Source organism: Streptomyces sp. HB132 (genome assembly GCF_016909575.1).
In the GTDB taxonomy this organism is placed as follows: Bacteria; Actinomycetota; Actinomycetes; order Streptomycetales; family Streptomycetaceae; genus Streptomyces.
In genome coordinates, this window is record NZ_JAFBGA010000004.1 from 341,663 (window position 1) to 457,005 (window position 115,343).

The following is a 115,343-nucleotide window of genomic DNA, read 5'->3' on the forward strand; positions in this document are numbered from 1 at the left end:
CGGTTCGTCGACGCGAGGGAGGCGGCGGATCTCGCCGCCTTCCTCGGCCGGCTGCTCCACTACGACCGGGCCGCCGCCGTCCGCCTCCAGGCGGGCGGCGGCGCGCTCGCGGTCTTCGGCCGGCCGCCCTCCTTCGAGGTCCTCGCCATCCGCACGGTCCGTCTTTCCGGCGTGCACGACTTCGACGTCACGGTCTCGGCCGGTGAACTCCTCGAATCGCTGAACACGGAGGAGGCCGGCGCACAAGCCGGTACGGGCGCCCTGCCGACGCCCGTCACCGGACCTCCGTGGGCCGGGATGCTGCCGCCACGCGGCGGCTGGCAGGAGCGCCCCGGGCTGCCGGGGCCCGTCGACCTGCGCACCGAACTCACCGGCGCCGTGGCCGAGTTCCGGGCCCGCGACGCCGCACTGCCCGAGGACCGGCGCACCCGGGCGGAACGCGATCTGATCGGCCACGACATCTGGTCCCGGACGGTCGGGGACACGGAGCTTCCGCTGCGCGCGGTGCACGCCGCGCAGTCCCTCGGCTTCCTGCGCCCGGCACCCGACTTCCCGGTCGCGCTGCTCACGGCGGGATCCTGGCTGCGGCTGCGCACCCCGTTCGGCTCGATCGCACTACGGGGTGCCGGTGGCGGCCTCGGCACGCTCGCCGTGACGGTCGGGACCGTCTGAGGCAGCCGATGCCTGCCCGCCTCCGGCATCATCCGGTGGCCGTCCCCCGGTACGGCCTGCGGGCAGCCCGTCGGCTCAGCCCGCGGTGTTGATCATCGAGGCGGCGGCGTAGGTGAGGTAGTCCCACAACTGCCGCTCGTGCTCGGGGGAGAGGCCGAGTTCGTCGAGCGCCACCCGCATGTGCCGGAGCCAGGCGTCGTGCGCCGCCCTGTCCACCTGGAACGGGGCGTGCCGCATCCGCAGCCGGGGATGTCCCCGCTGGTCGCTGTAGGTGCGCGGGCCACCCCAGTACTGCATCAGGAACAGCGCGAACCGCTCCTCGGCCGGGCCCAGGTCCGCCTCCGGGTACATCGGCCGCAGCAACGGGTCGTCGGCTACGCCCTGGTAGAAGCGGTGGACCAGGCGCCGGAACGTCTCCTCGCCGCCGACCTGCTCGTAGAAGGTCTGCTCCTGAAGCGTGTCGCGCGGAATCTCTGTCACCCGTCCATCGTCGCAGACGCACCGGCCGAGGACCGGGGTCCTAGGACCCCGGTCCTCGGCCGGTGCGTGTCCTCGTGTTCACCGGATCAGTCGCGGCGGACCGTGATCGTCGTCCAGGCCCCGACGTGCACCTGGTCGCCGTCCTGGAGCGGTACGGGGACGTAGGGCTGGATCGGGTCCTCGGCGCCGTTGAGCGTCGTGCCGTTGGTGGAGTTCTGGTCGACGACGGCCCAGCTGCCGTCCGGCTGCTGCACCAGCACGGCGTGCTGGTGCGAGACACCCGGGTCCTCCGGCGGTACGGCCAGATCGATGTCGGGGGCCTCGCCGGTGCTGTGCCGGCGCCTGCCGATGGTGATCTGGCTGCCGGTGAGCGGAAGACGCTGCTCCGGCGAGTACGCGGGCAGGTTGAGCCCGGTCGCCTCCGGGCCGCTGCGCTGCATCATCGCCAGGAAGTAGTCGCGGTCCGGGGCGATGACCGCCGTCCAGCCGCCCGGCCCCTGGCCCGGTCCTCCCTGGGCGGGACCCTGACCGGGGAACTGCTGCTGCGGAGGCTGCGGAACCTGGTGACCCTGTGGCGCCTGCGGACCCTGCGGACCCTGCTGGAAGGCACCCGGAGGTCCCGGAGGCTGCTGCTGCGAGGGCGGCGGCAGCATCCAGTCGTCGTCGCCACCGGGCCCCGGCGCCTGCGGCCGCTGAGGCGCCGGCGGCGCGGACTGCTGCTGGAACGACGGCGGCGGCGGCCCCTGCCGCTGCGGCTCGAACGGCGAGGACGGGCCGTCCTGCCGGCCGGGACCCTGCTGGCCCGGGATCTGCTGCCCCGGCTGCCCCTGCGGCTCGAACGGCGACGGGGGGCCCTGCGGGCTCCTGCCCTGCGCCTCGAACGGGGACGAAGACTGCTGCTGGAACGAGGGCGGAGGAGGCGGCCCCTGCTGGAAGGACGGCGGAGGCGGCGGCGGACCCGGGCGGCCCCCCTGTTCCGGCGAGAGCGGCTCGGCCGGCCGGTTCATCTGCGAAGGCCGGGAACCCTGGTACTCGAACGGGTCCCGCTGCTGCTGCGCGGGACCCTGCTGCTGCGGTGGCGGCGGGCCCTGCTGCGCCTGGAAGCCCGGCGGCAGATTCAGGCCCGGCGCAGGGCCGCCCGCGCCGCCCTGCGGGGCCAGCGGGGTGTAGGACGTCGCCGTGTTCGTGAGGAAGTTCCAGCGGCACTCCTCGCAGTACGGCGCCATCGCCTCACGCGGGGTGCGGCACTGCGGGCAGAGCTCGGCCTGCGCGGTCGGCTGCCCGGCCCCCGGCCCCTGCGGGTAGCCGTAGGCGGGCGGGGAAGGCGGCGGCGGAACCGCGCCCGAGGGCGCGCCCGTCCCGGCCATGCGGTGTCCGCAGACCTCGCACCAGTCCTCGGAACCCGACTGGTGTCCGTTCGGGCATGTCGGCATGTCGGCGCTTCCCCCTCTCCTCGTCCGGCCCGGAGGCCGCCATGCTGTCCGGTGCACCGTCCGGTCGGCCGGAACGGCTTTCCGCGCGGTGCCCCGTCGTCGTGTGGTTGTCGTCCGTGTCGCTACTTCTTGACGCGAACCGTCTTGGTCGAGCGCGTTTCGAGTGTCATCTCGTCCGCTTCCGCGACCCTCGCTTTCAGTCGCACAGTACCTGTCGCCGCATCGACGACGTCGACCACCTTCGAAAGCAGTTTCGCAGTATCCGCGTTTCCGGAAGCCGACGCGAGCTGCACCGCACGGCCCAGTTTCGCCGTCGCGCCGCCGAAGTCTCCCGATTTACGCGCATCCAGTCCCTGCTGGATCACTTGCGCCAGTTCCGCCTGCCCCGTGTAGTGCGCCACCTGCGGGTTGATCGACGTCGACGCGGCCGTGTCGTCCGTCCACACGGCCCGTACGAGACCCTGGGAGAGGGTCTGCGGGACGCCGTCGTCCGGCGGGGGCGGCAGGATCAGCGAAACCCGTGCCGCCAGCATCTCCTGGCCGATCCCGGCCTCCGGAACCCGGACGCACACGTGGTAGTCCCGGGACTCGTCGCCCCAGGAGCCGGTCGGGTAGTCACCGGCGCGCGGCCCCGCCACGGTGCGGCGGCCGGTCAGCTCGGCGACCGCCGGTGCCACCTGCTTGACGAACACGATCTCGACACCGACGGGCGTCCAGAGCCGCAGCGCGACATCCGCGACCTCCTTGCCCATCGCGTTCTCCATCATCCGCGTGAAGTCCGCGGCGAGACCCGCCGGATCGGCGACGATGTCCGCCGTGCCGAGCAGGGCGGAGGCGATCGCTGTGACTTCTTTCACCTCCCAGTCGGTGCCCACACCTCTCGCGTCACAGGTGAACCGGCCCGCACAGGAGTCCAGAGCGGCCCGCAGGTCCTCCGGGGACTCGTGCTCGTTGCGCCCGTCGGTGAGGAGGATGCCGTGCCGGATGTCCACCTCGGATGCCCCGAGCAGCCGGTCCGCCAGCCTCAGCCAGGTCCCGATCGCGGTGCCCCCGCCCGCGCTCAGCCGGCGCAGGGCCTCCTTCGCCTGGGCCTTGGTCCCCGGGGTGGCCGTGGCCAGCTGCCCGTTGCCCGGGTAGACGTCCTTGGCCGTGTGCGTTCCCGCGACGACGGCGAACCGTGTGCCGTCCCGCAGGGTGTCCACGGCCGCCGCCGTCGCGTCGCGTGCGTTGCGCATCTTCGTCGGCGGGTAGTCCATCGAGCCCGAACAGTCGACCATGAGCACCACGGCGGCGCCGGGGGCCCGCCCCGCGACACGTGCGGCCGCAGGGGCGCCGTCGGCCAGTGGCACACCGCCGGTCGTACCCCCGCCGGTGGAGGTGACGGTGATGATCGCGTTGACGTCGCGGCCGCCCTCGGGGAGGAACTCGTTCTGGTACACCTCGACGGAGAACTGCGGCACGCTGGACTTGGAGAAGTTGGCCATCTCATCGGCTCCTTGAGGCACCACGTGTGTCGGAAGAGGACAGCGGTGACGAAAACAGAGGTGCGGACAGGTTCAGGGCGCGGGACACGAGGCGCGGCACTTGACGGGCGCGGGGCGCGCGGGGACGGGGCGGAGCGCCGAGGGGGCGGCGGCGGACCGCTCACGCTCAGGCGGATCCTGCCCCTCGCGCCGCGATGGCGAACGGCAGCAGCGCCACTGTTACGTTGTCGTGGCCCCCGCCGTCGAGGGCGTGACCGACCAGCACCTGGGCGCTGTGCAGCGGCCGTTCACACGCGTCGGACGGCACGGCCGCGGCCATCTCCGCCGGCGACTCCGCGTAGTTCCACAGGCCGTCGGTGCACACCACCACCAGACCGGCCCGGTCGGGCTTGAAGGACGCGGTGTGCGGCTCCAGTTCGTACGCGTCGGCGCCGAGCCAGCCCGTGATGGCGTGGGCGCGCTCGTCGGCGTACGCCTCCGCCTCGTTCATCAGACCGGCCGCCACCATCTGCGCGGCCCAGGAGTCGTCCTCGGTGAGCCGGGCCGGCGGCTGGGACCGGTCCTCGGGGATCCAGTAGACACGGCTGTCGCCGACCCAGCCGATGATCAGCAGACCGCCCGCCATGATCGCCCCGACCAGGGTGCACGCCGGGGCGTTCTGATGACGGTGCTGGTCGTGCTCCAGCGCCTGACCGGGCTCCTGCGCAAGCGCGTTGACGGCCTCGGACGCGGCCATGATCGCCTCGTGCATGGCCTGCTGCGGATGCGAGCCGCGCGGCAGCGATTCCAGCAGTGACTCGTTGGCGGCGGCCGCCGCGGCGGCCGAGGCCTCGTCGGGACGGCTCGCCGACGAGACGCCGTCGCAGACGATGGCGACGACGGCCGGTGAGCCGTCCGGCAGGGCGGTGCAGGACACCGCGAACGCGTCCTCGTTGCGGTGATGGCGCAGGCCCCGGTCGCTGACCGCCGCCACCGCACCGAGCTCCTGCTCCATGTGGTCGCGCTCGCGGGGCTGGGCATGGCCGCAGTTCTCGCAGTAGCCGTCGGTGTCCACCCGGCCTGAGCGGCAGGCCACGCAGACCTTCGCGCCGGCCGCCGAGGCACCGGCGGCCGCGTGCTCCGCGGTGCGGGGATCGGGCGCGGCCAGCTCGAAGTCACCCGAGGCTTCGCCCGAGGCGTCGCCCGGGCCGTCCGGGGCCGCGCCCTTCGGGGAGCCCGAGCCCGGCTCGTCGAAGCGGACCGCTGCCCGGTCGGCGGTGGGCAGGGGCCTTCCGCCGGAGTCCACGCCGGGGAGGTCGGCGGGCCGGTGCGTGGGCGCAGGCACATCGGAGCTGTCCGTCGCGGAGGCGCGCGGCCACTCCACCGCCCCGGCCGCCTCGGGCGAACCTGCGCCCTGCGCGGGGACGGTGATGGCGACGGTCGGACGGTCGGCGGGAGGCGAGGGCACTGCCGAGAGGTCGTACCCGCAGCCTCCGCAGAACAGGTCGCCCGACTCCAGCGGTTCCTCGCAGCTGGGGCACCCCGGCAAGGAGGCCTGCTGGTGGCTCTGTGACATCTTCACACCCAGGTCCGGGGGCGGAAACGGTTGGCCCGCTCCACCAGTTCGATCCTCTCGTCGCCCCGCTGTGCCAGCCGGGCGAGCATCCGGTACGAGCGTTCGAGACCGAATCTGAGACCCCGCTCGTCCAGGTCACTGCCCAGTACCGTCCTCGGACCCGCGACTGCGGGGGAGTGCGGCGCCACCGGCTGAGCCGTGGGACTACCGGAGAGTACCCAGTCAAGTGCCGTACCCAGTACCTCGGTCGACAGCTGTTCCCGTCTCACCGCGTCGAGGCCGTAGGCCCGCAGGGCGGTCACCTGGTCCGCCGCGGCGGACAGGTCGTCGATCAGCGGCTCGTGCGGGGCCCGCTCGCGGAGCCGGGCCCGCACCGCGGCCACCCGCGCCGCCGTGTAGTGGATCGACGACTCCGGCACGGATTCCAGGCTGCGCACGGCACCGGCCCGGTCACCCGCCGCGACCTGGACCCGCGCCAGACCGAAGGCGGAGCTGACGAAGCTCGGGTCCGTCGTCCACACCAGCCGGTAGTACTCCGCGGCGTTGTCCAGCTGCCCGAGCACCTCGGCGCAGACACCCAGTGCCAGCTTCGGCGCCGGCTCGCCGGGAAAGGCGTCGTACACCGCGTCGAAGGACAGCGCGGCGTTCTCGTGGTCACCGGTCACCAGCGAGGTGACACCGCGGTACCAGACGACCCGCCAGTCGTCCGGGTGCTGTGCCTCCACCGCAGTCAGTGCCCGTACGGCGGCGTCGAGTTCGCTCATCTCCAGGAGCGCGCGCAGCTCCCGCAGGCGGGTCTCCAACGAGGCGGCGGGCACGGAGCGGAGGGCGGAGACCAGCTCCGCGGGCGCCGACGCCATCAGCCCGGCGAGGAATCCGGCGTTCGGGTCGTTCGGGTCCACCCGGGGGACCGGCAGGGCCAGCGAGGTCGCCCGCGCGTCGAACGCGGCGAGCCGGGGACCGGCGCCCGGGAGCGCCACGGGAGCCGGGGCCGCCGCGCGAGGCGCCGGAACGGCCGCCCGGTGCTGCCCGGACGCGGCCGCGCCCGCCACCACGCCGCTTCCCGTGCCGCCCCGGACATGGGTGTCGGGCGCGTACAGCGGACCGGCGCCCCCCGGCGCGGCCGGAAGCGCCGGGACGGGGACGACGGGAGCGCCGGCGGGAACGGCCGGCCGGGCCGGGGTGGGCAGGGGGGCGGCCGGGTCGGCCGTCCCGCGCCGCCGTCCGAAGCGGCCCGTGCCGCCGGACGGAGCCTCGTGACGGGCACCGAGCCGTGACACCTCGTCGGTCGGCCGGGCGAACAACTCCGTGTCCGTCACGCGCATCTCCACGCCGAACAAGGTGGAGAGCGCCGGGCGCGGACGCCCCGTCTGCAGGGCGACCACCTCCCGCAGCACCCCCGTCAGCTGTTCCGCCATCTCCGCTGCCGAGGAGAACCGGCGGGCCGGATCCGGGTCCGTGGCCCGCACGAGCAGCCGGTAGAACGACTCGTACCGCCGGAACACCTCGATGTTGTCCGGATCCGGCAGCGAGTCCACGAAGACGTTGGTGTAACCCTGGAAGTCGAAGGTCAGCACCGCGAGCGTCCGCGCCACCGTGTAGAGGTCGGAGGCCACGGAGGGGCCGGCCTCGGCCACCTCCGGAGCCTGGTAGCCGACCGTGCCGTAGATGGCCGACTCGCCGTCGTCCATCCTGCGCACCGCGCCCATGTCGATGAGCTTGAGCTGGTCCTCCGTCTGGATCGCGTTGTCGACCTTGAAGTCGCAGTACAACAGGTTGCGGCTGTGCAGGTGGCCGAGTGCCTCCAGCGCCTCGATCCCGAACGCGCAGGCCTGTTCGACCGGCAGCGGGTCCCGCTTCCCGGCCGGTGTGCGGAGCTCGTTGGCGATCTCCTTGAGCGACTTCCCGCCGACGTACTCCATCACTATGTAGCCGTCGAGCGAACCGGTGCGCTGGTCCAGGTGCTCGACGAAGTTGTAGATGCGGACGATGTTGGAGTGCTCGATCTCGGCGAGGAAGCGCCGCTCCGAGATGGCCGCGGCCATGGCGTCCTGGTCCCCGGTGTCCAGTAGGCCCTTGAGGACCACCCAGCGGTCGGAGACCGCCCGGTCCACCGCGAGATAGACCCAGCCGAGCCCGCCGTGCGCCAGGCAGCCCGCCACCTCGTACTGCCCGTGCACGACGTCGCCGCCGCGCAGCTTGGGCACGAAGGAGTACGGGTGACCGCACTTGGTGCAGAACCCCTCCGTACGGCCGGGCCGTTCCCCGCGTGCCCGGCCCACCGGCGCACCGCAGTCGGAGCGCGAGCAGAACCGCTTCCGCTCGGGGACCTCGGGCTTCTCCATCACCGCCGTGTACGGGTCGGGCCTCGGCACGTCGGGGACGAGCACCAGGCCCGCGCCGAGCCTGCCGCGGCCGGAGGCCGACCCCGTCGAGGTGCCCGAGGAGCGCACCGACACGGACCGCGAGGTGGGACTTCCGGACAGGGAGCGGGAGAGCCTCCCGGACACCGAACGCCGCGAGGTCGACGAGCGCGACGACGACCGGGCGGACGCCTGCGAACCCGTCCGCCGCGAGGTGCTGCCGCTTCCCGCCCCGCCACCGCCCGCGATGCCCGTGGGCGGTGAACCCACCATGCCCGTGGGCGACACGACCGGCGCGAGACCGCAGGTGTCGCAGTACAGCTCGCCGCCGCCCATGTCCTCGTAGCTGCCCTCGCACACGGGGCGCTGGCACTGCGCACTCATGATCTCTCCCCCTGTACGTCGTGCTGGTCCGGGCGGCGCGGTGTCAGCAGGTCCGTGGCGGCCCGCTGATAGCGCATCACCACCTGTTCCGCGACCCGCAGATCGCACGGCGCGCTCCACAGCATCCGCCGGGCCGCGTCGTACCGCTCGATCAGCAACGGGTCCTCGGCCAGACCGTGCCGGGCCACCTTCGCCTTGTACGCGTCCAGCCTGCCGCGCAGCTCCGCGCGGACCGCGAGCGGCTCGGTGACGGACGTCAGCGACTCCCGGGCGCGCAGCAGTTCGTCCTCCGCCTCCCGCTCCAGCGATTCCAGCAGCGGTGACAGCCGGCTCCACTGGGCGTGCCTGCGGTACGCCGAAGCCGTCGCGAGCCGCTCCTGCAACACGGTCGGCGGCCCGCTGACCGCGGGCACCTCGGAGGCCGCGATCTTCGCCAGCACCTCGCCGCGCGCCAGCCGGGCCTCGGCGAGCGTACGGTTCGCGCGCGACAGCAGGTCACGCACCTGGACCAGACGCTGCTCGGCGTCCTGGCGGACCGCCAGCACCGCCTCGATCTCGCGGCGCACCTCCTCCAGGGCGCGTGCCGCGCGGTCGTAGCGCGTGGTGTCGGGCCGCCCTCCGCCCGGCGCGGCACTCCCCGGACCCGGGATCCAGAACGCCAGCGGGTCGGAGATCACCTGTTCCCGCAGCGTGGCCAGCTCCTCGGCGATCGACTCCAGGTCGTCACCGGCCGGGTGCTCCCCGGGCCGTACCCCGACCGAGTGCGCCAGCGAGCCGGTGCGGCGCAGCTCGGCGGCCAGCAGGTCTATCCGGGCGGGCAGCGCCGACCATACGGAGTCCGACGCGAGGACCATGTCCAGCGACCGGGCGTACAGGTCGTTCATCCGGGCGACCAGCTCCTCCAGCGTGAATCGCTCGGAGAGCCGGGCCGGACCGGTGAGCGAGGAGCCCGGGCCGGTCGAGCCCTGGTTCGCCACGGTCACACCGTCGCCGCGCAGCAGTTCGGTCAGGGCCACCAGGTCGCTCCTGCCGGGGTAGCGTCGCCTGCCCCGGATCTCACGGGCCGAGGCCAGCGCCCCGGCGTAGGCGTCGAAGTACTGCCAGAGCAGCGTGATCGACCGCTTGGTGGTGCCCCAGCGCTCCTTGGTGACACCGGCCAGAGTGGCGCCCTCCAGGAGCCGGCGGCCGGCGTGTTCCTCCAGGGCGAGGAGCGAGGTCTCGATGGCCTCGTGCTCAGCACCGAGCCGGGCCAGCGTACGGTCCGCCTCGTCCCGGCCCATGACCGGGCCGGGGGGCCTCCCCGCGAAGCTGGGGAAGGATCCCGCCACGCCCATCGATCACCTCTCCGTTCGTGCCGCCGGGCCCGGGGGCCCGGACGGCTTCAGTTGCTGCGGTACTTCGGTGCCGGGGGGCCCGTGATGCCGGGCAGACCCGTCGCCAGCCAGTCGCGGTACGACGTCATCCAGGGGCTGTCGTCGCCGCCCCGGCGGTACTCGTTCAGTACGTGGTTGACCCGGCCCACCAGGTCGTCGGCGCCGAGCTTCGCCGCGACGCCGTAGTACTCGGTGGTGAACGGCTTGTCGCCCTTGAGTTCCACCGCCGGGTCCTGGGCCGCCTGACCGGCCGCCAGCGCGTTGTCCGTGACCACCGCGTCGACCTCGCCGAGCTGGAGCCGCACCAGGCAGTCCAGCTGGTTGGGGACGGTCAGCAGGTCCGCGTCCAGCTCGGTCCCGTCGTTCTCGTCCTTGAACACCGCGCCGAAGGACTCCTTGTCCAGCGCGTCGTACGCCGTCGAGCCCTCCGCCGTGCAGACCCTCTTGCCCTTCAGGGACTTGTCGTAGCCCTCGATCGTGGACTCCTTGGGTGCCAGGACCTGCTGGCCGGCCTGGAAGTACGCCGTCGAGAACGCCACCTGGCCGGCGCGCGCGCAGTTGATCGTCATCGTGCGCACGACGACGTCGACCTTGTCGTGCTCCAGCGCGGAGATGCGCTGGTTGGTGGGGATGGCACGGAAGATCACCGCGTCCCGGTCACCGAGGATGTCCTCCGCGATCGCGTGCACGAGATCGATGTCGAAGCCCTCCAGGGTGCGGCTCTCCGGATTCCGGTAGCCCCACTGGAAGCTGTTCTGGTCGACGCCCGCTATCAGCTTCCCGCGCTGCTTGATCCTGTCGATGCTCGGGCCGCCGGCGTCCGACGCCGGCACACTGGCCTCCGGGTCCTTGCACGTCTCGGCCTCGGTCGGCACCGAGGCGCCGGCGTCGTGCCCCGCGCTCCGCCCGCCGAACGTCCCGTCACCGTGCGCCAGCGGCAGCAGGGTGAGCGAGGCGGTGACGGCGCAGGCCACCGCCATGCCCGTCACTCCGCCCCAGCCGTGGAGCCTGCCGCGCGCGGCCCGGTCCTTCACCCTGGTCATCGGTCGTCCCCTCACCGGTACTCCGAGAGCCTGCGGTTGACCCCGACGACCGCGGCGGCCGCACCCAGCACGGCGAGGACCGCGGCCCCGATCGGCAGCCCGCCCAGCGCGCCGCGGCCGTCCTCGGCCGCCGCGTCGAACTCGTCCTGTTCGTGGGCGAGCGCCTTCTCCAGCGCGTCGTCGACCCGCTCGAAGGACTGCCCCGTGGAGTTCTCCGGGCCGATGATCTGCCGCAGCGCACTGTCGTACTCGCCCCGGTCGTCCGTGGTCCGGGCCTTCCTGTGACGTTCCTGCCACTCGGACACGCTGTCCATGGCGTCACCCACCGGCTCGCGGCCCGTGGAGTCGTCGGCCAGCTCCTTCGCGCTCCTGAGCTGCGCGCCGAGTTCCTTCATGCCCGTGCTGTAGTCGGTCTCGTACTGGTCCCGCGTGCCGTCCGGGGTGAGTACGGCACCACGGGCGACCAGGGTGAGGTTCTCATTGGAGCGCGCCTTCAGCGAGTTGATCCGTGCCTTGTTCAGGACGTCGAGTGACTCCTGCCCCTGCACCATCGCGCTACGCAGGTCCGCCCTGGCCATCGTGTGACCCACGGCCAGCCAGAGCAGCACCACCGTCGCCGCGGCCGTCGCCGCGAGCAGTCCGTGGTTGAAGACGCGGTTCGTCCTGCGGTAGTTGCGCCGCTGCATCCACACCAGCGCCGCCAGGGCCACGACCCCGACCCCCAGGGAGAGGAAGGGGAACCGCCGCGCGTCGGCCGAGTCGGTGGCGAGCCGCCCGGTCTCCTCGGCGTGCAACCGCTCGGCCGCCGGGAGGAGTTCACCGGTCATCTTCTGGTTGGCGTACCGGAGGTAGGCCCCACCGAGCGGCAGTCCCTGCCGGTTGTTGGCGCGGGCCCGCTCGACGAGACCGGTGTACTCGGGGAGCAGCTCGCTCAGCGTCGTGATCTCACGGTGCGACGAGGTCGAGGCGTCGGTGCTCGCCGCGGCCTCGACCAGCAGCCGGGACGCCTCCTTGATGTCCGCGTCGTACCGGGCGAGCACGTCCGGGGGCTCCTGCGCCCCCGCCAGGAACCCGCTGGCCGCCATCGTGTCCGCGTCGGCCAGCGAACGGTAGATGCTCGCGGCGTCCGCGCTCAGCGGCTGACTCCGGGTCACCACGTCGTCGGCGGACGAGGCGCGTCCGGAGATCTCCAGGAACGTGACCGCTCCGAACACCACGACGAGCAGGGCCAGCGCGGCGCCCATGATCTGCAGCCTGCCCGGCTCGGTCGTCGCCGCGGCACGCAGCCGCTCGGCCGCGGTCCGGACACCACCGCGCTGCGCGGGTACGGGCGCGGACGGCAGATCCGTCCCGGGCTCCCGCAGCGCGGTCCCGCTCGGCGGGTATGTCACTTGACCTCCCCCTCGGTCACTGACGACGGCCCTGGCCCCCCGGCCGATCGGGGGAGGACTGGTCCTGGCCAGAATTATGGCCCCAGGTGCCACCATCCACCAGAAGCGCCCGAATCCCTCGTCCTTTCCCGTATTCGATCAGGACGAGTGCGAGCGATCAAGGCGGTTCGGCCGGGCCGGCCCCGGAGCAGACCGATCCCTCCCCCCATGAACACGTACGGGGCATCTGTTCGGTTCCCGTACGCGACAGGCGTCCCGCGCGACACAGCACACGGGACGCCTTCACTGACGGGACCTCAGGTGTATTGCTCCCGCAGCCTGTCGTGCGTCCGGCGGGCGGCCCCGGTGTGGTCCAGGCCCAGCAGCGCCGCGCCCAGGACCGGAGGAGCCGAGACCACCCGGATCACCGCCTTGGGGGCGCGTACGGCGAGGAGTTCGGTGATGCGATCGTCCAGCGCCGGGTGACGGGCGGCCAGGACACTGCCGCCCAGCAGCACCGGCACCTCCTCCTCCAGCAGGCCGAGCCGGGTCAGCGCGACGGAGACCATGGCCACGACCTCGTCCGCCTGCCGTTCCACCAGTTCACGCGCGATCCGGTCGCCGGCCGCGCCGGTGGAGAACAGCACCGGGGTCAGCTCGTGCCTTCGCCCGAACGGGATGTGCCCCAGGTGCAGTGCCTCGATCAGCGCGTACACCGAGTCGAGCCCGAAGTGGCCGGGCAGGGTACGCGCCAGCTCGGTCGGCTCACCGCGGCCGTCCTCGGCCCTCGCCGCGAACCACATCGCCTCCTCGGCGAGCCCCGAACCACCGCCCCAGTCGCCGGACATGCGGCCGATCGCGGGGAAGCGGGCGGTCGCTCCGTCCGGTCGCATGCCGACGCAGTTGATCCCCGCGCCGCACACCACGGCCACGCCCCGGGGTTCGTCGACCCCGGCGCGCAGTATCGCGAAGGTGTCGTTGCGCACCTCCACCGTCCGGCCCCAGTCCCGGGCTCGCAGCGCCTCGGCCAGCTCCCTTTCCTCGACCGGGAGATCGGCGTTGGCGAGGCAGGCCGACACGTGTTCGACACCTGTCACCCCAGCACGGTCGAACGCGGCGAGTACAGCCGTTCCCAGCCCGTCCACGGCCACGTCGACCCCGATGACCGGCGGCTGGAAGCCACCCCCGCGCGCAGCGCCCAGGACCGTTCCGTCGGCGCCGATCACGGCCACGTCGGTCTTGCTGTTGCCCGCGTCGATCGCGAGCACATGTGCGGTCAGGCCCACGCCAGGTGCTCCCGGTTGTGCGCGATCAGCTTGTCGGTGAGTGCCTCGGCGTACTCGAACTGACCGATCAGGGGGTGAGCCAGCAGCGCCTTGAACACCCGGTCGCGGCCCCCGCGCAGCGCGGCGTCCAGGGCCAGGTCCTCGTAGGCGGTGACATGCCCGATCAGCCCCGCGTACATCGGGTCCAGCGCGGGTACGGCGAGCGGCGCCGCGCCCGTGCCGTCGACCCGGGCCTGGACCTCGATCACCGCGTCGTCCGGCAGGAACGGCAGCGTCCCCCTGTTGTACGTGTTGACCACCTGCACCGCCGGACCGCCCCCGCCGAGCAGCGAGGACGCCAGGTCCACGGCCGCCTCCGAGTAGAAGGCCCCGCCCCGCTTGCCGAGCAGCGCCGGCTTCTCGTCCAGGGCAGGATCGCCGTACATCTCCAGGAGCTCCTTCTCCATCGCGGCCACCTCGGCCGCGCGGGACGGCTTCGTGCCGAGCTCCCTCACGACCTCGTCGTGCGCGTAGAAGTACCGCAGGTAGTACGAGGGGACGACGCCGAGGCGGTCCACGATCTGCCGGGGCATGCGCAGGTCGCCGGCGATCGCGTCGCCGTGCTCCGCGAGCAGCCTCGGCAGGACGTCCTCGCCGTCCGGACCGCCCAGGCGGACCCCGAGCTCCCACGTCAGGTGGTTCAGCCCGACGTGGTCGAGGTGCACCTCACCGGGCGTCACGTCGAGCAGCGCGGCGAACTTGCGCTGGAAGCCGATCGCGACGTTGCACAGACCGACCGCCTTGTGCCCGGCCTGGAGCAGCGCCCGGGTGACGATCCCGACCGGGTTGGTGAAGTCGATGATCCACGCGTCGGGGTTGGTGCGGCGGACCCGCTCGGCGATGTCGAGGACGACCGGCACCGTACGCAGCGCCTTGGCGAGACCGCCCGCTCCGGTGGTCTCCTGACCGATGCAGCCGCATTCGAGCGGCCAGGTCTCGTCCTGGTTGCGGGCGGCCTGCCCGCCTACGCGGAGCTGGAGCAGCACCGCGTCGGCACCGCCCACGCCCGCGTCCAGGTCGGAGGTGGTGACGATCTTCCCCGGGTGGCCCTGCCTGGCGAAGATCCGCCGTGCCAGGCCGCCGACCAGTTCGAGCCGGTCGGCCGCCGGGTCGACGAGCACGAGCTCCTCCACCGGCAGGGTGTCGCGCAGCCGCGCGAAACCGTCGATCAGTTCGGGGGTGTAGGTGGACCCGCCACCAACTACTGCGAGCTTCATGGTTCTCAGCCCTTTACTCCGGTGAGGGTGACGCCTTCGACGAAGGCCTTCTGTGCGAAGAAGAACACGATGACGACCGGCGCCATGACGAGCAGAGTCGCGGCCATCGTCAGGTTCCAGTTGACCGCGTGGGCGCTCTTGAAGGACTCCAGGCCGTAGCTCAGCGTCCAGGCGCCCGGGTTCTGCGCGGCGTAGATCTGCGGCCCGAAGTAGTCGTTCCAGCAGTAGAAGAACTGGAAGAGCGCCACGGCCGCGATCCCCGGCTTGGCCATCGGGACGACGATCCTGAGGAGGGTACGCAACTCCCCGCACCCGTCGACCTTCGCCGACTCGATGTACTCCTGCGGAATGGTCAGCAGGAACTGCCGCAGCAGGAAGATCGAGTAGGCGTCGCCGAACGCCATCGGGATGATCAGCGGCCACAGCGAGCCCGAGAGGTGGAACTGCTGGGCCCACACCAGGTACATCGGGATGATGATGACCTGCGGCGGCAGCATCATCGTGGAGATGACGAGGATCATCGCGGTGCGCCGGCCACGGAAACGGAACTTGGCCAGCGCGTAGGCGACCGGCACCGACGAGCACACCGTGAACACGGTGCCCAGCAGCGCGTACACCAGCGAGTTGCGCCACCAGTCGAGGAACCCCGGCGTGTGGAAGACCGTCGAGTAGTTCGACCAGTTCCACGATCCCGGCCACAGGTCACCGCTCATCGCCTGGTCGTCGCTCATCACCGACGTGAGGAACACGAACACGAACGGCAGGACGAAGAACAGGGCGAGCGCGACGGCCACGGAGTGGACCGCGATCCAGTTCAGGATCCGCTTACGGCGGTGCCTGGCCGTGTCGGTGCCGCCCGGTCGGCCCGGCACGGCGGTGTCCGGCGTGGTCAGGGTGGTGGTGGTCATCTCAGTCCTCCGCCGGGATGAGGCCGACGCTCTTGCGCATCAGCAGAAGGGTCACGGCCATGGCGATGGCGAAGAGCACGAGGGAGAGGACGCACGCGGCGCCGGTGTTGAAGTTCTGGAAGCCCAGCGAGTAGACGAGCTGCGGGACCGTCAGGGTGGAGTGCTCCGGATACCCGGGCTGGATCACCGTGCCGGGGCCGATGGAGACGCCCGAGGCGAGCTTCCCCGCGACGAGGGCCTGCGTGTAGTACTGCATCGTCTGCACCACGCCGGTGACGACGGCGAAGAGCACGATCGGGGTGATGGCGGGCCAGGTGACGTAGCGGAACTTCGTCCAGGCGCCCGCGCCGTCCAGATCGGCTGCCTCGTACTGCTCCCTGGGGACGTCGAGCAGCGAGGCCATGAAGATGACCATCAGGTCGCCGATGCCCCACAGGGAGAGCAGGACCAGCGAGGGCTTCGACCAGTTCGGGTCGTTGAACCAGTTCGGCCCGTGCAGGCCGATCCACGACAGCACCTCGTTGACCGGCCCGGTGGACGGGTTGAGGAGGAAGACGAAGGCGACCGTGGCCGCGACGGGCGGGGCCAGGTACGGGATGTAGAAGGCCGTGCGGAACAGTCCGGCACCCGTCTTGATCTTCGTGATCAGCAGGCCGATGCCGAGGCCGAAGACCACGCGCAGCGCGACCATCACGACGACCAGCCACAGCGTGTTCCACAGGGCCGGGCCGAACAGCGGCATCTGCTCCAGCACGTACCGCCAGTTCCGCAGCCCCACGAAGGTGGGTGCCTTGATCTGGTTGTAGTGCATGAACGAGAAGTAGACGGTGGCGATCAGCGGGTATCCGAAGAAGACCGAGAACCCGACGATCCAGGGTGAGAGGAAACCCAGGGTACGCAGCCGCTCACGGTTCCGCTTGCGCCGCAGGGGGGAGTCGCGGGGAGCCGGTTCGGTCGCCCGCCCGGCGGACTTCGCCGGGGTGGAGAGGGACAGTGCCATGACTCGGCTCCTCAGTTTTCCGACTGGAGGTTGTCGGCGTCGATCTGGTCGTCGAGGTCCTTCAGCGCGCGGTGCAGGTCCGTCGTCCTGCCCGCCTCGACGGACTGCGAGAAGCCGCCGAACGAGGTGATGTACTGACCGCCGTTGTTCGAGGGCGGAACGGCCTGGCTGTGCGGGTTCCGCGCGATCTCGATGAAGGTGCGGAACGCCGGATCCGCGTCCAGGCCGGGGGACTTCAGCGCCTCGAACGTGGACGGCACGTTGTGGATCGCGTTGGCGAAGTGCACGACCGGCTCCGTGTCGACCGTCAGGTACTTCACCAGCTCCCAGGCCGCGTTCTGGTGCATGCTGCTGTGTGCGATGCCCGCCACGGTGCCGGTCAGGTAACCGCGCCCGTAGGTGTCCGCCTGGTCGTCGGGGACCGGCAGCGGGGCGACCGCCCAGTCGAAGTCCGCCTTCGCCTCGTCGAGCATCAGCCCGCGCCACTCACCGTCCAGGTGCATGGCGAGCTTGCCTGTCAGGAAGCCGTTCTGGGATGACATCTCGTCACCGAAGCGGGCGCGGAGCCTCTCCATGGCCGCGTAGCCGCCCTGCGCGTCGGAGAGGTCGCGCATGGTGGTGAGGAAGTCCTCGGTCTTCGGCTCGTCGGCGAGCTTCGCCCTGCCCTCGTCGTCGAAGTACTCCGGACCCCACTGCGCGAACATCCGGTCGGGGGAGTTCTGGTAGAGCTGGAAGTTCGGCATGAAGCCGGCGCGCTTCAGCGAGCCGTCCTTGTTCCGCCGCGTCAGCTTGACCGCGTCGGCCTTCATCTCGGACATGGTGCGCGGGGGCCGGGCGATGCCCGCCGCCTCGAAGGCGTCCTTGTTGTAGTACATGCCGAACGCGTCGGCGAGCAGAGGCGTCGCACACTGCACGCCCTCGTACCGCGTGTAGTCCAGCAGGGTCTTCGGGAAGACCTTCTCCTTGTCGATCCCGCTCTTCTCCATGAACGGGTCGAGATCCACCCACATGCCGGACGAGCAGTACTGCCCGACGTTGTTGGTGGTGAAGGACGTCACGACGTCGGGTGCGTCGCCGCCGCCCGCGCGCAGCGCCTGGTTGATCGTCTCGTCGCTCACGTTGCCGGTGGAGACGACGTCGATGTTCGGGTGGAGCTTCTCGAAGCGGGCGATGTTCTCGTTGATCGCCTCGACCTCGCCCGGCGCCGACCAGCCGTGCCAGAACTTCAGCGTGACGGGCTTCGTGGGGTCGTCGGTGTTGCTGCCGGTACTCGGATTGGCGCAGCCGGACAGCAGCAGCGCGGCTGCGCCGAGCGCCATGGGCACGCGGGTTCGAAAGCGCCGTGGCGCCATAGCGGACTTCCTTTGCAGCGGTACTTCGCGGGGACGGGGGCACCGGGGACGGGCCGCCGGACATGGGGTGCCTCGGGCGCCACCGGATACGGGTGGCGCGGTGCGGTGGCGGTTGGTTCAGGCGGTGTCGAAGACGCTGTCCCGCGCCTGGGCGAGGGCCGTCCGCAGCGCACCGGTCAGGATCGGGTCGCCCTCGATGTCGCTGACGCGGAGCAGCGGCCGGGGCAGTGCGAGGCCGGTCATCTCGGCCTCGACCCGTTCGCGGAGTTTCTCCCCGCCGGCCTGGGCCACCCGGCCGGAGAGGACGACCAGTTCGGGGTCGACCACGGCGACCACGGAGGCCAGGCCGGTGGCCAGCCTGCGGGCGACCTCGGCCCGCACGGCCTCGTCGGCGAGGGCTTCGTCCAGCGGTCTCCCCCCGGCCAGGTCGCGTACGGCTGGGCAGGAGACCAGGCTCTGGAAGCCGCCACCCGCGTCGGGGCCCGCCCAGTCGGCCGCCCCGCCGCGGGCGAGCGGGGCGCCCGGCAGCGGCATGTACCCGATCTCCCCGGCGCCGCCGGTCGCTCCGCGCAGGAGGGTGCCGCCCAGCACGATCGCGGCACCCACACCCTCGTCGAGATAGGCGAGGACGAAGTGGTCGTGGTCCTGGGCCGCGCCCTCGTACTGCTCCGCGACGGCCGCGAGGTTCACGTCGTTCTCGATGGCGACGGGCCTTCCGACCACCTCGGCCAGGTCGGCGAGCAGGGTGCGGGAGTGCCAGCCGGGGAGATGGGGCGCGTAGCGCAGCTGTCCGGTGTGCGGGTCGATCGCGCCCGGCGTACCGATCACCACGGCGGCGAGGTCGTCGTGGCCCAGTCCGGTGGGACGCAGGGCGCCGTCCACGGCCTCGGCGACGAGCTGGGCGGTGCGGTGGCGTACGTCCTCCGCGACGGCGTCGGCCTCGACACGGCAGGTGCCGACCACGGTGCCGGTGATGTCGGCGACGACCGCGTCGATGCCGGTGGGCCCGACGGAGAGCGCCGCGACGTGGGCGGCCGCCGGAGCGATCTCGTAGAGCACGGCGTTCGGACCGGGCCGCCCGGCCTGGCTGCCCGTGGAACGGACCAGGCCCGCCTCCTCCAGCCGGGCGAGCAGCTGAGAGGCGGTGGGCTTGGAGAGCCCGGTCAGCTCACCGATGCGTGTGCGGGTCAGGGGTCCCTGGGCGACGAGGAGATCGAGCGCGGCCCGGTCGTTCATGGCACGCAGAACGCGGGGGGTGCCCGGTGTGGTTCCGGCCATGAGTGACGCACCCGCTTTCTGTTAGGAAACTTTCCTATCGATGAGAGGAAGGTATGGCGACGTCATCCACCCGTCAATGGGAAGCGCCCCCGAGGCAACCGAAGCGTTACCTGCGGGGGCGCGGTGCCGGTGGGCTACTTCGACAGGTTCGGCGGCGCTATCGGGGTCGCGGCCAGTGACTGCGGCGACGTCGCCGACGCGTACGCCGAGGGGGCCGCCATGGCCGCCGTCGGGTCGGCGGTGGACTCCCCGTCCGAGTGGAGCGGGAGGGCGCCGACCATCCGGATACCGGCCGCGTCCAGTGCCTGCTTGATCCGCCAGCGCAGTTCGCGCTCGACGCCCAGTGCCTTGCCCGGCATGGTCTTCGCCGTGACCCGGACGGTCATCGAGTCGAGCAGCACCGCGTCCAGGCCGAGGACCTCAACCGGGCCCCACAGCCGCTCCGACCAGGGCTCTTCCTTGGTCATGGTCTCGCCCGCCTCGGAGATCGCCTTGCGGACCAGGTCCAGCTCCTCCGTCGGGCGGACGGTGACGTCGACACCGGCGGTGGACCAGCCCTGGCTGAGGTTCCCGATCCGCTTCACCTCGCCGTTGCGGACGTACCAGATCTCGCCGTTGTCGCCGCGCAGCTTGGTGACCCGAAGCCCCACCTCGATGACCTCGCCCGAGGCGACACCCGCGTCGACCGTGTCACCGACGCCGTACTGGTCCTCCAGGATCATGAAGACGCCGGACAGGAAGTCGGTGACGAGATTGCGCGCGCCGAAGCCGAGCGCCACACCCGCGACCCCTGCGGAGGCCAGCAGGGGGGCCAGATTGATCTGGAAGGCGCCCAGGATCATCAGGGCCGCGGTGCCGAGGATCAGGAACGACGTGACCGAGCGGAGCACGGAGCCGATGGCTTCGGAGCGCTGGCGGCGGCGTTCCGCGTTGACCAGCAGGCCGCCGAGGGCCGTGCCCTCCACCGCCTGGGCGCTGCGGTTCATCCGGTCGATGAGATTGGTGAGGGCGCGCCGGATCAGATAGCGCAGCACGATCGCTATGGCCGCGATGAGGATGATGCGGAGACCGGTGTTCAGCCAGGTGGACCAGTTCTCCTCGACCCAGCCTGCGGCGTTCCCGGCCCGCTCGGCGGCTTCGTCCAGCGAGCCTGCGGTCCCGGGGGACGGCGCCGCGGCCAGGAGGGCGGACAGGGACACGGCGAGGACCTCCAGGTGGGGCGACAACAGACCGATAACAGTAACGAAGCTCGGGGGGTGGTTCGTTGCCGTCGAAGGGGGAGAGACACGTCTCACCCCGGGCCACAAGGGGTGTGGCCCATCGCACAACCGGTCCGACGCCCCCGCCGAAGGGCCTGTTCCGGGGTCGACGCCCCGGGCGGGCGACCGGCGGGTGAGGTAAATCCCTCGGGCCCGTTACCCGCACGTGGTGGCGCTCGGACCAGGCATGAGGAGAGACTGAGATCGGATCGTCCCGGCGCGAGCCACGCGTCGCCGGCGTACAAGGAGGCATGCACGTGCCGCACGTCCTGGTTCTCAACGCTTCGTACGAGCCGCTCGGCGTCGTACCCCTCCGCCGAGCGCTCGTCCTCGTCCTCGAGAACAAGGCCATCTGCCTCGAGGAGTCCGGCGCCTTCATGCACAGTGCCACCCGCGCCGTGCCCGCGCCCAGCGTCGTCCGCCTCAAGCGGTTCGTGAGGGTCCCCTACCGGGGGCCCGTCCCCCTCACCCGCCGCGCCCTCTTCGCGAGGGACGGCGGCCGATGCATGTACTGCGGGGCCGCCGCCACCAGCGTCGACCACGTCATCCCGCGCAGCCGCGGCGGGCAGCACGCCTGGGACAACGTGGTGGCGGCCTGCCGGCGCTGCAACCACGTCAAGGCGGACCGCCACCTGCCCGAACTGGGCTGGCGGCTGCGCCACCCGCCGGCGCCTCCCAGCGGACTCGCCTGGCGGATCATCGGGACGGGCCACCGGGACCCGCGCTGGCTGCCCTACCTGCAGCCGTTCGGCGCGGACGACGTGATGGCCCGGATCGACGGCGTGCCCGCCTGAGGGACCGGGCCCCCGGCGCCTCAGGGAGCGTCCTTGTCCTCTCCCGCCACGGCGTAGGCCTCGACCGAATAGAGCGAGTAGCCGTACTGCGTGGCCCGGGCGTCGCCCTGGATCCTGACGAACCGGGTGTCCTTCGCGTCCATCCGGACCGACTCGCGTCCGCCGCCGCCCTCCCGCACGGTCGCCGCCGTTCGCCAGGTGCGGCCGTCCGCGGAGACCTGCACGCGGTAGCGGGAGGCGTAGGCGTCCTGCCACCGCAGCACGACCTGGCCGAGCCGGACCGGTTCGGGCAGCTCGGCCTGCCACCAGGCACCGTCCTCGACGGGTGAGGACCAGCGCGTCTCCGGGTCGCCGTCCGAGGCCGCCGCAGCCGGGAAGTCCGGGGTCTCGTCGCCGGACGAGGAGGCGGTGGCCGTACGCACCAGATCGGGGCCCGCCGTGCGCGGGAAGGCGCGGACGGTCAGCGTGCTCTCCTCGCCCTCGAAGCGCAGCGGCACCTCGTACTCGCCGGCCGGGGTGCCGTCCGGCACGGTGACGTCCACGGGTACCTCGGTGCGGGAACCGCGGGTCACGGTCGTCCGCTTCGGCACCTTCACCACGATGCCCTTGGGCGCCTTCGCCGTGACCGCGCCCTTCACCTCGCCCGGCCGCCCGCCGGCCAGCCGCGCCTCCACCCGTTGCGTACCGCCGCCGATCACGGCGTCCGTCCGGTCCCGGACGAGGGCGAGCCGGGCCACCGGCTCGTCACCGAACCAGGGGACGAGCCCCCGTACCTCCGGGGCGCCCGAGGCCGGGGCGGCGCGCGTGATCCCCGGGGCCGGGGGACCGACGAGGACCGAACGCGCAGGCGGCACGGTGACCCGCAGCGCGTCCGTCCGTAGTCCCTTCACCGCCGTCTGCGTCCAGCCCGCCGACGACAGGGGCCCCAGGACGCGCCAGCCCTCACCGGGCACATGGGCCTCCAGGACCGCGTCCGCCGCCCCGCTGCCCGGCCGGGTCAGCGTGGTGACGGCCTCCAGCGGGCGTGCGCGGCCGAGCCGCACCGTGTAGCCGTGGGCGTCCCTGCTCACCGTTCCCGTCTCGCGGTCGGTGCCGTTCCAGGCGCCGGCCTCATCGAGCACCCGGTCCAGGAACGGGTCCAGGACTCCCTTGCCGACCGTCGCCGTGCCCGCCCCGATCCTCTTGCGCAGTGGTTCCAGCTCCAGCTGGATCCGCCAGGCGGCCGCCCCGTCGCCACGCTCCTGTGCCCGCAGCAGGTCGACGGCGAGCTCGCCCGCCCTGCCGTACAGGGCCAGCTGCTCGCTCCACGGCCGCACCTCCTCCCGGAGCCGGCCGCTCGCGATCGGCTCCAGTTCCTCCGGGGCGCGCCGCATCACGCCGAAGGCGGCCCGCAGCTCGCGCGCCGCCTCGTCGCCGGCCTCCGCGTCCGCCGGGTGCGCGGCCGGACGCGACGCCCAGAACGCGGCCAGCAGCGGCCGGAGGTACGCGGACTCGTCGCCGCCCAGCAGCGAGGTGGCGCTGTTGCCGGCCAGGGCCCCCAGAGCGGCCCGGGCGGTGGCGTCGCCGCCCGCCAGGTCCTCGATGGCCGCCTGCCAGGACTCCTGCGCCTGGTATCCCTTCGGGTTCCAGGCGAAGTCGGCGGCCGTGAACAGGGGGATGCGGGACGCCGAGGGCTGCTCCATGGCGTTGGCGAGCAGCGCCGCTGACCCGCCGGCCACCGCCGGGTCCCGGCCGGTGTACGGGCCCAGGAAGATCCGGTCCTGCGCGTAGTCGTTGACTGGATAGTTGTCCATGGTGACCAGGGGACGGCGGAAGGCGGCCCGCGCACCCGCCAGTTCGCGCCCGGTGATCGTCTTCGGTACGACCCCGACGCCGGTCCAGGCCACCTGCACCCGCTCGTCCAGCTCGGCGGCGAGTGCCGTGCGGTAGTCGGTGGCCCCGTCCTGGTAGAACTCGGTGGGCATCACCGACAGGGGCTCCGCGCCGGGGTGCCGGTCCGCGAGGTGCCGGGCGACCGCGCTCGCGACCCGGGCCTGCGCCCTGGCCGCCGCCTCGGGCCCGCTGCCGAACGTCTCCGCGTCCTGGCCGCAGTGCCATTCGCTGTAGCTGACGTTCTGGAACTGCAGCTGGAAAGCCCGTACACCCAGCGCCCACATCGCGTCGATCTTCCGCGTGAGCGCCCGTACGTCCGAGTCGGACGCCATGCACATCGCCTGGCCCGGCGAGACGGCCCAGCCGAGCGTCACGTGTTCGGCCCGCGCCTTCCGGGCGAGCGCGCGGAAGGCGGCGCGCTCGTCCGCCGGGTACGGCTCACGCCAGCGGGACTGCCGGTAGGGGTCGTCGCCCGCCGCGTAGAGGTAGCGGTTCTGCTTCGTGCGGCCCATGAAGTCCAGCTGGGCGAGCCGCTCGTCGTGCGTCCACGGCTGCCCGTAGAAGCCCTCGGTCATCCCTCGCACGGCGGTACCCGGCCAGTCGCGGACCACCGCTCCCGCGACGGTGCCGTCCTCCACGAGCCTGCGCAGGGTCTGGACGCCGTGGAACAGCCCGTCCTCGCCGACCCCGTCCATGGCGACCGTGGGCCGGTCCCCGACCCTTCCCACGGCGAGGCGGTAGCCCCCGGAGGGCAGGTCCGCGCGGTCGGGTGCCCGCAGGGCGCGCAGGGCCCGGCCCGCTTCCGTCCCGCCCAGCCGGATCACCGGTCCCTTGCCGGGCAGGGCGTCGTGCACCGTGCGTACGCCCGCCCCGCGCAGGAGGGACCTGAGCGCCTCCACGGCGTACGGATCGGCCTGCGGGTCGGCGAGGAGGGTGACCTCGGTGCCCAGCGGGACGGCCTCCCCGGACGCCTCGATCGACTGCGGCCGGGGCCAGACGGACGGCAGCCGGCTCTCACCGGCGCGGTCCTCGGTGGTCGTGGCAGGGCCGACCGGGGCGGCGGGGGCCGCGACGGCTGCCGGTGCGATCGGGCCGAGCAGCCCGCCGATCACGGCGACGGCCACGGCCGTCGCATGCCTCCTGCGCCCGAGCTTCATGCCGTACCCCTTCGCCCTCAGCCGCGCCCCGGCAACGACGTCCGAGCCCATCACCGGGGCGCGAGGGTGTCAATGCGTGTGACCGTTTTGGTTTGAATGCCCGGTGTGTTGTGCGGTGTGGCGCGTGGGTACCCGGGGGAGAGTCGCCAAGTGGCTGAAAATCGCCCATGCCCGACGCTCATGGGAACGAGGTGTGACCCATGGCACGTCGGGGTCGTTGTCATAACGCCTGTGTCACGTCCACGCCTGCACCCGCGTCCGCTGGGTAGGTCTGCTGTGTCCTGTTGTCCACGGCCAGGAGGCCAACGTGCCCGCTTCCGCGCAGCTTCTGCTCTCCGCCCTCTCCAAACAGGTACCGGGCCCCACGGGTCACGACCCGCTGGCAGGCAAGGCGTCCCCGCACTTCACCGCCCCTCCGATGATCAGTGAGCTGCCGCTCGCCGACGTCTCCCACCTGATCGGTGAGTCCGCGTTCACCGACAGTGCCCCGCTCATCAGCGAGCCCCCGCTCACCAGTGAGCCCCCGCTCGCCGACGCCACACCCCTCACGAGCGAGCCTCCGCTCGCCGCCGTCGCCCCTCTGACCAGCGAGCCGACAGCACCCGGCACCGCAGGGGGCATGGAGTCCCCAGGAGTCTGAATGGGCTTGTCCCGGCTCGCCGCGCTGCACGGCGTCGCCACCTCCTTCTCCCCGTCCGCGGATGTCACGGTGTCCGTCCCCGACGACACGGTCACGGCCGTGCTCGCCGCGCTGGGCGTCGACGCCGCCACTCCCGCGGATGTACGGAGATCACTCGCCGCGGCCGAATCCGCAGCGGCCTCCCGACTGCTTCCGCCGACGGTGGTGGCCTGGTCCGGGGAGCCGCTGCCGGCGGCGCTCCACGCACTGCCGCCCGGCGCGGTCCTCACGGTCGACACCGAAGCGGGGACCACCGGCGCGCGCCTGCGCATGCGGGTGCTCCCGGCCCCCGCGCCGACCGCGGACATGCCGGGGGCGCCCTCCTGGTGGACAGAGCCGCCCCTGGGCGTCCACCGGCTGACCGTCCGCACTCCTGACCACGGCTCCGTCACCGCCACCCTCGTCGTCGCTCCGGACCGCGTACCCCGACCGCCCGCCCGCACGCACGGTTTCCTCGTACAGCTCTACTCGATGCTGTCCGCCCGCTCCTGGGGCATGGGTGACCTCGCCGACCTGGCCGACCTGGCCGCCTGGGCGGGACGGACCCAGCGGAGCGGTTTCGTCCAGGTCAACCCGCTGCACGCCGCCGTGCCCGGCAGGCCGACGGACCCGTCGCCGTACCGCCCCTCCTCGCGCCGCTTCCCCGATCCCGTCCATCTGCACATCGAGTCGGTCCCGGAGTACGGCCATGTCGCAGAGCCCGGCAGGGCGGCGCTGGACGACCTGCGTCAGGAGGCCGCGGCGCTGCGCGAGGCCGTGCTCAACAAGGGTGCGCTGATCGACCGGGACGCCGTCTGGGAGCTCAAGAAGCAGGCCCTGGAGATCGTCCACGAGGTCCCCCTGACCCCTGGACGCCGTGCCGCCTACTGCGACTTCCTCGCCGCGCAGGGCCGGCCGCTGGAGGACCACGCCCTGTGGTGCGCCCTGGCCGAGGTGCACGGTCCCGACTGGCGGGCCTGGCCCGAAGGGCTGCGCGATCCCCGCTCCCCGCAGAGCGCCCGCGCCCGCACCGAGCTGCTCGACCGGGTCGACTTCCACTGCCGGCTCGTCTGGCTCACGGACACCCAGCTCGCCACCGCGCAGAGCGCCGCGCGGGAGTCGGGCATGGCCGTCGGGATCGTCCACGACCTCGCGGTCGGTGTCCACCCCGACGGCGCCGACACCTGGGCGCAGCAGGAGGCCTTCGCGCACGGCATGTCGGTCGGCGCGCCGCCCGACGCCTTCAACGCCCACGGCCAGGACTGGGGACTGCCCCCCTGGCGCCCCGACGTCCTCGCGGCGTCCGGCTACGCCCCCTTCCGCCTGCTCCTGCGCGGCCTCCTCGCCCACGCCGGAGCCCTGCGCATCGACCACGTCATGGGTCTCTTCCGGCTCTGGTGGGTGCCCCAGGGGCGTCCGCCCACCGAGGGCACGTACGTCGCCCAGGACGCCGAGGCGATGCTCGCCGTCCTCGTCCTGGAGGCCCACCGCGCCGGTGCCGTCGTCGTGGGGGAGGACCTCGGCACCGTCGAGCCCGGCGTACGCGAGGCGCTCGCCCGGCGCGGGGTGCTCGGCACCTCCGTGCTCTGGTTCGAGCGTGACTGGAGCGGCACCGGGCGCCCGCTCGCACCCGAGAAGTGGCGCGAGGACTGCGTGGCCACGGCGACCACCCACGACCTGCCGTCCACCGCCGCCCGGCTGACGGGCGAGCATGTGACGCTCCGCCACCGGCTCGGCCTGCTCACCCGCGGCCTGGAGCGGGAACTGGCCGAGGACGCCGCGGACACCGCCGAGTGGCTGGCCTGCCTGGCCAGGCTCCGGCTGCTGCCCGAGGGTGAGGGCGACGAGGAGGGGGCGGTCCGTGCCGTCCACCGCTTCCTGCGGCGCACCCCGGCGCGGATGGCGGGGATCTGGCTCCCGGACACCGTGGGCGACCGCCGCCCGCAGAACCTCCCCGGGACCTGGGACCAGTACCCCAACTGGCGCCTGCCCATCGCCGATGCGGAGGGCCACCCCGTCACGCTGGAGGAGATCACCGCGTCTCCGCGGCTGCACCGGCTGTTGGCCGTCCTGGCCGACGGCCCGGAGTCCCGTACGGCACCCCCGGGCGCGCGCCCCTCGTAGGCGTTCGCTACGTTTGCACCGTGGACAAGAAGAACGCTATGCGCGCCGGCGCCGTCGCGGCCGGTACGACGCTGATGATGCTGCTCATGTCGTCCCCGGCCCTCGCGCTGACCCGCGATGACGGTGACGACCCGGGCCCGGGCCTGAACGTGCTGGAGACCCTCGGCCTCTACGTCGCGGCACCGATCGTCCTGTTCCTCGTGATCGCGGGCCTCGTCATGGTCCTCGACAAGTCCGAGAAGCAGGCCTAGAGAGCTCTCCCGAGTGCGCCGCCGGTACCACGTACCGCGCGGCGCACCGGCATGTCCGGGCGCCGGGTAGGTTTCGGCCATGACCGAGTGGGACGTCAAGAAGCTCCGCATCCTGCGCACCCTTCGTGACCGGGGCACGGTCACCGCCACGGCCGAGGCGCTCCTCATGACTCCGTCGGCGGTCTCGCAGCAGCTCACCAACCTCGCCGGGCAGCTCGGTGTGCCACTGCTGGAGGCACAGGGCCGGCGGGTCCGTCTCACCGACGCCGCGCATCTCGTGCTCCGCCACGCCGAGGCCGTCTTCGCCCAGCTGGAGCGGGCCGACGCGGAGCTGACCGGCTACCTGCGGGGCGAGGCCGGCCAGGTGCGCGTCGGAGCCTTCTCGACCGCCGTGCCCGCTCTCGTCGTACCGGCCGTGCGGCTGCTGGCGGCCGCGGACCGGCCGGGGCCCCAGGTGCGCGTACGGGAGGCGGAGGCGGCCCAGGCGTACGACCTCCTGTCGGCCGGTGAGGTGGACCTGGCGCTCTCCCTGGCGGCGCATGCCCCGACGGCCCGCGACCCCCGCTTCACCCTGCTGCCGCTCCTCGCCGACCCGCTGGACGTGGCGCTGCCCGCCGGCCACCACCTCGCCGGTGCGCCCGCCCTCCGGCTGGCGGACCTCGCCGGGGAGGCCTGGATCTTCGGCGGCTCAGGCCCGTGGTCCGAGATCACCACGGCCGCCTGCGAGGCCGCGGGTTTCGTGCCCGAGCAGGCGCACAGCGCCGCCGGCTGGACGGCGATCCTCGCCATGGTTCGGGCGTCCATGGGTGTCGCGCTGATCCCCCGGATGGTCTCCGCCTCGGACCGGCCGCTTGACGGCGTGGCGATGCGGGTCCTTCAGGCGGACCGGCCGTACCGCCATGTGGTGGCGGCCGTACGGCAGGGCGCCGAACGCGGCCCGGCCGTCGCCCGGGTGCTGAGCGTGCTCCGGGAGGTGGCGACCGCTTCCGACCGGCAGGTTGTCGAGCGGAGCCGAGACCGTTAAGCAGAACTGAAAGAACCGTACGAAAACTTTCGATGGACCTGATCGTCGGTGCGACGGCACTGTGGGTCCCATGCCCACCGACGAGATCCAGCCGGAGCACCGTTCCAGCGACCCGCACGCCAACGACGCGGCCCCCTACGGCGGCGGCGACCCCTACGCCGACTACCGCCCGGGCGACTTCCCCTTCACCGAGCTGGTCGACCTCGCGGACCGACGCCTCGGCGCGGGAGTGATCGCGGCGAACGACGAGTTCTTCGCCGAGCGCGAGAACCTCCTGATCCGCGAACCCGCCGTCTTCGACCCCGAGCGCTTCGGCCACAAGGGGAAGATCATGGACGGCTGGGAGACCCGCCGCCGCCGGGGCGCGGACGCGGAGCACCCCTTCCCGGCCCCCGACGACCACGACTGGGCGATCGTGCGGCTGGGCACGCCCGGGATCATCCGCGGCATCGTCGTCGACACCGCCCACTTCCGCGGCAACTACCCGCAGCGCGTCTCCGTCCAGGCGACGGCCGTGGAAGGCGCCCCCGGGCCCGGGGAGCTCCTCGCCGACGACGTGGAGTGGGAGGAACTCGTCCCGGTGACACCCGTGCGCGGCCACGCCGCCAACGGCTTCGAGGTCACCGGGGGCCGCCGCTACACGCACCTGAGGATCTGCCAGCACCCCGACGGCGGCATCGCCCGCCTCCGCGTCCACGGCGACGTGGTCCCCGACCCGGCCTGGCTCGCCGCGCTGGGCACGATCGACCTGATCTCCATCCTCAACGGCGGCATGTACGAGGACGCCTCGGACCGCTTCTACTCCTCGCCGGCCCAGATCATCCTTCCCGGCACCTCCCGCAAGATGGACGACGGATGGGAGAACCGCCGCCGCCGGGTCCGCGACACGAACGACTGGGTCCGCTTCCGCCTGCCCGCCCAGGGCGCGGTGCGCGCGGTCGAGATCGACACCGCCTACCTCAAGGGCAACGCCGCCGGGTGGATCGGACTCCGGGGCCGCGACGGCGTGAGCGGCGAGTGGTTCGAGATCCTGCCCCGCACCCGGCTCCAGCCCGACACCGTGCACCGCTTCGTCCTGGACACCGAGGCCGTGGTCACCCACGTGCGCCTCGACGCCTACCCCGACGGGGGCGTGGCCCGGATCCGCCTGCACGGCTCGCTGACGGAGACGGGCGCGGCCGGACTGGCCCGCCGCTACGAGGAGTCGACGGCGTAGACGAGCCGAGGAACCGAAAGGGGGCGCCCCCTGACGGAGACGCCCCCTCGCCGTGCGGGTTCCGCTACGCGTTGGCCGCCGCCGCGTCCGCCGCCTGCGCCCTCAGCGCACGCTCCACGCCCGCCCGCGACTCCGACACCAGCCGGCGCAGCGCGGCGCTCGGCCCTGCCGATTCCAGCCAGGCGTCCGTGGCGTCCAGGGTCTCCTGCGAGACCTGGAGGGCCGGGTACAGGCCGACCGCGATCTGCTGGGCCATCTCGTGGCTCCGGGTGTCCCAGACGTCCTTGACCGCCGAGAAGAACCTCTCCGTGTACGGAGCCAGCAGCTCACGCTGGTCCGTCTGCACGAAACCGCCGATGACCGACTCCTGGAGGGAGTTCGGCAGCTTGTCCGACTCGACGACCGAGGCCCATGCCTCGGCCTTCGCCCCCTCGGTCGGCTGCGCGGCGCGCGCGGACGCCGCGTGGCGCTCGCCCGCGGCCGTCCTGTCACGCTCGTACTCGGCGGCGATCTCTTCCTCGTCGAGGAGGCCCGTCGCGGCAAGGCGCTGTACGAACGCCCAGCGCAGCTCCGTGTCGACGGCCAGGCCCTCGATCTCCTGGGTGCCGTCCAGCAGCGACTGCAGGACGTCCAGGTGCAGCGGGCTGCGCGCCGTCGCGGCGAAGGCACGGGCCCACGCCAGCTGGTGGTCACCGGACGGCTCGGCCGCGCGCAGGTGCGCCAGCGTCGCCTCGGTCCACTGGTTCAGACCCGCCTCACGCCACTCCGGGGCGGCGTAGAGGTCGAGGGCCAGCTTCACCTGACGGTGCAGCGACTGCACCACGCCGATGTCCGACTCCTTGCCGATCCCGGAGAGGACCAGCGCCAGGTAGTCGCGCGTCGCCAGCTCGCCGTCACGCGTCATGTCCCAGGCCGAGGCCCAGCTCAGGGCGCGGGGCAGGGACTCGGCGAAGTCGCCCAGGTGGGCGGTGACGACCCGCAGGGACTCCTCGTCGAGGCGGACCTTCGCGTACGAGAGGTCGTCGTCGTTGAGCAGGACGACCGCCGGGCGCGCCGTGCCGGACGGGTACGGCACGGCGGTGCGCTCGCCGTCGACGTCCAGCTCGATCCGGTCCGTGCGGACCAGCTTCCCGGCCCCGTCGAGGTCGTAGCAGCCGATGGCGATGCGGTGCGGGCGCAGCGTCGGCTCGCCCTTCGCCCCGGTGGGGAGCGCCGGGGCCTCCTGGAGGACGGTGAACGAGGTGACGTGGCCGTTCTCGTCCGTCTCGATCTCCGGGCGCAGGATGTTGATCCCGGCCGTCTCCAGCCATGCCTTCGACCAGGTCCTGAGGTCGCGCCCGGAGGTCTTCTCCAGCGCGCCCAGCAGGTCGGAGAGGCGCGTGTTCCCGAAGGCGTGCGCCTTGAAGTAGGCCTGCACGCCCTTGAAGAACGCGTCCTCGCCGACGTACGCGACGAGCTGCTTCAGTACCGAGGCGCCCTTCGCGTACGTGATCCCGTCGAAGTTCACAAGGACGTCGTCGAGGTCCCGGATGTCCGCCATGATCGGGTGCGTCGACGGCAGCTGGTCCTGCCGGTACGCCCACGTCTTCATCGAGTTGGCGAAGGTGGTCCACGAGTCCGGCCACCTCGAGCCCTCGGCGTCCGCCTGGCAGGCGATCGAGGTGTACGTGGCGAACGACTCGTTCAGCCAGAGGTCGTTCCACCACTCCATGGTGACCAGGTCGCCGAACCACATGTGGGCCAGCTCGTGGAGGAGGGTCTCGGCGCGCGTCTCGTACGCCGCGTCCGTGACCTTGGAGCGGAAGACGTACTGGTCACGAATGGTGACAGCGCCCGCGTTCTCCATCGCGCCCGCGTTGAACTCCGGGACGAAGAGCTGGTCGTACTTGGCGAAGGGGTAGGCGTAGTCGAACTTCTCCTGGAACCACTCGAAGCCCTGCCGGGTGACCGCGAAGATGTCGTCCGCGTCGAGGTACTCGGCGAGCGACGGCCGGCAGTAGATGCCGAGAGGAACGGTCCGGCCGTCCTTCTCGTAGCTGCTGTGCACCGAGTGGTACGGGCCGGCGATCAGGGCCGTCACGTAGGTGGAGATGCGCGGCGTCGGCTCGAAGGACCAGACGTCGTCACTGGGCTCGGGCGTCGGCGAGTTGGAGATCACCGTCCAGCCCGACGGTGCCTTCACGGTGAACCGGAAGGTCGCCTTCAGGTCGGGCTGCTCGAAGCTGGCGAACACCCGGCGGGCGTCCGGGACCTCGAACTGGGTGTAGAGGTAGGCCTGTTCGTCGACCGGGTCCACGAAGCGGTGCAGGCCCTCGCCGGTGTTCGTGTACGAGCAGTCGGCGACGACCTTGAGCTCGTTGGCACCCGCCCGGAGGTGCTTCAGCGTGATCCGGGAGTCCCGGAAGACGGCGGCGATGTCCAGGTCCTTGCCGTTCAGCACGATGTCGTGCACCGCCGGCGCGACCAGATCGATGAAGGTCTCCGCACCGGCCTCGGCGGAGTCGAAGCGCACGGTGGTGACGGACCGGTAGGTGCCACCCTCCTGCGCGCCGGAGAGGTCGAGATCGATCTCGTACGCGTCCACGGTCAGCAGGCGCGCCCGCTCCTGTGCCTCTTCGCGGGTCAGATTCGTGCCAGGCACGCGGTCATCTCCTTGCTATACGACGTTTTTGGCCATCCTTCCACGTGGGACGGGGCAGCGCGATGTCCGTTTTCCGCCGGACCGGCGCGGGCCTTCGGGCCACCCTCGGAACATGACCGCTCACGAGGCACGGCCCATCGGGCCCAGCACCCTGGAACAGCTCCGGACGACCGACGACGCCGGACGTCCCTGCGTCCCTCACACGGCCGCGGAGGGCGGCGATCCCCTGCGCTGCTGCCTGCGCGGCGTCGAGGCGGGGGAGCGGGTCGCGCTCGTCTCCTACGCGCCGCTGAGGCGCTGGGCGGCGGAGACATGGGCCCGCCCCGGGGCGTACGACGAACAGGGCCCGGTCTTCATCCACGCCGAGGAGTGCGAGGGCCCCGCGGCGGACCGGACCGGCTACCCGTTCTCCCGGGCGGGCGCACTGCGCGCGGTCCGGCGCTACGACGCGGACGGCGCGATCATCGGCGGCAGGCTGCTGGAGATACCGGCCGACGAGGAGAGCGGTTTCGACGCCGCCTTCGCGGAGGCCTTCGCCGACCCGGAGGTGGCGCTGGTGCACGTGCGGGCGGTGGAGTACGGGTGTTTCCACTTCGAGGTGCGGCGGGGCGGGGCCGGGGTGCCACTCGGATAGCCGCCGTTTCCTGCTCGCGGGCACCGGGGCGGGGCGGGGCGGGCGCGGAAGGGCGGCCCCGGATGCCCGGGGCCGCCCTTCCGTGGACGAGTGGGGTCAGCCCTTGAGCTCCGCCGCCACCAGCTCCGCGATCTGGACCGCGTTCAGCGCGGCGCCCTTGCGCAGGTTGTCGTTGGAGACGAACAGCGCGAGGCCGTGCTCGACGGTCTCGTCGACGCGGATGCGGCCCACGTACGAGGCGTCCTTGCCGGCCGCCTGGAGCGGGGTCGGGATCTCGGAGAGCTCGACGCCCTCGGCGTCCTTCAGGAGCTCGTAGGCGCGCTCGACGCTGATGGGGCGGGCGAAGCGGGCGTTGATCTGGAGGGAGTGGCCGGAGAAGACCGGGACCCGGACGCAGGTGCCGGACACCTTGAGCTCCGGGATCTCCAGGATCTTGCGGGACTCGTTGCGGAGCTTCTGCTCCTCGTCCGTCTCGAAGGACCCGTCGTCGACGATCGAACCGGCGAGGGGCAGCACGTTGAAGGCGATCGGGCGCTTGTAGACGCCGGGCTCGGGGAAGTCGACCGCGTCGCCGTCATGCGTCAGCTTGTCCGCGTCGGCGACGACCTTGGACGCCTGGCCGTGCAGCTCCGCGACGCCGGCGACTCCGGAGCCGGACACCGCCTGGTAGGTGGCGACGGTCAGCGCGTCGAGCTGCGCCTCGTCGTGCAGGGGGCGCAGCACGGGCATGGCGGCCATCGTGGTGCAGTTCGGGTTGGCGATGATGCCCTTGGGGCGGTTCCGGATCGCGTGCGCGTTGACCTCGGAGACCACCAGCGGGACCTCGGGGTCCTTACGCCATGCGGAGGAGTTGTCGATCACCACGGCACCCTGGGCGGCGACCTTCTCGGCCAGCGCCTTCGAGGTCGTGCCGCCCGCGGAGAACAGCACGATGTCCAGCCCGGTGTAGTCCGCCGTCGAGGCGTCCTCCACGGTGATGTCCGTGCCCTCGTACGCGATGGTGGAGCCCGCGGAACGCGCGGACGCGAAGAGCCGCAGCTCGGCGACGGGGAACTTCCGCTCGGCCAGAATCCTGCGCATGACTGTGCCGACCTGACCGGTGGCGCCGACGATTCCGACCTTCACTGGAACTCCCTCACAGATGCGAACGGGCACGGGTTGCCGGTCCATGATGCTTATGTCCATGGCCCCCTTGTCCAATCCATTGTCCGCCTGGCGGACCGGCCGCGCACAGAGCTGTGGGGCGGGTGCCCTTGAGAGCACCCGCCCCACAGTCATGCGGTGTCGTACGGATCACACCGTCGTGACGGCTACGGCGTGACCTTCTCGATCACGACGCTGCCGGTGCCCGCCGCGGTGCCGCGGGTGTTCACCAGCTGGACCTCGCCGAAGAACTGACGGCCCTCGGGGGCCGCTCCGGCGACCACGACCTCGGCGCCTACCTTGGCGGACGCGCCGTTGGCCAGGTTCACGGCCTTCGACTCGTCGACCTTGATCTCGCCGAGCGACGGGGCGTAGTACACGTCCCGGTAGTCGTACTCGGTGGTCCCGGCCGGGACCGAGTAGCCCTCGATGACGATGGTGTAAGTACCGGCCGCCGGCTTCACCAGACTGACGGACTCCTCCGAGCCGGCCGTGGTGGAGGAACCGACCTCGGCCGCACCCTTGAGGACACGCAGGTCGATGTCGGCGTTGGCGTCCGACGTGTTGCCGATGGCGACGTCGAGCTTCTCGACGCCCTCACCGATGGTGACCTCCTTGCGGTACTCGCCGCCCGTGGCGATCGACGGACGCTCGACGTCGGCCGAGCCCAGCGAGCCGCCCTTGAGCTTGCCCTCCAGGTCGCCCGCGTTGTTGGTGACCGTCCAGTCCACCGCGGCCGGGGTGCCGATCTTCGCCTCGTCGATGGTCCGCACCGCCGGGTCGAAGGAGGCGCCGAGCAGCGAGACGTCCAGCTTGTACGGGTTGTCCAGCAGCGGCGACGTACGGCGCGACTCGACCTCGATCTCCCAGACGCCGGGCTGCGGGTCCTTGTAGGAGCGCGTGTCCGGGCGGCAGGTGTTGGCCGGGTTCTCGTAGTTCGGGTAGCAGTAGATCGTGGAGCTGTCCTCCACCGCGACCCCGTAGGGGTGCAGGGAGATGAACCGCGTCTGGCTGCCCGAGCGCAGGGCGCTCATCGCGACCTCGAGGGTCCTGGCGCCCTCCGGGACGTTCACGAAGTACGACGTGGTGCCGTTGCGCTGCACCGAGCCGGTCGTCGAGAACGCGTAACCCGGCTCAACCAGGTCCTTGGCGACGACCACCGTGGAGAGGATCTGCTGGTCAACGCCGCTGGTCCTCGAGTCGTCCACCCGCAGGATCGCGCTGTGGACGCCGGCGGTGCGCGGCTTGGCCTGCACCTTGACGGTGACCGGCTTGCCGAGCGGCAGCGAGACGGTGCTCGAACCGGTCAGGGAGAAGGTGCCGTCGTTGTTCTTCCACGACAGCTTGTGCTTCACGGCCTTGTCCGGACCCGTGGTGCGGGTGACGGTGACGTCGTACGACTTCTTCTGGCCGGTCTTCAGACCGCCCTCACGGTCGTACAGGCCGGTGCCGAAGCCCGGGTCCTTGAGTGCGAAGTCGATCGCGGTGTCGACCGGGGCCTTGACCGAGTACTCGTGCGCCGGGGCGCCCTGCTTCTCGATCTGCTTCCAGGCGCCGACGATGTCGATCAGACCGGAGCCCTGGGCGTGCGCGGGCACACCGTCGATGTGGGTCGCGGTGCTGGTCAGCGCGGTCCGCAGGTCGGCCGGGGGAAGCTCGATGTGCTTCTGCTTCGCGGCGGACAGCAGCAGCGCCGTGGCGCCGGCGGCCTGCGGCGAGGACATCGAGGTGCCCTGCAGCATGGAGTAGCCGGCCGGGAGGGAGTAACCCGCCTCCTTCACCGGACCGCCGGGGAACCAGGTCTGCGTCGTGTTGATCGACGCGCCCGGTGCCGTCAGGGTCGGCGTGAAGCCGCCGTCCTCACGCGGACCGCGCGAGGAGAAGGGCAGCATGTCGTACTTCCTGGTGACGTTCGAGCCGTAGTTGGCGGCCCAGGTCTCCTTGGAGATCGACGCGCCCACCGAGATGACGTGGTCGGCGAGGCCGGGGTCACCGATGGTGTTCAGGCCCGGGCCCTCGTTGCCGGCCGAGATGACCAGCTGGACGCCGTAGATGTCGATGAGGCGCTTGTAGAGCTCGGCGCGTGCGTTGTTGCCGTCGTTGAGCGGCGGCAGGCCGCCGATCGACATGTTGACGACGTCGACGCCGCGGTTGACGACGAGGTCGATCATGCCCTCGGTCAGCGCGATGTTGGTGCAGCCGCCGGACCAGGTGCAGGCACGGGAGGAGACGACCTTGGCGCCGGGCGCCGCGCCGTTCATCTTGCCGCCGAACAGGCCGTTGGCAGCGGTGATGCCCGCGACGTGGGTGCCGTGCTCGCTCTGGATGACGCCGATGTTCACGAAGTCGGCCTTGGCACCGGCCGCGTCGTGGACGACGTCCTTGCGGGTCTCCACGACGAACGGGATGCGCTCGACGATCTGGGTCGCCGGGTTGTCGGTGCCGAAGTAGGCGACCTGGTGCTTGTCCTTGTACGGCTTGAGCACGGCGTCGTTGCCGAAGTCCGCGTCGTTGTCCAGGTCGACGCGCACGGTGCCGGCGACCGGGTCGTAGAGCACGCCCCACTGGTCGGTGGTGTCACCGTCACGGTTGAGGTCGCCCGCCATGTCGCCACCGCGGGTGGCGGCCTCCTTGAACACCTTGAAGCTGTACGAGCCCGCCGGCGCGGAGTACGTCGTGCCGCCGCTCGTGAACGTCGGGCCGGACACGGACTGGTCCATCCGCAGCCAGGTTCCGTCACCGTCGTTCACGGGGTCGGTCGCCGTCACCCAGTCGACGATCTTGCGCTCGCCGGTGGTGGTCTTCTGCAGCGCGGGGTGGCCGAGGTCGACCCCGGAGTCCAGGACACCGATGGTGATCCCGCGGCCGTCGGCCTTCGGGTGCTGCTTGACGAAGTCGACCGCGCCCGTCTCGAAGGACGGGTTGTACGGGTTCTTCGCCGGGGTGTTCTTGCCCGGTGCCGGGTAACTCCCGGTGGCCTTCGGCTGCTTCGCCCCGGCCGCCCGGTCGCCCGCGGGCGTCGGGTCGTCCAGCTTGATCTCCTGCTTGAGGTCGATGCCCTGGACGGAGGAGAGCTTCTGTGCCGCCTTGATGGTGGCTTCGGCGGTCGCGGTCGGCACGGTCGCCCGGACGTAGCCGAGCTTGTCGTACGTCTGCCCCACCACGGACCCCTTGACGGAGTCCAGCTGCTCGGCGACCTTCTCGGTCGCACCGGGGGTGGTGGCGACCATCATGGTGACGTTCTTCTCGCCCTTGGCCTCGGCCTTCGCCAGCACATCGGCGTCGGCCCCGCCCAGCTTGTCGCCCTTCGCGCTCGCGGCGGCGGGCTTCACCGGGGAGGTCGCCGGGTCGTCGGCCGCGAGGACCGGGGCGGCGCCGGTGGCGGTCAGTGCGGCCGCCAGACCGGCTGCTGCCGCGATACGTACCGCGCGTCTCGCCCCGGGTATGGAGCCGGGGGATTCCTTGGTCATCAGCATCCCTGTATGTGAAAGAAAGAGAGAGTCCGGAATTCGGTACCCGATGACCGCTCAGCCTTTCGTAAACGACAGGGGTTTGTGGAGAGTTGGCGAGGACGAGAACGGGACATGGCGTAGATCCGCCACCGGTGCCATTACGCCACCTACCGGGGCAGGGCCACCACGTACGCGGCCGGTTCACGGTCCTCGGCCGCCATCATCGCCGTACGCAGCACCACCGACAGCTGAGCCGTCGAGTCGCGCAGCTGCTTCGGCGTCACCCGCACCACCGTGACCCCGAGCCGCTCCAGGTGCTCCCGTTCGGCGGCGAAGGCCACGTGCTCCTCCCGGGGCGAGCGGGTGCCCAGTTCGACCGCGACCGCCGGCTCCGGCCAGTACGCGTCCACCCCTCCCAGGGAGCTGCCGCCGGGCAGGGCCAGCTCCACGTTCCACAACGGCTGGGGCAGGGCATGGTTCCGCACCATCTCGTACAGCCGGCCCTCGGCCGCCGCCCGGCCCTCCTCCAGCAACGCGTCGACGGCTTCCACCACGTGCGGGCGGCCCAGCAGCTTGGCCGCGCTCAGTTCCCGTACGACGGAGGCGGGTTCGCACCACCCCTCACGGACCGCCTCCGTCAGGATCCGGCGCACCGTCGAGGCGTCCGTGAGCGAGGAGACCGCGTCCGCCAGGGCGCGCTCCAGCGGAGCGAGCGGAACCCCGCCCCGACGGTGCGGCGTGGGCAGGACGGCGGCCCGGGTCACCTGGACGAACCGGGTCGAGCGCAGCCGCCTGGTGCGCGGCACCAGCACGTCGATCCGGTGCAGCGCGATCCCCGGGGGCGCGGAGGTGAAGCCGTACAGGGCCAGGGCGGCCAGGCCCGTGACCATGGCCTCGCCGTACGCCGCTGCGGACCGTGCCGGCACGGTCCGGCGGGCGCCGGCCGGGGGCCGCCCGGCGTACAGCAGGGCGCCGCGCACCCGGTCGTCGTTCGTGGGCGGAGCCGGGTGCAGGAGGTACACGCCGGGCAGCAGCAGCTGCCACGGACCGCCGGGCAGGCACTGCGCGGCGGTCTGCGCGGCGGTCACGCCGCGGGAGCGCAGCTGCGCGCTGGACTGCACGCGGTGGCTCACCCCGTGGACGGGGCGCGGGGGCAGGGGGGAGGCGTTCTGGGTCATGCCGGGGAGGTTCCCGCAGGCATACGGTCCGATGACCCGTGTTACACGCCCGTCGACATTCCAGGACAAGGCCGTCCTAAAGTACGGCAGTTCGAATGACGAAAAGGGTGGTCGTGGTGGGGATTGTGCGGCGCGCGCCCCGCACACACGTGCGGGGCGCGCGCCGGGTGCTCACGCGCCCGCGTCGCGTTCCTGGCCCCTCAGCACCCGGGCCAGATCGTCCCGGGCCTCCAGGACCAGCCGCCGGAGCGCCGGTGCCGCGTCCGGGTGCGAGGCCAGCCACGCGTCCGTCGCGCTCAGGGTCGCGGGGTCGTCCTGCAGCCCGGGGAACAGCCCCTTGACCACGTCCATGCCGATCTGGATGGAGCGCTCGGCCCACACCCGCTCGATCGCCTCGAAGTACGACGCCGTGTACGGAGCCAGCAGCTCCCGCTGGGAGGGCTGTCCGAAGCCGGCGATCGTCGCCTCGACGAGCGCGTTGGACAGCTTGTCCGACTCCACGACCGCCGCCCACGCCTGCGCCTTGACCGCCGCCGAGGGGCGTGAGGCCAGGCACCGCACGTGGTGCCGCTTGCCGGACGCCGTGTCGTCCCGGGAGAGTTCGGCGTCCACCTCCGGCTCGCCGGCCCTGCCGTGTGCGACCAGCGGGGAGAGGAAAGCCCACCGCAGCTCCTGGTCGACGTCCAGACCGTCGATCACGGCCGAACCGTCGAGCAGCCCGCCCAGCAGCTGGAAGTCCGCGTCCGACGCGGCGGACGCGGCGAAGAACCGGGCCCACGTCAGCTGGTGCTGGCTGCCCGGCTCGGCACGCCGGAGCTCGGCCAGAGCGCCCTCGGCCAGCGCCCGGCCGCCCTCCTCGCGCCAGGCCGGCGCGGCGTAGTGGGTCAGAGCCGACATGGCCCAGGCGTGCAGCATCTGCAGGACGCCGATGTCCGACTCCCCGCCGGCGAAGGACAGCACCAGGGACACGAACTCCCGGGCCGGCAGAACCGCGTCCCGCGTCAGATTCCACAGGGCGGACCAGCACATCGCCCGCGTCAGCGGGTCGGTGATGTCACCTAGGTGCTCGCGCAGAGTGGCCAGGGACACGTCGTCGAAGCGGACCTTGCAGTAGGTGAGGTCGTCGTCGTTGACCAGGACCAGGTCGGGCTTCTCGGCACCGGCCAGCTCCGTGACCACGGTGCGCGGGCCCGCCACGTCGGCCTCGGCGCGGGCGTACCGCACCAGCCCGCCCTCCGGGGCGAGCCGGTACAGGCCCACCGCGACGCGGTGCGGCCGCAGCTCCGGATGGGAGGCCGCGGCCTCCTGGGTCACGGCGAGCTCCGCGATCCGGCCCTCACCGTCGTACGTCACGACCGGCGTCAGGACGTTGACCCCCGCTGTCTGCAGCCAGGCGCGCGACCAGGCGGTCATGTCGCGCCCGGAGGTCTCGGCCAGCACCGAGAGGAGGTCGCCCAGCCGCGTGTTGCCGAAGGCGTGCTGCTTGAAGTAGCGGCGCGCGCCCTCCAGGAACGCGTCCCGGCCCACGTACGCGACCAGCTGCTTGAGCACGGACGCGCCCTTGGCGTACGTGATGCCGTCGAAGTTCAGCTTGGCGTCCTCCAGGTCACGGATGTCCGCCGTGATCGGGTGCGTGGACGGCAGCTGGTCGGCACGGTAGGCCCAGGCCTTGCGGTTGTTGGCGAAGGTGATCCAGCCGTTGGTGAAGCGGGTCGCCTCCACCATCGAGAAGGTCCCCATGAAGTCGGCGAAGGACTCCTTCAGCCACAGGTCGTCCCACCACTGCATGGTGACCAGGTCGCCGAACCACATGTGCGCCATCTCGTGCAGGATGACGTTGGCGCGGCGCTCGTAGGAGGCCGAGGTGACCTTGCCGCGGTAGATGTACTCCTCGCGGAAGGTGACGAGGCCCGGGTTCTCCATCGCGCCGAGGTTGTACTCGGGCACGAACGCCTGGTCGTACTTCCCGAAGGGGTACGGGTAGTCGAAGTGGTCGTGGAAGAAGTCCAGGCCCTGCTTGGTGATCAGGAAGACGTCGTCCGCGTCGAAGTGGCGCGCGAGCCCCTTGCGGCACATGGCGCCGAGCGGGATCTCCAGCTTCTCGCCCCCCTCGGACGTGCGGGTGTAGACGTCGCTCACGTAGTGGTACGGGCCCGCCACGACCACCGTGATGTACGTCGAGATCGGCAGGGTCTCCGCGAACCGGTGGACCTCGCCCTCCTGGGACTCCTCCGCGCCGTTGCTCCAGACCCGCCAGCCCTCCGGCGCCGTCACCTCGAAGCGGTAGGGCGCCTTGAGGTCGGGCTGCTCGAAGTTGGCGTAGACGCGCCGGGCGTCGGCCGGTTCGTACTGGGTGTAGAGGTAGACCTCGCCGTCCTCCGGGTCGACGAAGCGGTGCATGCCCTCGCCGGTACGGCTGTAGGCGCACTGCGCGTCGACCACGAGGACGTTCTCGCCGCCGGCGAGGTCGTCCAGCGCGATCCGTGTGCCGTCGAAGACGGCCGAGGGGTCCAGGTCCTTGCCGTTCAGCGTCACGGCGCTCACGGACGGGGCCACCAGATCGGCGAAGGTCGAGGCCCCGGCCCGGGCGGCACGGAAGCGGATCGTGGTCTGCGAGCGGAAGGTGCGCGGACCGGCCTCGTCGCCCCCGCCGGGATCACCGACGGCGGAACGCAGGTCGAGGGCGACCTCGTAACCGTCGACGGTCAGCAGCTCGGCCCTCTCGCGGGCCTCGTCGCGGGACAGGTTTTCACCAGGCACGGAACACTCCTTCGTGTCTCATTCGAACAACTTTGATGGTCGCATGCGGCGGTCCGGGCCCCCGCACGGGAATGGCGGGCGCGCCCCGCGGTGTTCTGACGCCAGGTGCAGACCGACCTCATGAGGAGAGACATGCCCGAGAACAGCACGGCCGGCAGCAGGATCCCGGCCGATTTCTGGTTCGACCCGCTCTGTCCCTGGGCCTGGATGACCTCCCGCTGGATGCTGGAGGTGGAGAAGGTCCGCGACGTGGAGGTCCGCTGGCACGTGATGAGCCTGGCGGTCCTCAACGAGCCCCGGCTCGACGAGCTGCCCGAGGAGTACCAGGACATGATGCGCACCCAGGCGTGGGCGCCGGTCCGTGTCGTCGTCGCGGCCCGGGAGAAGCACGGGGACGAGATCGTCGGCCCGTTGTACACGGCCATGGGGACCCGCTTCCACAACAAGGGCGAGGGCCCCACCCGCGAGGCGATCGCGGGTGCGCTGGCGGACGTCGGCCTCCCGGCGGATCTGCTGGAGTACGCGGACTCCGACGCCTACGACAAGGAGCTGCGCGCCTCCCACCAGGAGGGCATCGACAAGGTCGGCCAGGACGTCGGCACCCCGGTCATCGCGGTGCCCGGTGCCGACGGCGGGCAGATCGCCTTCTTCGGCCCGGTCGTCACTCCCGCGCCGAAGGGCGAGGAGGCCGCGAAGCTCTGGGACGGCACGCTGCTGGTGGCCTCGGTCCCCGGCTTCTACGAGATCAAGCGGACCCGCACGCAGGGGCCCCTCTTCGACTGACCGGTCCGGCCGGTGCGGGCCCCTGGAACACCGGCCCGCACCGGGCGGGTCAGCGGGTGCGGCGGATACGGATCGGACCGCGGGCCTTAGCCGGGTCGACGACCTGACCACCCTGGGTGATCTCGACCTCGCCGGCGGCGACCAGCCGCCGCGCCGCGCCGCGGGCCGGCTCCATGAGCGCCCGCCAGCCGTCGTCGTCCCCCTCGTGGACCGCCCGCGCGGCGTCGGAGGGGCAGATCGTCGCGGCCGGTCCGCGCTTCTCCAGCAGCTCCAGGATGGCTCGCTCCAAGCGCCGTTCGGTCCGCCGTTCGTCGTCCGTCACCCCGCCAGTCTCGCACCGACGGCCGGTGCGCGGCGGGTGGCCGCGCACGCTTCGCAGGCGCCGGGGGTGATTCCGGCGCGGCGGCGCGTGTCCCGCTCCCATGGGAGAGCCCCCGCGAGTCACGTCCTCGCGGGGGCTCTCCGTTCATCCGCCTGCCGGGTGAAGGCTGAGAAGACGATCACGAGGCAGGACGTCCGGGGTCTCCCGTCAGGGAGCGAGCAGCAGCACGTCCGCGCGCTCCTTGGCGGCGGCGTAGCGCTTCGCCACGTCCTGCCAGTTGACGACGCGCCACATCGCCTCGATGAAGTCCACCTTCTGGTTCTTGTACTGCAGGTAGAAGGCGTGCTCCCAGGCGTCGAAGACCAGGATCGGGACCGAGCCCTGCCCGACGTTGCCCTGGTGGTCGTAGACCTGCTCGACGATCAGCCTGCCGCTGACCGGCTCGTACGCGAGGACGCCCCAGCCGGAGCCCTGCGTGGTCGCCGCGGCCTTCGTCAGCTGGGACTTGAAGCCGGCGTACGAGCCGAAGGACTCGGTGATCGCGTCCGCCAGGTCGCCCACGCCGTCGGCCGCGAGGGGCTCGCCGCCGCCGTCGCCGGTCATGTTGTGCCAGTAGATCGAGTGCAGGATGTGGCCGGAGAGATGGAACGCGAGGTTCTTCTGGAGGCCGTTGATCGCGCCCCAGGCCTCCTTGTCGCGGGCCTCTTCCAGCTGCTCCAGGGTGTCGTTCGCACCCTTGACGTACGCGGCGTGGTGCTTGTCGTGGTGGAGCTCGACGATCTGCGGGTTGATGACCGGTTCGAGCGCCGCGTAGTCGTACGGGAGTTCCGGAAGCGTGTACGTGGCCATGGGTTCGAACCCTCCAACTGCTACCTGGTGGTTATTGCAAGCTGTTCGCAATTGCAGGCTAGCAGGAGGAGGGCCCGAAGGTGATCAGCCGTTCGCCCTAGGACCGGAGTCCGTCGCGCGCGGCCGCCGCCAGGTCGGGGAAGTCGGTCACGACGGCGTCCACCCCCCGGCCGAAGTGGAAGGCGTACTCGGCGAACGCGTCACCGAAGTCGTTCGGCGCGGTGCCCCTCCGGTACTCGGCCGGGAGGTACTGGTTCTCGGCGCGGAAGGTGTACGCCCCGACCTTCAGTCCTGCCGCGTGGGCGTCGTCCAGCAGGGGCGACGGGGGGACCAGGGATGACTTGTCCGGGCCTATCCACCCGGCGTACGAGGCGATCTCGCGCAGCCCCGCGGGCGTCATCATCTCCTTGTACGTCACGGGGTGGCCGTACGGACCGCCGCTCGTCCCCAGCGCCTGCCACAGCGGGAGGCCGAGACGTGCCGCCGCCACCTCACGGAGGCTGGACGGGTCGAACGACTGGACGACGCAGTCGCGTGCGGTCAGCCGGTTGCGGCGGACGAGCCTGATGAGCTCGGGCTCCAGGGGCAGTCCGGCCGAACGGAAGTACACCGGGTGCTTGGTCTCCGGGAAGACCGCGATCCTGCGGCCGTGCTCCTTCGAGAGGGCGCGGGCCAGGTCGACGACCTCCTGGAAGGTCATGATCTGCTCGCGGCCGTCGAAGACGGTGTTGCGGTTGCGGACCAGGGGGAGCCGCTCCACCGCGCGCAGCGTCTTCAGCTCGGCGAGGGTGAAGTCCTCCGTGAACCAGCCCGTGACGGCGCGGCCGTCCACCGTCTTCGTGGTGCGGCGGCCCGCGAACTCCGGGTGCCCGGCCACGTCCGTGGTGCCGGAGATCTCGTTCTCGTGGCGCACCACCAGGACGTGGTCCCTGGTCGGGACGAGGTCGGGCTCGATCCAGTCGGCCCCGGCACGCACCGCGAAGGTGTAGGCGGAAGCGGTGTGCTCGGGCCGCCACCCGGCGGCACCCCGGTGACCGATGACGAGCGGCGCCCTCGCGCCGCCGTGCCGTTCGGTGGCCGCGGCGGCGGGAACCGCCGCCGCGGCGGAGACGGCCGCTGTGGCCAGAAGGATCGAGCGGCGTCGCGGACGAGGTAAGGACATGCGGTCTCCTCGGCAGGCGCGGCCGGAGCCACGCGGGATCACGTCAGGGCGGACAGCACCTTGCCACCTCGTGTACGGCCATGGGTACGGTTCCCGCAGACGACCGAGGAGGCGGGGCGTGAAGCCACGGCAGGACCTGGAGCTACGACCGGGACGGCCCGACGAGGCCGCGGCGTTGACCGCGCTGGCCCTGCGGTCCAAGGCCCACTGGGGGTACGACGAGGCGTTCCTGGCCGCCTGCGTCGACGAACTGACCGTCCGCGAAGGTGATACGGAGGGCGGGCGTACGGCGGTCGCGGAGGGGGACGGCCGCGTCCTGGGCTTCGCGACCCTGTCCGGGGAGCCGCCCGAGGGCGCACTCGGCATGATGTTCGTCGAGCCGGACGCCATCGGCCGCGGCGTGGGCCGGATCCTGTTCGAGCACACCATGGCTCAGGCCGGCCGGCTCGGCTTCGAGGCGCTCACGATCGACGCCGACCCGAACGCCGAGCCGTTCTACACGGCGATGGGCGCGGTCCGGATCGGCGCCACCCCGTCGGGCTCCGTCCCCGGGCGTGAACTGCCGCTGCTCAGAATCGTGTTCGGCGCTCAGCCCGGCTGAGGAGCGGCCGCTTCCAGGTCGTCGACGCTCCCGGACATGATGGTGCGGACGTGCTCGGTGATGTGCTCGGCGGGCCAGTCCCACCAGGCGACGGCCAGGAGCCGGGCGATGTCCGCGTCGTCGTAACGGGTGCGGAGCAGCTTCGCGGGGTTGCCGCCGACGATGCCGTAGTCGGGCACGTCGGACGTGACGACGGAGCCGGCGGCGATGATCGCGCCGTTCCCGATCCGGACGCCCGGCATCACCGTCACCCGGTAGCCGAACCACACGTCGTGGCCGACCACGGTGTCACCTCGGCCGGGCAGCCCGGTCAGCAGGTCGAAGTGGTCGGCCCAGGAGCCGCCCATGGTGGGGAACGGGAACGTGGAGGGTCCGTCCATGCGGTGGTTGGCGCCGTTCATGATGAACCGCACCCCGGTCCCCAGCGCGCAGAAACGTCCGATCACGAGCTTCTCGGGGCCGTAGTGGTAGAGCACGTTGCGGGTCTCGAACGCCGTCGCGTCATCGGGGTCGTCGTAGTACGAGTACGCGCCGACCTCGATGAGCGGGGACGTGACCAGGGGCTGGAGCTGCACCACCCGCGGCTGGCCGGGCATCGGGTGCAGCACGGTCGGATCTGCGGGGAGGGGACTCATGGGGGCACCCTCGCAGAAGGACCGTGCCTCATGCACTCAGTTTTCGGCCGGTGTGCCGCGCTCCGCCCGCTTCTGCCGCACCAGGCCGGTCACGATCAGCAGTGCGGTCAGTGCCCCCGTCGCCAGCAGCTGGTCGCGTGTGTCGGGCTGGCCAAGCATCAGGACGAAGATGCCGACCATGGCGACCAGCGCCACGATCGTCAGGACCGGGAAGAACCACATCCGGACGACGAGCCGGTCCGGGGCCTCGCGCTCCGTCCGCTTGCGCAGGATCAGCTGGGAGACGGCGATGAAGATCCAGACGACCAGGATGACCGCGCCGATCATGTTGAGCAGCCACGGGAAGACGTCGTCGGGACGCCAGTAGCTGAGCAGCACGCACAGGAAGCCGAAGGCCGAGGAGGCGAGCACGGCGTTGCGCGGGACGCCCGAGGAGATCTTGCCGAGCACCTTCGGGCCCTGGCCGCGGGCCACGAGGGAACGCGCCATGCGCGAGGAGCCGTAGATGTTGGCGTTCATCGCGGAGAGCAGGGCGATCAGGATGACCACGTTCATGATCTCCGCGGCACCGCTGATGCCGAGGTGGTCGAGCATCGCGTAGAACGGACCGACCTCGGCGACCTGGGGGTCGTCCCACGGCACGAGGGTCACGATGACCGCCATCGAGCCGATGTAGAAGACCGCGATGCGCCACATCGCCGTACGCACCGCCTTGGCGACGCCCTGCACGGGGTTCTCGGACTCGGCCGCCGCGATGGTGACGGTCTCCAGACCGCCGTACGCGAAGACGGAGGCGAGCAGGCCGATGATCAGGCCTTCGGAGCCGTTCGGCAGGAAGCCGCCGTCCCCGGTGAGGTTCGAGGTACCGGGGGAGTCCGTGTCGGGCAGCACGCCCAGGATCGCGAGGAGGCCCAGTACCAGGAAGAGCGTGATCGCGATGACCTTGAGCGCGGCGAACCAGAACTCGAACTCACCGAAGTTCTTCACGGCGGCGAGATTCGTGCCGAGGAAGACCACCATGAAGAGGGCCACCCAGGCCCACTCCGGCGTACCGGGCAGCCAGCCGGTGACGATCTGCGCGGCGCCGATCCCCTCCAGCCCGACGGCGACGCAGAGCAGCACCCAGAACGACCACCCGGCCGTGAAGCCGGCCCACGGCCCGATCGCCCGTTCCGCGTGGACGGAGAAGGAGCCGGAGGCGGGGTTGGCGGCCGACATCTCGCCGAGCATCCGCATCACGAACATGACCAGCAGTCCGGAGACGGCGTACGCGACGACGATCGAGGGGCCGGCCGCGGCGATGCCGGCACCGGAGCCGACGAACAGCCCGGCCCCGATCACACCGCCCAGGGCGATCATCGACAGGTGGCGCTGCTTGAGTCCGTGGGTGAGCGCGGAGTCGGCGCCGGGGGTGGCGGCGTCCGTGGGGGGCGGCGCGGAGGTCCGGGACATGGACGGGCTCTGTTCACTGGTCGGGACGGGGGGCAGCCCACAGTCTGGCTACGGGTCCCGCCCATGAGGAACAGCTGTCCGCTATACGGTCACCAGGCTCACACAAGGTGCTCACCCGCCTACGGCCGTGCGCGCAGCTCCCGCACGAACGCGACGAGCAGCACCACGCCCGTGGCACCTGCCGACCACAGCACCTGGGGACGGGCCACGTCGTCGGTGAGCATCAGCAGCAGGACGGCCGACAGGCCGGCCAGGGCGACCCAGGTCAGATAGGGGAAGCACCACATCCGCAGCGCCAGGGCGCCCGGCGCCTCCCGCTCCAGCCGGCCCCGCAGCCGCAGTTGTGAGGCGGCGATCAGCCCCCAGACGAACAGCAGGACCGCGCCGACCGAGTTGAGCATGTAGAGGAACACGGTGTCGGGCCACTGGAGATTGAGCAGTACGGAGACGAAACCGAAGGCCACCGAGGCCAGCACCGCACGACGGGGCACCCCGCCCCCGCCGCCCTGTCCGCCCGAGACCCTCAGCAGTCCCCGCGGCGCCTCGCCGCGCTCGGCCAGCGAGAAGATCATCCGGGATGAGCCGTACAGATTGGCGTTGAGCGCCGACAGCAGCGCGACGAACACCACGATGTTCATGATCTGCCCGGCCGACGGCACGCCGATCGAATCCAGGACCTCCACGTACGGGCTGAGCCCGGCCTGCTGGGCGGTCCACGGCAGCACGGTCACGATGACCAGCATCGAGCCGACGTAGAAGAAGAGGATGCGCACCACCGCGCTGCGCACCGCCCGCCCCACGGCGCGGGCCGGATCGTCCGTCTCGGCCGCCGCGATGGTCACGACCTCCAGCCCGCCGAAGGCGAACACCACGGTGAGGACGCCGGAGACCACGCCGTCCCAGCCGTGCGGCAGGAAGCCGCCCTGGCCGGTGAGGTTCGTCAGCCCCACCGGAGCGGTGTCGGGAAGGACACCGAACACCGCCAGCAGGCCGAGGGCCAGGAAGACGACGATCGCGGCCACCTTCAACGCGGCGAACCAGAACTCGAACTCGCCGAAGTTCTTCACGGCCGTCAGGTTGGCCACGGTGAACACCACCATGAACAGCAGTACCCAGAGCCACTGGTCCACCGCGGGCACCCAGGCGTGGGCGATCTGCGCGGCGGCCGTCGCCTCCACGGCGAGCACCACCACCAGCATGAACCAGTAGAGCCAGCCGACGCTGAAGCCGGCCCAGCGGCCCAGCGCACGCTCCGCGTGGACGGAGAATGACCCGGACGCGGGCATCGCCGCCGACATCTCCCCGAGCATCCGCATCACCAGCATCGCGAGCGCGCCCGCGATCAGGTACGAGACGACCACGGCGGGCCCGGCGACCGCGATCCCGGCGCCCGAACCGACGAAGAGACCGGCACCGATCACACCGCCGAGGCCGAGCATCGTCAGGTGGCGCTGCTTCAGACCGTGGGCCAGGGGCTCGGACGGAACGGGGGAGTGCGTGGGGGGCGCGTCGTGCATGAGCTGCGGATCACTCTCGGATCATTTATGGGGAACCTACAGTCTCACGGGATGTCGCCCACTCCCGAACGGAGGGCTGTCCACACCCCCACCTCCGTGACCAGCATCACGTCGATGGGCGATTGCGCAACGCTCTTTGTGTGAACCCAATAAACTCCTCAGCCGCCGCTTTGTGGGCGGCTGATGGTGATCGAGCGATATGGCGTCGGCTAACGTCACCCTCAGTCCGTCCTGCCGACCTCACCCGCGGAGTCCCGATGAGTACTGCTGCCGCCCCCGCCCGTTCCGGAGCGGTCCTCGCCGACCTGCTGCCCGCAGTCCGGCACCGTTACGCCGTGGACACGGCGCTGGTCGTCGGCGGCGCCGTCCTCACCGGCATCGCGGCCCAGATCGCCGTGCCCGTCCCGGGCTCCCCGGTCCCCGTCACCGGCCAGACCTTCGCCGCGCTGCTCATCGGCACCGCGCTGGGTGCCCGCCGCGGTTTCCTCTCCCTCGCCCTGTACGCGATCGTCGGCATGGCCGGGATGCCCTGGTTCTCCGAGGGCACCTCCGGCCCGGGCGGAGCGTCGTTCGGCTACGTCCTCGGCATGCTGCTCGCCGCCACCGTCGTCGGCGGCCTGGCCCGCCGGGGCGGCGACCGGTCCGTCCTGCGCACCGCGGGCACGATGGCGGTCGGCTCCCTCGTCATCTACGCGGTCGGCGTGCCGTACCTGGCGCTCTCCACCGGCATGTCGTTGAGCGCCGCCGTCGCGGCCGGCCTGGTGCCGTTCCTGATCGGCGACGCCCTCAAGGCCGCGCTGGCCATGGGCGCGCTGCCCGCCTCCTGGAAGCTCGTCGGGCGTCGCGGCTGACGCCGAGGCACCACCGGAAAGGCCCGCCGGCCGTACGCACGACACCGTGCCGGCGGGCCTTTCCCGTGCCCGGGACCGTGCCCGTGGAAGCGGTGCGGCCGGCCGGGTGGCGCGGTCATGAGAAAGGCTCTCCCTCCGCCCCGGCTTCGCGGGCGGAGGGAGAGCCTTCCCGGTACACCTGACATCAGCCGTCAGGCACGCGTACCGATCACTCGGCCGGCGCCGACGCCTTCGCCTTCCGGTCGCGCGCGTCGCGCACCAGCGAGATCCCCACGACCAGGGCGGCCACCAGCAGCGAGAGCAGCACCTGCTCGCGCCCGGCGTCGTCGGTCAGCATGTAGACGAGGACGAAGGAGATCATCGCGATCGTCGCCCACGTCAGGTACGGGAAGAGCCACATCCGGACGAGGAGCTTCTCGGGCGACTCGCGCAGGATGATGCCGCGCATCCGCAGCTGGGTGAAGCAGATCACCAGCCACACGAACAGGGCGACCGCGCCGGAGGAGTTCAGCAGGAACGCGAACACCGTGTCGGGCCACTGGTAGTTGAAGAACACGGCGACGAAGCCGAACACGACGGACGAGAGGATCGCCGCCTGCGGCACGCCGCGCTTGTTCACCTTGGTGAACGCCTTGGGGGCGTCCCCGCGCTGTCCCAGCGAGAAGGCCATGCGCGAGGCCGTGTAGAGGCCGGAGTTCAGACAGGACAGGACGGCCGTCAGCACGATGACGTCCATGACCTGGCCGGCGTGCGGGATCCCTATGACGTTGAGTGCCGCGACGTACGAGCCGTCCTCGACGATCGAGGGGTCGTTCCACGGCAGCAGCGTCAGGACGACGAAGATCGAGCCCAGGTAGAAGATGGCGATGCGCCAGATCACGCTGTTGGTGGCCTTGGAGACGGCGCGCTGCGGGTCCTCGGACTCACCGGCCGCCAGCGTCACGATCTCGCTGCCCATGAAGGAGAACACGACCATCAGCACGCCCGTGAGGATGGCCCCGGGTCCTTCGGGGAAGAAGCCGCCGGTGTCCGTGAGGTGGGCGAGGCCCGACCCCGCGTCGTCCGAACCGGGCAGGACGCCGAAGACGGCGAGCAGCCCGACGACGACGAACGCGCCGATCGCCACGACCTTGATCCCGGCGAACCAGAACTCGAACTCGCCGTACGAGCCGACCGAGACGAGGTTGGTCGCCGTGAGGACCACCATGACGATCAGGGCCCACGCCCACTGCGGTACGCCGGAGACCCAGCCCTCCAGGATCTTGGCACCGGCCGTGGCCTCGACGGCGAGCACCACGACCCAGAAGAACCAGTACAGCCAGCCGATGGAGAAACCGGCCCAGCGGCCCAGGGCCTGGTCGGCGTAGGCGGAGAAGGAACCGGAGCTCGGCCGGGCGACGGCCATCTCGCCGAGCATCCGCATGACGAAGACGACCATCAGGCCGACCAGCGCGTACGACAGGAGGATGGCCGGTCCGGCGGCGGCGATACCGGCGCCGGAGCCGACGAAGAGGCCTGCTCCGATCACGCCGCCGATGGCGATCATCGAGAGATGACGGTTCTTGAGACCGGCCTGAAGTCCGTCCGGGGAGTCCGGCTTACCCGGCTCGCCGGGCTGTTTGCCCGGTCCGGCCAGAGTCGTCTGCGACGTCATGGATCGAATCCTTACGTTTTCTGATCACGCGTGTCGGTGTTGCCTCGGCGGGGGTGGTGCGAAGACAAGGCCACGCATTCAAGCCCGACCGGCGCAGAAAACGGAACCCCTTCATCCGGTTCTTTGACCCGATCGTTGCCCGAGTGGCGTTGCACACAGGCACCGGACCCGAACCGGACCTGGGGGAGGGCCCGGTGGGTCCCGACCCCGCTGACCATTACCCCGCCCCGTCCGTGCCACACTTCGCACCATGCGCGTGTACCTCGGCTCCGACCATGCCGGCTTCGAACTGAAGAACCACCTCGTCGAGTGGCTCACGGCCCACGGCCACGAGGCCGTCGACTGCGGTCCCCACATCTACGACGCCCAGGACGACTACCCGCCGTTCTGCCTCCGTGCCGCCGAGCGGACGGCCGCCGACAAGGACGGCCTCGGCATCGTCATCGGCGGCTCCGGAAACGGCGAGCAGATCGCCGCGAACAAGGTCAAGGGCGTCCGCGCCGCGCTCGCCTGGAGCGAGCAGACCGCCGCGCTCGGCCGTGAACACAACGACGCCAACGTGGTGGCCATCGGCGGCCGGATGCACACGGTGGAGGAGTCCACGAAGTTCGTCGAGATCTTCCTGGCCACCCCGTACTCGGGTGAGGCGCGCCACACCCGCCGCATCGAGATGCTCTCGGCGTACGAGAACACGGGAGAGCTTCCCCCGGTCCCCGCCCACCACCCGCAGCAGGGCTGAACGTCCCGCACCCGCCTCCCTTGTGCCGCCGGGCCACACCCGGCGGCACAAGCGCGTTACCAGGAGACACGCCGTGCCCGAGGGGCATACGATCCACCGCCTCGCCGCCGACCACCACGAGCGGTTCACAGGCGGCCCGGTGCGGGTGAGCAGCCCCCAGGGCAAGTTCTCCGACGGTGCGGCACTGCTGGACGGGCGCACCTTCACCGGGGGCGACGCCCACGGGAAGCACCTCTTCCTGGGCTTCGAGGGATCGGTCTGGGTCCATGTCCACCTCGGCCTCTTCGGCAAGCTCGGCTTCGGAGCGACTCCGGCGCCGCCGCCCACCGGCACGGTCCGGCTGCGCCTGCTCAACGACGCCCACCACGCGGACCTGCGCGGCCCCACCACCTGCGCCCTGATCACGGGCCCCGAGAAGCGCGCGATACACGACAGGCTCGGTCCGGACCCGCTGCGCTCCGGCGAGGACGGTGAGCGGGCCTGGCAGCGGATCTCCCGCAGCCGTGTCACGGTCGCCGCCCTGCTGATGGACCAGAAGGTCGTCGCGGGAGTCGGCAACGTCTACCGCGCCGAGGTCCTCTTCCGGCACGGCATCGACCCGTACCGCGTGGGCAAGGACCTCACCCGGGGCGAGTGGGACGCCGTCTGGGCCGACCTCGGCGTCCTGATGCGTGAGGGCGTCCGTAACAACCGCATCGACACCGTCCGCCCCGAGCACCTGCCCGAGGCGATGGGCCGGCCCCCGCGGGTCGACGACCACGGCGGCGAGGTGTACGTCTACCGCCGGGCCCGGCAGGGCTGCCACATCTGCGGCACCGAGGTGCGCACGGCGGACCTGGCAGCGCGCAACCTCTTCTGGTGCCCGGGCTGCCAGCCGCCCGCCCCCGGACGCTGAGGGCCGTCCCGGACAGCTTCAGAAGCCGTGCGGGCACCACGGCCGGACATCCGTGGAGAACGCCAGGGACGCCTCGCCCAGCGCGCCCGCCCGCAGTTCCCGCACCAGTCCGGCCGCCGCCAGCGCCGTCAGCGACACCCCGCCCAGATAGGCGGCCCCCAACTCGTTCACGGACAGCGCCAGTTCCGGCGCGTCGTCCGTGCGCCGGCAGGTGGCCGAGCCCTTCGCGTCGACGGTCAGACGCCAACGACCCGCGTTCCACGGGCAGAAATCGTCCTCCACCCGCAGCACCACGTCGACCGGGGCACGGTAGCTCCGGGCCTCCAGCGCCGCACCCAGCTCGACCAGCCGCACGTACACCCCGTCCCTGACGCGGACCTCGCAGCGCCGTACGTCGGAGACCAGCCGGAGCACCGCGTCGTCCACCGGCCGGTTGTGGCACTCGACCACCGAGGTCAGGTCGATCCCGAACAGGAAGCGCCACAGTGCCGCGTACGAGGCGGGATCCAATGCCGCCAGGTCGCGCACCGCCACCACTCCCTCGGGCACGGCACCGTCCCAGCCGGGCCGCAGATGGAACGTGACGTACCCCGTGACCTCACCGTTCCGCTCCGCGAGGACGCACTGGAGCGGCGAGCCGCCGCTCCGGGCGCTCTCCGGGTCGTTCACGGGCACCCGCTCCCATCCGGGCTGCCGCACCGGGGTGCCGGGCCGGGCCGGTGCCACGCGCGCGTAGACGGCCTCGCAGGCGTCGAGCGCCTCCTCCGGGGACGACCGGCGCACCCGGACCTCCTCCGTGCCCGGCGGCAGGGCGAGCCGGACCCGGGAGCTGTCGATCCGCAGGCTCGTCTCGTCCGTCGCCGCTCCGTAGCCGAACCGGCCGTAGATACCGGGCTCCGAAGCCGTCAGCACGGCGAGCGGTTCACCCCAGGACCGGACGTCGTCCAGCTGGCGCCGCATCATCGACGTCAGCAGCCCCTGCCTGCGGTGCGTCGAGGCCACGCTCACCATCGTGATGCCCGCGGCCGGCACCGCGGCCCCGCCGGGAACGGTCATCCGGAAGCTGTACGCACCGGCCGTCCCCACGCATTCGGCACCGTCCCAGTGTCCCAGCGCGCGTCCCGGCTCGGCCAGCGCGGCGTACATCTCGCGGGTCTCCGGGGAGATGGGAACGCCGCCGAACGCCAACTCGATACAGCCGAGCCAGGCATCCCATTCCGTGGCCGACAATACGTGCAAATCCGTGTCCATGGGCCCTGCTTATCAGGGTCGCGGCGCCCGGGGCGACCTGGTTTCGAACACATTGACACCGGGTCCCCCTGCACCGGAGGCCGCCGGGTGGATAAGGTCCCGACAATGGCCCGTCGCAGAGGAGCAGACACCTACCCCGCCCGGTGGCGAAGATCGGCCCACCGGGCGCGCATCGCGCTGCGCAGGTCCGGCGTCGACTACTTCCGCGGCGACGGCTCCGACTGGATAGCCCTGGTCGGTCTGCTGATCGTCATTCCGGTGATCACCTGCACCACGCTGCTGAACCCGGTCTGGTCCTCACCGACCGCCCTGGCGCTGCCGATCGTCGCGGGCGGTCTGCTGCTGAGACCGGCCAGCCTGCTGAGTCTGTACGCGACTGCGGCCGCCGCCCTGATCGTGGAGTCGATCGCCCTCGGCCCCTACACCGAGGGGCCTGCCCGGGTCACACCGGGAACCGTCCTGGTCGTCGCGGCCTGCGGCTTCTTCGGCCTGGTCCTCGCCCAGTTCCGGGCCAGGGTCGGAGTGCCGTGGCGACGCGGCGGCACGATGCTCTTCGACCTGCGCGAGCGGATCCGGGTCCAGAGCGCGCTGCCGCGGCTGCCCGACGGCTGGCACCGCGAGATGGCGCTGCGCCCGGCGGGCGGCCAGTCCTTCTCCGGCGACTTCGTCGTCGCCGCCCGGACCAACGGCGGACGCACCCTGGAGGTCGTGCTCACCGATGTCTCGGGCAAGGGCATGGACGCGGGTTCCCGTGCCCTGCTGCTGTCCGGCGCCTTCGGCGGACTCCTGGGCTCCCTGCCGCCGCACGGCTTCCTCCCCGCGGCCAACGGCTATCTGCTGCGCCAGGACTGGGACGAGGGCTTCGCCACCTCGATCCATCTGGTCCTGGACCTGGACTCCGGTGACTACGAGATCCTCTCGGCAGGTCATCCCCCCGCGCTCCAACTGCACTCAGGCAGCGGCCGGTGGGAGGAGATGGCCGCCGAGGGCCCCCTGCTCGGGGTCTACGACGGAGCGGAGTTCGACGCGGTGAAGGGCTCGCTGGCACCCGGTGACGTCCTGATGCTCTTCACGGACGGTCTGGTGGAGGCGTCCGACCGGGACATCGCCGAGGGCATCGACCGGCTGACCGGCGAGGCCGACCGCTACGTCGCGACGGGCTTCGAGGGCGCGGCCTGGCATCTGATCGAGGCCTGCGCCAAGGACGTCAACGACGACCGCGCACTGCTGCTGCTGTCCCGCCGTGGCTGAACCGTACGAAAACAGCTGAAACGGTAAGGGTGTCAACGAGAGCTCCCGGCCGTCACCCGAACGAGAGGTCATTCCCGGAGCGGCGCACCTCGGCGCGGCACTCCGATGCGGCACCTCGGCGTGGCATCCGGGTGCCACGCCCGGGGTGCCACATCCGGTGTGCGGGAACCGGGGTCGCGACTGCCCGGCCGGACACCGGGCACGGTGTCCGGGGCGCGTCATCCCGGGTGCGTGGACGCGGTCCCCCGCACCCGGGTCGTCCGCGCCTCAGACCGGTACCGCCTCTTTCTCGGCCTCCTGGTCCCGCGTTCGTCCACCGGGCAGGATCCGGGCGAGCCAGTGCGAGCGGCCGGCCGCCAGCGGGGACAGAACCGCGAGCAGGAGCACGTACCCGGCGATGAACGGGGAGAGCCGCTCGTCCAGGCCCGCTCCCGCAGCCATGGTGGCGAGGATCAGGGCGAACTCACCGCGCGCCAGCAGGGTGGTGGAGACGTTCGCAGTGGCCTTCGGGCCGAAGCCGTAGATCTTGGCCGTGGCCATCCCGGCGAAGACGTTCATCAGCACGGTCACCGCGACCGCCGCCAGCACAGGCCACAGCACGCTGGGCAGGTCGCCGGGGTTGATGGACAGCCCGAAGGCGAAGAAGAAGATCGCCCCGAACGCGTCCCGCAGGGGATGCACCAGCTTCAGGATGCGGGGGCCCGAGGTGGTGCTGCCCAGCATCAGGCCGACCATGAACGCGCCGATGGCGTCGGCGACCCCGAACCACTCCGAGACCCCGGCGACGAAGACGGCGACGCCGAGGAAGGAGATGACGAGAAGTTCGTCGTCCTTCGTGTTCATCAGCTTGCCGATGAGCTTCGTGCCGAACCGGGCCGCCAGGGCGAGCAGCAGCAGGAAGCCGAAGGCCTTGCCGCCGTCCACGACCGCCGCCCCGAGGCTGTCGGCACCGGACAGGATCGGCTGCAGCGCGGCCAGGTAGAGGGCGAGGAAGACGTCCTCGACGACGATGATGCCGAGGATCGGCCGCGTCTCCGGATTCCCGATCCGGCCGAGGTCCACCAGGACCTTCGTGACGATGGCCGACGACGAGATACCGAGCACGCCCGCGAGCACCAGGGCTTCCGAGGTGCCCCAGCCGAGCGCGAAGCCGAATCCGAGCCCCGCGCCGACGTTCAGGGCGAGATAGGTGCCGCCGGCGAGCGCCATCTTGCGCCCGCCGGTCTTCAGGTCGTCCAGATGGAATTCGAGGCCGAGGTAGAAGAGCAGCAGTACGAGACCGAGCGCGGAGAGCATCTCCAGGTCATGCGGGTCGTCGAGGAGGACGACCCCGGGGGTGTGCGGGCCGAGGAGGATCCCGGCGAGGATGAACAAGGGGATGGTCGGCAGTCCGATGCGGCCGCCCACACGGGCGAGGACGGCGGCGGCGAGGAACGCACCCCCCATGGCGATGAGCGTGTCTGCGTGTCCGATGAGCCTGTCTCCTTCTGTCGGTCAAGAGCGCGTCAAGGAATCGTCAGTAATTAGTTTACCGAACGATTCGGACTGCGTGTGTGGACCCTGTGAAGTGCCGTGGTGACCGGCGTACAGTCGGTCCATGCCGACGCCGTATCTGCCCCTGTCCCAGGTGGAGTTCATCGCCCGCGAAGCCCATCGCGGACAGACCGACAAGGCGGGCCGCCCGTACGCCGAGCATCTGGCGGCGGTGGCCGAGGGCGTACGGATCCGGGGCGGCGACGAGGAGCAGACGGCAGCCGCCTGGCTGCACGACGCGATCGAGGACGGCGCGCTGTCCCGGCAGTGGCTGGACGAGGCGCCGCTGTCCCGGCGGGTGAAGGAAATGGTCCTCGCCGTCACCAAGCGGGACGGCGAGGACCTCTTCGCGTACACCGGGCGGATTCTCGCCACGCCCGGCGCGCTGCTGATCAAGGAGTCGGATCTGGCGCACAACGCGGACCCGGACCGGCTCGCGGTACTGGAGCCGGCGACCCGTACCCGGCTGACCGAGAAGTATGCGCAGGTACGGGGCCTGCTGGGGCTCGACGGTGCCAAGGGCGCCGTCGAACGTCGGGATCAAGCCAACCCCGTGACGGACTGACGCGCGGTCAGGACCGGCCCCGCGGGAAGGGGGCCGATCCGGACAGGCTCAGCGCTTGACGGTGCTCCGGCGGAAGGCCCAGTTCATGTCCGGCTCGGTGGCGAACCGCAGCACGCGCCGGACCGGTGGTGTGCACAGCAGGGTCACCGCGGCGGCGGCGACGAGGGAGACGACGACCAGTCCCACGGGGCCCGAGAGCCACTCGTAGCGGTCGAACACGTCGTAGTAGTCGGCGCCCTTCACCAGGAAGCCGTGCAGCAGGTAGCCGCAGATCGTCCCGGCACCGAGGACCGTGAACCACATGTGACGGCGCGGCACCCAGGCGAGGAACGCGATCGTGAGCAGCATCGCGCAGCCGAACATCGCGAGGGTCATCACGGCGCCCGACCACCAGGGGGCGTCCATCTCCTGGGCGCTGTTGCTGCGGTAGAACCAGCCGAGCTGCATGCGCGGTGCGAGCCAGTAGGCGAAGACCAGGGCCCCGGCGAACAGCGGGAGGGACAGCAGTCGGACCTCGCGGCGCCGGACCAGCTGGAAGTGCTCGGGCTTCATCAGCAGGCCGAGCACGAAGAACGGCAGGAGCTGGCAGACGCGCTGCAGGTCCAGGTCGTCACCGATGCCCGGCGTCACCGACGCGAGCACGGCGATGGCCAGCGCGACGGGCAGCGGGTGGCGCAGGGACTGCCAGATCGGTGTGGTGACGCGCCAGATGAACAGGGCGATCAGGAACCAGGTGAGGAAGAACGGATCGAGCAGGGTGATGGAGGTGTCCTCCACGCCGCCGACGTACCGCTTGAAGAGCGAGTACGCCGTCTCGAAGAGCACGTAGGGCACCACGACGCTGGTGACGAGGCGCTTCACCTTGGACGGGCTCATGTCGAAAGACCGGGAGAAGTAGCCGGAGACCAGGATGAAAGCCGGCATGTGGAACGTGTACACGACCATGTACAGCGCTCGCGTCGCGCGGCTGCCGTCCATCACCGGCTCCCACGCGTGCGCCACGGCGACGAGCACGATCGCGAGGTACTTCACGTTGTCGAAGTACGCGTCACGACGCTTCGCCGGTGCGGGTGCCCCGGCACGGGCCGAAGTGGCCTCGGAGACGGGCGGGCGGACCTGGGGGGCCGTCAGGGTCTGCTGGTGTCTCGGCTCCGACTCCCGGCTCTCCGGGGTGATCGGGGCCCGCTGAAATTCGCTCGGAGCTTTGGACATCTCATGCACCTTAGACCCGTCAATCGGTATGCGTAAAACCCACAAGAGGTAACGCGTGTTCCCGGTCATTCGAAAGTAAAACCACCGACAACCGACCGTTACATGATGATTCATACCACTTAAATGGGGCATATCGTCGGCTGATTGAGGGGAGTGAATTTCGTCGCACGAACTCCGGCTGAATCGCTGTGGACGAACTGTGGGGATATGGAAAGGATCACGGTGGCCGATATTCGAACTGCCCTGCACACAGCGGGCTCACAGCTTTCCCGTACCGCCCCGCGCGGGCCCCTGACAGGCGCTGTGTGCGCCGGAACACGCCCGGGCGCACGCGGGCGCGAGGATGGCGCGATCCGGCCGCCCCTCTCCGTACCTCTCCATCACCTTGCAGCAGTCGCAGGGGAGTTGGTGGCACGATGGGCGCGACGGAGGTGTGCCGGCCGCATGCCACCGGGCCGGCAAGGCGGACCGACCAAGGGTGTGATCAGTCGTGGCCATTTCACTGTCTGTGGTGCTGATGCTGGGGATCGTCCTGGTGGTGTTGATCCGCGGCGGATCCATCAAGGGCGGGCCGGCGATCGTCGCCGTGCTCTTCGGCTTCTTCCTGGCATCGACCGGCATGGCGCCGTCGATCAACAGATTCATGAACTCGATAGCCGACACGATCAACCAGATCAGCTTCTGAGGTCACGCATCGTGGAGCCCGGCCCGGCGTGCGTCCGCCGGCCGGGCCTTCGGCATGGAGCGCGGGCGGGCCCAGTCCGCACCCGGTGCGGGTCGGCGCCCGGCGCCTCATTACCCGCAAGGTAATCGCCCCCGGTGCGCGGGCGTGCCACGCTCCTGGCACACGGAGCCCCGCTGACCGGAAGGACGTCATGCCCGCCTACGCCATAGCGCACCTGCAAGAGGCCGCCCCGCACCCGGACATCGCCGAGTACGTGGAGCGGCTCCCCGCCACCTTCGAGGCGCACGGCGGGCGCTACCTCGTCCACGTCACCCCGCACGAGGTGAAGGAGGGCAGTTGGCCCGGGCACGTGGTGATGATCGGCTTCCCCGGCATCGAGGAGGCGAGGGCCTGGTGGGACTCGCCGGCCTACCGGGAGATCGCACCACTGCGCTCGCGGCACATCGGGAGCGCCGTGATCCTGGTCGAGGGCGTTCCCGAGGGGTACGACCCGGCGGCCACGGCGAAGGCCATGCGTGCCGCCCTGGCCCAGGGCGGCGAATGATCACCGCGCCGCCCGGCCGCGGGCCGCGCACATGACTCGGGGCCGGGTCGGAGGGAAAACCTCCGACCCGGCCCCGAGTCGTTGGAGCGGGCGACGGGAATCGAACCCGCGTAGCTAGTTTGGAAGACTAGGGCTCTACCATTGAGCTACGCCCGCAAGCGCCGCACCACGAGTCCGGTGGACCGCGGTACGGGGAGCATCGTAGCGGGTCGGGAGAGGTGCGCGCACACCCGAGGTGGCGTGCCCCCGGGGCGGCCCGGGTGACGACGCGGGCAAAGCGGCCGACGCGGCGCTCCCGTGCATGTACCCTACGTGTCGCACCGACGGGGTGTGGCGCAGCTTGGTAGCGCGTCCGCTTTGGGAGCGGAAGGTCGTCGGTTCGAATCCGGCCACCCCGACCACCAGCAAGATCGCATTGTGGGAGTCCTCCTCCTTGCCGTTACTATGCAAATTGCGTGCCCGTGTGTCTGATGTACCGGGCTCGATCCGCGAAGCCGCCTCTCGGCGGCCCAGCAGAACCCCAAGAAGTCAGCCACCAAGGAGACCGAACCGTGAAGAGCGCCGTGGAGACCCTGAACCCGACCCGGGTTCGGCTCAGCATCGAGGTGCCCTTCGAGGAGCTCAAGGACAGCCTCGACGCGGCGTACAAGAAGATCAACCAGCAGGTCACGGTGAAGGGCTTCCGTAAGGGCAAGATCCCCAACCGCGTCATCGACCAGCGGTTCGGCCGTGGTGCTGTGCTGGAGGAGGCCGTCAACGACGCCCTTCCGAAGTTCTACACCGAGGCTGTCAACGAGGGTGAGCTCAACGTTCTGGGCCAGCCCGAGGTTGACATCACCGAGCTCAAGGACGGCGAACTGCTGGCCTTCACCGCCGAGGTGGATGTCCGTCCCGAGATCGAGATCCCGGACTACTCCGGCATCGAGGTCACCGTGGACGCACTCGAAGTCACCGACGAAGAAGTCGACAAGGCCGTGGAGCAGCTCCGCGAGCGCTTCGCCTCGACCAACCCGGTCGAGCGCGCCGCCGCCGAGGGCGACGTCGTGACGATCGACCTGGAGGCCAAGGTCGACGGAGAGGTCCTCGAGGACGGCGTGGCCGCGGGTGTCTCGTACACCATCGGTTCCGGTGAGCTCCTCGACGGCATCGACGAGGCCGTGACCGGCCTGGAGGCCGGTGGCGAGGCCACCTTCACCTCCGAGCTGAAGGGCGGCTCCGCCGAGGGCAAGGCAGCGGAGGTCACCGTCAAGGTCACCGCCGTCGCCTCCCGCGAACTGCCCGAGCTGGACGACGACTTCGCGCAGATGGCGAGCGAGTTCGACACGCTCGCCGAGCTCCGCGAGGACAGCCGCAAGCGCCTCGAGAACACCAAGCAGTACGACCAGGCCACCCAGGCCCAGGAGCGTGTCCTCGAGGAGCTGCTGAAGCTGGCCGAGGTCCCGATCCCCGAGAAGCTTCTCGCGGACGAGGTCCAGACCCGCAAGCACAACCTCGAGCACCACCAGCTCGGTCAGATGGGTCTCGACCTCGAGAAGTACCTCGAGATCCAGGGCAAGACCCTGGAGGAGTTCGAGAACGAGACCTCCGAGCAGGCCGTCAAGGGCATCAAGACCCAGTTCATCCTCGACGAGCTCGTCAACAAGGAGAAGCTGAACGTCAACCAGGAGGAGCTCACCGAGCACCTCATGCGGCGTGCGCAGTCCTCCGGCATGAGCCCCGACCAGTTCGCCCAGGCCGTCGTCGAAGGCGGCCAGGTGCCGATGCTCGTCGGCGAGGTCGCCCGCGGCAAGGCGCTCGCCGTCGTCGTCGAGGCCGCCAAGGTCGTCGACACCAACGGTGAGGTCGTCGACCTCGAGGACGACGAAGAGGCAGCCGAGGAGACCGCCGAGGCGGTCGAGGCGGCCGAGGGTGACACCGAGGCGGCCGACGAGAAGAAGGACGAGAAGAACGAGGCCTGAGCCCCGTTCCGATCGCTGATCTGATCCGCACGGCGGGCCCCGGACGAATCGCGTCCGGGGCCCGCCGTCGTATCGGCCCGCGCCCCGGCGGCACCCCCGGGAACCCTTGTGCGGACTGCTCACCTTGCGCTCCCAGCGAACAGTTGGGGAACCGGGATGGCGTTGTCCCACCTGCGCGTTAGGGTCCATGAAGAGGAAGGGTCGGGTAGTCCCGGCCCACCCGGTACGAAGACGCTGAGACGGCCGGAGCCGTCAGAGACGAGCAGGTGGATACGTGACGAATCTGATGCCCTACGCCGCCGGAGAGCCGTCCCTCGGTGGAGGCCTCGGTGACCAGGTCTACAGCCGACTGCTCGGCGAGCGCATCATCTTCCTCGGTCAGCAGGTCGACGATGACATCGCCAACAAGATCACCGCACAGCTCCTGCTCCTTGCCGCGGAACCCGACAAGGACATCTACCTCTACATCAACAGCCCCGGCGGCTCGGTGACGGCAGGCATGGCGGTCTACGACACCATGCAGTACATCCCGAACGACGTGGTCACCATCGGTATGGGCATGGCGGCCTCGATGGGCCAGTTCCTGCTCACCGGTGGCACGGCGGGCAAGCGCTTCGCGCTCCCGAACACCGACATCCTGATGCACCAGGGTTCGGCCGGCATCGGCGGTACCGCATCGGACATCAAGATCCAGGCGCAGTACCTGCTCCGTACGAAGACGCGGATGGCGGAGATCACCGCCCACCACTCCGGCCAGACCGTGGAGACGATCATCCGCGACGGCGACCGCGACCGCTGGTACACCGCCGAGGAGGCCAAGGACTACGGCCTCATCGACGAGATCATCTCGGTCGCGTCGGGCATCCCGGGCGGCGGCGGCACCGGCGCCTGATCCGGGCGTGCACCACCCCGCACCCTCTCGTACGCCGAGACCTCCAGCCCACAGATACGCCACCAGGATGGTGAACACCCACATGAACAACTTCTCCGGCGCCTCCGCGAGCGGCCTCTACACCGGCCCGCAGGTGGACAACCGCTACGTCGTCCCGCGCTTCGTGGAGCGCACCTCGCAGGGTGTGCGTGAGTACGACCCGTACGCGAAGCTCTTCGAGGAGCGCGTGATCTTCCTCGGCGTCCAGATCGACGACGCCTCGGCCAACGACGTCATGGCGCAGCTGCTGTGCCTGGAGTCGATGGACCCGGACCGCGACATCTCGATCTACATCAACAGCCCCGGCGGCTCGTTCACCGCGCTCACCGCGATCTACGACACGATGCAGTTCGTGAAGCCGGACATCCAGACGGTCTGCATGGGCCAGGCCGCCTCCGCCGCCGCCGTCCTGCTGGCCGCGGGCACCCCGGGCAAGCGCATGGCGCTCCCGCACGCCCGTGTCCTGATCCACCAGCCGTCCTCGCAGACGGGCCGCGAGCAGCTCTCCGACCTGGAGATCGCGGCGAACGAGATCCTGCGCATGCGCACCCAGCTCGAGGAGATGCTGGCCAAGCACTCCACCACCCCGCTGGAGAAGATCAGCGAGGACATCGAGCGCGACAAGATCCTTACCGCCGACGACGCACTCGCGTACGGTCTTGTGGACCAGATTGTGTCCACCCGTAAGACCACAGCCGGCGCGTCCGTCTGACGTCGGTCTTTCCCCTTGGCACATTCCACAAGCACGGCCGCGGCCGTGTGAACCGTGCCAAGGGGGGCCCGAACGGGGGGCCAGGCAAGGTACCGTCGGATAGAGGCACCAGGAGCCGCTGAACCAGGCTGCTCCCAGGCGAAGGGGAAGCACCTCGTGGCACGCATCGGTGATGGCGGCGACCTGCTCAAGTGCTCGTTCTGCGGAAAGAGCCAGAAGCAGGTGAAGAAGCTCATCGCGGGACCCGGTGTGTACATCTGCGACGAGTGCATCGATCTCTGCAACGAGATCATCGAGGAGGAGCTCGCCGAGACCTCCGAGGTGCGGTGGGAGGAACTCCCCAAACCGCGCGAGATCTACGAGTTCCTCGAGGGGTACGTCGTCGGGCAGGAGCCCGCGAAGAAGGCCCTCTCGGTCGCTGTGTACAACCACTACAAGCGGGTCCAGGCCGGGGAGAACGGCGGGGGATCGAATCGCGACGACGCGATCGAGCTCGCCAAGTCGAACATCCTGCTGCTGGGCCCCACGGGCTCCGGCAAGACGCTCCTCGCGCAGACGCTGGCCCGCATGCTCAACGTCCCGTTCGCCATCGCCGACGCGACGGCGCTGACGGAGGCCGGCTATGTCGGCGAGGACGTCGAGAACATCCTGCTGAAGCTGATCCAGGCCGCCGACTACGACGTCAAGAAGGCTGAGACCGGGATCATCTACATCGACGAGATCGACAAGGTCGCCCGCAAGAGCGAGAACCCGTCGATCACCCGCGATGTCTCCGGCGAGGGCGTCCAGCAGGCCCTGCTGAAGATCCTGGAGGGCACCACCGCCTCCGTACCGCCGCAGGGCGGCCGGAAGCACCCGCACCAGGAGTTCATCCAGATCGACACGACGAACGTCCTGTTCATCGTGGGCGGCGCCTTCTCGGGCCTGGAGAAGATCATCGAGTCGCGGGCCGGCGCCAAGGGCATCGGCTTCGGCGCGACGATCCGCTCCAAGCTGGAGATCCAGGCGAGCGACCAGTTCCAGGAGGTCATGCCGGAGGACCTGGTGAAGTTCGGGATGATCCCCGAGTTCATCGGCCGCCTCCCCGTGCTGACCTCGGTCCACAACCTGGACCGCGAGGCGTTGCTCCAGATCCTGATCGAGCCGCGCAACGCACTGGTGAAGCAGTACCAGCGCCTGTTCGAACTCGACGGTGTGGAGCTGGACTTCGAGCGCGAGGCGCTCGAGGCCATCGCCGACCAGGCGATCCTCCGCCAGACGGGCGCGCGCGGTCTGCGCGCCATCATGGAAGAGGTCCTCCAGTCCGTGATGTACGAGGTGCCGTCCCGCAAGGACGTCGCACGCGTGGTCATCACCCCGGACGTGGTCCGCAACAACGTCAACCCGACGCTGGTCCCGCGCGAGCCGCGCACGATCGGCAACAACGACGGTGGCCGCCACGAGAAGTCCGCGTAGCGGCTGACCCGCACACACGTCGAAGGGGCGCCCGGTGACCGGGCGCCCCTTCGACGTGTGTGCGGGTCAGATCTTGGTGCGTGAGGTGTTGTACAGCTTGGCCGCGAGGCCGGCCAACTCGTCCTGAGGCATGGACTTGTCGGCCAACATCGCGCCACGGTCGGCGCCCACGACGATGGCCAGTGTGCTGTGGTCGGCCCAGACGCAGACCGGTGTGACGATCTCCGCGGGCCCGTTCTCCGGAGTGCCGTCGGCAGCCTTGTTGGCCGCCTTGGCGGTCCGGCACTTCATGAGCGCACCTTCGAAGCCGTCGGGCTCGACGGTCTCGGCGTCACCGACGTAGGTGAAGCCCTCGCCCTGACCCGTCTGCTTGGGGTCGCTGAGAGCCAGGTCGACGGTCTTCGAGGGATCGCTCACCTCGCCCCAGTAGCCCGTGAACCCGAGCGCCTTCGACACCTCCTGGGCGTCACCGCTCAGGTACGAGGAGTTGACCCTGTTCGCGTCGTTGATCCCCAAGGCCTCGGCCTGGGTCTTCGTCGTGCCCGTCAGCGGGGTCGACTTCGCCGGCGTGGCCCTCTTGTACTCCTCCACCGAGGCGGCCGGCGTGAGCTTGTACCCCTTGGTGGAGTCGGCGACGTCGCCACCGCCACCGCCGCCGCCGGACGTCAGGAAGTAGATCCCTCCCACGACGACGGCCAGCGCCACCACGCCCACGCCGATGATCAGTCCCGTCTTCTTCTTCGGGACGCCCGGGGGCGGCGGGACCTGTCCGCCGTAGGGCTGCTGGCCGCCGTACGGGGGAGTGGGCGGCTGCTGGGCGTACGGACCCGGCTGCTGGCCCTGCGGGTAGCCGTAGCCCTGCGGGGGCTGCTGCTGCGGCGGGACGCCCTGCGGCGCCTGCTGCGGGTATCCGTAGCCGGGCGCGCCCTGCGGCGGTCCCTGAGGCGGCGGGCCGCCGTAGGGGCCCGGCTGCTGCCCGTACGGGCCGGGCTGCTGCCCGTACGGACCGGGCTGTCCCTGCGGCGGCTGCCCGCCGTACGGACCCGGCTGGTTGTAGCTCATGGCGCTCTTCCCCTTCGGAATGTTCATGCGTTCCGAACATCCTGACGGAAGAGGCGCTCGGCCAAGGCATCCGGACGTACACCGTTACTCAACAAACCGGTTTCAGCGCACCACGGTGACGCCCCTAAACTGTGTGCCGTGACCGAGAACGCAGCGCAGCAGCCAGCCAGCATCCCCGAACTGCCGACCCAGTACGCGCCGGCCGAGGTAGAGGGGAAGCTGTACGAGCGCTGGGTGGAGCGCGGTTACTTCACGGCCGACCCGGAGAGCGAGAAGCCTCCGTACACGATCGTCATCCCGCCGCCCAACGTCACCGGCTCCCTGCACCTCGGCCACGCCTTCCAGCACACGCTGATGGACGCGCTCACCCGCCGTAAGCGGATGCAGGGTTACGAGGCCCTGTGGCTGCCCGGCATGGACCATGCCGGAATCGCCACCCAGAACAAGGTCGAGCAGCAGCTCGGCGAGGAGGGCAAGTCCCGCCACGACCTGGGGCGCGAGGAGTTCGTCGACCGTGTCTGGCAGTGGAAGGAGGAGTACGGCGGCAAGATCCTCGGGCAGATGCGCCGACTCGGTGACGGCGTCGACTGGTCCCGCGAGCGCTTCACGATGGACGAAGGGCTCTCCGCCGCCGTCCAGACCGTCTTCAAGAAGATGTACGACGACGGCCTGATCTACCGTGCCGAGCGCATCATCAACTGGTGCCCGCGCTGTCTGACGGCGATCTCGGACATCGAGGTCGACTACCAGGACGACGACGGCGAACTCGTCTCCATCACGTACGGGGAGGGCGACGAGACCCTGGTCGTCGCCACCACCCGGGCCGAGACGATGCTCGGTGACACCGCCGTCGCCGTCCACCCGGACGACGCCCGGTACGCGCACCTCCTCGGCAAGCGGATCAAGCTGCCGCTGACCGACCGAACCATCCCTGTCGTCGCGGACGCCCACGTCGACCCGGAGTTCGGCACCGGCGCCGTCAAGGTGACCCCGGCCCACGACCCGAACGACTTCGCGATCGGCCAGCGGCACGGTCTCGAGTCGATGACGGTCATGGACGAGCGAGGCGTCATCACCGTCCCCGGCCCGTTCGAGGGGCTCGACCGCTTCGAGGCCCGTTCCGCCATCGTCGGCGCACTGCGCGGCCAGGGCCGGATCGTCGCGGAGAAGCGTCCGTACGTCCACTCCGTCGGCCACTGCTCCCGCTGCCGCACGACGGTCGAGCCCCGGCTCTCGCTCCAGTGGTGGGTCAAGGTCGACACCCTCGCCGAGGCCGCCGGTGACGCGGTCCGTGACGGCCGGGTCGCGATCCACCCCAAGGAGATGGAGCAGCGGTACTTCGACTGGGTCGACAACCTCCGTGACTGGTGCATCTCGCGCCAGCTCTGGTGGGGCCACCGCATCCCCGTCTGGTACGGCCCCGACGGCGAGGTCGTCTGCGTCGGCCCCGACGAGCAGCCGCCCACGGGTGAGGGCTGGACCCAGGACACCGACGTCCTGGACACCTGGTTCTCCTCGGGCCTGTGGCCGTTCTCGACGCTCGGCTGGCCCGAGGAGACCCCGGACCTCAAGAAGTTCTATCCGACCGACGTCCTGGTGACCGGCCACGACATCATCTTCTTCTGGGTCGCCCGGATGATGATGTTCGGCCTGTACGTCATGGACGGCGAGGTCCCGTTCAAGACGATCGCCCTCACCGGTCTGGTCCGTGACGAGCGCGGCAAGAAGATGTCGAAGTCCTTCGGCAACGTCGTCGACCCGCTGGACTGGATGGACACGTACGGCTCCGACGCCGTCCGTTTCACCCTCGCGAGGGGTGCCAACCCCGGTACCGACGTCCCGATCGGTGAGGACTGGGTCCAGGCCTCGCGCAACTTCGCCAACAAGATCTGGAACGCCACCCGCTTCGCCATGATGAACGGCGCGACGGTGGAGGGCGACCTCCCGCCCGTCGAGCAGCTCTCGGCCACCGACCGGTGGATCCTGTCCCGGCTGAACAAGACGGTGGCCGACGCCGACGCGTTCTACGAGGACTTCCAGTTCGCCAAGCTCAGCGACGCCCTCTACCACTTCGCGTGGGACGAGGTCTTCGACTGGTACGTCGAGCTCTCCAAGACCACCTTCTTCGCCGGCGGTGAGCAGGCCAAGGTCTCCGCCCGGGTCCTCGGCGAGGTCCTGGACGTCACCCTCCGGCTGCTGCACCCGATCGTCCCGTTCGTGACCGAGTCGCTGTGGACGACGCTCACCGGGCAGGAGTCCGTCGTCGTCGCCGACTGGCCGAAGGACAGCGGCTTCCGCGACGACGCGGCCGAGAAGGAGATCGAGCTCGTCCAGCAGGTCGTCACCGAGGTCCGCCGCTTCCGCTCCGACCAGGGCCTGCAGCCCGGCCAGAAGGTCCCGGCCGAGCTGACCGTCACGGGCACGGTCCTCGCCCCGCACGAGGCGGCCATCCGCCAGCTGCTGCGCCTGCAGCCCGCGGGCGAGGGTTTCCACGCCACGGCCACGCTGCCCGTCGCCGGAGCCAGGGTGGCCCTCGACCTGTCCGGCACCATCGACGTCGAGGCCGAGCGCAAGCGCCTCACGAAGGACCTGGGCGCCGCCGAGAAGGAGAAGGCCCAGGCCACAGGAAAGCTCGGCAACGAGGCGTTCCTGGCGAAGGCCCCGGACAACGTGGTCGACAAGATCCGTGGCCGCCTCGCCAAGGCGGAGGCCGACATCGAGCGGATCGCCGCCCAGCTGGCAAACCTGCCGACGGGCTGATCACTCAGGACGGAGCCCCCGCGCACCCGACCGACCGGGAGCGCGGGGGCTCTGCGGTGTCCGGGGGCCCGTCAGCGGGCGCTGCGCGCGATGTCCGCGGCCATCCGTAGACTGGCCCTGTGAGTGAGCCCCGCCCTTCAGACCGGCACGACGCGTCAGATCCCGACGACACCTTCGCGGAGATCGTCGACGAAGAGACCCAGCGCGACCCCGACCTGGCGGTGATCGAGGCCGGGAGCCGCACGCTGCGCGCCCAGTCGGGCCCGCCGCAGGGCGAGGCGGTCCCCGACCGCCCCGCCGACCCCGAGACCGACCGGGCGCTGCGCGAGGTGGAGCAGGAGCTCGCCGGCCGCTGGGGCGAGACCAAGCTCGAGCCCTCGGTGACCCGTATCGCGGCCCTGATGGACGTGCTGGGCGAGCCCCAGCGCGCCTACCCGTCGATCCACATCACCGGGACGAACGGCAAGACCAGCACGGCCCGCATGATCGAGGCCCTGCTGAGCGCCTTCGAGCTCCGCACCGGCCGCTACACCTCCCCGCACGTCCAGTCGATCACCGAGCGGATCAGCCTGGACGGCGCCCCGATCGAGGCCGAGCGCTTCGTCGAGACGTACAACGACATCAAGCCGTACGTCGAGATGGTCGATGCCCAGCAGCCCTACCGGCTCTCGTTCTTCGAGGTGCTGACGGGCATGGCGTACGCGGCCTTCGCCGACGCGCCGATCGACGTCGCGGTCGTCGAGGTGGGCATGGGCGGCACCTGGGACGCGACGAACGTCATCGACGCCTCCGTCGCCGTGGTCACCCCCATCTCGCTGGACCACACCGACCGCCTCGGCTCCACCCCCGCCGAGATCGCGGGCGAGAAGGCCGGAGTGATCAAGCAGGGCGCGACGGTGATCCTGGCCCAGCAGCCGGTCGACGCCGCGCAGGTCATGCTGAAGAAGGCAGTCGAGGCCGACGCCACCGTCGCCCGCGAAGGCATGGAGTTCGGCGTCGTCTCCCGGGAGATCGCGGTCGGCGGCCAGCTGCTGACCCTGCGGGGGGTGGGCGGCGAGTACGACAACATCTTCCTTCCGCTCTACGGGGCGCACCAGGCGCACAACGCGGCGGTGGCGCTCGCCGCCGTCGAGGCGTTCTTCGGCATCGGGGCGGAGCAGGCCCGCAGCCTCGACGTCGAAGTGGTCCGCAAGGCCTTCCTCTCCGTGCTCTCTCCGGGCCGCCTGGAGGTCGTCCGGTCCAGCCCCGCGGTCGTCCTGGACGCGGCGCACAACCCGGCCGGCGGTCTGGCCGCCTCCGAGGGGATCTCCGAGGCGTTCAGCTTCTCCCGGCTGATCGGCGTCGTCGGCGCGAGTGACGGCAAGGACGTCCGCGGGCTCCTCGAAGCCTTCGAGCCGATCTTCGCCGAGGTCGTCGTCACCCAGAACTCCAGTCCCCGCGCCATGGACGCGGACGCGCTCGCCGCGGTCGCCGTCGAGGTCTTCGGCAACGACCGGGTCCAGGTCGAGCCCCGGTTGGACGACGCGCTGGAAGCGGCGATCACCCTCGCCGAGGAAGAGGCCGAATACGCGGGCGCCGGAGTCCTGGTGACCGGATCCGTGATCACGGTCGGCGAGGCCCGACTGCTCCTGGGAAGGCGCTGACCTGTGCGTACGCTCTGTGCATCGACGCTGATCGGCGAATTCTTCGTCATCGGCTTCGCCGGACTCGTGGCGATGAAGTCCGACGACATGTCCATGGGCACGGTCTGGACGGTCTGCGGCATCGGCATGCTGCTGTCCGTCCTGCTCTGCGGTGTGATCACCCGGCCGGGTGGTATCCAGCTCGGCTGGGCGCTCCAGGTCCTGCTGGTGCTGAGCGGCTTCTTCGTCCCGATGATGTTCATCCTCGGCGTGGCCTTCGGTGCCCTGTGGTGGGCATCGGTGCACTACGGCCGCAGGATCGACGAGGCCAAGGCGCGGTGGGCGGCACAGGCCGAGGCGCAGGAGAGCGCCCAGGCCCCGGCCCAGGGATGACACAGAGTAAGCCCGGCCGTAGGGCCGTCCGAGTACCCCTGTAACCTCGCCCTCACCCGCACCGGAAGTCTGCAAGGAGCCGCACATGACCCAGCGCACCCTCGTCCTTCTCAAGCCCGACGCCGTACGGCGTGGGCTGATCGGCGAGATTGTCAGCCGCGTCGAACGCAAGGCCGGCTGGACGATCACCGCGCTGGAACTGCGCACGCTCGACCAGGAGACCCTGGAGCAGCACTACGGCGAGCACAAGGGCCGTCCGTTCTACGAGCCGCTCGTCGAGTTCATGGCCTCCGGCCCCGTCGTCGCTCTGGTGGCCGAAGGCGAGCGAATCATCGAGGGCGTACGCGCCCTGGCCGGTCCCACCGACCCGATCTCCGCCGCGCCCGGGTCGATCCGCGGCGACTTCGGCACGATCACCCGGGAGAACCTCATCCACGCCTCGGACTCGGAGGAGTCCGCAGAGCGAGAAATCAAGCTTTTCTTTCCCGGGCTCTCCTGACTTCGGCTCCGCCAAACAGCGCTCATGACCTGGGGCGACCGAAGTAATTCGGTCGCCCTTCGGCTTAGGCTTCCGTATCGCGGGAACCCATCCCTCCGACGTAACGTCACCATGGGTGGAACGGGCAGCCGTTCCGCTCGCCCGGCGAAGGACCCTCGCGCTGTGTCCGTGCATACGGCACTACGATGGAAGCTTCCACGCCCGCAGCGCCAACCCTCGCCTACTCAAAACAAGCCATTCTTCGCTTCTTGGGAAGGCCCGACGCATCCTCATGGGGAACAAGGGGAACTCAATGTCGTTCATCGGCCGTGACATGGCTATCGACCTCGGGACTGCCAACACGCTGGTGTACGTCAGGGGGCGCGGCATCGTACTGAACGAGCCGTCCGTCGTGGCCATCAACACCAACACCGGCGGAATCCTGGCGGTCGGCTCCGAGGCCAAGAAGATGATCGGGCGCACGCCCGGCAACATCGTTGCCGTGCGGCCCCTGAAGGACGGCGTGATCGCCGACTTCGAGATCACGGAGCGCATGCTCCGCTACTTCATCCTCAAGATCCACAAGCGCCGCTACCTGGCCCGCCCGCGGGTCGTCGTCTGTGTGCCCTCCGGCATCACAGGGGTCGAGCGACGCGCCGTCATCGAGGCGTCGACGCAGGCAGGCGCGCGCCAGGTGCACATCATCGAGGAGCCGATGGCGGCGGCCATCGGTTCCGGCCTGCCCGTCCACGAGGCCACCGGCAACATGGTCGTCGACATCGGTGGCGGCACCACCGAGGTCGCGGTGATCTCCCTCGGCGGAATCGTCACCGCCCAGTCGATCCGGGTCGCCGGTGACGAGCTGGACAACGCGATCATCCAGCACATCAAGAAGGAGTACTCCCTCCTCCTCGGTGAGCGAACCGCCGAACAGATCAAGATCACGATCGGTTCGGCGTTCGAGATGGAGAAGGACGAGCACACCGAGATCCGCGGACGCGACCTGGTCTCGGGCCTGCCCAAGACCGTCGTCATCTCCGCCACCGAGGTGCGCAAGGCCATCGAGGAACCGGTCAACGCGATCGTCGACGCCGTGAAGACGACGCTCGACAAGTGCCCGCCGGAGCTCTCCGGCGACGTCATGGACCGCGGCATCGTCCTCACCGGCGGCGGCGCGCTCCTGCGCGGACTCGACGAGCGGCTCCGCCACGAGACGGGCATGCCGATCCACATCGCCGAGGACCCGCTGGACTCGGTGGCGCTCGGATCCGGGAAGTGCGTCGAGGAGTTCGAGGCACTCCAGCAGGTGCTGGACGCCCAGCCCCGACGGTAGGACACGACGTTCCGCCGTACGGGCACTGCCGTCCCGTACGGCGGACGTTGGTATACAGGCACGAACATTCCGACGAGGAAGGCACGGCCGCCGCACGTGAGGGACACACGAGAGAGCCGGCTGCTCCTGGTGCTGCTGATCGCCATCGCATTCGCCCTGATCACGGTGGACATCCGTGGTGGCGAGGAGTCGCCGGTGGACGGAGCACGGCAGGCAGCGGCCACGGTCCTCGGACCGGTCGAGAACGGCGTCGCGGCGGCGGTGGACCCGGTGGGCAACGCCATCGGCGCCGTCCGGGACTCCGGTGACCGGCACGACCGGATCGCCGCCCTGGAGCAGGAGAACGCCGCGCTCAAGACGAAGCTCGGCAGTGACGACCGCAACACCAGCAAGGTCCGCCAGCTCGACACCATGCTGAAGAGCGCCGGGGCCGGCCAGTACGGCATCAAGGGCGCCGAAGTCATCGCCATAGGAGCGGCCCAGGGCTTCTCCTGGACCATCACCATCGACGCCGGGGCCAACGACGGCCTCCGGCGCGACATGACCGTACTGAACGGCGAGGGACTCGTCGGCCGGGTCACGACCGTCGGCCCGAACACCGCGACCGTCCTGCTGGCCAACGACCCCGACTTCACGGTCGGCACCCGGATGGAGAAGACAGACGAGCTCGGCTTCGCCACCGGACAGGGGTCCCGGCCGCTCTCGGTCCAGTTCCTCAACGGCAAGGCGGACGTGAAGAAGGGCGACCGGCTGGTCACCTTCGGCTCCAGCAAGGACAAGCCCTTCGTCCCCGGCGTGCCGGTCGGCGAGGTCGTCCGCGTCGACCCGTCCGGCGGCGACCTGACCCGGACGGTCTACGTCCGGCCGTTCGTCGGCTTCACCAAGCTGGACATCGTGGGCATCGTCGTCCGGGCGCCCCGTGAGGACCCCCGTGACATGGTCCTGCCGAAGCAGCCCAAGAAGCCCGAGAAGCCGAAGCCGACTCCGACCGTCACCGTCATGGTCCAGCCGAACGGCGACCTCGTGGACGGCAGCGGAAAGGTCGTCGGGAACATCAACGAGAAGCCCGGCGCATCCGCTTCCCCGGGTGCCTCACCGGACGCCTCCGGCAACGCCGACACGGCCGCCGGTGACGCGGCGAACGAGCAGGAATAGAGCTGATCCCCATGCGCTTCAACCGGACGCTGCTCTCCGCCACCCTCGTCGTGGTCGCCCTCGTCATCCAGGTCTCGGTCCTCGCCCGCCTCCAGCTCCCCGGCGCCACCCCCGACCTGCTGCTCCTCGTCGTCCTCGGACTCGCCTTCGTGTACGGGCCCGTCAGCGGCGCACTCATCGGCTTCGGCGCGGGGCTCCTCGCCGACCTGGCCCCGCCCGCCGACCACGCCGCCGGGCGCTACGCCCTGGTGCTCTGCCTGATCGGCTACCTCGCCGGTATGGCCCGCCCCGAGAACGGCCAGCTGAAGTCGGCGTTCACCCCGATGGCCTTCGTCGTCGCCGCGGCGATCGGATCGACGCTGCTGTACGCCGGTGTCGGCTCCCTCGTCGGCGACACGGCCGCCCGCCATGTGGGGCTGGGCAGCCTGCTGTTCACCGCGGTGGTGTACGACCTGCTCCTCGCGCCGTTCACCGTGCCGCTGATCATGGCGCTCGCCAGACGCACCGAGAACGACCCGGTCGCCGAGAGTTCCTCCAGCGGTGACGTCGCAGCGGGCTGGCTGGCATCCGGCACCGGGCTGCGGATCGGCAGCCAGCGGGGCGGGCTTCGCCTGAGGGCGGCCCGCAGCCGTGCCTCACGCGCAGGAAGGATCAAGGGGGTCAAGCGACTGTGACCAACATTCCCGAGACCGGGCGGACCCAGCGGGTCCAGATCCGTCTCGTCGTCATCCAGGTCCTCGTCTTCTCCCTGCTCCTGACGCTCGGCGGCCGGCTCTGGTACCTCCAGATCCGCAACGGGCAGGAATACACCGACGAGGCCAAGAACAACCACGTCCAGCAGGTCGTCCAGCCGGCGGTGCGCGGTGCCATCCTCGACGCACGCGGCGTGCCCCTCGCCGACAACGAGACCCGCCTCGTCGTCTCCGCGAGCCGCACCGAACTCATGAAGATGAAGGACGACGGCGTCGGCGTCCTCAAGCGGCTGGCCGGCGTCCTGGACATGAAGCCCAAGGATGTCCAGGACAAGGTCCGGCTCTGCGACGCCAAGACCCCGCAGCCCTGCTGGAACGGCTCTCCCTACCAGCCGATCCCCGTCACCGACGAGGCCACCACGCAGCAGGCCCTGACGATCCGTGAACGGGCCGAGGACTTCCCCGGCATCACCGCCGAACCCACCGCCGTACGCCGCTACGCCGCGCCCGGCAAGGCCAACACCGCCCAGGTCCTCGGATACCTCTCGCCCGTCACCGACGACGAGGTCACCAAGGCCCAGGACTCCGACTCGCCCTACCTCCGCTCCGACCAGGTCGGCCGTTCCGGGCTCGAGCGGACCTACGACAAGGAACTGCGCGGCAAGGCCGGTGTCACCCGTTACGAGGTCGACAACCTCGGCCGCGTCATCGGCCAGGCGCAGAACGACGAGGCGGAGCCCGGCTCCAGCGTCGTCACCTCCATCGACGCACGGGTCCAGGCCGTCGCCGAGTACGAGCTGAACAAGGCCATGGAGACGGCCCGCAAGGAGATGGACCGCAACACCAACGAGCTCTACAAGGCCGACTCCGGCGCCGTCGTCGTCATGGAGGCCAAGACCGGCCGCATCGTCTCGATGGCGTCCCTGCCGACGTACGACCCCAACGCCTGGATCGGCGGCATCTCCGCCAAGGACTACGCCAGGCTGACCGGCAAGAAGTCCAACTTCCCGCTCCTGAACCGGGCCATCCAGGGCACCGCCGCACCCGGGTCGATCTTCAAGGTCATCTCCTCGACCGCCGCGGTCAACGCCGGATACGACTTCGACGGCAGCTACCCGTGCCCGAGCTCGTACTCCATCGGGGGCCAGGTCTTCAAGAACTTCGAGTCCCAGGGCTACGGCAGCATCAGCCTCGGACGCGCCCTGGAGGTCTCCTGCGACACCGTCTACTACGGACTGGCGCACAAGGAGTGGGCGAAGGACGGGGGCAACAAGCCGAAGAAGGACCCGGCGGACTGGTTCTACAAGACCGCCCACCAGTTCGGGCTCGGCAAGGAGACCGGCATCGACCTCCCCAACGAGGTCGCCGGCCGCGTCCCCGACCGCCAGTGGAAGCAGGACTTCTACGACGCCAACAAGGCGTCCTGGTGCAAGCAGGGCAAGAAGGACGGCACGTACGTCGAGAAGATCGCCTACGAAGGCTGCATCGAGGGAAACAAGATGCGCGCCGGCGACTCCGTCAACTACTCGATCGGTCAGGGTGACACGCTCGTCACCCCGATACAGATGGCGACGATCTACGCGGCGATCTCCAACGGCGGCACCCTGTACGACCCGACCGTCGGCAAGGCGGTCATCAGCGGCGACGGCAGGAGCGTTCAGGAGATCGCGCCCCAGGCCCACGGCAAGCTGCCCTTCAAGGGGAGCACGCGCGACAAGATAGACGAAGCCCTCGCGGGTGTCGCGACCCGGGGCAGTGCCGCCTGGCGGTTCGGCGGCTGGCCCCAGGACAAGATCCCGATGCACGCCAAGACGGGCACGGCCGAGGTCTACGGCAAGCAGACGACCTCGTGGTTCGCCACATACACCAAGGACTACTCGATCGTCATGACGATCTCCCAGGGTGGTACGGGCTCCGGCGCGTCCGGCCCCGCCGTCCGCAACATCTACAACGCGCTCTACGGCCTCGACGCGACCGGCAAGCAGGACCTCAAGAAGGCGCTGCTGCCCGCACCGCAGAAGACCCTGCCCAAGATCAAGCCGGACGGCCAGATCGAGTCGCCCAAGATCAAGCCGTACGTCCCCGCGCCCGTCGACGACGGCACGCAGACGCTCGCGGGTGCCCTGCCCGCGGCCGTGGGGAGGCGTGACTGATGGCAGGCTTCTCCGTCTCGCGCTACGGCCCCGAGGACCGGTCCGTCTGGGCCAAGCTCACCGCCCGCGACTCCGTCGTACGGCGACTGGACTGGCCCCTGCTCGGATCGTCCCTCGCGCTGTCCTTCGTCGGCTCGCTGCTGGTCTGGTCGGCGACCCGCGGCCGTGAGTCACTCACCCACGGCGATCCGTACTACTTCCTGTTCCGGCACGCGCTCAACACCGGCATCGGACTCGCGCTGATGATCGGCACCATCTGGCTCGGGCACCGCACGCTGCGGGGAGCGGTGCCGGTGCTCTACGGGCTGTCGGTCCTGCTCGTCCTCGCTGTCCTCACCCCGCTCGGCGCCACCGTCAACGGAGCGCACGCCTGGATCCTCCTTCCGGGCGGCTTCTCCCTCCAGCCCTCCGAGTTCACCAAGATCACGATCATTCTGGGCATGGCGATGCTGCTCGCCGCCCGGGTCGACGCGGGCGACCAGCTGCACCCCGACCACCGGACGGTCGCGAAGGCGCTCGGTCTGGCGCTCGTGCCGATGGCCGTCGTCATGCTGATGCCCGACCTCGGCTCCGTCATGGTCATGGCCGTGATCGTCCTCGGCGTGCTCCTCGCCTCCGGCGCCTCCAACCGATGGGTCTTCGGGCTTCTCGGCGCGGGCACGGCCGGTGCGGTGGCCGTCTGGCAGCTCGGTGTGCTCGACGACTACCAGATCGCCCGCTTCGCGGCCTTCGCCAACCCGGCACTCGACCCGGCCGGCGTGGGCTACAACACCAACCAGGCCCGCATCGCCATCGGCTCGGGCGGGCTCACGGGCACCGGGCTCTTCAACGGATCCCAGACGACGGGGCAGTTCGTCCCCGAACAGCAGACCGACTTCGTCTTCACCGTGGCCGGCGAGGAGCTCGGCTTCCTCGGAGCCGGACTGATCATCGTCCTGCTCGGCGTCGTCCTGTGGCGCGCCTGCCGTATCGCCCGCGGTACGACCGAGCTGTACGGGACGATCGTGGCCGCCGGCATCATCGCCTGGTTCGCCTTCCAGTCCTTCGAGAACATCGGGATGACACTGGGGATCATGCCGGTGGCCGGACTCCCGCTGCCGTTCGTGTCGTACGGGGGCTCGTCGATGTTCGCCGTCTGGGTGGCGATCGGACTGCTCCAGTCGATCAAGGTCCAACGTCCGATGTCCGCCTGAGGACTTCGCTCCGCCCTGCATATCCGCGCCCATCGCGGATAGGTTCTTCGTATGGCGGACTCGAAGCTAGAGGTCGAGCGAAAGTACGAAGCGACTTCCGAAACCCGGCTGCCCGACCTGACCCGCGTGGCCGGGGTGTCGGCCGTCGTCCACCGCGGCCTCAGGGAACTCGACGCCGTCTACTACGACACCGAGGACCTCCGGCTCGCCGCGTACTCCCTCACGCTCCGCCGCAGAACGGGTGGGGACGACGCCGGATGGCACCTCAAGATCCCCGTCTCCGTGGGCGTCCGCGACGAGCTCCAGGCACCCCTGACCGACGCCCTGCCACCCGCCCTCGGCGAGCTCCTCCGCTCCCGCGTACGGGACGCCCCGGTGGTCCCCGTCGTGCGGATCCTCTCCGCCAGGGACGTCCACCACCTCCTCGACGAGGACGGCGCGCTGCTCGCCGAGCTGAGCGTCGACGAGGTCCTCGCGGAGCGACTCACCGAGGACGGACACGGCACGACCTCGGCGTGGACGGAGATGGAGGTCGAGCTGGCCGACAACGGCGACCCCGCCTTCCTCGACGCCGTCGAACGCCGGCTGCGCAAGGCCGGAGTCCGGCCCTCGGACGCGCCGTCCAAGCTGGCCAGGGCCCTCGCCGAGACCGCCCCGGGCAAGCCGCGGAAGACGAAGAGGGAACCCTCCCCGCGCACCGCGGGCGACCACGTACTCGCCTACGTACGCCGCCAGGTCACGGCCCTGGTCGAGCTCGACCCCGCCGTACGCCGGGACCTGCCCGACAGCGTGCACCGCATGCGGGTCGCCACCCGCCGGCTGCGCAGTGCCTTCAGGACGTACCGCGAGGTACTCGACCGCACCGTTACCGACCCGCTCCGCGACGAGCTGAAGTGGCTCGCCGCCGAACTCGGGGTCGAACGTGACAGGGAGGTCCTCGACGCACGGCTCCGTGCGCACTCCGCCGCACTGCCCGACACGCTGCTCCTGGGCCCCGTGAGTGCCCGGCTGCAGCTCACCTCCGTGGCCGGGCGCACCGCTGCGCGGCGACGGGTCCTCTCCGTGCTCGACGAGGGGCGCTATCTGGCCCTGCTGGACTCCCTGGACGCCCTCCTCGCCGACCCGCCCCTGCGCCCCGCCGCGAAGCGGGCACCGCGGGACACTCTCTCCCGCGCCGTGATCAAGGACTACGACCGCCTGGCCACCCGCGTCGGACACGCCCTGGACCAGCAGCCGGGCGAGGAACGCGACATGGCCATGCACGAGGCGCGCAAGGCCGCCAAACGTGTCCGCTACGCGGCCGAGGCCGCCAGGCCGGCCCTGGGCAAGCCCGCCAAGAGGTTCGCCAAGCGGATGAAGGCCGTGCAGTCGGTCCTCGGCGACCACCAGGACAGCGTCGTGGCCCGGGACGCCCTGCGCACGCTCGCGGTCCAGGCGCAGGGCGCGGGGGAGTCCGCGTTCACCTGGGGACTCCTGTACGGCCGGGAGGAAGCGGTCGCGGACGCACGGGAGCGCGAACTGCCCGAGGTCTGGGCGCGGGCATCGCACCGCGGACTGCGCGCGGCACTGAAGGGCTGAGCACCGGGTTACGCTTGATGGTCACCCCTGCCAGCTACGAAGGTCCACAGATGTCTGCCGAGTCGGTCTTCCCGCAGCTCGAAGCTCTGCTCCCGCATGTGCAGAAGCCCATCCAGTACGTCGGCGGTGAGCTGAACTCCACCGTCAAACCCTGGGACGAATGCGACGTCCGCTGGGCACTCATGTACCCGGACGCCTACGAGGTCGGACTCCCCAACCAGGGCGTCATGATCCTCTACGAGGTGCTCAACGAGCGCGAGGGCGTCCTCGCCGAGCGCACGTACAGCGTGTGGCCGGACCTCGAGGAGCTGATGCGCGAGCACGAGGTGCCCCAGTTCACCGTGGACAGCCACCGTCCCGTCGGCGCCTTCGACGTGTTCGGCCTCAGCTTCTCCACGGAGCTCGGCTACACCAACATGTTCACGGCCCTGGACCTCGCGGGCATCCCGCTGGAGTCCAAGGACCGCACCGTCGACCACCCGATCGTGCTGGCGGGCGGCCACGCCGCGTTCAACCCCGAGCCGATCGCGGACTTCATCGACTGCGCGGTCATCGGCGACGGCGAGCAGGCCGTCCTGGAGATCACCGAGATCATCCGCGCCTGGAAGGCCGAGGGCCGGCCCGGCGGCCGGGAGGAGGTGCTGTTCCGCCTCGCGAGGACGGGCGGCGTCTACGTCCCCGGCTTCTACGACGTCGAGTACCTGCCCGACGGCCGCATCGGCCGCGTCGTGCCCAACAAGTCCGGCGTGCCGTGGCGCGTGTCCAAGCACACCGTCATGGACCTCGACGAATGGCCGTACCCCAAGCAGCCGCTCGTCCCCCTCGCCGAGACCGTCCACGAACGCATGTCCGTGGAGATCTTCCGCGGCTGCACCCGCGGCTGCCGTTTCTGCCAGGCCGGCATGATCACGCGCCCCGTACGGGAGCGAAGCATCACCGGTATCGGCGAGATGGTCGAGAAGGGGCTCAAGGCCACGGGCTTCGAGGAGGTCGGCCTGCTGTCGCTCTCCTCCGCGGACCACACCGAGATCGGTGAGATCGCCAAGGGCCTGGCCGACCGGTACACCGAGGACAAGATCGGGCTCTCGCTGCCCTCCACCCGCGTCGACGCCTTCAACGTGGACCTGGCCAACGAGCTGACCCGCAACGGCCGCAGGTCCGGTCTCACCTTCGCCCCCGAGGGCGGCTCCGAGCGCATGCGCAAGGTCATCAACAAGATGGTCTCGGAGGAGGACCTGATCCGCACGGTCTCCACCGCGTACGGCAACGGCTGGCGACAGGTGAAGCTGTACTTCATGTGCGGCCTGCCCACCGAGACCGACGAGGACGTCCTCCAGATCGGCGACATGGCGGTCAACGTGATCGCCAAGGGCCGTGAGGTCTCCGGGCAGAACGACATCCGCTGCACCGTCTCCATCGGCGGCTTCGTGCCCAAGCCGCACACCCCCTTCCAGTGGGCCCCGCAGCTCAGCGCCGAGGACACGGACGCCCGGCTGAAGAAGCTCCGGGACAAGATCCGCGACGACAAGAAGTACGGCCGCTCCATCGGCTTCCGCTACCACGACGGCAAGCCCGGCATCGTCGAGGGCCTGCTCTCGCGCGGTGACCGCCGGGTCGGCGCGGTCATCCGCGAGGTCTACGAGTCCGGTGGCCGCTTCGACGGCTGGCGCGAGCACTTCAGCTACGACCTCTGGATGAGGAGCGCGGAGAAGACGCTCCCCGCCTTCGGCGTCGACGTCGACTGGTACACCACCCGCGAGCGGACGTACGAAGAGGTCCTGCCCTGGGACCACCTGGACTCCGGCCTCGACAAGGACTGGCTCTGGGAGGACTGGCAGGACTCGCTCGACGAGACCGAGGTCGAGGACTGCCGCTGGACTCCGTGCTTCGACTGCGGCGTGTGCCCGCAGCTCGACCTGGACATCCAGATCGGTCCGACCGGCAAGAAGCTCCTCCCGCTGACGGTCCTGAAGTAGACCTTCCGCGTAACAGCCCGGCGACGAACGCCCGGTCCGGTCAACTCCGGGCCGGGCGTCCGCGTCCTTGACGGCATGGACCTCGAGAAGCACGACCCACCCCCGCCCCACGAGGGCGCGGAGGGCTGCGTGACCACCCTCGTCAGGATTCCGGTCCGGATCGTGGTGCTGGTACTCGTCCTGCCGGTCCGCATGCTGTGGGACCTCCTCGTCGTGGCAGGCCGCGCCCTCGACCGGGTGCTGCTCCGTCCCCTGGGCCGGGCGCTGGGGTGGGTGTACGACCAGGTGCTGACCCCGGTCGGACGGGCCCTCGCGTGGCTCGCGGCGGCCCTCCTGATCCGGCCCTGGGTGGCCCTGTGGCGCCACGTGGCCGTCCCGGTCGCCCGCTACGGTTTCGTCGTCCCGCTGGTGTGGCTCCACCGAGCGCTGCTCACCCCGGCCGGACACGGCATGCGGTGGCTGTACGACAGGCTGCTCCTCCCCGCGGCGACCGCGCTCGTCACCGTCCTCCTGGTGCGGCCCGCCGTCGGCGTGTGGCGGTACGTCCTGAAACCGATCGGGACCGGAGCACACCTGCTCGTCACGCACCTCCTCGTACTGCCCGCCGTGTGGGTGTACCGGTACCTTCTGACACCGGTGGGCCACGGCGTCGCGTGGACGTTCCGGATGGCCGGGCGAGGGCTCGCCGCCGTGGGCCGGGGGCTCCGGTCCGGCGCCGTGTGGCTGGTCATGAAGCTGCTCGTGCTGCCTCTCGGCCGGGTGTACCGGTGTGTCCTGGCCCCGCTGGGACGGGAGGTCGTGGCGGGGCTCGGTGTCGCCTGGCGGGTCGCCGGGTTCATCTCGCGCGCCGTGGGCCGCGTGCTGGCCCGGCTGGCGTGGTACCTGGTCGGCGCACCGGCCACCTGGGCCTACCGCACGGTGTGCACCCCGGTGGGGCACTTCCTGCGGGACGCGGTCTGGGCGCCCGCCGGGCGCGCCGCGCTGGAGGCGGGACGCGCGGCCCGCGGCGCCCTGGCCTCGGCCAGGGAGACACTCCGCGCGGCCCGCAGGGGCGCGTGGCGGGCGCTTGTCGGAGCACCGCAGGTCACGGACGCGCGGGAACTCGAAGGGTCCGCTGCGCGTACCCTGGGTAGGACAACGACTGTCCCCAGCGCGGCGCCCGTATCCGAGATCTCCCCGCTTGATCGCACATACGTCAAGCGGGGGTGAGCCGGAGCGGCACCCCGGGGCACCCTGTACTTCGTGGGCGGTCCGCCACCGCGGCCGCCCCGCACCGAGGAGAAGAACCACTGGGCAAGCGACAGCCCGAAGGCCCGCCGCCCGCACCGGCGGTGCAGCGCATCCGACTGCGCTACACCAAGCGGGGCCGCCTCCGGTTCACCAGCCACCGAGACTTCCAGCGTGCCTTCGAGCGGGCGCTGCGCCGCTCCGAGGTGCCCATGGCGTACTCGGCGGGATTCACCCCGCACCCGAAGGTGTCGTACGCCAACGCCGCCCCCACGGGGACGGGCAGCGAGGCCGAGTACCTGGAGATCGCCCTCACCGAGGCGCGGGATCCCGGCACCCTGCGCGAACTGCTCGACGCGTCGATGCCCGAGGGCCTCGACGTCATCGACGCGGTGGAGGCCCGCACCTCGGGCCTCGCCGACCGGCTGACCGCCTCCGTATGGGAGATGCGGCTGGACGGTGTCGCCGTGCAGGACGCCGAGAAGGCCGTGGCCGCCTTCCTCGTCGCCGAGACCGTCGAGGTCCAGCGCAGGGCGAAGAACGGCATGCGGACCTTCGACGCGCGTGCGGCCGTGGCCGGCCTGGAGGCCCTTGATTCACAGCCTGATAGGTCCGGGGACCGGCCCTGTGCGATACTGCGGCTGGTAGTACGGCACGTGACACCTGCCGTGCGACCCGACGACGTCCTGTCCGGTCTCCGAGCTGTGGCCGACCTAACGCCGCCGGTCCCCGCAGCGGTGACCAGGCTGGCGCAGGGGCTCTTCGACGAGGAGTCCGGCACGGTGACCGACCCGCTCGCGCCCGACCGCGAGGCAGCCCCGGCCGTTTCCACGGCCGATCAGGCCGCCGCCGCGACGGTGCCGGAAGGTGCAGGTTCCGCGTAAGGCGGTCGTCGTAGCGCAGCCCTCGGACTCGGGAGCCACCTGGGTCGGGCCGCGCACCGCCCCATAAGACTTTCGCCAGGCCGTACCTCACACGTACGGAACCGGCGAGCCAGACATCAGCTCCCGTGCGGCGCCCGCGCCCCGGACGGCGGTATCGCGCACATCACGCGAATCGCGTCGGACCGGAATCAGGCGTGGCGCCCGGGAGCGCGACGGGAGAACCGCCCGCATGCACGAGCCGAACGATTCCGGTACGACCGGGAACACCGAAGAGAACAACGCCCCCGGGGACAAGCTGCCGCCGCGCCGCAGGCGCCGCGCCGCTTCCCGCCCCGCCGGCCCGCCGTCGGGCGCGCCGGGGGCGGCCGACGCCGAGAGCGTCACGCCGGCCATACCGGCCGCTGCCGAGGAAACCGAACCCGCCGCCGAGGCCGCGCCCCCGGCGCGTACCCGCCGCCGTGCGGTGCGCAAGGCGACCGCTCCGGCGGGTGCGCCCCAGGCCGCCGAGGTCGTGGAGCCGGTCGCCGAGACCGCCCCGGCTGCGGAGCCCGCCGAGGCCCCGGTCGCCGAGCCCGTGGTCGAGGCCCCCCGTGGCCGCCGCCGCGCCACCCGTAAGGCCACCGCTCCGGCGGGCGCGCCCCAGGCCGCCGAGGTCGTGGAGGAGCCGGTCGCCGAGACCGCCCCCGCCGAGGACGAGGCCGAGGAGACCGTGGAGGCTCCTGTCGTGGAGGCCCCCCGTGGCCGCCGCCGCGCCACCCGTAAGGCCACCGCACCGGCAGGTGCCCCTCAGCCGCAGGAGGCCGTCGCACAGGACGCCGCCGCGGCCGAGCCGGTGAAGGCTCCCGAGCCCGTCGCCGAAGCCCCCGCGCCCGTGGAACCGGCCGAGCCCGCCGCGCCGCGGGGCCGCGCCCGCCGCCGTGCGTCGGCTCCGGCCGGTGCGCCGCAGAGCCTTCGGGACGCCGAGGCCCCGACCGAGGCCGAGCCGGTGGCCGAGGCCGCCGCGGAACCCACGCCCGCCGAAGAGGCAGCCGACGCGGGCTCCGCCGACGCTGCGTCCCCGTCGCGCCCGCGCCGCCGCGCCTCCCGTAGGGCGAGCGCTCCGGCAGGCTCCCCGCAGCCCGTCGAGGAGGTCGCCGAAGCGGCCGCCGAGCAGGCCGAGAGCCTCCCCGCCGCCGTCGCCGAGGAACTGGCCGCCGAGACCGAGCAGGTCGAGGAGGCCGCCCCGCGAGGCCGCCAGCGCCGCCGTGCCACCGCCGCCGCGGGTCGTCCCGAGTTCACCGGCAAGGTCGAGGAGCCGGCTCGCAAGGGCCGTCGCGCGACGCGCCCCGCCGTGGCCGTGTTCCAGGCCCCGGTCTTCTCCGAGCCCATGTTCCAGACTCCGGAGACCGCCGCGGCAGCGGCGGCCGCCTCGGACACCCCGGCCTACGACACGAGCGACGAGGCCGAGGAGCAGAAGCCCCAGGAGCGCGCGCCCCGCAAGGCCGAGGCCCGGCAGACCGCCGAGGCCGCAGCCCCCTCCGAGCCCGCCGAGGCCGAGTCCGCGCCGCAGGGCGGTTCGCGCCGTCGCCGTCGCCGTCGCGGCGAGGCCGTCGAGACCGAGCCGGCCGCGACGCCGGTCACGCTGCCGGCCGAGCAGCCCGCCCCCGCCGCCGAGGAGGAGGCCGAGCCCGAGACGGACGCCGAGCACGAGGGCGACGAATCGGATGAGTACGGGGACCGGCCCTCGCGCCGTCGCCGTCGTGGTGGCCGTCGTCGCCGTCGCGGGGAGGCCAACGACACGGAGGACGGCGAGCAGCAGGACGACGCCGCGGCGGACCGTTCCGAGGACGAGCAGCAGGCGCAGGACGACGACGAGGACGACGAGCACGAGTCCTCCTCCGGGTCCAGCAGCAGCCGTCGCCGTCGTCGGCGCCGCCGCCGCAGCGACGCCTCCGGTGAGGACACGGGCACGGACGACCCGGAGCGTACGGTCGTCAAGGTCCGCGAGCCGCGCAAGAAGGAAGCCGAGCGCGAGCCCGGCACCGGCTTCGACGAGGTCCAGTCCATCAAGGGCTCGACCCGTATGGAGGCCAAGAAGCAGCGCCGCCGCGAAGGCCGCGAGCAGGGCCGCCGTCGCGTCCCGATCATCACCGAGGCCGAGTTCCTGGCCCGCCGTGAGGCCGTCGAGCGTGTCATGGTCGTCCGCCAGAGCGGCGAGCGCACCCAGATCGGTGTCCTCGAGGACAACGTGCTCGTCGAGCACTACGTCAACAAGGAGCAGGCCACCAGCTACGTCGGCAACGTCTACCTGGGCAAGGTGCAGAACGTACTGCCCTCCATGGAGGCCGCGTTCGTCGACATCGGCAAGGGCCGCAACGCCGTCCTGTACGCGGGCGAGGTCAACTTCGAAGCGCTCGGTATGGCCCACGGGCCGCGCCGCATCGAGACCGCGCTGAAGTCCGGCCAGTCCGTCCTCGTCCAGGTGACGAAGGACCCGATCGGCCACAAGGGCGCCCGCCTGACCAGCCAGGTCTCGCTGCCCGGCCGCTACCTGGTCTACGTGCCCGAGGGCTCGATGACCGGCATCAGCCGCAAGCTGCCCGACACCGAGCGCGCGCGGCTGAAGACCATCCTCAAGAAGATCGTCCCCGAGGACGCGGGCGTCATCGTGCGCACCGCCGCCGAGGGTGCGAGCGAGGACGAGCTGCGCCGCGACGTCGAGCGGCTGCAGGGCCAGTGGGAAGAGATCCAGAAGAAGTCGCGGAACACCAGCAGCTCCAACGCGCCGACGCTGCTCTACGGCGAGCCGGACATGACCGTCCGGGTCGTCCGCGACATCTTCAACGAGGACTTCTCGAAGGTGATCGTCAGCGGTGACGACGCCTGGGAGACGATCCACGGCTATGTGTCCCACGTGGCTCCGGACCTCAACGACCGGCTGTCGCGCTGGACCTCCGAGGTCGACGTCTTCGCGACCTACCGCATCGACGAGCAGTTGATGAAGGCGCTGGACCGGAAGGTCTACCTGCCGAGCGGTGGCTCGCTCGTCATCGACAAGACCGAGGCGATGGTGGTCGTCGACGTCAACACCGGCAAGTTCACGGGTCAGGGCGGAAACCTCGAGGAGACCGTCACCAAGAACAACCTGGAGGCGGCCGAGGAGATCGTGCGCCAGCTGCGGCTGCGCGACCTCGGGGGCATCGTCGTCGTCGACTTCATCGACATGGTGCTGGAGTCCAACCGGGATCTGGTGCTGCGGCGTCTGCTGGAGTGCCTGGGCCGCGACCGCACGAAGCACCAGGTCGCCGAGGTCACGTCGCTGGGCCTGGTCCAGATGACCCGCAAGCGGGTGGGCCAGGGTCTGCTGGAGTCCTTCTCCGAGACCTGCGTGCACTGCAACGGGCGTGGCGTGATCGTCCACATGGAGCAGCCCACGGCCGCCGGTGGCGGCGGGAAGCGGTCCAAGAAGCGCGGCCGCGGCGGGGCCGGACACGAGCACGAGCACGGCCACGAGCACGAGCAGGCCGATCAGCAGGCCGAGGTGGAGACCGAGGCCGAGGTGGCCGCAGAGGTCGCCGCCCCGGTGGCTCTGCCCGAGCCGGAGTTCGTCGCCGACGAAGAGCTGTACAGCAGCCCGGCCGAGGCCGAGGCGGCGGCGTCGCGTGGCCGTGGCCGTCGGCGCGCGACCCGCAAGGCCACGGCTCCGGCCGGTGCGCCCGCGCCTGTCGCCGAGACCACCCCGGTGGTTCCGGCTGCCGAGGAGAAGCCGCAGCCCGAGCCGGCCGCCGAGGCCCCGGTGGAGGCTCCGGCCGCCCCCGAGGCGGAGGCCGCGCCTCCGGCCCGTACGCGTCGCAGGGCGACCCGGAAGGCGACCGCCCCGGCGGGTTCGCCCAAGCAGGCCGATGTGACGCCTCCGGCGCAGCCGGTCGAGCCCGCGGCGGAGCCCGTAGCGGCCGAGGACCCGGTGGTGGAGGCCCCGGCGCCCGTCGCGTCCGCGAAGGCGGAGAAGGCGGCGGAGCCCGAGGCACCCGCGGCCGGCGGGGAGGCGGCTCCGGCCGCCGCGCCGCGTGCCCGCCGCCGGGTGACCCGCAAGGTCACCGCCCCGGCGGGATCGCCCGCCGGCGCCGAGGAGGCAGCGGCCGTCGTGGTCGCGGGTGCCGACTCCGAAGCGCCCGGTGCCCCCGGCACCGACGCTGCGGAATCGGAGGCCCCGGCCAAGAAGACCGCAGCGCGGAAGACCGCGAAGAAGGCGGCCACCAAGAAGACCGCCGCCAAGACGGTCGCGAAGAAGACCGCCGCGAAGAAGACGACGACGAAGAAGGCGACCGCGAAGAAGACCGTGGCCGCCGAGCAGTCGTCGCCTTCCGTGACGGCTTCGACCGGGTCCGCCGATTCGGGGCCGACCGCCGACTGATCGGTCCGTGAACGGTCCGCACTCACACGTGTCCCGCCCCGAGGCCTTCGGGGCGGGACACGTTTTTTGGTCCGGACCCGAGGCGTCCGCCGGTGGCCGATCGCTGGACATGAGAAAAATGGATAAATCGCTCATAATGTGACGACGGTCGCCGCCGCGGCTTCCTGGGAGATACCGAGGGAACGCGTTCGGCGACCACCCCGGTTCAATGCCGGCCGGGTCCTGCTCCTCGGTGGGGCGTCGGCCTTGTGCCGGTGGGGTTACGCGCGGTCCCGTGAGACCTCCCGCACCCCGGAACTCTGCCTGTGGAGTGCTCCTGCGGTGTTCAGGGAGGACGTCCATGACGACCATCGACGAGCAACCGATTCCCGCCGCCCGCCCGGTCATCGGCGAAGAGGAGATCGAGGCCGCGGTACGCGTGCTGCGCAGCGGGCGCGTCGTGCAGGGCCCCGAGGTCGCGGCCTTCGAGGAGGGCTTCTCCGAACTGGTCGACGGACGGCACTGTGTCGCCGTCAGCTCCGGCACCTCCGCGCTGCATCTTCTCCTGCTCGCCCTCGGCATCGGCCCCGGCGACGAGGTGATCGTCCCGTCCTTCTCCTTCGCGGCCTCCGCGAACGCCGTCCGGCTGGCCGGCGCCGACGTGGTGTTCGCCGACATCGAGCCGGGCGGCTACGGCCTGGACCCGGCCGCCGTCGAGGCGGCCGTCACACCCCGCACCGCCGCCGTCATGCCCGTCCACCTCTACGGTCACCCGGCGGCGATGGACGAGCTCGGGCCCCTTGCCCGGAAACACGGACTCGCCGTGGTCGAAGACGCCTGCCAGGCGCACGCGGCGGCTCTGAACGGAACCCCCGTCGGCGCGTTCGGCGAAGGCGGCACGTTCAGTTTCTACCCGACCAAGAACATGCACGCCCTCGAGGGCGGCATGATCACCACCGCCGACACCGAACTCGCCCGCACCCTGCGCCTCCTGCGTAACCAGGGCATGGAGCAGCGGTACGCCAACGAGATCGTCGGCGCCAACATGCGCATGACGGACGTGGCCGCCGCCGTCGGCCGCGTACAGCTGGCCAAGGTCGCCGGATGGACCGAACGGCGCCGCGCCCACGCCGCGTACCTCGACGCGCACATCACCGCCCCGGGCATCACCACGCCGCCGGTCGCCGAAGGCGCCAGGCACGTCTACCACCAGTACACGATCCGCGTGCGGGGCGACCGCGATGCCTTCATGGCCGGGCTCACCGAGGCCGGCATCGGCAACGCGGTCTACTACCCGACACCCATCCACCGGCTCAAGCCGTACCGGGAGCCGGACCGGAAGGCCGGCCGGAACTGGGACCTGCCGGAGACCGAGCGGGCCGCCGCCGAGGTCGTCTCGCTCCCCGTCCACCCCTCGCTCGGCGAGGGGGATCCGGCCCGCATCGCCGAGGCCGTGAACGCACTGGGGGAGAGGCTGTGACCACCACCGCACTGAAGGCCGGGCTCATAGGTCTCGGCTCCATGGGCCGCAACCACGCCCGTGTCCTCGCCGGACTCGAAGGTGTGGCCCTGGCCGGAGTCGTCGATCCCATGGGTGACAAGAACGGCTGGGCGCAGGGAGCCCCTGTCCTGCCGACCCTCGAGGACCTCATCGCGCTCGGCATCGACTACGCGGTGGTGGCCTGCCCGACCGCCCTGCACGGAGAGATCGGCCTCCGGCTGGCCCACGCCGGTGTCGGCGCCCTGATCGAGAAGCCCCTCGCCGACACCGCGGAAGGTGCCCGTCGCCTCCTCGACGCCTTCGGGTCGCGGAACCTGGTGGCCGGTGTCGGCCACATCGAGCGCTGCAACCCCGCCCTGCATTCGCTGCGCGGCCGTCTGGAGGCCGGCGATCTCGGCGAGGTCTTCCAGGTCGTCACCCGCCGTCAGGGCCCCTTCCCCCACCGCATCGCGGACGTCGGCGTGGTCAAGGACCTCGCCACGCACGACATCGACCTGACGGCCTGGGTCACGGGCCGGACGTACACCTCGATAGCGGCCCACACCGTCTCCAAGTCCGGCCGACCGCACGAGGACATGATCTCCGCCGTGGGCAAGCTCTCCGACGGCACCATGGTCAACCACCTGGTCAACTGGCTGAGCCCCCTCAAGGAACGCTTCACCTCGGTCACCGGTGAGCGCGGCTGCTTCATCGCGGACACGCTGACCGGCGACCTCACGTTCCACTCGAACGCGGCGGTGACCACCGAATGGGAGGCCCTGCGCGCGTTCCGCGGTGTCTCCGAGGGCGACATGATCCGCTACGCGATCCCGAAGCGTGAGCCGCTGCTGGTGGAGCACGAGCTCTTCCGGGACGCCGTCATGGGCCTGCCCGCCGACATCTGCACCCTGCGTCAGGGCCTGCGGACCGTCGAGGTGGCGGAGGGGCTGCTGGAATCCGCCGCCACCGGACTCGCCGTGCGGCTGGACGGGGGAACGACCTCGCCCGAGGTGGCCAATTGACCCGGCCCGACGTCTCCGTGGTCGTAGCCGTCTACAACACGATGCCCTATCTCACCGAGTGCCTGAACTCGCTCGTGGGGCAGAGCATCGGGGCCGACCGGCTCGAGGTCGTCGCCGTGGACGACGGGTCGACCGACGGGAGCGGTGCGGAACTGGACCGCTTCGCGGCGAAGTACCCGGGCACGGTCAAGGTCATCCACCAGGAGAACTCCGGAGGCCCGGCGGCGCCGAGCAACCGTGCCCTGGAGGTGGCCACCGGGCGGTACGTGTACTTCGTAGGCTCCGACGACCACCTGGGCGAGGAAGCCCTCGCGCGCATGGTGGGCTGCGCGGACGCGTACGGCTCCGACGTGGTCATCGGCAAGATGGTCGGGACCAACGGCCGGTACGTGCACCAGGAGCTCTACAAGGAGAACGATCCGGACGTCAGCCTCTTCCACTCGGCGCTTCCCTTCACCCTGGCGAACACCAAGCTCTTCCGCCGCGAGCTGGTGGAGAGGCACGGGTTGCGCTTCCCGGAGGACCTGCCGGTGGGCAGCGACCAGCCGTTCACCGTCGAGGCGTGTGTCCGGGCCCGCAGGATCTCGGTTCTCGCGGACTACGACTTCTACTACGCGGTGAAGCGCGTCGACGCGGGAAACATCACCTATCGGGCCGACCACCTGTCCCGGCTGCGCTGCACTGCGGCGATCATGAAGCACGCCGCCGACCTGGTGGAGGCCGGCCCCGACCGGGACGCGCTTCTCCGGCGGCACTTCACCTGGGAGCTCTCCAAACTCGTGCAGGGCGACTTCCCGGCCCTCGGAGCCGGGGTCAGGCGGGAGGTGTGTGCGGGGATCGCCGCCCTCGCGGACGCATACCTCACCGACGGGCTCAGGGACTCCCTCGACGTCGGGCGCCGGGTGCGGATCTGCCTCGCCCAGGCGGGCGCCGTGGACGACCTGGTCCGGGTCGTCACGGACGGGACGGAGCACGGTGCCCCGCCCTTCCACCTGGAGGGGGGCCGGGCCTTCGCGATGTACCCCGGCTTCCGCGACGAGGCCCTCGGCCTCCCCGACCGGGTCTACGAGCTGCTCGACGAGGCCGTGCCCGGGCGGCTGGCGCAGGGGACGGAGTTCGTCGCCGCCGAATGGGAGCAGGACGGCGACGACCTGTGTCTCGTGCTCACGCTCAGGGTCGGCGTCGTGGGTGACACCGGTTCCCTGACCGTGCGTCTGGTCCAGGGGGCCATGCCGAAGAGCGCCGACGGACCCGGCGCGCGCCGTCTCCCGGCCGACCACGTGCTCGCGGTTCCTGACGGTCGGTTCGACCACGTGCCGACCGGCGACGGCCGGGCGACGGCCGTCCACGCGCGGATCCCGGTTCACGCCGTGCAGGCCAAGCTCGGCGTCCGGGTATACGTGGACGTGGCAGGCTCGACGTACGAGATCCCGCTGAGAACCGGCGGGAAGCCGCTGCCCCTGGCCCTCCGATGGCGGCAGACCGTTCCGTACAGGGCGTCGGCGAACCGGAACACCAAGGGCCGGCTCGTGATCACGACGGCGCCCCTGTGGGAGGCGGACCCGGGAGCGGGAAAGGGGCTGCGCCACATGCTGTCCAGGCTGAGGAGAGAAGTGACCCGATGAACATCTGTGTAGTCGCGCTGGGAAAGATCGGCCTCCCGCTCGCCGTGCAGTTCGCGGCCAAGGGCCACACGGTCAGGGGCGCGGACATCGACGCGCGGGTCGTCGAACTCGTCAACGCGGCCACGGAGCCGTTCCCCGGCGAGCACGGTCTGGACGCCGGGCTCAAGGAGACCGTCGGCGCGGGCCTGCTCTCCGCGACCACGGACACCACGGCCGCGGTCGCCGCGTCCGACGCCGTCGTGGTGGTCGTACCGCTGTTCGTGGACGCCGAGGGCACCCCGGATTTCGGCTGGATGGACGCGGCGACGAAGGCGATCGCCGCGGGCCTGAAGCCGGGCACCCTCGTCAGCTACGAGACCACCCTGCCGGTGGGCACCACACGCACGCGCTGGGCGCCCGTGCTCGCCGAGGGTTCCGGCCTGACGCCGGGTGTGGACTTCCACCTCGTCTTCTCCCCGGAACGGGTGCTGACCGGCCGTGTCTTCGCGGACCTGCGCCGCTATCCGAAGCTCGTCGGCGGCATCGACGAGGCGTCCTCACGGCGGGGGGCGGATTTCTACGAGGCCGTGCTCGACTTCGACGACCGTGAGGACCTGCCACGTCCGAACGGAGTCTGGGACCTCGGTACGGCGGAGGCCGCCGAGCTGGCCAAGCTCGCCGAGACCACCTACCGCGACGTCAACATCGGTCTGGCCAACCAGTTCGCCCGGTTCGCCGACCGGAACGGCATCGACGTCAGGAAGGTCATCGAGGCCTGCAACAGCCAGCCCTACAGCCACATCCACCAGCCCGGCATCGCCGTGGGCGGCCACTGCATCCCGGTCTACCCGCGGATGTACCTGTGGAACGACCCGGAGGCCACCGTCGTGCGCTCGGCCCGTGAGACCAACGCCGCGATGCCCGGATACGCCGTGGACCTGCTGGCCGCCGCGTACGGCGACCTGGACGGTGCCGGGGTCCTGGTGCTCGGCGCCGCCTACCGCGGGGGAGTGAAGGAGACCGCCTTCTCCGGCGTCTTCGGGGTCGTCGAGGCACTGAGGGCCCGCGGCGCGGTGCCGTTCGTCTCCGACCCGATGTACACGGCCGGCGAACTGACCGCGCACGGCCTCGTGCCGCACGCGGGCCAGACCGTCACCGCCGCGATCCTCCAGGCCGACCACGCCGAGTACCGGGAGCTGGCCGCTGCCGACCTGCCTGACGTCCGCGTCCTGGTCGACGGCCGCCGTACGACGGACCCGGCCAACTGGGAGGGGGTCCGTCGCGTCGTCATCGGCGGCTGACCGGACGGCCCGCGCCGGATCAGCCCTCGCCGAGGAGGAACCGGTCGAACCGCTTGCCCACGACGCTCCAGTCCCAGGCCGAGAGAGCGTGCTCCGAAGCCGGCCCGCCCGCCGCCCGCCAGGACTCCTCGGTCGAGGTGGTGTCCAGGATGCGCCTGGCGGCCTCCTCCGGAGAGCCGACGACCCAGCCCTCGGGGTACAGGGTCCGCGCGCTGTTCGCCCGCCCGGCGTAGAAGGGCCAGTCGCGGACGACCGGCAGGGCGGCGCTCGCTGCACCCTCCATCAGGCCCACATGGCATCCTTCGCGCAAGGACGAACTGAGGATCACGCCGATGTCGCTCAGCACACCGGGAACGTCGTCGGTCGGGCCCAGCCGTACCACCGCGCCGGAGGCGACGAGAGGTCTCAGCACCCGCTCGAGGCGCCTGCGGTAGTCACCGGTCGCCCTACTGGTCCTCGGGTCCATGTCACCACCCACCAGAAGCAGCCGGTAGCGCTCGTCGTGCTCACGCACGCGCTTGAGCACGTCCACCGCCCACAGCGGATCCTTGGCGACCTGACTGACGCCGATCAGACCGAGGTTGAACCGGGCTTCGGCCGGCTTGGGCCGGACGAAACGGGAGAGCTCCATCGCGTTGTCGAGCAGATGGGTCCGCGGTGCGCCGGCGCCGCGCAGATGCGGTACCAGCGACGTGACCAGGTCCTTCACGTGCGGTGCCACGAAGACGAGGTCGTCGACGCGGGAGAAGTCCGTCATGTGGGGCCATCTGGTGAACGCCTCGTAGCTGTGCAACCGCACCACGATGCGGGTGTCGCCGGGATCGATGGTGGTGAGCATCGAGGCGGGGCCGACGGACCAGTCGAGGAACACCGTGTCCGCCCAGTCCAGGTGGGGACGCATCAGCCGCTCGACCTCCGCCTGGTAGCCGGTCGTGCCACCGGCCAGCCGGTCCTCCAGCATGAGCCGCGCGGCCCACGAGATGCGGTTGAGCGCCCTCTGGGCAGCCAGGTCCAGGTAGCGGAGCTCGACCCGCGGATGGTTCTCGTACCGCGAGAGGACGTGGTGGAGGAAGTTGGCGTTGGCGCTGGTGGTGACGAGCAGGCGCAGCGGACGGCCGGCGGGAGGGCTCGCAGCGGGGGTCTGCCTGCCCCGGGGCCGGGAGACCGCCCGGAACGCGGTGGAGACCTGGAGGCTCGCGGTGTGGTCCCGCGCGTTCTCGACGAGCGGCGAGCTCAGCCCGTCCACGTGCAGCATGCGGTGGAAGCAGAGGAACATTGCCCGGTTCAGAGCCTCGGACGCGACCTCGTGGTTGCCCTCGGCGTACTGCTCGTCGGCCTGGGCGAGCCGGGCGCCGACCGCCCTGTGGAGGTCGCGGGGGCTGATGCCCTCGGCGATCTCCGTCATGACCCCCTCGTCGAGCAGCTTCGCCCGGAGCGAGAGGTCGGGGATCCTGGAGGCCGCCGTCGTGAGCGCCATGGCGGCCCCGCTGGTACGGCCGGCCCACCGCATGCCTTCCGCGACGTAGCGGGCCGCCGCCACGCGGGCTCTGACCGGCACACCCGGAGCGCTCACCGCCGAACGCCAGAGCCGGGCCCCGAGGGCGGACCGCATGACGGGACGCGCGGTCGCCGCGCGCATCACGGCGGCCGGGACGGCGTCGACGGAGCGGCGTACGTCCTGCGCGACCGCGCCCGGAGCCGGAAACACGACCCGGCGCGGGACCGTTTCCCGCTGCCCGCGCCTGTCGAACGCGGTGAGTGCGGCCACGACGCCGAAGTGGGCCTCCGCCGTCGGGTTGTACCGCGCGAGCCGCCACACGGTGTAGACGGCGCCCGGGTCCAGGGCCACGATGACCTGAGCCCGCAGAGCACGCCGCCGGAACCCCCGGTCCCGCTGCGACTGCAGCCACACCCGCATGCCGACGGGGGAGGCCTTGGCTCTGCGCCGCACCGAACCGCTCCTGCGGGAGAGCCCCCGGGGCAGCTGATGCACCCCGTCCAGCGCGATGAGGGACAACTCCTGTGCGACCCGGGCCACGTGGAAGGTGCCGGCCAGGTGGACCCGGGCACCGCGATCACGGAACCGGCCCACCGAATCCGCGAGGATGCCGAGCTCAGGCCGCTTGGTGGCGACGAACAGAACCTCCGTCACGATGCGGTCCCTCCCGCGACGATGGGCTTCTCCGCGAGGACCGCCGTGTCCGTTGCGCCTCTGCCCGATGCGCGGTCCGCGGCGAGCTGATCGATCAGCTCCCGTACGGCGGCGCTCATCAGCGCCCTCCGGGTGAACCGGTCCGCGTGTGCCATCGCCTCCGCGTGGACGGCGTCGCTGGTCCCGACGGCCATGTGCGCCGCGCGGACGAACGAACGGGTCAGGGCCTCCTCGTCCATACCGGCGGAGCCGGTCCACAGCGGATGGCCGCGGAGGACGTTCGACGCGTCGTGCTCGACCACGTGCGCGGAGACGATGGGCAGTCCCGTCGCCATGTACTCGTACACCTTGCCCGAGGTGACGTAACGGCCGCCGATGAGGATGAGGACCAGGGCGTCCCAGCCGGCGTAGACCGAGGCGACCTCCGCCTTCGCGGCGGGACCGCCGAAGCGGACACCGTCGTCCTCGGCCTGCTTCAGGATCTCGGCGTGGCGGTTGGCCTCGCGCCCGGCGCCGTTGCCGATGTGACCGCGTACCTCGAAGCGCGCGTTGGCCAGCAGCGGCTCCTGCTCGCGGGCCGCGCGCCAGGCGCTGAGGACCGTTTCGAGCTGCTGGGCGGTGAAGTTCACCGTGCCCAGGTAACCGAAGACGAGACCGGACCCGGGGTCGGGGCGGTGCGCACGGCCGGGTGAGCTGTCCGCGTCGTAACCGTTGCGTACGACCCGGACCCGGTCGGCGAAATCCGGGTAGCGCTCGCGGTAGTGCGCGGCGATCGGGTCGTTGACCACCCAGAGGGAGACCGCGTGGTCCAGCATCCTCTGCTCCCAGCGCCCGGGTTCGGAGTCGCGGGAGAAGGCTTCCACGCCCTCGATCACGTCGATGGACCAGCCGTCGCGGAAGTCCATCGCGTAGGGAACTCGTGCGTCCTCCCACAACCTCCACACCGCGGCGAGGTTGACGTAGGGGACGCAGCTCGCCAGGAGGAGGTCCGCACGGTGTTCACGGTGGATGTCCAGCACGGCCTGCTCCAGCGCACCGCGCCATTCGCCGAAGTTCGGCTCCGGGAAGGTGCTGGTCTGCCGGACCCGGAGCCGGGCGACCCATTCGTTCGGCCTGAGAGCACGGTCCTCGTCGTAGAGACGGATGTCCGTCTCCAGGTCCTCACGTGCCAAGGGCAGTTCGACGACGCGCACCAGCGGGTCGACCTGGTCCAGGAGAGTGAGGTCGACGCCGGAGTCCCGCTGCCAGGAGTCCCGCGCGATCGTGACGACGGTGACGTCCCAGCCCGCCTCGACGAACTGGTTCGCCGTCTCACGCATGCGGTAGGCGCAGCTCTTCGCAGCCGGCGGGAAACCGATGGCGAGGTAGATCACGTGGGGCCGTGCGTCTTTCGTGGGCGGCCCGGACCTGGAGGACGCTGACATGACAGATGACGCTAGCATGGTGACATATGCCTATTTGTGATGTTCGTGGTACTCCGCACGTCACGCGCGTCGGCCTTTCGCGTCCCGGCCCTCGATGATGCGGACGACGTTCTTCGCCGCGTGGCCGTCGCCGTAGGGCGTGCCGGGGTCGGCCGTCGGTGCGGCCCGGGTCACCGTGCCGGCCCAGGCGTCCGGGTCCATCGCGTGCGGATCGGGCACCAGGACGTTCCAGCCGGTGTCCACCGTCTCCACCCACTCCGTTTCGGGGCGGACGGTCGTGGTGGTCCTCCTCAGGAGGAACGCCTCCTTCTGGAGGCCTCCGGAGTCGGTGACGACGCCGGAGGACGCCAGCACGGCAGCGACGAGGTCCGCGTACGGGAGCGGACGGCCGACGTGGACGGAACCCCGGTCCAGCTCGAGGCCGTGCTCCTCGGCGCGGGCGACCAGGCGTGGGTGGGCGAGCAGCGCGACCGGAACGGGCAGGCTGGCCAGGGACTCCAGGAGCGCCGCCAGGCGGCCGGGATCGTCGGTGTTGTCCGGACGGTGCAGCGTGGCGAGCAGGAACGGCCGGGCGGGGTCGATGCCCCCGGGCAGCACGGGCGCGGGGAGCCCTTCCGCGAGCACCGCGTCCCGGATCCGCAGGCAGATGTCGACCATGACGTCACCGGCCAGCTCCGAGCGGTCGGAGAGCCCCTCCGCCGCGAGGTGGCGCATCGCCTCCTCGGTCGGCGCGAGGAGGAGGTCCGCGCAGTGGTCGGTCAGTACCCGGTTGTGTTCCTCCGGCATGCGCCGGTTGAAGGAGCGCAGTCCCGCTTCCAGGTGGGCGACCGGGATGTGCATCTTCACCGCGGACAGCGCGCCGGCGATGGTGGAGTTGGTGTCTCCGTAGACCAGGACCCAGTCCGGCTTCTCCCGTTCGAGGACCGGGTCGAGTGCCAGGAGCACGGATCCGGTCTGCGCTCCGTGACTTCCGGAGCCGACGCCCAGGTGGACATCGGGGTCCGGGATGCCGAGTCCGTCGAAGAACACATCCGACAGATCGGCGTCGTAGTGCTGTCCCGTGTGCACGATGAGGTGTTCGTGTTCCGTGTCCGCGAAGGCGGCCGATACGGGTGCCAGTTTCACCAATTGCGGGCGGGCGCCGACGATGCTGATGACTTTCACTGAGCACCCTTCTGCCGGGACAGGTCGATTCCGGGATATCGGGGCAATCGTAGGTAATTACGGTGATGGCCGGGTGTGATCCGGCGGTGTCGAGGGCGCGTCGTTGCGCTGCCGTCCGCGTCGGGGACCCATGGGGGAGTGCGTCGCGTCAATCCGGTAAGGGCTGTGACCCGTTGCGGCCGGACGGCGGGCCTCCCGCTCAGCGCTCGGACAGGATGCCGTCCTCCTCGACGTACGCCGCGCCGGACCGTGGGCAGTCCCAGACCCCGGGCTCGCCCTCGCGCTCCACCAGGCGCACGCCGCTGCGGCCGACCCAGCCGGCCCACCGGGCCGGGACGCCGACCACGAGTGCGAAGTCCGCCACGTCCTTGGTGACCACAGCCCCGGCCGCGACCATGGCCCAGCGGCCGATCCGCACCGGTGCCACGCAGACCGAACGTGCGCCGAGGGACGCGCCCTCGGCGATCCTCACGCCGACGGCCTCCCACTCCCCGCCATGCTTCCGGCGGCCCTCGGCGTCGACCGACCGCGGGTTGTGGTCGTTGGTGAGGACCACCGCGGGGCCGATGAAGACCCCGTCGCCGAGTTCGGCGGGCTCGTACACGAGCGCGTAGTTCTGGATCTTGACGTTGTCGCCGATGCGCACGCCGGCGCCCACGTACGCGCCACGACCGATCACGCATCCCTCGCCGAGCCTGGCTCCCTCGCGGATCTGCGCCAGTTCCCAGATGCTGCTGCCCGCGCCGATCGCGGCACTTCCGTCGACCTGGGCGGTGGGCTGGACTCGGTAGTTCACGGGACCACCTTCTGCGGCACGGGTCTTCCGGGAAGCATACGATCTCTGGACAAAAAGCCTGCCCGTGCGGCGTGTCCCCGGCCGGCCGCGAGGTCTTCCGTCGCTCCGGCCGACGGCCGGTTTGACCCCCCGCACCCCTCCCCGTAATCTTGACCCTCGGCGTGTTTCTGTGCGCCTAACCCCTGAGCACATCCCTCCCGGTGATTCGTCCCCGGGGGAGGCCGCTCATCCTTCCGGACTGTCGTGGGCCCCGGCCCGTGCGGGCGGCTGGCATCAGGGGATCCGTTCCGAGTGAGAGAGAGATCCGCGTGTACGCCATCGTGCGCAGCGGTGGTCGCCAGCACAAGGTTGCTGTCGGCGACATCGTTGAGGTTGACAAGATTTCCACCGCCAAGGTTGGCGACACGGTCGAGCTCTCGACCCTGCTCGTTGTCGACGGCGACGCCGTGACCAGCGACCCCTGGGTTCTGGACGGCATCAAGGTCCAGGCCGAGATCGTGGACCACCACAAGGGCGCGAAGATCGACATCCTTCGCTACAAGAACAAGACGGGTTACCGCCGTCGCCAGGGTCACCGTCAGCAGTACACGGCGATCAAGGTCACCGGTATCCCCGCGGCTGCGAAGTAAGGGACTGAGGAGACATGGCACACAAGAAGGGCGCATCGTCCACTCGGAACGGGCGCGATTCCAATGCTCAGCGGCTCGGCGTGAAGCGCTTCGGCGGTCAGGCCGTCAACGCCGGTGAGATCCTGGTCCGCCAGCGCGGCACCCACTTCCACCCGGGCACGGGCGTCGGCCGTGGCGGCGACGACACGCTGTTCGCGCTGACCGCCGGTGCGGTGGAGTTCGGTACGCACCGTGGCCGCAAGGTCGTGAACATCGTTCCCGTCGCTGCCTGATCCAGGCAACGGCTGAACGTCACAGCACCTTCCGAGGGCGGATCCCAGCTTTCCCGGTAATCGGGGAAGCGGGTCCGCCCTCGGCGCGTTACGTCAAGAGACATCCCCGTATTTTTCCGCAGTACCTGGAGGCACCCACCATGACCACCTTCGTGGACCGCGTCGAGCTGCATGCCGCCGCGGGTAACGGAGGCCACGGCGTGGCCTCCGTACACCGTGAGAAGTTCAAGCCGCTGGGAGGCCCCGACGGGGGCAACGGCGGGCGCGGCGGCGATGTGATCCTCGTCGTCGAGCAGTCCGTCACCACGCTGCTGGACTACCACCACCACCCCCACCGCAAGGCGACGAACGGCCAGCCCGGCGCGGGTGACAACCGTTCCGGCAAGGACGGCCAGGACCTCGTGCTGCCCGTCCCGGACGGCACCGTCGTCCTCGACAAGGCCGGCAACGTCCTCGCGGACCTGGTCGGCCAGGGGACCACCTTCGTCGCCGGTCAGGGCGGCCGCGGCGGCCTCGGCAACGCCGCGCTGGCCTCGGCCCGCCGCAAGGCTCCCGGCTTCGCGCTGCTCGGCGAGCCGGGGGAGAGCCGGGACATCGTCCTGGAGCTCAAGACCGTCGCCGACGTCGCCCTCGTGGGATACCCGAGCGCGGGCAAGTCCTCGCTCATCTCGGTGCTCTCCGCGGCGAAGCCGAAGATCGCGGACTACCCGTTCACGACCCTCGTCCCCAACCTGGGGGTCGTCACCGCGGGCTCGACCGTCTACACCATCGCCGACGTCCCGGGGCTCATCCCTGGGGCCAGCCAGGGCAAGGGCCTCGGCCTGGAGTTCCTGCGGCACGTCGAGCGCTGCTCCGTCCTCGTGCACGTCCTGGACACCGCGACGCTGGAGTCGGACCGCGACCCCGTCTCGGACCTGGACATGATCGAGGAGGAACTGCGGCTGTACGGCGGCCTCGAGAACCGCCCGCGCATCGTCGCCCTCAACAAGGTCGACATCCCGGACGGCCAGGACCTCGCCGACATGATCCGCCCCGACCTGGAGGCGCGCGGCTACCGCGTGTTCGAGGTCTCGGCCATCGCGCACAAGGGCCTCAACGAGCTCAGCTACGCCCTCGCCGGGATCATCGCCGAGGCGCGGGCCACGCGGCCGAAGGAGGAGTCGACCCGGATCGTCATCCGTCCCAAGGCCGTCGACGACGCCGGCTTCACGGTGACCGTGGAGGACGACGGCATCTACCGCGTGCGGGGCGAGAAGCCCGAGCGCTGGATCCGCCAGACCGACTTCAACAACGACGAGGCCGTCGGTTACCTCGCCGACCGGCTCAACCGCCTCGGTGTCGAGGACGCACTCCGCAAGGCGGGTGCCCAGGCCGGTGACGGCGTGGCCATCGGTGCCGAGGACAACGCGGTCGTCTTCGACTGGGAGCCGACCATGGCCGCCGGTGCGGAGATGCTCGGCCGCCGTGGCGAGGACCACCGCATGGAGGCTCCGCGCCCGGCCGCGCAGCGCCGCCGCGAGCGCGAGTCCGAACGTGACGTCGCCCAGCGCGAGTACGACGAGTTCGACCCCTTCTAGCCGTCGCGCCGGGTGCCCCCGCCACGCGTGGGCACCCGGGCTCGGCCGGCGAACAGCCAGGTAGGGGCCGGTGCGGCGGCCTGGTGATGTGCGGATTGCGTAAACGTCTGTGGGGTCCGTCACCCCGGGCGGGGTCACGCGGGGGACAATCTGCCTGGCCAGGCGGTGAACTGCGGGTTTCCCACAGACGAGTGCTGGTAAACGTCCACCTTGCGAGATGGTCACGGAGAGTGCGACCATCACACTGTTCCCCCCTGTCATCGCAAGGTAGGTCGTCTGTGTCTGTGCCGCATGTAGCCAAGCCCCGGACCACAGCGGTCGTTCTCGCCGGTGGGACCGGTCAGCGCGTGGGACTGTCGATCCCCAAGCAGTTGCTGAAGATCGCCGGTAAGGCAGTCATCGAGCACACGCTGAGCATCTTCGAGAACGCCGAGGGCATCGACGACGTCATCGTGCTGATGGCGCCCGGCTTCGTCCCCGACGTCGAGAAGATCGTCGCCAAGGCCGGGCTGACCAAGGTCATCAAGGTCATCGAGGGTGGCAGCACCCGGAACGAGACCACCGAGCGCGCCATCTCGGCCCTCGGCGAGGGGCTCGCGGAGGGCGAGGACCGCAACGTCCTCTTCCACGACGCGGTCCGGCCGCTGCTGTCCCAGCGCGTCATCAAGGACTGTGTGGACGCACTCGACCGCTACCAGGCCGTCGACGTCGCCATCCCGTCCGCCGACACGATCATCGTGACCCGCACCCACGGTGAGGACGGCGAGTTCATCACCGACGTCCCGGACCGGTCCCGCCTGCGCCGCGGTCAGACCCCGCAGGCGTTCAAGCTGTCCACGATCCGCAGGGCTTACGAGGTCGCGGCCGGCGACCCGAACTTCCAGGCCACCGACGACTGTTCGGTGGTCCTGCGGTACCTCCCCGACGTGCCGATCTACGTGGTCGCGGGCGACGAGTACAACATGAAGGTGACCCAGCCGGTCGACGTCTTCATCACCGACAAGCTCTTCCAGCTGGCCTCCACCGCAGCCCCGCGCCCGGCCGACGAGGCCGCCTACCGCGAGCTGCTCTCGGGCAAGACCCTGGTCGTCTTCGGCGGTTCGTACGGCATCGGGGCCGACATCGCGACGCTGGCCGAGCAGTACGGCGCCAGTGTGTACGCGCTGGGCCGCTCCACCACGGGTACGCACGTCGAGAACCCGGAGCACATCGACGACGCGCTGTCCAAGGCGTACGCCGAGACCGGCCGCATCGACTACGTGATCAACACCGCGGGCGTGCTGCGCATCGGCAAGCTGGCGGAGACGGACAACACGACGATCCAGGAAGCGCTGAACGTCAACTACCTGGCGCCGGTGCAGATCGCGCGCGCCTCGTACAAGTACCTCGCGGAGACGCAGGGGCAGTTGCTGCTGTACACCTCCAGCAGCTACACCCGGGGCCGCGCCGAGTACAGCCTCTACTCCTCCACCAAGGCCGCCATGGTGAACCTCACGCAGGCGCTGGCCGACGAGTGGGCGGGCGAGGGCGTCAGGGTCAACTGTGTGAACCCGGAGCGCACCGCGACCCCCATGCGCACGAAGGCGTTCGGCGCGGAGCCGGAGGGCTCGCTCCTCTCGTCCGAGGCCGTGGCGCGCACCTCGCTGGACGTACTCCTGTCCGCGATGACGGGCCACGTGATCGACGTGAGGCAGCAGGACCCGACCCGCGATGTCACGGAAGCCTCGGGATTCGAGCAGGCGTTGGCCTCGGTTCTTGATCGTCAAGAAGATGTGTAATAATTCTTGACAAATGTACTTTTACGGGCCTCTGGGCTCACCGAAAGGTGAATCCAGAGGCCCGAGTGCGTGAATCCGAGTCTTCACATTTCCCTCTATACGTGAATCAACCGGCACCCCCTGGAGCAGGTTCTACGTGATTTCGACAGCCATCCGACTGGCCCGTGTGGGCAGCCGGTCAGAACTGTTGGCAGCGGTATTGATGACGCTGGGATACCCCTGCGTCATGGTTGCCGCTCTTGTCCCCAATATCTGGTTCTTCGCGGCGGCCACCGCTGTCACGTACATCGCGGACTGGTATCTGCACCAGCGGGGCAGCTATCTGGTCAACCGGCTCGGCAAGGTCCGGGCGGGTCTGTCCATCCGCTTCCTGCTCCGCCAGTTGATGATCATCCTGCTGCTGGCCCGGCTGGACCTTGCCGAGGAGCCGCTCTTCTACGCGGCCGTCGCGTGCTTCCTCCTCTTCTACGGCCTGCAGGCCCCGCAGGGCGCTCTCACGACCCTGATCAGGCTGCGCCGCAGTCTGCCGATCGTCACCCGGAACGTGGACCTGCACGCGGTCCGCATCCCGGACGCCCCGCCGCGCGCGCTGCTGCACCGCGCCAGCGAGAAGATGCTCCACCTGGACCTCCCCGCAGTGGTGGGCGTCCTCCTCGCCGCCGGCACGGGCGAGGACTTCCTCGGCTACATCGGCGCGGCCCTGACCCTGCTGCTCGCCGTCGGTTACAACGCCCTGCTCGTCCCGTACCTCCGCCGGAACCGGCGGGCGCCGTCGGCCCCGGTCGTACTGAAGGCCCTGGACACCTGGCTGGGCGAGTACCAGCCGACCGTCGTGCTCTACTTCTCCGGCTCCAGCGAGTCGGCCTACCAGGGCAACATGTGGCTCGACACCATGGCCGCCGTCGAGGGGCGCCCTCTGATCGTCATGCGTGAGCGCAACCTCGTCCCGCAGCTCGCGGACACCTCCGTGCCCGTGATCTGCGTGCCCGCCGGCACCCACCTGATGAACCTGAACCTCTCCACCGTCCGCGTGTGCCTCTATCCGGCGAACGTGGGCAAGAACATCCACATGCTGCGCGTCCCGACCATGAAGCACGTCTTCATCGGTCACGGTGACAGCGACAAGCTGGCCAGCGTCAACCCGTACTCCAAGGTGTACGACGAGGTCTGGACGGCAGGCCGCGCCGGCCGGGACCGCTACGCCCTGGCGGACGTCGGTGTCCGCGACGAGGACATCGTCGAGGTCGGGCGGCCGCAGCTGGCCCCCATCCAGAGCTGGACCGGCACCACGAGGAACCCCATCCCGACGGTGCTGTACGCCCCCACCTGGGAGGGCTGGGACGACAACCCCGGCAACACCTCGCTGCTGCTGGCGGGTGAGAACATCGTCCGCCGGCTGCTGGAGGCGGACACCCCGGTCCGGGTCATCTACAAGCCGCACCCGTTCACCGGTATCCGCAGCCCCGAGGCCAAGGCCGTCAACGCCCGGATCAAGGCACTCCTGGCCACGTCGGCGCAGGAGCGCGCCGCGGACCCGCGATGGGCGAAGGAGGCCTCGGCCGCAGCTGCCGGGCAGGCCTCGGCCGCCGCGGAACTGGTCCGCATCGAGGCGCGTCTGGCCGAGCTCGCGAAGCCCGGCCGGTCCGGGGGCGACGAGTCGGAGGAGTCGCGGGTCGCGCTCGCCGATCCGGCCCGCCAGACCGAGATCGCCACCCTCCGTGCGGAGTGGAACGACGCCTACTGGCGTTCCTTCGGCTGGTGGGAGCACCGGACGGTCGTCGGTGCGCAGCCCAAGCTGTACGACTGCTTCAACCAGTCCGACGCCATGGTTTCGGACATCTCCAGTGTGGTGTCCGACTTCATCGCGAGTGGCAAGCCGTACGCGGTCACGGACTCCGCGGAGCTCGGCGCGGAGGAGTTCAAGCGCCAGAACACCGCGGTGCGGGCGTCCGTCGTCCTCTCCAACGACGCGCAGGAGATCGACGAACTGCTCCGTGCCGTGGCCGACCCGGCCACGGACCCGCTGGCCGAAGCGCGCCACGAGCTGAAGGCCTACCTGCTGGGCCCGGACGAGCCGACCTCGATGGAGCAGTTCAACGCCGCCGTACTGGCCCTCACCGTCAAGGCGGAGGCCCGCAACGCGGGTGTCGCGCAGCGCGTCGGCGGTCAGCCGCCGGCCCCGCTGCCGGACCTCGAGGCCGAGGACAGCGGTGCCGGGGACGGAGCGGCGGAGATCGTCGCCGAGGCCGAGGCCGCGGTCGATCCCGACGACCCCGCCCCGGACACCGACGCGGAGATCGGCGCCGACCCTTCGGCCCTGCGCTGACCGCCCCGGGTCCGGCCGACGGCGGGAAGTGACGCCGCAGGCCGGACCCGGACGCAGACCGCTCGGTGTGATCCGGTTGCCATCGAGTTGTCGGAAATACGTCTGGATTGCGACGCAACCTACGCAACGGCCCGTCCGTCTTCTCCTCGGGGAGGGGAACGTACGGGCCGTTCGGCGTGTCCGTGCTGGAACAGGGCATGTCCCGTCGTTCCATCGGTTCTCCTGATAGATACGTTTATGCGTGAACCGGGGAGAGATGAGCAACACCGCACCAGATGTGACCGTCATCATCGGCGCCTACGAAGCGATGCCGTACCTGATCCGATGCCTGGATTCCGTCGAAGCACAGACGCTTCCGGCCCAGCGCATCGAGATCGTTGCCGTCGACGACGGCTCCACCGACGGCACGGGGGAGTACCTTGAGGAGTTCGCGGCCCGGACCGCCATCGACATGCGTGTCGTGCGTCAGAAGAACTCCGGCGGTCCGAGCGGGCCGCGCAACGTCGGGCTCGGCCTCGCCCGGGGCAGGTACGTCTTCTTCCTCGACGCCGATGACTACTTCGGCGAGGAGGCCCTGGAGCGGATGGTCGCCATGGGCGACCGGGCCGGCACGGACGTGGTGCTCGGGAAGGTCGTCGGCGTCAACCGCGGTGCGGCGAAGTCGATGTGGAAGCAGACGGTCGAGCGGGCCGATCTCTACTCGTCCAACATCAAGTTCACCCTGAGCGCCCAGAAGCTGTTCCGCCGGGACCTTCTGGTGCGGCTCGGGATGAGGTTCGACGAGGAGCTGAAGACGGGCGAGGACGCGCTCTTCACCATGGAGGCGTACCTGCGTGGCAACGGCGTCTCCGTCGTGGCCGACTACACCTGCTACTACCTGGTGGGCCGGGACGACGGCAAGCACGTGACGAAGAGCGGCAGTTACCTGCTCCGCTTCGACTCGGCCCGGGCGCTGATGGGCCTCATCGCCACGCATGTGCCGCCGGGGCCGAAGCGGGACGTCCTGATGGTCCGGCCGTTCGTCATCACGCTGCTCCCACAGTTCGGACCCGCTCTGCTGCGGCAGTCCGACGAGGTGCGGAAGAAGAAGATGGAGCTGGCGGCGCCGCTGCTGGAGGCCTACTGGTCATCGGGACTGGCCCGGCGCCTCAAGGTCAACGAACGACTCAGGCTGATCTGCCTCGCGAACGGCCGGCTCGACCTGCTTCTGGACATTCTGCAGTTCATGAAGGACAACAAGAAGCCCCGTGTGGTCCGTAAGGGGCTCCGTGGCCGACTCTATCTGGTCTACCCGCACTTCGGCGAGGATGCGGCACTGCCTCTGTCCGCGTACGAGGTGAGCGTGCCCGAATGGATCGGCCGGAAGCGGGTCGACGTGCCGGGGAGACAGTCCCCCGCCGTCTTCCTGCGGCGGCTGTCGGGCAAGGCGCGCAGGACGGTCCGGTCCTCCCGTCTGCACACGCCGCGCCGCGCCCACAAGGTCTGAGGCGGGCGCGGCGGCAGGGACGTCGTCCCTACTGTTCGGGGCGAAGCAACCTGCGGACCGGGCGCCCCACCACGCGTCGGGCGCGCCGGTAGGCGGACGGCCACGCGGCCGCTCCCGCGCCCGTCTGCACCCTGACCTTGACCGGGCCGGCGCCCTTCTTCTCGAGCTGGCCGCGCAGCTCCGCGTTCTGGGCGGCCAGCTCCTCCATCCGGCTCTGCATCCAGCTGAAACGGCTGCTCAGGGAGTCGGGGTCGGACTCGGTCCACGGGCGGACGGCGGGCGGAAGGGCGAGCTTGGACATCTGCGCGTCGAACGCCTTGCCGCTGTCGCCGTGGTGGAAGGTGTTCTCCAGCCCGTTGCGCTCCATGAAGCCGGTGAAGCGCAGGAAGCGCTCCTTGTGGCCGTTCACCAGCTCACCGAAGTCCGCCGCCTCGTACAGCTCGGCGGGGTCGATGTTCTTGGGCGTCTCGGAGATCTTGCGGTGCGGAATGCCGAAGTACCGGCAGAGTTCCAGGGTCCGCGAGTCGCTGCAGAGCACCGTGCTCGGGACACCGGCCAGCAGCGCCGCGATGTTTCCGTGGATGCGCGAGCCGAACGAGAAGTCGAACGCGCGTAGTTCCTCGATCCAGGTGGCCGGGTCGACGTAGAGCCTGACCTTGCCCTCGCGGTACATGGGGTGGGACGGGTGGGTCGGCATCGAGGTCTGGGCGCCGATCGGGTTCGCCGTCTCCCGCCAGTGGAGCAGCTGGGCCTCGAGCAGGTTCTGCCCGATGAACCGCAGGTGGGGATAGCGCTCGTGGGCCTGACGGATTATGGCGTCGAGGCCGTGCGAACGTACGGCGCTGTGCGATCCGTTCACCGAGATGCGCGATTCAGGGGTGAGCGACTCGGTCTTCTTCTCGAGCCTGAACGTTTCGCCGTTCATGAACATGGAGGGGCAGCCGATGACCTCGACGTCCCGGAACCCCATGCTCTTGAGGTACTGCTCGGTGAACTCTCCGCGCACTCCGATGGAGGCGCTGCGGTTGAGCACCTGGGTGACGAATTCCTTGACCGTCGCCTCCATCGGCTTCAGCCGGGACGCGTTGTACTTGAGGTCCGCCTGTGCGCCGACGCCCAGGACGACCACGGGGATGCGCAGCTTCTTGATCAGCTGTGTCATCCGCTGCAAGGGCCGCTCGAAGGTCGGGCGGAAGGCGTTCGCCAGGGGCACGACGAAGACGTCGAACTCCTCGTTTATGCGAGCGGCCGCCGATGGATCCGTACGAATACCGTTCGAGAAGACCGCTGCCCGCGGAGTCGTCAGAATCTTGTGGGCAGCGTCACTGAAGATCAGGTTGCCCGCGTTGGTCGCGAAGACATCTCTGTCGAGGGACTGTTCGAGCGAAGCCACATCGAAGGGGCTTTTGCCTGATCTGAGGAGAATGCGCCTCTGGCGGGTCGGTTCATCTGTCACGTAATAGAGAGTAGCCCGATGAACGACCGGTGGAGATTACGTAAATGACTCCATTCGTGGGCATGTCGGAAGGTGACGCGGAGTAGTCCGTCTGCGTAGGAGTGTCCACGCGGTGACAGCAGCTGAGACGGCGGGGTGGCGGCCCGGCCCCTCGCGTAGATTGAGGAGAACCGAGCAGGACGACGTGATGGGGACGGGCGTACGTGTCAGGGGCAAGGGAATCCGAAGGCGCGGCGGGGGAGACCGAAGGCGAGCTCCGCACACCCTCCGGGGAGAGCGGGGGGCGTAGGCCGGGAGTGACCGACGCCCGCAGGATCGTCGTCAAGGTCGGATCCTCCTCCCTCACCACCGCGGCGGGAGGGCTCGACGCCGACCGGGTCGACGCGCTCGTCGACGTGCTCGCCAAGGTCAGGAGCGGCGGGGAGCGCGAGATCGTCCTCGTCTCCAGCGGAGCCATCGCAGCGGGCCTCGCGCCCCTCGGGCTCGTCCGCAGGCCCAAGGACCTTGCCCGGCAGCAGGCCGCGGCCAGTGTCGGTCAAGGACTGCTCGTCGCCCGCTACACCGCGTCCTTCGCCCGCTACGGCGTACGGGTCGGTCAGGTGCTCCTCACCTCCGACGACATCAGCCGGCGCGCCCACTACCGCAACGCCTACAGCACGCTCGACCAGCTCCTGGAGATGGGCGCCTTCCCCGTCGTCAACGAGAACGACACGGTCGCCACCGACGAGATCCGCTTCGGGGACAACGACCGGCTCGCCGCGCTCGTCGCCCACCTGGTCCACGCCGACCTCCTCGTGCTCCTGTCCGACGTCGACGGCCTCTACGACGGGGACCCGAGCACGCCTGGGACCTCCCGCATCGCGGAGGTTCGCGGCCCCGCCGACCTGGCGGGCGTCACCATCGGCAGCGCGGGCAAGGCGGGCGTCGGCACCGGCGGCATGGTCACCAAGGTCGAGGCGGCCAGGATCGCCACCGCCGCGGGGATCCCGGTCGTCCTCACCTCGTCGAGCCACGTCGCGGACGCCCTCGCGGGGCGCGACACCGGCACCTACTTCCACCGCACGGGGCGCCGTTCGGCCGACCGGCTGCTGTGGCTGGCCCACGCCTCGACCCCGCGGGGCGCCCTCATGCTCGACGACGGAGCGGTGCGCGCCGTCGTCGAACGCCGTACGTCCCTGCTGCCCGCAGGGATCTCCGCGGTCGAGGGCGAGTTCTCCGCCGGGGACCCGGTCGAACTGCGCGACCCCGCCGGCCGGGCCGTGGCCCGCGGGCTCGTCAACTTCGACGCGAAAGAGATCCCCCAGCTGCTCGGCAGATCCACCCGCGACCTCGCGCGTGAACTGGGCCCCGCCTACGAGCGGGAAGTCGTACACAGGGACGATCTCGTCGTCCTCACACCCCGTCCGGCCCCCTGAAACGGCTGAAAGTCCGGCCTCAGGGCGGAGACCTTCACGAAAACCCCCCCACGCCCGGCCCCGGGCTGGTCAACTTTGTCACGGGGATACAAAGGGGTCGGTACAGCTACGCATTCACAGGAGGCCGCCGGTGAGACGAGCACGCCCGGGGGCGCTGCCCCGCGGAACGGGCAGTCGTGCCCTGACCAGCGTCGGGGCGGGAGCCGACTTCGTCGGCACGCCCACCGACGAGAGCCTGGAGCAGGAACCGGTGGTGACGAACGAGGAACTGACCCGCTCCAAGCTGTGGCACATCACCCTCAGTGTCTCCGGCGGCGAGACGCCGCTGAAGGAGGTCAGGCGCGGGCTGGAGCAGCTGGCGAACGACCATCCCTTCCTGCTGACCAGCCGTTATGCCAACGACCACGCGGAGATCCGCTACTGGGAAGAGGCCAGGGACCTTCACGACGCCGCCGCGGTGGCACTGCGGCTGTGGGGGGAGCACCGCTCGAGCGCGAAGCTCCCGCCGTGGGAGATCGTCGGCCTGGAGGTCATCGACCGGGAGACGTACCACCTGCGTATCGCGGAGGGCTACGGCCCGCCGCCCGCGGCGCCCGTCGGTGTGCACCCGTACTGACGGCGGAGCGGTTCGGCGGCCCGCACCACGGGGCCGCCGTCGGGACGGGGCGCGGTGTACCCGTGCGGATCGGACGGGTGCACCGACAGCGGCGTGGCGGACGGGTGCACCGACAGCGACGGGGCGGGCCCGTGTACCAGCAGCGACGGGTCGGGCCCGTGCATCGGCACCGGTAGTGCGGGCCGGACCGGGTGCGGGGGCAACTGTACGGCTGTCTCGCATCACGGGATACGTGACGTTCGTCCGCAGTGTGCGCACTACCCTGCGGGCATGACCACGCTTTCGCCGTACGACAACATGTCCCCGGTCGCCCAGGCCGCCTACCGGGCACGCGCAGCCGCCGACGACATCGCGCCACTCCCGCGCGCGGCGAAGGACGACGCCCTCCTGGCGATCGCGGACGCGCTCGAGGTGCGCGCCGGCGAGATCGTCGAGGCGAACGCCGAGGACGTCGCCAAGGCCACGGAGGCAGGGACGAGCGAGTCGATCGTCGACCGGCTCACGCTCACCCCGGAGCGGATCCGCGCCATCGCCGCGGATGCACGCGACGTGGCGGCGCTCCCCGACCCGGTCGGCGAAGTGGTCCGGGGATCCACCCTCCCCAACGGCATCGACCTTCGCCAGGTGCGGGTGCCGCTCGGGGTGGTCGGCATCATCTACGAGGCCCGGCCCAACGTCACGGTCGACGCCGCCGCGCTCTGCCTGAAGTCGGGCAACGCCGTGCTGCTGCGTGGTTCGTCCTCGGCGTACGCCTCCAACGCCGCACTCGTGCGGGTGCTCCGTGACGCGGTGGGCGGCTCCGGTCTGCCGGCGGACGCGGTGCAGCTGGTCCCGGGCGAGAACCGCGATTCGGTACGCGAACTGATGCGGGCCCGCGGCCTCGTCGACGTGCTGATCCCGCGCGGCGGCGCCTCGCTGATCCGCACGGTCGTGGAGGAGTCGACGGTCCCCGTCATCGAGACCGGCACCGGCAACTGCCACGTCTACGTCGACGCGCAGACCGACCTCCGCATGGCCGTCGAGATCCTGGTCAACTCCAAGGCGCAGCGACCGAGCGTGTGCAACGCCGCCGAGACCCTCCTGGTCCACAAGGACATCGCGCCGGAGTTCCTGCCCCTTGCCCTGGACGCGCTGGCCGAGGCAGGGGTGACCGTGCACGGGGACGAGCGGGTGCTCACCTACGCCGAGGGTTCCAAGGCCACCGTCGTGGCGGCGACGGCTGAGGACTGGGAGACCGAATACCTCTCCTACGACATCGCGGCCGCGGTCGTGGAGTCCCTGGAGTCGGCCGTGGCGCACATCCGGCTCTGGTCCTCCGGCCACACCGAGGCGATCGTCACCACCTCGCAGGCGGCGGCCCGCCGCTTCACCCAGTTGGTGGATTCCACGACCGTCGCCGTGAACGCGTCCACGCGCTTCACGGACGGCGGCCAGTTCGGCTTCGGCGCCGAGATCGGCATCTCCACGCAGAAGCTGCACGCCCGTGGGCCCATGGGGCTGCCGGAGCTGACGTCGACGAAGTACATCGTCACCGGCGACGGCCACATCCGTTAGCGGGGGATCCGTAGCGGCATCCGTACCGGCATCCGCCCGAGGGCGCTTCCGGCGGGGGCGGCGAGTTCGCGGGCTCCCTGCCGAAAACGCCCCGCCGGGGCTACGCTGAAGCTGTGCCGGACGACGTGGGGGGCAGGCCGTTCCCGGACGGCTGGGAGCCCGACGACGACCGCGGGGGTGCGGACGAGGACTTCGCCTCCGTGGTGTTCGACGAGGACTTCGTCCGGTCCGCCGAGATCCACGAGCCCACCGCGGTCGAGCGTCTGCTCGCAGCTGCCGAGGCCCGCGCCGAAGCCGAGGCCGGCAGGGCGCGTCGGGGCGGCGGCTCCCTCGACGACGACCTCCACGACGGCTACGGGCCGGACGGCGTGTACGGCCGTGAGCGGGCCTTCGGTGGCCTTTACGATCCCGATGACCCTGACGGTGCCGACGAGGACGACAACAGCCCCTACGGACGCCACGGCGGCTCCCTGCGCCCCTACCGGAGTACAGCTCGCTGGCACCGCCCGGTCGCCTGGCTGCTCGCCCTGCTGATGGGGATCGGCATGGTGGCGCTGGCGTTCAGCGCCGTGTTCCGAGGCGCTGCGGGCAACCGGCAGGACCAGGTGCCACCACCTGCGACCAGTGGCGTCGACAAGCCGGGCGCCGCCCCCTCCACCTCGGCCGAGTACTCCCTCCCCGCGGTACCAGCCCTCCCCCGCACGCCCTGACGGCTCTCCCGGCGGTCCGACACCCCCTGTGATCCGCCGCCGAAGGTATGGCGGGCCGGTCGCGGGCAGGTGCGGTGGGCGGCGTTCCGCGGGGCCTTTCGACGGGACCGCGGACCGTCCCGGAAGGCTGGTGAGCCCGGTGGCGGGACCGCGGGCCCCGAGACGCCCACCCGGCCGCGCTCCACCTGCGCTCCCACCTGCGGGGCGTTTACCGTGATGACGATCGACCCAATCTGAAGGTATGACCCTGTGACCCCTCCACCCGTTCCCGGGGGAGGGCCGGCCACGAGTCGATGCGTCGAACCCGTGACGTACAGGTCCGCCCGGTGCCAGGTGGCTGAGGCGGGCTCCAGCGCCGGCCCCCGGCCGGTGGCGCGGAGATCGGGAGAAGTCATGACAGGCCGCGGAGAACCGCCCGAAGGGCCGCCCGAGAACCCCGCGGGTGGAGAGGACGAGTACCGCTCACTCGTCTTCGACGAATCGTTCGTCCGCGCTGCCCGGCTGCAGGAGTTCTCCGCCAAGGAGCGCATGGCTGATCACGCGCACGCCGTACGCTCCCTCCCCGGCCGGGGCACCCGCAGGCGACGCCCCAGAACCGGTGTCGCACTCGTCCTGCTGATCGCGCTGGCCTTCGCCGCCGCCGTCTACATCGGCTTCCGCAACCCCTACCCGGCGCCCAACGGCAGGCGCGCGGAACCGCTTCGCACCACGGTGGTCCCGCTGGCACCGCAGGGCCCCGTGCCCGGAGGAACCGCCGAGGTCCTCCTCGCCGACGGCCCGGCCGGGGTGTACCGCACCGGCGCGTCAGGCATCAACTTCCCCCCGGTCCGGCGGACGAAGAACTTCTCGGACAACCAGGTGACCATCGCCCTGGCCACGGTCAAGGACTACCTGGTGGGTTCGTCCCTGGACCCCGACGTACTCACCGGCGGAGTCGTCCGGCCGGTCGGGCGGCTGATCGACCCCGACCAGACGGCGCAGTTCGACCGGAGCATGGACTCACCCGCTGACGACGGTGAGCACAGCGCGACCGGCTGGCTGGTGCGCTTCGACCCGGCGGAGGTGGAGTTGGCCGACCCCGACATCCGGGTCCACGGCACCCTCTCCTACACGGAGGCGGGGGCGGACACCCTGGAGGTGGTGTCCGACCACACCTTCACCTACGCACTGCGGCCCGCGCTCTCAGGCCCCCACCGGGCCGACGGGGCCTCGCTGTTCACCGTGCGCCGAGTCCTGACCTTCCTGCTCGACCAGGAAGACATCCGCCTGCACCGGCTGGAGGTCCGCCGCGCCTACGTCCAGGCCGGACCGCAGTCGTGCTCCGCCGCGACGGCGGGGGCCCTGCGCCCGCTGCTCGCAGGCCGTCAGGGGGACACCCGGGGCCCCGCCGGCACCGACCCGTACGCCACGGGCGTGCCGACGGCGGCACTCTGCGGCACTCTGGCCGTCAGCTCCCCGACCCCGGCCCAGAGCCCTCCTCGGGGTCCGGACGCCTCCAAGTCCCCTCCGAGCCGTCCGTAGCGTCCGACGCCGACGCGCCGCCCTTGTTCGCTCCACCTGCGCCGGTGCTTCCGCCGCCCGCGCCGGTGAACTTGTCCCGGAGCTTGCCTCCCAGATCGCCCGCGCCGCCCGCGATGTCCCCGACCAGCTTCATCAGCGGGTCCTTGCTGGTGCGCACCGTGTCGGCGTAATGAGCCGCGGACTCACGGAACGAGTCCGTGACCGACGTGTCCTTGTCCTCGTCCCGCTTGGGATAGTGGCCGTCCATGATGCGCTGGAAGTCCCGGCTCTCCGACCACTTCTTCAGCTCGGCCGCCCTGACCGTCGTGAACGGGTGCGTCCGCGGCAGCACGTTGAGGATCTTGAGCACGGAGTCGCGGAGGTCGCCGCTCTTCTCGTACTCGTCGGCCTGGGCGAGGAACGCGTCGACGTTCATCTCGTGGAGATGATTGCCGCCCGCGATCTTCATCAGCCCGCGCATCGAGGAGCGCAGATCCTGTCCCACCAGCAGCCCGGCCCGGTCGGCGGACAGCTCCGACTTACGGAACCACTCCCGCAGCGCGGCCACGATCGCCATGATCGCGACGTTGCCGAGCGGGATCCACGCCACCTTGAGCGCGAGGTTGGTCAGGAACAGCAATATCGTGCGGTACACCGCGTGACCGGAGAGGGCGTGGCCCACCTCGTGGCCGACGACGGCTCGCATCTCCTCCTCGTCGAGCAGCTCCACCAGCCCGGTCGTCACCACGATGATCGGCTCGTCGAGACCGATGCACATGGCGTTCGGCTGCGGGTTCTGCGTCACGTACATCGGCGGGACCTTCTTGAGGTCCAGGATGTAACAGGCGTCCCGCAGCATGTCGTTGAGATGCGCGAACTGGGCGTCGCTCACCCGGACGGAGTCCGACAGGAAGAGCAGCCTCAGACTCCGCTCGGGAAGCAGGCCGCTCAGCGCCTTGAACGCGGTGTCGAAACCGCTCAGCTTGCGCAGGGCCACCAGGGCCGAGCGGTCCGCAGGGTGCTCGTAGGCACGCGAGGAGATGTCCGGGAATCGCCTTCGGCGCCTGCTCGGCACGCTCTCGTGACTGGTGTCGGTCATGTATGCCCCCTGTTCGTACGAGACGTTGCTCGTCCCCCTGACAAAAGCCAGCGTATGTGCTGGCGCTACGGTGTGCGGGGGGCTGTGGATAACTTTGAGGAGCGCCCGGAATGCCGCATACCGCCGTCATGCTCGCCGCCGTGTCCG

The 115,343-nt window shown here is 70.8% G+C and carries 89 protein-coding genes and 2 tRNA genes (2 of these 91 running past the window's edge); 52 read left to right on the forward strand and 39 right to left on the reverse strand.

Annotation, left to right across the window (positions count from 1 at the left end; genetic code table 11):
• A protein-coding gene (locus tag JOC24_RS12440) for a hypothetical protein (protein WP_205020282.1) crosses the window boundary here: on the forward strand, nt 1–672 show its 3' portion. Its footprint begins 24 nt before the window's first position; 672 of the gene's 696 nt are visible here — the last part of the coding sequence; the start codon falls outside the window, past its left edge; its stop codon occupies nt 670–672.
• A gap of 75 nt (nt 673–747) precedes the next feature.
• Here JOC24_RS12440 and JOC24_RS12445 read toward each other — a convergent pair whose 3' ends face one another.
• The 15 genes from JOC24_RS12445 to JOC24_RS12515 form a co-directional block, all read right to left on the reverse strand.
• Nucleotides 748–1,152, reverse strand: coding sequence for a globin (locus JOC24_RS12445; RefSeq protein WP_205020283.1), 405 nt, complete (start codon nt 1,150–1,152; stop codon nt 748–750).
• Between the two features lie 86 nt (nt 1,153–1,238).
• Complete coding sequence (locus JOC24_RS12450; protein WP_205020284.1) at nt 1,239–2,585, reverse strand: FHA domain-containing protein; 1,347 nt, start codon at nt 2,583–2,585, stop codon at nt 1,239–1,241.
• A gap of 122 nt (nt 2,586–2,707) precedes the next feature.
• Entirely contained in the window at nt 2,708–4,069 is a 1,362-nt protein-coding gene (locus JOC24_RS12455) for a vWA domain-containing protein (RefSeq protein WP_205020285.1), read from the reverse strand.
• A gap of 166 nt (nt 4,070–4,235) precedes the next feature.
• The gene (locus JOC24_RS12460; protein WP_205020286.1) at nt 4,236–5,624 is read right to left on the reverse strand and encodes a protein phosphatase 2C domain-containing protein; all 1,389 of its coding nucleotides are present in this window, start codon (nt 5,622–5,624) and stop codon (nt 4,236–4,238) included.
• A gap of 2 nt (nt 5,625–5,626) precedes the next feature.
• Entirely contained in the window at nt 5,627–8,371 is a 2,745-nt protein-coding gene (locus JOC24_RS12465; protein WP_205020287.1) for a serine/threonine-protein kinase, read from the reverse strand.
• On the reverse strand, nt 8,368–9,705 hold the full coding sequence (locus tag JOC24_RS12470; protein WP_205020288.1) for a coiled-coil domain-containing protein: 1,338 nt from the start codon (nt 9,703–9,705) through the stop codon (nt 8,368–8,370). The genes JOC24_RS12465 and JOC24_RS12470 overlap by 4 nt, the downstream gene beginning before the upstream one ends.
• 47 nt (nt 9,706–9,752) lie before the next feature.
• Nucleotides 9,753–10,787 carry a glutamate ABC transporter substrate-binding protein gene (locus JOC24_RS12475; RefSeq protein ID WP_205020289.1) on the reverse strand — a complete coding sequence of 345 codons (1,035 nt, stop codon included), beginning with the start codon at nt 10,785–10,787 and terminating at the stop codon, nt 9,753–9,755.
• Nucleotides 10,788–10,798: 11 nt separating this feature from the next.
• The gene (locus JOC24_RS12480) at nt 10,799–12,178 is read right to left on the reverse strand and encodes a hypothetical protein (protein WP_205020290.1); all 1,380 of its coding nucleotides are present in this window, start codon (nt 12,176–12,178) and stop codon (nt 10,799–10,801) included.
• Nucleotides 12,179–12,474: 296 nt separating this feature from the next.
• Nucleotides 12,475–13,443 (reverse strand): N-acetylglucosamine kinase, encoded by a 969-nt coding sequence (locus JOC24_RS12485; RefSeq protein ID WP_205020291.1) that lies wholly within the window; start codon nt 13,441–13,443, stop codon nt 12,475–12,477.
• Complete coding sequence (locus tag JOC24_RS12490) at nt 13,434–14,699, reverse strand: 6-phospho-beta-glucosidase (protein WP_205020292.1); 1,266 nt, start codon at nt 14,697–14,699, stop codon at nt 13,434–13,436. Before JOC24_RS12490 ends, JOC24_RS12485 begins: the two co-directional genes overlap by 10 nt.
• Before the next feature lie 5 nt (nt 14,700–14,704).
• Nucleotides 14,705–15,607, reverse strand: coding sequence for a carbohydrate ABC transporter permease (locus JOC24_RS12495; protein ID WP_205020293.1), 903 nt, complete (start codon nt 15,605–15,607; stop codon nt 14,705–14,707).
• Nucleotide 15,608: 1 nt separating this feature from the next.
• Complete coding sequence (locus JOC24_RS12500; protein WP_239580319.1) at nt 15,609–16,607, reverse strand: carbohydrate ABC transporter permease; 999 nt, start codon at nt 16,605–16,607, stop codon at nt 15,609–15,611.
• 11 nt (nt 16,608–16,618) lie between these two features.
• Nucleotides 16,619–17,959, reverse strand: coding sequence for an ABC transporter substrate-binding protein (locus JOC24_RS12505; RefSeq protein ID WP_205020294.1), 1,341 nt, complete (start codon nt 17,957–17,959; stop codon nt 16,619–16,621).
• 117 nt (nt 17,960–18,076) lie between these two features.
• On the reverse strand, nt 18,077–19,237 hold the full coding sequence (locus tag JOC24_RS12510) for an ROK family transcriptional regulator (RefSeq protein WP_205020295.1): 1,161 nt from the start codon (nt 19,235–19,237) through the stop codon (nt 18,077–18,079).
• 134 nt (nt 19,238–19,371) lie between these two features.
• Nucleotides 19,372–20,436, reverse strand: a complete 1,065-nt coding sequence (locus tag JOC24_RS12515) for a mechanosensitive ion channel family protein (protein ID WP_205020464.1) — start codon at nt 20,434–20,436, stop codon at nt 19,372–19,374.
• A gap of 317 nt (nt 20,437–20,753) precedes the next feature.
• Here JOC24_RS12515 and JOC24_RS12520 point away from each other — a divergent pair, with 317 nt between their 5' ends.
• Entirely contained in the window at nt 20,754–21,290 is a 537-nt protein-coding gene (locus JOC24_RS12520) for an HNH endonuclease (RefSeq protein ID WP_205020465.1), read from the forward strand.
• 20 nt (nt 21,291–21,310) lie between these two features.
• Here JOC24_RS12520 and JOC24_RS12525 read toward each other — a convergent pair whose 3' ends face one another.
• The gene (locus tag JOC24_RS12525) at nt 21,311–24,319 is read right to left on the reverse strand and encodes a beta-N-acetylglucosaminidase domain-containing protein (protein WP_205020296.1); all 3,009 of its coding nucleotides are present in this window, start codon (nt 24,317–24,319) and stop codon (nt 21,311–21,313) included.
• Between the two features lie 307 nt (nt 24,320–24,626).
• Here JOC24_RS12525 and JOC24_RS12530 point away from each other — a divergent pair, with 307 nt between their 5' ends.
• The 5 genes from JOC24_RS12530 to alc all read left to right on the forward strand — a co-directional run bounded on the left by JOC24_RS12530 (nt 24,627) and on the right by alc (nt 29,592).
• Nucleotides 24,627–24,959: a hypothetical protein gene (locus JOC24_RS12530; protein WP_205020297.1), complete on the forward strand. Its 333-nt coding sequence runs from the start codon at nt 24,627–24,629 to the stop codon at nt 24,957–24,959.
• Nucleotides 24,960–27,101: a 4-alpha-glucanotransferase gene (malQ, locus tag JOC24_RS12535; RefSeq protein ID WP_205020298.1), complete on the forward strand. Its 2,142-nt coding sequence runs from the start codon at nt 24,960–24,962 to the stop codon at nt 27,099–27,101.
• Nucleotides 27,102–27,139: 38 nt separating this feature from the next.
• The gene (locus JOC24_RS12540) at nt 27,140–27,352 is read left to right on the forward strand and encodes a hypothetical protein (protein WP_205020466.1); all 213 of its coding nucleotides are present in this window, start codon (nt 27,140–27,142) and stop codon (nt 27,350–27,352) included.
• Nucleotides 27,353–27,431: 79 nt separating this feature from the next.
• Complete coding sequence (locus tag JOC24_RS12545) at nt 27,432–28,376, forward strand: LysR substrate-binding domain-containing protein (RefSeq protein ID WP_205020299.1); 945 nt, start codon at nt 27,432–27,434, stop codon at nt 28,374–28,376.
• A 70-nt stretch (nt 28,377–28,446) separates the two neighbouring features.
• Nucleotides 28,447–29,592: an allantoicase gene (alc, locus tag JOC24_RS12550; protein ID WP_205020300.1), complete on the forward strand. Its 1,146-nt coding sequence runs from the start codon at nt 28,447–28,449 to the stop codon at nt 29,590–29,592.
• Nucleotides 29,593–29,656: 64 nt separating this feature from the next.
• Here the strand turns inward: alc and pepN (JOC24_RS12555) are convergent, their stop codons facing one another.
• Nucleotides 29,657–32,233 carry an aminopeptidase N gene (gene pepN, locus JOC24_RS12555; RefSeq protein ID WP_205020301.1) on the reverse strand — a complete coding sequence of 859 codons (2,577 nt, stop codon included), beginning with the start codon at nt 32,231–32,233 and terminating at the stop codon, nt 29,657–29,659.
• Between the two features lie 112 nt (nt 32,234–32,345).
• Here pepN (JOC24_RS12555) and JOC24_RS12560 point away from each other — a divergent pair, with 112 nt between their 5' ends.
• Complete coding sequence (locus JOC24_RS12560; RefSeq protein ID WP_205020302.1) at nt 32,346–32,867, forward strand: DUF1203 domain-containing protein; 522 nt, start codon at nt 32,346–32,348, stop codon at nt 32,865–32,867.
• Between the two features lie 96 nt (nt 32,868–32,963).
• Here JOC24_RS12560 and JOC24_RS12565 read toward each other — a convergent pair whose 3' ends face one another.
• The 4 genes from JOC24_RS12565 to pepN (JOC24_RS12580) form a co-directional block, all read right to left on the reverse strand.
• Nucleotides 32,964–33,992, reverse strand: a complete 1,029-nt coding sequence (locus JOC24_RS12565) for an aspartate-semialdehyde dehydrogenase (protein WP_205020303.1) — start codon at nt 33,990–33,992, stop codon at nt 32,964–32,966.
• A gap of 185 nt (nt 33,993–34,177) precedes the next feature.
• Entirely contained in the window at nt 34,178–37,486 is a 3,309-nt protein-coding gene (locus tag JOC24_RS12570) for a S8 family serine peptidase (protein ID WP_239580321.1), read from the reverse strand.
• Nucleotides 37,487–37,629: 143 nt separating this feature from the next.
• Nucleotides 37,630–38,640, reverse strand: coding sequence for a hypothetical protein (locus tag JOC24_RS12575; protein ID WP_205020305.1), 1,011 nt, complete (start codon nt 38,638–38,640; stop codon nt 37,630–37,632).
• Between the two features lie 171 nt (nt 38,641–38,811).
• Nucleotides 38,812–41,400 (reverse strand): aminopeptidase N, encoded by a 2,589-nt coding sequence (gene pepN, locus JOC24_RS12580; protein WP_205020306.1) that lies wholly within the window; start codon nt 41,398–41,400, stop codon nt 38,812–38,814.
• Between the two features lie 132 nt (nt 41,401–41,532).
• On the opposite strand from pepN (JOC24_RS12580), the gene JOC24_RS12585 reads away from it, so the two are divergent.
• Nucleotides 41,533–42,183 carry a mycothiol-dependent nitroreductase Rv2466c family protein gene (locus JOC24_RS12585; protein ID WP_205020307.1) on the forward strand — a complete coding sequence of 217 codons (651 nt, stop codon included), beginning with the start codon at nt 41,533–41,535 and terminating at the stop codon, nt 42,181–42,183.
• Between the two features lie 49 nt (nt 42,184–42,232).
• On the opposite strand, the gene JOC24_RS12590 is transcribed toward JOC24_RS12585, so the two are convergent.
• From JOC24_RS12590 to JOC24_RS12600, 3 genes are all read right to left on the reverse strand, one after another.
• Entirely contained in the window at nt 42,233–42,505 is a 273-nt protein-coding gene (locus JOC24_RS12590) for a DUF3253 domain-containing protein (protein WP_205020308.1), read from the reverse strand.
• 207 nt (nt 42,506–42,712) lie between these two features.
• Complete coding sequence (locus tag JOC24_RS12595) at nt 42,713–43,354, reverse strand: superoxide dismutase (RefSeq protein ID WP_124282381.1); 642 nt, start codon at nt 43,352–43,354, stop codon at nt 42,713–42,715.
• A 97-nt stretch (nt 43,355–43,451) separates the two neighbouring features.
• Nucleotides 43,452–44,516 carry a glycerophosphodiester phosphodiesterase family protein gene (locus JOC24_RS12600; RefSeq protein WP_205020309.1) on the reverse strand — a complete coding sequence of 355 codons (1,065 nt, stop codon included), beginning with the start codon at nt 44,514–44,516 and terminating at the stop codon, nt 43,452–43,454.
• On the opposite strand from JOC24_RS12600, the gene JOC24_RS12605 reads away from it, so the two are divergent.
• The gene (locus JOC24_RS12605) at nt 44,515–45,117 is read left to right on the forward strand and encodes a GNAT family N-acetyltransferase (RefSeq protein WP_205020310.1); all 603 of its coding nucleotides are present in this window, start codon (nt 44,515–44,517) and stop codon (nt 45,115–45,117) included. The two genes, JOC24_RS12600 and JOC24_RS12605, sit on opposite strands and share 2 nt — an antisense overlap.
• Here the strand turns inward: JOC24_RS12605 and JOC24_RS12610 are convergent.
• The 3 genes from JOC24_RS12610 to JOC24_RS12620 form a co-directional block, all read right to left on the reverse strand.
• Nucleotides 45,105–45,752: a CatB-related O-acetyltransferase gene (locus JOC24_RS12610; protein ID WP_205020311.1), complete on the reverse strand. Its 648-nt coding sequence runs from the start codon at nt 45,750–45,752 to the stop codon at nt 45,105–45,107. The two genes, JOC24_RS12605 and JOC24_RS12610, sit on opposite strands and share 13 nt — an antisense overlap.
• A gap of 36 nt (nt 45,753–45,788) precedes the next feature.
• Nucleotides 45,789–47,204 (reverse strand): amino acid permease, encoded by a 1,416-nt coding sequence (locus JOC24_RS12615; RefSeq protein WP_205020312.1) that lies wholly within the window; start codon nt 47,202–47,204, stop codon nt 45,789–45,791.
• Between the two features lie 119 nt (nt 47,205–47,323).
• Nucleotides 47,324–48,721, reverse strand: coding sequence for an amino acid permease (locus tag JOC24_RS12620; RefSeq protein ID WP_205020313.1), 1,398 nt, complete (start codon nt 48,719–48,721; stop codon nt 47,324–47,326).
• A gap of 257 nt (nt 48,722–48,978) precedes the next feature.
• Between JOC24_RS12620 and JOC24_RS12625 the strand changes: the two genes are divergently transcribed.
• Nucleotides 48,979–49,572 (forward strand): biotin transporter BioY, encoded by a 594-nt coding sequence (locus JOC24_RS12625; RefSeq protein ID WP_205020314.1) that lies wholly within the window; start codon nt 48,979–48,981, stop codon nt 49,570–49,572.
• Between the two features lie 208 nt (nt 49,573–49,780).
• Here JOC24_RS12625 and JOC24_RS12630 read toward each other — a convergent pair whose 3' ends face one another.
• A complete protein-coding gene (locus tag JOC24_RS12630) occupies nt 49,781–51,226 on the reverse strand; it encodes an amino acid permease (protein ID WP_205020315.1) in 1,446 nt (481 codons plus the stop codon).
• Nucleotides 51,227–51,476: 250 nt separating this feature from the next.
• On the opposite strand from JOC24_RS12630, the gene JOC24_RS12635 reads away from it, so the two are divergent.
• Together JOC24_RS12635 and JOC24_RS12640 are read left to right on the forward strand one after the other, a co-directional pair.
• The gene (locus JOC24_RS12635) at nt 51,477–51,965 is read left to right on the forward strand and encodes a ribose-5-phosphate isomerase (RefSeq protein ID WP_205020316.1); all 489 of its coding nucleotides are present in this window, start codon (nt 51,477–51,479) and stop codon (nt 51,963–51,965) included.
• Between the two features lie 73 nt (nt 51,966–52,038).
• Entirely contained in the window at nt 52,039–52,860 is an 822-nt protein-coding gene (locus JOC24_RS12640; RefSeq protein ID WP_205020317.1) for an Fpg/Nei family DNA glycosylase, read from the forward strand.
• A gap of 18 nt (nt 52,861–52,878) precedes the next feature.
• Here JOC24_RS12640 and JOC24_RS12645 read toward each other — a convergent pair whose 3' ends face one another.
• The gene (locus JOC24_RS12645) at nt 52,879–54,111 is read right to left on the reverse strand and encodes a GNAT family N-acetyltransferase (protein WP_205020318.1); all 1,233 of its coding nucleotides are present in this window, start codon (nt 54,109–54,111) and stop codon (nt 52,879–52,881) included.
• Nucleotides 54,112–54,216: 105 nt separating this feature from the next.
• On the opposite strand from JOC24_RS12645, the gene JOC24_RS12650 reads away from it, so the two are divergent.
• Nucleotides 54,217–55,362 carry a PP2C family protein-serine/threonine phosphatase gene (locus JOC24_RS12650; RefSeq protein ID WP_205020319.1) on the forward strand — a complete coding sequence of 382 codons (1,146 nt, stop codon included), beginning with the start codon at nt 54,217–54,219 and terminating at the stop codon, nt 55,360–55,362.
• Between the two features lie 267 nt (nt 55,363–55,629).
• On the opposite strand, the gene JOC24_RS12655 is transcribed toward JOC24_RS12650, so the two are convergent.
• Nucleotides 55,630–56,808 (reverse strand): cation:proton antiporter, encoded by a 1,179-nt coding sequence (locus JOC24_RS12655; protein WP_205020320.1) that lies wholly within the window; start codon nt 56,806–56,808, stop codon nt 55,630–55,632.
• Between the two features lie 151 nt (nt 56,809–56,959).
• Between JOC24_RS12655 and JOC24_RS12660 the strand changes: the two genes are divergently transcribed.
• Nucleotides 56,960–57,460 (forward strand): HD domain-containing protein, encoded by a 501-nt coding sequence (locus tag JOC24_RS12660; RefSeq protein WP_205020321.1) that lies wholly within the window; start codon nt 56,960–56,962, stop codon nt 57,458–57,460.
• Between the two features lie 48 nt (nt 57,461–57,508).
• Here the strand turns inward: JOC24_RS12660 and JOC24_RS12665 are convergent, their stop codons facing one another.
• Nucleotides 57,509–58,672: an acyltransferase family protein gene (locus JOC24_RS12665; RefSeq protein ID WP_205020322.1), complete on the reverse strand. Its 1,164-nt coding sequence runs from the start codon at nt 58,670–58,672 to the stop codon at nt 57,509–57,511.
• Nucleotides 58,673–59,162: 490 nt separating this feature from the next.
• On the opposite strand from JOC24_RS12665, the gene JOC24_RS12670 reads away from it, so the two are divergent.
• Nucleotides 59,163–59,357 (forward strand): hypothetical protein, encoded by a 195-nt coding sequence (locus tag JOC24_RS12670; protein WP_205020323.1) that lies wholly within the window; start codon nt 59,163–59,165, stop codon nt 59,355–59,357.
• Nucleotides 59,358–59,547: 190 nt separating this feature from the next.
• Nucleotides 59,548–59,901, forward strand: a complete 354-nt coding sequence (locus JOC24_RS12675) for a DUF1330 domain-containing protein (RefSeq protein ID WP_205020324.1) — start codon at nt 59,548–59,550, stop codon at nt 59,899–59,901.
• An 82-nt stretch (nt 59,902–59,983) separates the two neighbouring features.
• On the opposite strand, the gene JOC24_RS12680 is transcribed toward JOC24_RS12675, so the two are convergent.
• A tRNA-Gly gene (locus JOC24_RS12680) sits at nt 59,984–60,057 on the reverse strand.
• Between the two features lie 168 nt (nt 60,058–60,225).
• On the opposite strand from JOC24_RS12680, the gene JOC24_RS12685 reads away from it, so the two are divergent.
• The 5 genes from JOC24_RS12685 (at nt 60,226) to clpX (ending at nt 64,957) form a co-directional block, all read left to right on the forward strand.
• Nucleotides 60,226–60,302 (forward strand) — tRNA-Pro (locus JOC24_RS12685).
• Between the two features lie 150 nt (nt 60,303–60,452).
• On the forward strand, nt 60,453–61,859 hold the full coding sequence (gene tig / locus JOC24_RS12690; RefSeq protein WP_205020325.1) for a trigger factor: 1,407 nt from the start codon (nt 60,453–60,455) through the stop codon (nt 61,857–61,859).
• Nucleotides 61,860–62,145: 286 nt separating this feature from the next.
• A complete protein-coding gene (locus tag JOC24_RS12695; RefSeq protein WP_031091967.1) occupies nt 62,146–62,751 on the forward strand; it encodes an ATP-dependent Clp protease proteolytic subunit in 606 nt (201 codons plus the stop codon).
• Nucleotides 62,752–62,818: 67 nt separating this feature from the next.
• Nucleotides 62,819–63,502 (forward strand): ATP-dependent Clp protease proteolytic subunit, encoded by a 684-nt coding sequence (locus JOC24_RS12700; RefSeq protein ID WP_031091966.1) that lies wholly within the window; start codon nt 62,819–62,821, stop codon nt 63,500–63,502.
• A gap of 156 nt (nt 63,503–63,658) precedes the next feature.
• Entirely contained in the window at nt 63,659–64,957 is a 1,299-nt protein-coding gene (gene clpX / locus JOC24_RS12705; protein ID WP_205020326.1) for an ATP-dependent Clp protease ATP-binding subunit ClpX, read from the forward strand.
• A 66-nt stretch (nt 64,958–65,023) separates the two neighbouring features.
• On the opposite strand, the gene JOC24_RS12710 is transcribed toward clpX, so the two are convergent.
• On the reverse strand, nt 65,024–66,019 hold the full coding sequence (locus JOC24_RS12710) for a hypothetical protein (protein ID WP_205020467.1): 996 nt from the start codon (nt 66,017–66,019) through the stop codon (nt 65,024–65,026).
• A gap of 138 nt (nt 66,020–66,157) precedes the next feature.
• On the opposite strand from JOC24_RS12710, the gene JOC24_RS12715 reads away from it, so the two are divergent.
• The 18 genes from JOC24_RS12715 to JOC24_RS12800 all read left to right on the forward strand — a co-directional run bounded on the left by JOC24_RS12715 (nt 66,158) and on the right by JOC24_RS12800 (nt 93,242).
• On the forward strand, nt 66,158–68,779 hold the full coding sequence (locus JOC24_RS12715; RefSeq protein ID WP_205020327.1) for a valine--tRNA ligase: 2,622 nt from the start codon (nt 66,158–66,160) through the stop codon (nt 68,777–68,779).
• 119 nt (nt 68,780–68,898) lie between these two features.
• On the forward strand, nt 68,899–70,422 hold the full coding sequence (locus JOC24_RS12720; protein WP_205020328.1) for a bifunctional tetrahydrofolate synthase/dihydrofolate synthase: 1,524 nt from the start codon (nt 68,899–68,901) through the stop codon (nt 70,420–70,422).
• 3 nt (nt 70,423–70,425) lie between these two features.
• A complete protein-coding gene (locus JOC24_RS12725) occupies nt 70,426–70,794 on the forward strand; it encodes a DUF4233 domain-containing protein (protein ID WP_205020329.1) in 369 nt (122 codons plus the stop codon).
• Nucleotides 70,795–70,879: 85 nt separating this feature from the next.
• Nucleotides 70,880–71,293 (forward strand): nucleoside-diphosphate kinase, encoded by a 414-nt coding sequence (gene ndk, locus JOC24_RS12730; RefSeq protein ID WP_205020330.1) that lies wholly within the window; start codon nt 70,880–70,882, stop codon nt 71,291–71,293.
• Between the two features lie 292 nt (nt 71,294–71,585).
• On the forward strand, nt 71,586–72,605 hold the full coding sequence (locus JOC24_RS12735) for a rod shape-determining protein (RefSeq protein WP_031091955.1): 1,020 nt from the start codon (nt 71,586–71,588) through the stop codon (nt 72,603–72,605).
• Nucleotides 72,606–72,701: 96 nt separating this feature from the next.
• Nucleotides 72,702–73,760 carry a rod shape-determining protein MreC gene (gene mreC, locus JOC24_RS12740; RefSeq protein ID WP_205020331.1) on the forward strand — a complete coding sequence of 353 codons (1,059 nt, stop codon included), beginning with the start codon at nt 72,702–72,704 and terminating at the stop codon, nt 73,758–73,760.
• Between the two features lie 11 nt (nt 73,761–73,771).
• On the forward strand, nt 73,772–74,434 hold the full coding sequence (gene mreD, locus JOC24_RS12745) for a rod shape-determining protein MreD (protein WP_205020332.1): 663 nt from the start codon (nt 73,772–73,774) through the stop codon (nt 74,432–74,434).
• On the forward strand, nt 74,431–76,605 hold the full coding sequence (gene mrdA, locus JOC24_RS12750) for a penicillin-binding protein 2 (RefSeq protein ID WP_205020333.1): 2,175 nt from the start codon (nt 74,431–74,433) through the stop codon (nt 76,603–76,605). Before mreD ends, mrdA begins: the two co-directional genes overlap by 4 nt.
• The gene (gene rodA / locus JOC24_RS12755; protein ID WP_205020334.1) at nt 76,605–77,798 is read left to right on the forward strand and encodes a rod shape-determining protein RodA; all 1,194 of its coding nucleotides are present in this window, start codon (nt 76,605–76,607) and stop codon (nt 77,796–77,798) included. Before mrdA ends, rodA begins: the two co-directional genes overlap by 1 nt.
• Before the next feature lie 51 nt (nt 77,799–77,849).
• Complete coding sequence (locus JOC24_RS12760) at nt 77,850–79,376, forward strand: CYTH and CHAD domain-containing protein (RefSeq protein ID WP_205020335.1); 1,527 nt, start codon at nt 77,850–77,852, stop codon at nt 79,374–79,376.
• A 50-nt stretch (nt 79,377–79,426) separates the two neighbouring features.
• Entirely contained in the window at nt 79,427–81,352 is a 1,926-nt protein-coding gene (locus JOC24_RS12765) for a TIGR03960 family B12-binding radical SAM protein (RefSeq protein WP_205020336.1), read from the forward strand.
• 75 nt (nt 81,353–81,427) lie between these two features.
• Complete coding sequence (locus JOC24_RS12770) at nt 81,428–82,561, forward strand: hypothetical protein (protein WP_205020337.1); 1,134 nt, start codon at nt 81,428–81,430, stop codon at nt 82,559–82,561.
• Between the two features lie 122 nt (nt 82,562–82,683).
• The gene (locus JOC24_RS12775; RefSeq protein WP_205020338.1) at nt 82,684–83,463 is read left to right on the forward strand and encodes a TIGR03936 family radical SAM-associated protein; all 780 of its coding nucleotides are present in this window, start codon (nt 82,684–82,686) and stop codon (nt 83,461–83,463) included.
• Nucleotides 83,464–83,692: 229 nt separating this feature from the next.
• On the forward strand, nt 83,693–87,856 hold the full coding sequence (locus tag JOC24_RS12780) for a ribonuclease E/G (RefSeq protein WP_205020339.1): 4,164 nt from the start codon (nt 83,693–83,695) through the stop codon (nt 87,854–87,856).
• Nucleotides 87,857–88,196: 340 nt separating this feature from the next.
• On the forward strand, nt 88,197–89,315 hold the full coding sequence (locus JOC24_RS12785) for a DegT/DnrJ/EryC1/StrS family aminotransferase (RefSeq protein ID WP_205020340.1): 1,119 nt from the start codon (nt 88,197–88,199) through the stop codon (nt 89,313–89,315).
• Nucleotides 89,312–90,337, forward strand: coding sequence for a Gfo/Idh/MocA family protein (locus JOC24_RS12790; RefSeq protein ID WP_205020341.1), 1,026 nt, complete (start codon nt 89,312–89,314; stop codon nt 90,335–90,337). Before JOC24_RS12785 ends, JOC24_RS12790 begins: the two co-directional genes overlap by 4 nt.
• A complete protein-coding gene (locus JOC24_RS12795; RefSeq protein ID WP_205020342.1) occupies nt 90,334–91,962 on the forward strand; it encodes a glycosyltransferase family 2 protein in 1,629 nt (542 codons plus the stop codon). The genes JOC24_RS12790 and JOC24_RS12795 overlap by 4 nt, the downstream gene beginning before the upstream one ends.
• Nucleotides 91,959–93,242, forward strand: coding sequence for a nucleotide sugar dehydrogenase (locus JOC24_RS12800; protein WP_205020343.1), 1,284 nt, complete (start codon nt 91,959–91,961; stop codon nt 93,240–93,242). Before JOC24_RS12795 ends, JOC24_RS12800 begins: the two co-directional genes overlap by 4 nt.
• Nucleotides 93,243–93,261: 19 nt before the next feature.
• On the opposite strand, the gene JOC24_RS12805 is transcribed toward JOC24_RS12800, so the two are convergent.
• From JOC24_RS12805 to JOC24_RS12820, 4 genes are all read right to left on the reverse strand, one after another.
• Nucleotides 93,262–95,394 carry a glycosyltransferase family protein gene (locus JOC24_RS12805; RefSeq protein ID WP_205020344.1) on the reverse strand — a complete coding sequence of 711 codons (2,133 nt, stop codon included), beginning with the start codon at nt 95,392–95,394 and terminating at the stop codon, nt 93,262–93,264.
• Entirely contained in the window at nt 95,391–96,767 is a 1,377-nt protein-coding gene (locus JOC24_RS12810; protein ID WP_205020468.1) for a glycosyltransferase, read from the reverse strand. Before JOC24_RS12810 ends, JOC24_RS12805 begins: the two co-directional genes overlap by 4 nt.
• A 111-nt stretch (nt 96,768–96,878) precedes the next feature.
• Nucleotides 96,879–97,982, reverse strand: coding sequence for a non-hydrolyzing UDP-N-acetylglucosamine 2-epimerase (wecB, locus tag JOC24_RS12815; RefSeq protein ID WP_205020345.1), 1,104 nt, complete (start codon nt 97,980–97,982; stop codon nt 96,879–96,881).
• Nucleotides 97,983–98,181: 199 nt separating this feature from the next.
• On the reverse strand, nt 98,182–98,778 hold the full coding sequence (locus JOC24_RS12820) for an acyltransferase (protein WP_205020346.1): 597 nt from the start codon (nt 98,776–98,778) through the stop codon (nt 98,182–98,184).
• Nucleotides 98,779–99,086: 308 nt separating this feature from the next.
• Here JOC24_RS12820 and rplU point away from each other — a divergent pair, with 308 nt between their 5' ends.
• The 6 genes from rplU to JOC24_RS12850 all read left to right on the forward strand — a co-directional run bounded on the left by rplU (nt 99,087) and on the right by JOC24_RS12850 (nt 106,846).
• Nucleotides 99,087–99,407, forward strand: coding sequence for a 50S ribosomal protein L21 (rplU, locus tag JOC24_RS12825; protein WP_015577124.1), 321 nt, complete (start codon nt 99,087–99,089; stop codon nt 99,405–99,407).
• A 14-nt stretch (nt 99,408–99,421) separates the two neighbouring features.
• The gene (gene rpmA, locus JOC24_RS12830; protein ID WP_014045902.1) at nt 99,422–99,679 is read left to right on the forward strand and encodes a 50S ribosomal protein L27; all 258 of its coding nucleotides are present in this window, start codon (nt 99,422–99,424) and stop codon (nt 99,677–99,679) included.
• A 140-nt stretch (nt 99,680–99,819) separates the two neighbouring features.
• Nucleotides 99,820–101,256: a GTPase ObgE gene (obgE, locus tag JOC24_RS12835; protein WP_205020347.1), complete on the forward strand. Its 1,437-nt coding sequence runs from the start codon at nt 99,820–99,822 to the stop codon at nt 101,254–101,256.
• Between the two features lie 278 nt (nt 101,257–101,534).
• Nucleotides 101,535–103,034: a bifunctional cytidylyltransferase/SDR family oxidoreductase gene (locus tag JOC24_RS12840; RefSeq protein ID WP_205020348.1), complete on the forward strand. Its 1,500-nt coding sequence runs from the start codon at nt 101,535–101,537 to the stop codon at nt 103,032–103,034.
• 226 nt (nt 103,035–103,260) lie between these two features.
• A complete protein-coding gene (locus tag JOC24_RS12845) occupies nt 103,261–105,360 on the forward strand; it encodes a hypothetical protein (RefSeq protein ID WP_239580322.1) in 2,100 nt (699 codons plus the stop codon).
• A 256-nt stretch (nt 105,361–105,616) separates the two neighbouring features.
• Nucleotides 105,617–106,846: a glycosyltransferase family 2 protein gene (locus JOC24_RS12850; protein WP_205020350.1), complete on the forward strand. Its 1,230-nt coding sequence runs from the start codon at nt 105,617–105,619 to the stop codon at nt 106,844–106,846.
• A gap of 28 nt (nt 106,847–106,874) precedes the next feature.
• On the opposite strand, the gene JOC24_RS12855 is transcribed toward JOC24_RS12850, so the two are convergent.
• Nucleotides 106,875–108,302: a polysaccharide pyruvyl transferase family protein gene (locus JOC24_RS12855; RefSeq protein WP_205020351.1), complete on the reverse strand. Its 1,428-nt coding sequence runs from the start codon at nt 108,300–108,302 to the stop codon at nt 106,875–106,877.
• 296 nt (nt 108,303–108,598) lie between these two features.
• Between JOC24_RS12855 and proB the strand changes: the two genes are divergently transcribed.
• The 5 genes from proB to JOC24_RS12880 all read left to right on the forward strand — a co-directional run bounded on the left by proB (nt 108,599) and on the right by JOC24_RS12880 (nt 114,118).
• Nucleotides 108,599–109,717: a glutamate 5-kinase gene (gene proB, locus JOC24_RS12860; protein ID WP_205020352.1), complete on the forward strand. Its 1,119-nt coding sequence runs from the start codon at nt 108,599–108,601 to the stop codon at nt 109,715–109,717.
• Nucleotides 109,718–109,847: 130 nt separating this feature from the next.
• A complete protein-coding gene (locus tag JOC24_RS12865; RefSeq protein ID WP_205020353.1) occupies nt 109,848–110,333 on the forward strand; it encodes a hypothetical protein in 486 nt (161 codons plus the stop codon).
• A gap of 270 nt (nt 110,334–110,603) precedes the next feature.
• On the forward strand, nt 110,604–111,887 hold the full coding sequence (locus JOC24_RS12870) for a glutamate-5-semialdehyde dehydrogenase (RefSeq protein WP_205020354.1): 1,284 nt from the start codon (nt 110,604–110,606) through the stop codon (nt 111,885–111,887).
• A gap of 113 nt (nt 111,888–112,000) precedes the next feature.
• Nucleotides 112,001–112,597 (forward strand): SCO2584 family spore wall biosynthesis protein, encoded by a 597-nt coding sequence (locus JOC24_RS12875; RefSeq protein ID WP_205020355.1) that lies wholly within the window; start codon nt 112,001–112,003, stop codon nt 112,595–112,597.
• A 393-nt stretch (nt 112,598–112,990) separates the two neighbouring features.
• Nucleotides 112,991–114,118 carry an SCO2583 family membrane protein gene (locus JOC24_RS12880; protein ID WP_205020356.1) on the forward strand — a complete coding sequence of 376 codons (1,128 nt, stop codon included), beginning with the start codon at nt 112,991–112,993 and terminating at the stop codon, nt 114,116–114,118.
• Here JOC24_RS12880 and JOC24_RS12885 read toward each other — a convergent pair.
• Nucleotides 114,045–115,196, reverse strand: a complete 1,152-nt coding sequence (locus JOC24_RS12885; RefSeq protein ID WP_205020357.1) for a M48 family metallopeptidase — start codon at nt 115,194–115,196, stop codon at nt 114,045–114,047. The genes JOC24_RS12880 and JOC24_RS12885 overlap by 74 nt on opposite strands.
• Before the next feature lie 110 nt (nt 115,197–115,306).
• Here JOC24_RS12885 and JOC24_RS12890 point away from each other — a divergent pair, with 110 nt between their 5' ends.
• Nucleotides 115,307–115,343 carry the 5' end (the start) of a hypothetical protein gene (locus tag JOC24_RS12890; protein ID WP_205020358.1) on the forward strand. The gene runs 116 nt beyond the window's last position, so the window shows 37 of its 153 coding nt (coding positions 1–37); its start codon is at nt 115,307–115,309; its stop codon lies beyond the right edge, outside the window.

What these genes read in the sequence shown, in the direction of transcription:
- JOC24_RS12845 (WP_239580322.1), top strand. Translation starts at nt 103,261, where the DNA reads ATGGTTGCCGCTCTTGTCCCCAATATCTGGTTCTTCGCGGCGGCCACC.
- JOC24_RS12675 (WP_205020324.1), top strand. Translation starts at nt 59,548, where the DNA reads ATGCCCGCCTACGCCATAGCGCACCTGCAAGAGGCCGCCCCGCACCCG.
- JOC24_RS12630 (WP_205020315.1), bottom strand. Translation starts at nt 51,226, where the DNA reads ATGACGTCGCAGACGACTCTGGCCGGACCGGGCAAACAGCCCGGCGAG.
- JOC24_RS12600 (WP_205020309.1), bottom strand. Translation starts at nt 44,516, where the DNA reads ATGTCCTTACCTCGTCCGCGACGCCGCTCGATCCTTCTGGCCACAGCG.
- JOC24_RS12655 (WP_205020320.1), bottom strand. Translation starts at nt 56,808, where the DNA reads ATGGGGGGTGCGTTCCTCGCCGCCGCCGTCCTCGCCCGTGTGGGCGGC.
- JOC24_RS12495 (WP_205020293.1), bottom strand. Translation starts at nt 15,607, where the DNA reads ATGACCACCACCACCCTGACCACGCCGGACACCGCCGTGCCGGGCCGA.
- rodA (WP_205020334.1), top strand. Translation starts at nt 76,605, where the DNA reads ATGGCAGGCTTCTCCGTCTCGCGCTACGGCCCCGAGGACCGGTCCGTC.
- malQ (WP_205020298.1), top strand. Translation starts at nt 24,960, where the DNA reads ATGGGCTTGTCCCGGCTCGCCGCGCTGCACGGCGTCGCCACCTCCTTC.
- JOC24_RS12695 (WP_031091967.1), top strand. Translation starts at nt 62,146, where the DNA reads ATGCCCTACGCCGCCGGAGAGCCGTCCCTCGGTGGAGGCCTCGGTGAC.
- JOC24_RS12545 (WP_205020299.1), top strand. Translation starts at nt 27,432, where the DNA reads ATGACCGAGTGGGACGTCAAGAAGCTCCGCATCCTGCGCACCCTTCGT.
- alc (WP_205020300.1), top strand. Translation starts at nt 28,447, where the DNA reads ATGCCCACCGACGAGATCCAGCCGGAGCACCGTTCCAGCGACCCGCAC.
- JOC24_RS12665 (WP_205020322.1), bottom strand. Translation starts at nt 58,672, where the DNA reads ATGTCCAAAGCTCCGAGCGAATTTCAGCGGGCCCCGATCACCCCGGAG.
- JOC24_RS12585 (WP_205020307.1), top strand. Translation starts at nt 41,533, where the DNA reads ATGCCCGAGAACAGCACGGCCGGCAGCAGGATCCCGGCCGATTTCTGG.
- JOC24_RS12700 (WP_031091966.1), top strand. Translation starts at nt 62,819, where the DNA reads ATGGTGAACACCCACATGAACAACTTCTCCGGCGCCTCCGCGAGCGGC.
- JOC24_RS12765 (WP_205020336.1), top strand. Translation starts at nt 79,427, where the DNA reads ATGTCTGCCGAGTCGGTCTTCCCGCAGCTCGAAGCTCTGCTCCCGCAT.
- obgE (WP_205020347.1), top strand. Translation starts at nt 99,820, where the DNA reads ATGACCACCTTCGTGGACCGCGTCGAGCTGCATGCCGCCGCGGGTAAC.
- JOC24_RS12460 (WP_205020286.1), bottom strand. Translation starts at nt 5,624, where the DNA reads ATGTCACAGAGCCACCAGCAGGCCTCCTTGCCGGGGTGCCCCAGCTGC.
- JOC24_RS12645 (WP_205020318.1), bottom strand. Translation starts at nt 54,111, where the DNA reads ATGGACACGGATTTGCACGTATTGTCGGCCACGGAATGGGATGCCTGG.
- JOC24_RS12885 (WP_205020357.1), bottom strand. Translation starts at nt 115,196, where the DNA reads ATGACCGACACCAGTCACGAGAGCGTGCCGAGCAGGCGCCGAAGGCGA.
- JOC24_RS12610 (WP_205020311.1), bottom strand. Translation starts at nt 45,752, where the DNA reads ATGAGTCCCCTCCCCGCAGATCCGACCGTGCTGCACCCGATGCCCGGC.
- JOC24_RS12455 (WP_205020285.1), bottom strand. Translation starts at nt 4,069, where the DNA reads ATGGCCAACTTCTCCAAGTCCAGCGTGCCGCAGTTCTCCGTCGAGGTG.
- JOC24_RS12570 (WP_239580321.1), bottom strand. Translation starts at nt 37,486, where the DNA reads ATGCTGATGACCAAGGAATCCCCCGGCTCCATACCCGGGGCGAGACGC.
- JOC24_RS12880 (WP_205020356.1), top strand. Translation starts at nt 112,991, where the DNA reads ATGACAGGCCGCGGAGAACCGCCCGAAGGGCCGCCCGAGAACCCCGCG.
- JOC24_RS12605 (WP_205020310.1), top strand. Translation starts at nt 44,515, where the DNA reads ATGCGGTCTCCTCGGCAGGCGCGGCCGGAGCCACGCGGGATCACGTCA.
- rpmA (WP_014045902.1), top strand. Translation starts at nt 99,422, where the DNA reads ATGGCACACAAGAAGGGCGCATCGTCCACTCGGAACGGGCGCGATTCC.
- JOC24_RS12525 (WP_205020296.1), bottom strand. Translation starts at nt 24,319, where the DNA reads ATGAAGCTCGGGCGCAGGAGGCATGCGACGGCCGTGGCCGTCGCCGTG.
- JOC24_RS12660 (WP_205020321.1), top strand. Translation starts at nt 56,960, where the DNA reads ATGCCGACGCCGTATCTGCCCCTGTCCCAGGTGGAGTTCATCGCCCGC.
- JOC24_RS12475 (WP_205020289.1), bottom strand. Translation starts at nt 10,787, where the DNA reads ATGACCAGGGTGAAGGACCGGGCCGCGCGCGGCAGGCTCCACGGCTGG.
- JOC24_RS12500 (WP_239580319.1), bottom strand. Translation starts at nt 16,607, where the DNA reads ATGGCACTGTCCCTCTCCACCCCGGCGAAGTCCGCCGGGCGGGCGACC.
- JOC24_RS12800 (WP_205020343.1), top strand. Translation starts at nt 91,959, where the DNA reads ATGAACATCTGTGTAGTCGCGCTGGGAAAGATCGGCCTCCCGCTCGCC.
- JOC24_RS12850 (WP_205020350.1), top strand. Translation starts at nt 105,617, where the DNA reads ATGAGCAACACCGCACCAGATGTGACCGTCATCATCGGCGCCTACGAA.
- JOC24_RS12470 (WP_205020288.1), bottom strand. Translation starts at nt 9,705, where the DNA reads ATGGGCGTGGCGGGATCCTTCCCCAGCTTCGCGGGGAGGCCCCCCGGC.
- JOC24_RS12490 (WP_205020292.1), bottom strand. Translation starts at nt 14,699, where the DNA reads ATGAAGCTCGCAGTAGTTGGTGGCGGGTCCACCTACACCCCCGAACTG.
- JOC24_RS12870 (WP_205020354.1), top strand. Translation starts at nt 110,604, where the DNA reads ATGACCACGCTTTCGCCGTACGACAACATGTCCCCGGTCGCCCAGGCC.
- JOC24_RS12595 (WP_124282381.1), bottom strand. Translation starts at nt 43,354, where the DNA reads ATGGCCACGTACACGCTTCCGGAACTCCCGTACGACTACGCGGCGCTC.
- mreD (WP_205020332.1), top strand. Translation starts at nt 73,772, where the DNA reads ATGCGCTTCAACCGGACGCTGCTCTCCGCCACCCTCGTCGTGGTCGCC.
- ndk (WP_205020330.1), top strand. Translation starts at nt 70,880, where the DNA reads ATGACCCAGCGCACCCTCGTCCTTCTCAAGCCCGACGCCGTACGGCGT.
- JOC24_RS12710 (WP_205020467.1), bottom strand. Translation starts at nt 66,019, where the DNA reads ATGAGCTACAACCAGCCGGGTCCGTACGGCGGGCAGCCGCCGCAGGGA.
- JOC24_RS12450 (WP_205020284.1), bottom strand. Translation starts at nt 2,585, where the DNA reads ATGCCGACATGCCCGAACGGACACCAGTCGGGTTCCGAGGACTGGTGC.
- JOC24_RS12505 (WP_205020294.1), bottom strand. Translation starts at nt 17,959, where the DNA reads ATGGCGCCACGGCGCTTTCGAACCCGCGTGCCCATGGCGCTCGGCGCA.
- JOC24_RS12735 (WP_031091955.1), top strand. Translation starts at nt 71,586, where the DNA reads ATGTCGTTCATCGGCCGTGACATGGCTATCGACCTCGGGACTGCCAAC.
- JOC24_RS12650 (WP_205020319.1), top strand. Translation starts at nt 54,217, where the DNA reads ATGGCCCGTCGCAGAGGAGCAGACACCTACCCCGCCCGGTGGCGAAGA.
- JOC24_RS12770 (WP_205020337.1), top strand. Translation starts at nt 81,428, where the DNA reads ATGGACCTCGAGAAGCACGACCCACCCCCGCCCCACGAGGGCGCGGAG.
- JOC24_RS12615 (WP_205020312.1), bottom strand. Translation starts at nt 47,204, where the DNA reads ATGTCCCGGACCTCCGCGCCGCCCCCCACGGACGCCGCCACCCCCGGC.
- JOC24_RS12510 (WP_205020295.1), bottom strand. Translation starts at nt 19,237, where the DNA reads ATGGCCGGAACCACACCGGGCACCCCCCGCGTTCTGCGTGCCATGAAC.
- JOC24_RS12785 (WP_205020340.1), top strand. Translation starts at nt 88,197, where the DNA reads ATGACGACCATCGACGAGCAACCGATTCCCGCCGCCCGCCCGGTCATC.
- JOC24_RS12575 (WP_205020305.1), bottom strand. Translation starts at nt 38,640, where the DNA reads ATGACCCAGAACGCCTCCCCCCTGCCCCCGCGCCCCGTCCACGGGGTG.
- JOC24_RS12760 (WP_205020335.1), top strand. Translation starts at nt 77,850, where the DNA reads ATGGCGGACTCGAAGCTAGAGGTCGAGCGAAAGTACGAAGCGACTTCC.
- JOC24_RS12625 (WP_205020314.1), top strand. Translation starts at nt 48,979, where the DNA reads ATGAGTACTGCTGCCGCCCCCGCCCGTTCCGGAGCGGTCCTCGCCGAC.
- JOC24_RS12620 (WP_205020313.1), bottom strand. Translation starts at nt 48,721, where the DNA reads ATGCACGACGCGCCCCCCACGCACTCCCCCGTTCCGTCCGAGCCCCTG.
- JOC24_RS12540 (WP_205020466.1), top strand. Translation starts at nt 27,140, where the DNA reads ATGCGCGCCGGCGCCGTCGCGGCCGGTACGACGCTGATGATGCTGCTC.
- JOC24_RS12635 (WP_205020316.1), top strand. Translation starts at nt 51,477, where the DNA reads ATGCGCGTGTACCTCGGCTCCGACCATGCCGGCTTCGAACTGAAGAAC.
- JOC24_RS12465 (WP_205020287.1), bottom strand. Translation starts at nt 8,371, where the DNA reads ATGAGTGCGCAGTGCCAGCGCCCCGTGTGCGAGGGCAGCTACGAGGAC.
- JOC24_RS12780 (WP_205020339.1), top strand. Translation starts at nt 83,693, where the DNA reads ATGCACGAGCCGAACGATTCCGGTACGACCGGGAACACCGAAGAGAAC.
- JOC24_RS12560 (WP_205020302.1), top strand. Translation starts at nt 32,346, where the DNA reads ATGACCGCTCACGAGGCACGGCCCATCGGGCCCAGCACCCTGGAACAG.